The following is a 115,343-nucleotide window of genomic DNA, read 5'->3' as shown; positions in this document are numbered from 1 at the left end:
GATTTGCAGCCGTATTTCGATCCCGCCATGATGATGTATTACCGCCATTTCTCCGAGATGGTGCGCCCGCTGGAGGACCTCAATTACATCTTCCTCGAAAATGAGCGCGCCAAACAGGAGGTCGGACGGATCATCGTCGACGTTCACTCCGAGATGATGGACAAAACCAAGGGCTACGAAATCGCGATGAGCATGCATATCAAGCATCTGCTTCTCGCCCTGCTCCGCTATGACCGGCGCGAGCTGCTTCAGCCCTTTGAATTCGTTGATGCTGCCGTTATGCGGCCGATCCTCGATTATGTGGAAGCGCACTTAGTGGAGAAAATCGAAATGGAAGAGGTTAGCCGGATCGCCGGCATGAGCTACACGTATTTCTCCAAATATTTCAAGAAATGCGTCGGCCTCTCGTTCACCGATTATGTGAACCGGCAGCGCATTCGCAAAGCCGGGCAGCTGCTTGCTACGAAGACGGATATTATCACAGAAGTTGCAGCCGGTGTCGGATTCGAGAACATGGCGCATTTCTACGAACTGTTCAAGCGTTACAACGGCTGCACGCCCAAAGAGTACGCCCGCAAGCTGCTAAGAGAGGGCTGAGCATCAAAGAACGGCAGTCCGGGACTTCATCGAGTCCGAGACTGCCGTTCCTAATCCACGTTCAAGTTCAGGTACCCCTTACTTGAAATGGCCGCGCGGCTTTTTGCCGCTCCATCGTTCATCCACCTTCTCGAGAGCCGATTGATACCTGGCATCCACGCTCAAGCGGTACTGGTTAGTCGTATTCTCCAACGAGCAATGCATCAAGAACATGCCGAAGATGAGCACATCGCCCGCTTGAAATTCGGTTGTCGCCCACTGTCCCCCGAATTTCTCCGTAATGACAAGCGGATCGTCGGTATAATGGCCGATGCCGTCGCGGTCCGAATCTTTCGTACCATACGACTGTTTCAAAGCTTCGAAACGGTGGGAGCCCAGACATATCGCCAGTCCGCCCATCTCATAAGATATGTCTCCCAAGGGTGACCATACGGTATACACATTGTGCGTCCCCCTGCCCATATACACGATGTCGTAATGCGCGCCTGTGAAATCCCCTCGGCCTACGGCTCGCAGCCATTTGTAATGATAGGTCAGCGACGCTTCTCCGAGAAAACGATCGAAGAAACGCATGATCCGCTCCCCGTTGAGAACATCAAGCAGCGCAGGCAGGTCTTCGTTCGTCCCCCCCATGAAAATCGTTCGGCTGCCGTCGGCCATCATGCCATCCTCCAGTTGGGTATCCCTGTCGAGCTTCCCCATCAGCGCCATTTTCTCCAGAATACTTGTACGCGCGCGCAGCACGGCATCCCGGTCATGAAATCCGCGAATCAGCAAGTAGCCGTCTTCCTCCATCCGCCCCCGCAATGCCTCCGGATCGTCCAATACATCGTTGGAGCTCCTAAGTTCAGTCAGATGTTGACCGCCCATCTCCAGTTCCCTGCTGCCTACTTTGATCCTCATTCCCGCTACACTCCTCTGCCCGTTATCTGATTCAAGTGTAGCGGAAAAAGACCTCCCCCACCATGGATGTCAGTTTCATTTCCATGTATAATTGTACAAACAATTAGTTAATTATCACCGCTTCGTGGACATTTCAATGTATAATCGATCATTCACAAGGAGTGCGGAGAATGAGCTATATGAATATTCCCTACGGGTTGAACCAAGCCTCGGTTTCCCAGTCATCCTTCCTGTCGATCTGGAAGGTGCAGGCAGACAATGCCTACCAGGTTACGAAGGGAGCGGGCTTCGATTTCCCCGGACTTTTCATCACGTATGAAGGCAGCGGCGTGTTCTTGCAAGACAATAGGCAATTCGATTTGCAAGCCGGCACTTATTTCTTCACGCAAGAAGCGATTCCTTGCTCGTACCGGTGCTTGAACAATGACTGGAAATTTTACTTTCTGGATTTCAGCTCCCTTGACATCGCCCGTGAACTCCGGCTGCCTGCAGACAGGGTCGTCTCAACGGTCAAAATAACGGAAGCGACACAGCTGTGCGAGCGGCTGATCGACACCTTGATTGCCGAACCTGTGGGGTATGCTTATTCCGCTAACATCTTCCTGCAGGAGCTTCTGCTGCTTTTGGCCAGGGAGCAATCTGCAGCTCCGGATTCACGCTATTCCGAACTTAACCAGATCTTGATCTATATTCACCGGCACATCGACCAAGCTCTCCGTATCGAAGAGCTGATCGAACGGAGCGGAATGTCCAGGACGGCGTTCTTCACGCGTTTCCGTGCCGTGACCGGACAGCCGCCCGGCGACTACATCTTGAACCTGAAGATAGAGTCGGCCCGAGTATCTCTAGAAACGACGAATTTCTCGGTGAAAGAAATTGCGGCGCAGCTGCAATTTTACGACGAGTTTCATTTCTCCAAGTTGTTTAAGCGCAAGTACGGCCTCTCGCCAAGCGCCTACCGGGATACACGCCATTAAACTCAATCGTTTAATGCGAACAATCAACGATCCTGCGCCCGGTACGAACTCGGAGCGATGCCGAAGTACTTCGTAAATGCCCGGGTAAACGAATACAGTTCCGGATATCCAAGCGACAGGGCAATTTCCGTAACGCTCAGATTCGTTTCCCGCAGCAGGTTGGCCCCCTTCTCCAATCTGATTTTTTGCAAATATTGCTGGGGAGAGAGACCGAATTTGCTGCGGAAGCAGGCAAACAGATGCGAGCGGTGAATGCCGACTGAACGCGCGGCATCTTCGATGCGGATGTTTTCCCCTGCGTGCAGGTCCAAATAGTCTTTCACATCGTCAAGCCAACCCTCTCTTCTTACAGGCTCTTCACGCACGGAAGCGTTGTTCATTTTCCAAAACAGATCGTAGAGCAGGCTCGTTTCCCGCAAAACATCTTTGTCCGGCTGGCTGACGGTCTGAAGAATCGTGCGAAGACTTCGAATCACTTCCGAGTTGGCGACGCCCTTGAGCCAAAACGTATCAGGCGTCGGACCTAACTGTGCGACAAGCTGCGGAAGCTGTCCGCCTTCCATGGCCAGCCATATCATTTCCAGCGGTTTCTCCGCTGCTTCATGAATCGTTTCATAGACATAAGGCCGTCTGGGAAATATAACGAATAAGTCTCCTTTCCCCAGCTCCACCGTCCGCTTCCCCGCAGAAACCCGGACTTCCCCCTTCACGACCCAGTGAAAGCTGATTTGGTCGATCATTTTGGGACCTACCGAATAATTAGGCTTGGCTACGTTCTGCCCCGCTCTTACAATCCAGCAGCCTCCGGCCATCTGCACAGGGTGCGGCAGCGAATACCAAAAATCCGCATACTCGTAAGCATATTCCTGCAAGGTCCTCACCCTTTCGATATAAATCCAACATAATGACAAGTGCTAGACATATTGTTATTTTGATATTCCTTTATAATCCTTATACTTATAAGCATAGAGGCTTATCTACATAGTAGAAGGGAGCAGACACTTTGAAAAGACCTAATATTTTACTCATTACAAGCGATCAACAGCACTGGGATACGATTGGCGCCTTCAACACCGAGCTGTCCACTCCCAATCTCGATCGTCTGGTTCGGGAAGGGACCACCTTCACGCGAGCTTACTGTCCGAACCCGACCTGCACGCCGACCCGCTCATCCATCATCACCGGCATGTACCCCAGCCAGCATGGAGCATGGACACTGGGCACGAAGCTGCTGGAAGACCGCCACACGGTTGGGGAAGATCTGCAAGCCGCTTCTTACCGTACCGCTTTGGTCGGCAAAGCCCATTTCCAACCTCTGCGCAGCACGGAGCAGTATCCGTCCTTGGAATCTTATCCGATCCTGCAGGATTTGAACTTCTGGAAGTCGTTCGATGAAGATTTCTACGGCTTCGAACATGTCGAGCTGGCGCGAAATCATACGAACGAAGCCCATGTCGGCCAGCACTACGCTCTCTGGATGGAAGCTAAGGGCTGCACGAACTGGCGGGACTATTTCGTTGCGCCGACCGGCACGATGGACCCTTCGAAGCTGCACCACTGGGAAATTCCGGAGGAATACCATTACAATACCTGGATTGCCGAAAGATCCGAAGCGCTGCTGGAGCAGTACAAGGAGTCCGGGGAACCTTTCTTCCTCTGGTCCAGCTTCTTCGATCCGCATCCGGACTACCTCGTTCCGGCGCCATGGGATACGATGTACGATCCGGATAAGCTTACCATCCCGACGGTAACGCCGGGGGAGCACGACCAGAATCCGCCGCATTTCGGATTAACGCAGCAGGCCGACCCCGACTTCTCGCATCTGCGCGAGGGCCAGTACGGCATTCACGGGTATCATTCACACGCGACTCTGCCTGAGAGCGAGCGCAAGCAGCTGGTCGCCACCTATTACGGCATGATCAGCTGTATGGACAAATATATCGGCCGAATATTAGACCGGCTTGATGAGCTTGGCTTGGCCGACAACACGATCGTCGTATTCACCACGGATCACGGACATTTCTTCGGCCAGCACGGCCTGCAGTACAAAGGCGGCTTCCACTACGAGGATCTCATCAAGATTCCTTTCATCGTCCGTTATCCCGGCCATGTCCCTGCCGGCCAAACGTCTGCGGCCATCCAATCGCTTGTCGATCTGGCGCCGACATTCCTGTCTCTCGCAGGCATCCCCATTCCGCATCACATGACCGGCGTCGATCAAAGCCGCGTATGGACGGGGAAAGCCAGCCAAGCACGGGATCACGCCATCTGCGAATTCCGCCATGAACCGACGACGATTCACCAGAAAACCTACGTTGGTGAACGTTATAAAATTACCGTCTATTATAATCAAACGTACGGTGAAATTTTCGATCTGCAGGAGGATCCGGGGGAAGTCCGCAACCTCTGGAACGATCCGGCCAGCGCCGCCTTGAAATCCGAGCTGCTGCTCAAATATATTTGGGCGGAGCTGGGCAAAGAATCGATGCCGATGCCCCGCATCTGGCACGCCTAACAGCACAGGCTTGAAGAGCAAAAAAGGAGTTAAGCGCATAAAGCGGCTTAACTCCTTTTTCGATTTTTACAAAGACGAAGCCGGTTGCTTCTGTTTGCGGCGCAGCCAAATGAAGAGCCCGAATACGATGACACAGGCCATCGACAGCCATGAGCTGTATAGGAACACTTGTCTCATGCCATAAGCCGCACTCATGATGCCGCCCAGGAACGAGCCGATAATGCGCGCCGCTCCCAGGCTGAGCAGCCCGTTGAGCGTCTGGCCGCTGGCTTTCCATTCCGAAGGCACCTCCCGGTTGATGAACGTGGCGAGCGTCACGGACAACACGATGAAGATGACCCCGTGCAGCACCTGAACCGGAAGAATCCAATGCGGCTGATCGATGATCGAGAATAAATACCAGCGGGCTGCGGATCCAAGTGCTGCGATCACCAAGAGCATCGAAATCGAGACCCGCTTAAATATCCAGCCGGAGAACAGCAGAAACGGCAGCTCGCTCATCGAGGAAATCACCATGGACCAACCCAGCAGCACGTTGTCGGCACCCATTTCCTTGAAGTAAATCGGGAAGAACGCGTAATAATAGCCGAGCGTAATTTGTACGATGAAATTCATCCCCAAATACAGCATCAGCTTGCCGTTGCGGAACAGCTCCCGGAACTGCTTGCCCGTTGCGTTCGCCGTTCGGGAAACCGCCTGCGGGAAGCACCAGAGGAGGAGCAGACCTGCCGCCATCGTTCCCGCATACACAGGAAACATCGAGTTGATGTGCGATTTGGCCACAAATCCGAAAACGAGCGACATTGTAGCAAAGCCGATGGTCCCCCCCAGACGAATCCAGCCGAAATTCCAAGTGGGCCGCCGGTCCAGCTCTTCCAACGTAATGGCATCGCTAATGGCGAAGATCGACGTTTGGAAGAACATGAATATACAGATAAGTAAGAGCAGATAAACGAAATTGTGCGACAGCGGGAAGAACAGGATGGAGAGGCCGCTGCCGAGCAGGAGCGATGCAAGCACCCGGTTCTTCGTCTTCGCCTTATCGCCGAGCGCTCCCCATACCGGTTGACCGAACATCGCGATCAGCGGACCGAGGCTTAGCAGCGTTCCGATTTGTTCCTGCGAGAACTTGGTATTATGCAGATACACCGGTAAAAAAGTGCCATAAACCGCATTTCCCATGTAGATGACGGCATAAAATAGCAAAAAAGCGTAGAGTCTCGTTGTCAGCCCCTTCTTTCCAGTGAAATAATGAAAAGCCGGCCCAACATGAAGAAGGGCCAGCTCCGACATAAGGTTATTAAAAATGTACGACAGCTGCCCTCTCGGTTCAAGCATTTTTTTTGGAAGTGCCGAATACGTCGCGTATCGCTTCCAAGTAGGCCATGCCGCTCACCGTATCAGGCTCCAGATAGCTGCCTTCCGTCCATTCGTTCCAAGCATTAATCGTAAATATACACGGACTCGTCTGGCCTCTGTCCAGGAATGATTTGACCCCCTCCAAGGCAATCTTGAATGCTTCCGGCGTATTGCCTGCCAGCGTGGCCATATAGGGGTAGCCCAGCGGCTCGAAGCTTTCCGATTGCACGGTGCGCGGGCTGGAATCCCAGCCCATCGTCACATTCGGGTAATAGGGCAGCTTGTATGCCGCTGTGAATTTCTCGTAATCCAGCAGCGACCGGTCCCGGATCCAAGCATAATCCGTTTCCGGGAACTGATCCACAGGCTGGTGATGGATCCAGACATACGATGTGATGCTGTCCACCCCAAGCTCCTCCAGCACTTCATGTATATTGGTGATTGTCTGCTCAGTCGGGAGAATCTGCAGCCCCCACACGACCACATTCAGATGAAGCTCTCCGCAGCCGGCAGCCCGCACCCGCTCACGGAACTCCCGCAGCACGCGAGCCGTTGCCGCAATGCCGCCCAATCCGCGGATGAGGCTGTGAATCTCGTAGAACGAGACATATAGTCCGCCTTGAACCCGCCAATACGATGGATGGCTGAAGTAATGGCGTATCATATGCTCCGTTGCGGCAACGAACCCCTTCTCGCTGATTTGGCCTGCCGCCTGAATGTTATAAGGCCTGCTGCGCTGAGCCGGATGTATGTCAATCCAATCGTGGTTAGCCCACATGACAGCAAATTTCAAGCGGTCGTTATTAGGGGCTTGCAGGAAGCCCTCATCCAGAGCACGCTGCAGAAACGGTCCGTCCTCGTACCAGTACCAATCGAAGATGAAGGACGTTAAGCCGTGGTCGGCGGCGGCCGCAATCTTGCGTGCCATGACGGACGGGTCCGCCTCATCCTCATAGCCCCACAAAGGTATTTTGGGCTGCCGGTGCCCAGGGAATTTGGGCTCTGCACGCTTTACGAGCTCCCATTCGGTCCAGCCTTCTCCATGCCACTTCGCATTGCGGCTGTCACGATGATAATTCGGAAAATAGTACGCTGCTGCTTCGTAGGATGCCATCTCTAACATCTCCTCTTATGAACAGTGATTGAACTCTATCTTTCCTATCTTTATTGTATAATAGGAATAAATATGTAACCACTTACAAAATACGCAGCAGCCTCATCCTGCCGTGAGGATCAACCGCATTTTCGCTATAATCGCCCAAGACCGGCCGGCCGCAGCATGATACGCTTGAACCAAACGACCGAAAGGGTGAGTCTATTGTCATCTGTCATAAGCCCGGAACATATCGCATTCTATGAGCAAAATGGCTTCGTTCAAGTGGACGGCATCTTGCTTCCAGCGGAGATCGAGGAGCTGACGAGCGCCATGGAAGAAGCGATGAGCGAGCGCTCGGATCGCGCCGTTGCTACGGATGAAAGCAAAGGAGCTTATTACCGCGTACTCAATCAGAAAGTTAACGTTTGGCGGGACCACGGTACAATGGCCAAATATTCCCTGCATGCGCGAATCGCCGAAGCCGCCAAGGCGCTGAGCGGAGCAAGCGGGGTACGCCTGTTCCATGACCACGCCCTGTGGAAAATGCCGCAGGACTCCAAGCCGACGCCTTGGCATCAAGACCTGCCCTACTGGCCGATGAACGAGCCCGGCGCTCTCTCCGCCTGGATTCCGCTTGATGACGTCGATGAGCGGAACGGCTGCATGATGTTCATTCCAGGCTCGCACCAAGCCGGCAAGCTGGCGGGCATTGACCTCGTCAATCCGCAGAATATCTTTGATTTCGTACAAGGTACGGAGCATGAACAGGCGAAGCCCGTCATCGTGCCCTTGAAGAAAGGAAGCTGCACCTTTCATCATGGTCAGACCTTTCACTATGCGCATGCCAATCTGACCTCCAACCCTCGCAGAGTGCTGGCGATCATCTATATGCCGGACGGCACGACCTACAGCGGCAAAAAGCATCTCGTCACGGACGGACTCGGACTTCTTCCGGGCAATCCCATCAAGGGAGGAACGTTCCCTCTCCTTGCCTGATCGCCGGGCCGGCCCGTATCTCGTCGTGCGGAATTCTTGTTGAAATGAGTGTGTATGATGACACAGATGAGGAGCAATCAATTTTTCGACAATCCGGACTTCCCCTTCTATGCCGGCTACTACACGGTTTCCCCAGGGGAAATCATCACCGAGCATTCGCACGAGTTTACCGAGCTGGCTTATATTGCTGATGGCTCCGGGGAGCACAGCTACAATGCGGGAGAATTCTATCCCGTCAAGTCGGGGGATGTCTTCGTCATTGAGCCGGATATCGTTCATGCGTACAAGGTTTCCCCTGCCGAGAAGCTGACGGTGTGCAACCTCTTGTTCATGCCGTCGCTGCTCAAGGCGGAACTTGACACGTTGTCCCTCGTTACCCCTTTCGTTAACTTTTACTACGTCGAGCCCTTCTTGCGCAATAATGTCCGTTTCGTCTCGCGCCTAAGACTCCGAACCAATCAACAGCTCGAAATCGGTTCGCTTCTGGATAAACTGATTGCCGAGCAGAACAGCAAGCCGCTTGGATATGAAACGATGATCAAAACCGGACTGATCCAGCTGTTCATCTCCTTGAGCAGGTTCTACCAGCAGATGGAGCAGCCCGGAGCGAAGCTCGGCCAAGATGAGCAAACCCTGCAAACGATTCTGGCGTTTATCCGCAAGCACTACGCGCAGCCGCTGACCTTGGAGCAGATCAGCCACGTATGCGGCATGAGCGCCTCCGTATTTTCCGCCAAATTCAAGCAGTACACCGGCAAAACCTTCATCGAATACCGCAACGATATTCGTCTGGGCATGGCCAAGGAGGCGATCCGGGAAACTTCCGACAAAATAGCGGACATTGCCCTTCAAGTCGGCTTCGACGACCTTAGCTTTTTCAATAAGCTGTTCAAAAAAAAGACCGGGCTTACGCCCGGCCAGCTTCGCAAGAAGCCTGTGTAACGGACGGCGCGACATTTACAAGATCGTTTGGAACGCCGTTTTGTGCTCATTCTTATATTTAATGCCCGTCTGCAAAGTAGAAATCAACATCATATCCCGCCATACGAGCAAATCGGTGACCTCCGCGCGCACATTGAACGAATGCAGCATGATGCGTCCTTGCAGATCGAACAGCTTATAAATACCCGTATTCGCACATACGTACACGCCATCTAGATGCGAAACGAGCCGGTTCAAGCGCATTCCGTCGAACCTCACATGTTGGAAACCGCCCATTTTGTTGCCTATGACCAGTCCGCCGCGGGCCGTCGTTCCGACCAGCATCTGATTGAATACGGCTAACGAAGTGACCGCCTGATTCAGAGGCAGCTCGCACCAATCCCCCGTTAACAGATCGTAAAAGGCAACGCCTTCTTCATAGCCGACGAATAGAAAATGCGGGGTTACGAGCATATCGAACGTTTGCTTCCCGGCGAAGGCCAACGTTTGCCAATTCCCATCGCTGCCGCAAAGCAGCCCCTTCGAGGTCAGGACGAATCTGTCGCCCCAGCCGATCATACGGTAGCAAGCGTCCGTGACACTCGTCCGCTGCCAAATGTCGTCCTCCAGCACATAAAGCCCGCGGTTGGTCGATGCATACAGCTGCGTGTCGACCCAGTCCAAGCGGTGGATGTGCAGATGGTCCGGCAAGCCTTGGGACGCAATCTCCCATGAACGAAGCGGCGTGAATTGAAAGACGCCTTTCCCATGCGTGCCTGCGTACAAGACGCCGTCATTGGATGCCGTCAATGTGGTGAAACGAAGCGGCAGCAGGTCATTGCTGGAGTGCCAGAATCGGTTGGTATCCATGAAAGTTCCCCTGCCTTTACATGACTAGCCGGCTGGAGCAGCACGGGCAGCCTTTATTGGTTTCCATATAAACATCCTTCACAAGCCTCAGGTAGTCCATGGATTTGCCGACATCCATTTCCTCCATCCCGATCCGGTACTGCTTGCCGTTTAGCATGTTGAACAGCTCCAAGCGTTCCGGCAGCCTTCCGAATGCCTTGTGGCAGAAGACGACGGTCATATGGCCAAATAATTGAGCGGCTGCCTCGCTGTCCTCCATCACATATTTATGAACGACGAAGGAACCCTGCTCGCACGCCATGACTTGAACAATCATCGATAAGCAAAGCTCAAGCTCCTCCACCCACACATCGCTGCTTTCAAAGAGCATGATCGGCCTTTGAACGGCATTCTCATCCGTCAGCTGGTCGTACAGATGGGCCAACACCCTTGCCTTCACATCCATATAAAAAGCTTTGGACTCGAATTTGCGGCATTTGTTCGTCCATCTTCCTTCGAATTGTTTCGTTAAATACTCGCAGGTTCGTAATGCTGCCGGCATCGAATACCAGTCCTTAATCGCATGGTAAGCCGCATACTGCGTCAGCTGCTTCCAGCCGGGTTCATCGGAGCGGTCGCTGCAGCCTTCCGGCGAAGAGCTGCGAATCCAGCTCTCCAATTGATAATCGGTGAGAATTTGCATGGTACCCATGCCCACCCCAACTTCATTCACTTGCATCATATGTATGGGACACCCCGCAATTGTTATTGTGGCAACAACTTGGAAATCTCGGATGGATACATGTATCATTTGTCATTTATCATTTACCATTATCACTTTCCATTTATCATTTTCCATTGATAATGATTTTCAATTTCATCGATTAATTCAAATGATAATGTTTCTCAATGAAACTGTCAAGTTGTAAGCACAAATAACGGAGCTCCCCTCTCATACGTCATTCCATGATCTGACCTTCACCCATCGACCGCTCCGCCGCCTGCTTGATATACAAATTGCGTTGTAATAAGAAATTATGCATATAAGCTTGCAAAAACCAGCGATCGGCCCATTTGCCCAGCACGCCCAACGGGGATGTATAGTTGAAAATATCGATCATCAGCGTACCGTTCTGTACTTCAACAAACTCATGCGCGTGCGTGAACGACTTGAACGCGCCACGTACCTGCTCATCGACAAAACGGCGGGGCCGGTCCATCTCCGTTATCTTGGCGGTGAGCCGCTGTTTGATGCCGAAATGGACCGCTTCCCAGGTTACGGACTGTCCCAATTCAATGAGGCCGCTTGTGACGCCGGCCACCGGCCGCTCTCTCGTTTGTGCGGTAGACTGCGAATGGATCTCAATGCTTCTCGCCAAATCGAAGATTACCTCTGCAGGCGCTTCGATTAGCAGTTCTATTCGGATCGTCGGCATGACTTCAGCACTCTTTCTTCCTGTTATTCTTCACGCCAGATTTCCTCGGCGATTCGTTTCAGCACCAGCGCTTGCCGCCACCGGTCGGATATTTCTTTCCCCTCCCTGTCTACTATCGCATAGGAAGGCGGTCCCAGCTCGCATACGAATGGGAACACATCTCCTTCGCTGGCCTTCGCACGCCATTCACGCATCCCTTCCCGCCACCAGCGGGCAAAAGGCTTCACCAACGGATGCTCCCCGTCATCGCCGATATCGATCTGGACTTGGTTGCCGTTCGAGACGCGCGCATGAATGGATGCGGTACGGGTGAGCAGCTCCCCGAACAGTCGCTCGGTGGCGTCATCCGCCCCTTCTTCGCCGATAGCGGTCCCTACGATATAGTGGGACAAATCCATCGTCAGGCGCAGCTCCGGCAGCGCTCTTACGTACTCCGACGTCCGCAGCAAATCCTGCGTAATGCGCCCGCGATGCGTTTCCACATAGAAGGGGATGTCCACATCCGCCGCTTGCCGGATCAAGCTGTCCAAGCCGTTGACGGCGTCGCTGTGTACCATATACGGGCCCAATACTTGGGCGTTGATATAGCGGGCTCCGAACTGCTTCGCTCTCCGCAGGAAGCTGGATATGTCGTCGCCGGCCCACGGGAAAGGAGCCATCTGCACGCCGAAGCTGAAGCCATAGTCTCTCAGCAACCGATGCCAGCGCTCCGCCTCCCGCTCCTCCGGCAGCCGCCCCAAAATGCTGGAAAAGCCGGCTTCCGCCAGCTTCTCGAACTTCTGCTCCATCGACCATTCCGCGCTGCCGTCACCGAGCCCGGACATGGCCCACCACGACTGCCCGACTTCCAATTTCACCTTGTTACTCGCATTCACCCATATCTCCTCCTGCACGGAAATGTTGTTCGCCTGATTGCTATGCCCATTATAACTTCAACCGAAGGAGCGGGTGAAGTAGGCAAACCGCTCCATCTTCGCGCATAACGCCTGCTTACTCGAAAATCTCCTGCAGGAAACGGATAACCTTGCGCTGATGCTCTTCCCCGGTCTCGTGCCCGGAGAACGGATAATCATAGATCCGTTTGGCGCACGTCAAACGATTGTAGGCCGCATACACCGTTTCAGGCATGCACACCGTGTCCTTCCAACCGACGGACATCAATACCGGCGCTTCAATCCGGTGAGCCAGATTGATGATATCGAAGTGCGCCAGCGCATCGAGCGCCGCATCCAGGTCATCGGGATGACGCTTCACATATTGGGCGACCTCCGTCAGTGAGCCCGTGGAATGAAGCACGCCGTAATCGAGATGGCACAGATTCGGGATGTTCGCCACGACCGCCTTGACGTTCGGGCAGAGCGCGCCGGCCAGCAGCGCCATGCCGCCCCCCTGGCTCGTACCGACCGCAGCGATCCGGCCGGGGTCGATCTCCGGTTGAAGGGCAGCGGCTTCTACAGCCCTCACCACATCAAGAGCCAGGGCCATATAGTAGCTGCGTTCCTTGTTCAGCAGGTTGCGCGACACCCAGCCCTTGGCCGCTCCCGTCTCATCCTGCAGGTAGTTGCCCGTTTCCCCCGTTTGCCCCCGGGCATCGACGGCAAGTACCGCATAGCCCAGCAGGAGCCAGACCGCATAGCGCTCCGGCAAGCCTTTGTCTCCGGTATAGCCCGGAAACGTGATGATGCAAGGCGGCTTGCTGCCCTCCTGCCGGTTCTCCGGCACGAGGAACCAAGTGTGAATCGGGGTGCCGTCATGGCCTGAATAAGTCAGCTTATCCATCCGAACAGCCGGGAATAACGAATCCGTTCTTTCTCTATGTACAGCTAGCGGCTGCCGGGCCGACAATTCGAGCATACCGCTCCAAAAGGCATCGATGTAATCGCGCTCCAGCGTCGCCGCCGGCATATACTGCTCAAGCTCTTTTTTACGTTTGGTAATGACATTCACTTCTTCTCATCCTCTCCGGTTAAAAACCTCAACAATCACAAGGAACTTTCATGTGACTCGGTTTCCATTCTTTGTTAATGCCTGTCCCATCCTCTTTATGCTAAAGCAATCGGCAATTTCTGTATAGTAGAAAAGGCTGCCCCAGCAGTCCTAATCGACCACTGTGACAGCCATTGTTCATTCTTCGAACTGAAACCCTTGAATTCTCACATTCGCCTCACTCGGTTTCACTTCCGGCATTTCAGGCCGCTCGCCGTACAGCTGGGCGAAAATGCCTTCAATCTCATCGCCGGTCAAATCCCCCCGCTTCAACAGCTCTTCCGCGATCGTGTGCACGAAGCGGTCATATTCACGGACGAGCTTCTTCACTTGGAGCATCTGATCTTTCAACAGTTCGTTGATTTTCGGACGTAGCGCCTTCAGCCCTTCGGCCCGCGAGCCGATGGCCAGCCAGCTGAACAGCTCATCGCCCATCCCGACCATGCCCAGGTAGGCACCAGCAAGCTCTGTCGCCTGCTGCAGGTCGGAGGTCACTCCGTTCAACTTCTTGTTCAGGAACTCTTCCTCCACCGCACGGGCAGCCAAGCATACTTGAATCTCCGCCAGAATCTCGCTGTCGCTCCGGTTATACCGCTCATGCGTCGGCTTGGTAGCAGCCAGCCCTAGAGCGCCGCCACGGCGGATGATCGTGACCTTCCACACGCGCTCATGCGGCTTCAGCAGAAACTGGGCGACAGCGTGCCCCGCCTCATGATACGCGACATTGCGCTTCTCGTCGTCCCGCATGGAGCGCAGCGGTTGTTTGAGACCCCACTCATAGGTCTCCATCGCAGCACGGAAGTCTTCGTAGCTGGCCAGTTGAGCTCCCCGCTGGTGGGCGATGACGACCGCCTCGTTGACGATGTGCTTGATTTGGGCCGGGCTGTACCCGATCGTGTCCAAACCGGCAACCTCCGGCGTCAGCGATGCGTCGCGCTTCACTTTCTTCAAGTAGTACTGGAAAATGTCAACCCTGCCGTCATAGTCGGGCACATCGACCCACAGCTGACGGTCGAACCGGCCAGGCCGCAGCAAAGCCGCATCCAGCACATCGGGCAAATTCGTAGCCGCAACGGTCAACACGGCTGGCCGTTCAGCCTTCTTGCGCCGAAGCCCCAGCGAGCGCAGCAGCTTAGCGATCTTGGTGTTGTCGATGTTCGGCGGATCCATCTGCAGGAGCAGCTCGTTGAGCAGACCCGTGCCCCCGCCCATGCCCATCATCCCCATCATGCCTCCGCCGGCGCCCCCTTGGCGGCTCATGCCGATGGCATCGATCTCATCGATGAAGATGATGCAGGCGCCGTACACTCTGGCGAGCTTGCGCGCCTTCTTGAAGATACCCATCACCTTCAGGTTGCCGACGCCGAAGAACATGTTCTGGAAGCTGGGCGCCGAGGCGTAAGCGAACGGCACTTGCGCTTCATTGGCGATAACTTGCGCCAAATACGATTTCCCCGTCCCCGGGGGACCGCACAGCAGCAAGCCCCGGATCGCCTCACCGCCCATCTCCTTGAACTCTTTGACCCCTTTGAGAAGGGTCACAATGCGTTTGGCATTCTCCACAATTTCGGGGTTCCCCCGATAATCGTCCCAGGTCGCGCCGGTCTCGCCAGGTAATATCCAGTACGTTCGTCCTCTGGCCAAGAACCAGAACAGGGCTACGAACTGGATGATCATGAACATGACTGCGAATAACAACTGGAATAACAGGCTGAGAATCGTCAGTGCGACGTTCCAATAGGTCGGCCCTCCCACCCACAACACGGTGCCGGTTATGACGAGGGCTGCGAGCCAGAGGATGAATGTACGCCACTTAATCCACCGATATCTCCTCATGGCTTCACTTCCTTTCCTGGGACCAACTTTCAGAAGGCCCTTTAAACTGGTTTATTGGAAGATTTTGCGGAAATCCAATAAATATTTGAGAATGACAGCAATCCCGCAGATGAAATAGAAGATCACAAGAATCCAACCTGTAGGATCAATTGAAGATAAATTTACAAGCACATTTAATGGCAGAATGTAATAGAGGACATCTTTCAAATAATCTAACACGAAACTGAAATCGAAAGTTCCTTCCCAAAATGTTCGGAAAAAGGAGATTAAGAAATGCACGATCATCAGCCCGAAAATAGCCCATAAAGTGTAAATCATCCAGCCTGCAACTGTGTTTACCACTTTTCACCACCACCTTGGTACATCTTATGCTAGGAAAAGTGACAGGTGCGGATATTGTGAGATTCAGACTGAAAAACATAGATTACCACCAATATATTCTATTTCTTTCATATTAAGACCGGGGGCGGTTTAAAATCAAGCACAATGTGCAGAGAGCTGGAATTGCAAATAAGCAGATGAAAATAATGGAAATTCACCTCTATGAAATGCCATGCGTAGCCGAGCTGAAATATTCCTGCAGCTATGAGAACCCCCAACCGACCGAGGCTATCGGACACAGCGGCCGTTATGGCATAGATAGCCCTCGGCTGTTGGGATAACAGGAATCCTTAACGAGAATCTCGGCCTGTGGCAGATCAAAAAAGCCCGGTTCCCTCAACGAGAGTCTCAGCCTTACCGAGAGCAAGCTTGTAACGGGAGTTTCTCCTGCGGCAGCTCAAGAAAGCCCGACTCCCTCAACGAGAGTCACGCCCTTACCGAGAACCAAGCCCATAACGGGAGTTTCTCCTGTTAAATGCTGCCTGGTGGAGCCACGAATGCTGAATAACAGGAAAATCTCCCGTTAATCGGCCTGTACCCGCAGACTTTAAGCAAAAAAGGGGAAAATTAACGGGAGGAATTCCCTTTATTCGTAGAAATGGGTTAATAATCTCGGGATTAACGGGAGAAATTCCAGTTACGCCCTGCGATCAGATCAAGAAAGCCCGACTCCCTCTACTAGAGTCCCGCCCTTACCGAGGACCAAGCCAATTACGGGAGTTTCTCCTGTTAAATGCTGCCTGATGGAGCCTCGAATGTTGGGTTACTGAAAAACTCCCGTTAATCGGCCCACCCCCGCTGTAATCCGCCTCATCTAGCTCCTAACGGACTCCAATTTACCTATATTAGTCGGCTTTTCGCCGTAATGATGCTCCATTACGCGGATAACGGTACTGGTGGAGTTTACATTTGCAATGCTGGTTATATCCATTCAATTAGGACTGTCGTGTCCATGCAGCGATCGGTCCCAAACAAAAAAGCAGGCACCAGTTTGAACTGGTACCTGCTTTTGTTCTAAAAAATCCGCTGCTTCCAACCGAGCAGCTTGGCAATCGACTCCACATAATAGTAATCGCCGTAAATGAGCGACACGTTCACATTTTGTCCGGCCGGCTTATTGCCCGTACCTTCGCGCAGGATGGCCTGGTGCTCCGGCTGTTCCCATGTGCCGTAGTTCTGCGTCAACGACAGCAGTATTCGTTCGGCAGCCTGCCGGTATACCGCTCCTTCGATGCCTGGCAGGAATTCCGCCAGCTCGATCAGCCCCGATGCCGCGCAGGTGGCAGCGGATGTATCCCGCGGCTCGCCATCGAGCGACTCCGCCGCACGGAAATCCCAGTGTGCGACGTGATCCTCCGGCAAACATGCCAAGAAATAGTTAGCCACGCGCTGCGCTGCGCGCAAGTATCGGGCATCGCCCGTGTAACGGTAGACGTTGGCCAGGCCATGCAGCGCCCAAGCGGCTCCGCGGCTCCAAGCGGACTGAGGTCCGGCGCCTTGGCCGCCGAGCGACTCGATGAGCTCGCCCGTCTTCGGGTTGAAGCTCAAAATATGGTTCACCGAGCCGTCCTCGCGAACGAATTTATCCACAACCGTATTCGCATGCGCTATGGCGATCTGCTCGAAACGCGGATCCTCCGTTACTTGCGAGGCCCAGAACAGGATCGACAGATTCATGGTTGAATCTACGATCGACCAACCGATTTTGTCCTGATTCCAGGCACGCAAGAAATTACCGGCAAGATTGAAGCGGCCCGCCAGGAAATTGGCGGCTGTAACCCCGCGGCGCAAGCCCGTGGCATCGCCTGTCAGCTTATGCTTGATCACGGCAGTCGGCAAATACTGGAACCCGACATCGTGGTGGAAATTGTTGTCGCGCACGCTCGCCTGCTCCAGCTTTTCGTCCCACTGCCAAGCGGCTTCCTTGTAATGCTCTTTGCCCGTCATATCGTACAGGATCCACAGAATGCCCGGCCAGAAGCCGGAGGTCCACCAATCGATCCGCATATCGTCGTAGATGCCGTCTTCCTTCGCCACATGCGGAGATTTCTCTCCAAGCTGCGTAATCATGCGGTCGACCTTCTCCTGCAATGCTTCCCATACCTGGGGCAAAATTTCATCGAATTTCCCGGCATTTTTCCAAACCGCTGTCATCTCGTTCATCGTACAACCTCCCAATATTGTTATTTACCCTTTCATCGCAATAACTTGCGTAACCGTTGGCATCCCTTCGCATGATGCGGTGATCACGGACGTATAGATTCGCTCAATGCCTCCGCCGCCATCCGGTCTAGATGCCAACGAAGAAGCGGGGCCTCCAGCACTGACAAAATCTTTGACTGTTATGCCCGCAGGCAAGCCGCCGGACGGATCCACATAAATGCCTGCACGGCCTGTAGCAAGCTGCGTCAGCCGCGATCCGCGAATCGTGCCCAGATTATCCAACAGCTTCCCGTCGCCGGCTAATCCAAACCGTACGAAAGCCGCCGCATCCGGGCAAAATACTCCCTTCGCATCATAGGCGCATACTTCCGCATAGATGCGTCCGTCTGCCATAGACGCCGTTGTCAGCTTCAGCTGTACCGGCTCGCCCCACGCCTGAGACTGGTACGTGAAACGCAGTTCATCGCTCACCGTTTCGCCGCCCCGCACCGCTACCGCGCGCACTTCGTACTCGCCGGCCCGCAGCTCCGTCTCCCAGCGCAAGCCTGCGCACGGGAAATCCTGCGAGTCTCTGCGCTTGACGCCAAGGCTTACGCCGTTCAGGAACAGCTCGACTTCTTCCGCATTGGAGTAAACCTTGATAAGCTTCCGCTCGCCTTCCTCGCCGGAGCGGACCGGCATCGTATGGCCGTAGATGCGGACCATCGGTTCGTTCGACCAGTACGATTGAAAAACATAGTAAGCTTCCTTCGGCGTCAAATCCCGCTCTACGATCCCTTTCATATTTAAGTACGGAATCGGCGAATCCGGGCGTACCGGCGTTGAGAAATCTTTGAACGACCACTGCGCCGCCCCTGTCAGCCAGCTCATATGCTCTTGGCATTTCAGATACCAATCGATCATTTCACAGAAATACGTCTCCGACCAATCGCCATCACGGGAAACACGCGGCTCGCCGCCCGTGAGCAAATAATCGCCGTCACGTTCGTCGGTTGATCCATCCGTTTTCTTCATCAGCTTGAAGCCCGTGTATGTCTCCTCCACATGCCGTGTCGGCAAATTGTCCGCTCCCCACTCCATATGGAAGAACGAATCGACATTCTCGAAAGCCGTTCTGCAGCTTGATTCGTAGTCCGTGTACACGCCGCGGTACCAGCCGGCCCAGATGGACGGCGAATACACATCAATGATATCTTTGCAAAATTCGCAGCGGCGAATCGAGGTCAAACGGCTCGGATCCAGTTCATGCGACAGATCGTGCAGCTGCTTCATGAAAGCGCGGATCTCCTGCTGATCGAAATAATCGAAGTCGCATTCCCAATCGTTCTCGTTGCCAAGTCCCCATAAAATAATCGACGGATGATTATAGTGCTGCTCAATCATCGCCGTCAGCATATCGATGCACTGCTGACGATATTCCGGGCCGCCAAGACCGCCGCGGCACCACGGAATTTCTTCCCAAACGAGCAAGCCGAGCTCATCGCACAGATCCAGCACAATGCGCGACTGCTGATAATGGCCCAATCGGATGAAGTTAGCGCCCATCGCTTTGATCAGCTGCATTTCTTCCCGGATGAGCTCTTCGGTCATCGCCGCTCCGACAGCCGCATGATCCTCATGCCGATGCGTGCCGCGCAGCAGCAGGCGCTCCCCGTTCAATTTAAACGGACCCTGCTTCATAAATTCGAAGCTGCGGAAGCCGAACCGCTCTTGCACCGTTGTCTCGCCGTCCTCGCAGCGAAGCTCCACCGCACAGGCAAACAGCTGCGGATCGGCAACCGACCATAACTGCGGATTCGCCACCTCGAACGCTGCAATCTCCCGCTCGCCCTGCCACGGCGCCATCGAGACCTCCGTTTGTTCGACGACCGTTCCATCCGGCTGCGTTAACGCAATCTTTAGCTTCAACATGCCCGCGGCGTTATCCGGATTATACAGCTTGGCGCGCACCTTGACCTTACCGCTGGCGGCAGATCCGCCCTTGATCTCGCCGACATCCGTCTGCACATGTACGCCAGCAAGCGAGACCTGCGGTACATAGACGAGGTTCAAATACCGGTACACGCCGCCATACAGATTGAAATCGCTTGCATCCGACGGGATTGTTTCCAGCTCTCTGCCGTTATCGCAGGCAATGGCCACCGGAATGCTTCCGGCATATCGTTCGATGGTCCGTGCCCGCTCCGCAGCTTCCGTGATATCGACCGTAAATTCGTCATAGCCGCCCAGATGCGAATCGACTTTCTCTGTGTACACGTACACGTCCGTTCGCTGGCCTGCCCCTTCGAAATGCAGCAGCGTCCGGCCTTTCGGGAACGGGTTCCGCACGTTCAGCTTGCTCCGGTACCAGCCTTGACCTTGGTAATATTTGCTGTCCGGGTCCATCACATCATAGCCGTTGTAAGTGTGCGGCAGCACGACCGTCTCCCACGGCACGTTGTAATGATTTTGCAGCTTGTCCGCACGCCACACTTCCCATGGGCCGCCAAGCGTACCGCGATAATGCTGCCAATTTTCTATCAATCGTTGCTTTATCATGAACGAGTACTTCCTCCTCTAGCTGCTTTCACTTTACCTGCTACTATCGTATCAAAAAAAAGGAAGTTAAAGTTTAGCCCTCTTATGATAAAATGTTGTTAGATTACGATGAGGAGTATGCGTCATGAAGCTGATGAATTATATGAACTTGAACGTTCATCCGGTCCAGTTATCGTTTTTTAAAAATAGATCGCGCGACTTCGAGGAAATATTTCACGCCCACCAGGGCATGGAGCTGCTTGTCGTCCATGAAGGCAGGGGAATAGCCGTAATTGAGCAACAAATCGTGGAGCTTGCCCCCGGTTCCATCTTCTGCTTCCGCCCTTTTCAACTGCACCGCCTTCGCATTCATAACTTGCCGCAGGAAAGCTACATCCGCTCGTTGTTCGTTCTGGAGCCGGGTGTTCTGGAGACCGCATTGACCGCGTATCCGGCCCTGCAGCAATTCCTGCGCAGCTTATGGAAGGATCCTCTTGCACCACAAACGTTTCAGTGTTCCAACCTCCCGGAGCTGGAGACTCTGTTCCGTCTCTATGCCCCGAGAATTGAAGCAGCGCCGGAACGGGGAACGGAGCGGCTGTTGGAGGAGCAGCTGCTGTTCCTGACAGCGTTCATGCACCAGCTGCGCACGGACGCTGAGGCTGCGCTCTCCGCTAGCGCCGCCCCGGTTGCCCTGCAACCGCGCAGAAGCTCAACGACCGCCGAGCGCATGCTGGCGTGGATCGAAGACAATTACCGCAAGCCCTTCAAGCTGGAAGAGCTAGCCCATGCGGTTCACCTGACGCCTAATCACGTTTCGGCGACTTTCCGCGCGTCAATCGGCAGCACCATCACCGAGTACATCACCGCCAGACGTATCCGCCAAGCCTGCTGGCTGCTGCGAACGACGGACATGTCGGTACAGGACATCGGAGAGGCTGTCGGGCTCGGCAATTTCTCGTATTTTTGCCAGCTGTTCAAGAAGCATGTCGGCTACACGCCATATACATTCAAGGGGATGCATCCACGGCAAGAGCCGGTCTAATCGCGCGTTTCCGCGTATCGGGAGCCGAGGTACAGCCTGCGCCGCGCCTCCGTGCCTCAGCCCCGGACACCGCAGTTTCACAGCGCAATCGCGCTCGATTAGGCCAATAGCAAGCGGCCCTCATTCATTGAATAAGGGCCGCTCTGTCCATTAGCCGGCCGGTTGATCCGTCTCCTCGATCAACTCCAGCTCAAGCACGGTATCTCTTTCATCCGGCAGCGCATAGGTAAAGACCGTCGGCGAAGCAAAGTTGACGAATGCATCGTCCGGGAACATCGCCGCGTTCCAAGGCCTTGACAGCACCAGCTCCGAGCCGTCCGCCAACAGTCGGGCATGCTTAATTTTGCCCTCCAAATTTTGCAGCAAAATAGCCCCGATCTCCTGTTCGAACAAATGGGCGTACAGCTTATTCCCTTTCTGCGTGTAGCGCCCCCAGTCCGGCTTGCTGCGCTTAGCCTGCCCGCAGCCGTAGATGCTGTCGCCGTTCAGGCGCAGCCAATCTCCGACCTGCTCAAGCACATCCAGCGACCACTGCGGAATGCGACCTTTCGCATCGGGCCCGATATTCAGCAGCAGGTTGCCGTTCTTGCTGACGCACTCCACCAGCTTGCGAATCACCGTTTTCGCCGATTTGTGCGCACGGTCCGCAGGTGCATACCCCCAGTTGTTATTTAACGTGATGCACGCCTCCCATGGGATGGGTGCGCCTTGGTTATCCGTCACACCGCTTGGAGGGATAATTTGTTCGGGCGAAGCAAAATCACCCGAGAACTCCGCCGGATGCTCCGTATATATACTGCTCTGATGCTCGTTGTTCCGCTCCAGCCGGTTATCAATGACGATGTGAGGCTGCAGTTCGCGAATCATTCGCACCAGCTCCGTCGCCCGCCATTTCTCCCCGCTCATGTCTCCGTAGGAGAAATCGAACCACATGATATCCAGCTTACCGTAACCTGTCAACAGCTCGCGAACTTGTCCGTGCATATATTCCAAATACCGCTCGAACTGTTCGTCGGTCCGCTGAAAAGCTTCGTTATCCCGCATCGGATGGTACGCATCCCCATAAGCCGGATAATCCTCGTGATGCCAGTCGATTAAGGAGTAGTACAAGCCTACTCGCAAGCCTTCGGCGCGAAACGCTTCCACGAATTCCTTAACCAAGTCGCGGCCGGCCCTGGTATGCACCGAGGTGAAATTGGTCAATTGGCTGTCGAATAGACAGAAGCCATCGTGATGCTTCGCCGTGAGTACAGCGTATTTCATGCCGGCCTGTTTGGCCGCCTTGGCCCAGCTCACCGGATCGTAATCGGCAGGATCGAACTCATCGAAATACGCGGTATACTGCTCCGCCGACATGCGCTCGATTCCGCGAACCCATTCTCCGCGGGCGGGAATCGCATACAGCCCCCAATGAATGAACATGCCGAAGCGCGCGTCGCGAAACCAGCGCGTACGTTCCTCACGTGCTTGAACGATAGATGTTGACATAGTCTACGCCTCCTTATTATTGCGAATCGGAATAACCATGTTCCACGTATTTCGGCCGCTGAAGCCGCCTGTCCCGTCCGCCGTCGCAGCGAATAAATGCGTTGGCTGGCCTTCCCGGAACAGCAGGAAGGGCCTTTCGAAATTGCCCATATACTGCGTCGTTCCGTCATTCCAAGCCACGATTCTGGAATATGATTTCGGGTTATCGCTTACTTGCCACTTCAATCCGTCGACGGACCGCGCATGGATGCCGCCGTGCTTTTCCCCGGCTACGTTCCCGTTCATATCTTTGGCGATCATTTCGTAACCGCTTTCCGTTCGCCAAACGAACGGGTCTTCCAAATGAATATCGGACGGCGGGAAAATCGGTTCGTCGCTCACCGCATAATAAGGTCCCCTGTAATGATCCGCCCGTGCAGCACCTAAGGACATATCGCTGTATTCATGCCCTTCATAGGCTCTGGCTTTGTAAATGAGCAGAACCGATCCGTCTTCGTGTACGCAAGGAGCCGGATTCGATGTCAAGTAACTATCATATTTCCCAGGACGTACATCCAGAATCGGCGAATCCAGTCTCTCCCACGGTCCTTCGACATGCCGGGATATCGCGAGCCCGATTCGTTTGTTGGACCTGGCCACGATGCAGCGGGGATCGCTCAACCCGTAAGGCTCTCCGGGAGCGACATCAGGGAAAGGATGCGTTGTCCCCATGTAGTACAACAAATAATGGCCATCGTGCTTCACAATATGGGGATTATGCGTGCTCCGGCCGTCCCAGTATTCCGCTCCTCGGGCCGGGAGCACGACCTCTTGAAACCGGTAAGGCCCTTCGGGCGTATCGGATACGGCCCGGACGACCTCCGACCGGACCAACCATCCCGGATGCATCGGAAGTTCCTTGGGCCAGCGGGAAGCGAACATATGGAAGCGCCCGTCCTCGCCTTGGACGACAGAGCCGCACCACACCCAGTAGCCTTCCATGGCAAAGCCTCCGTTCCTGGGAGCAGGAAGCAGACGTTCATACAAACTTTTGGACAACGAATCTCACTCCATTCTGGCCTTTGGCGACCTGACTCTTCCTCCATTATAGGCGGTGTCTCCCCCCCGTACTATTCAGAAAATCAGTTAAACTAAGTACAAAATCAGTTTCTTCCAGCTTGCAAGGACGCTCATGCCGAGCCTATACTATAGTTACGATTACCTGTCTGAGAGGACGTGCGCGAATGCTGTGTTTAGAACTATTAATTCCACCGCTGCCCACGCTTGTGACCGTCAAAAAAGCGACCTTCCCCAAACCGTTCCGCCACCACGACCGTACCTTTCCGCTGTACGATATCATTATCGTCCGCTCCGGGCGCTTCTATATAACGGAAGAAGACACTCCATACGAGATTCAGGACAATCAAATGCTTATTCTGGAGCCGGGGAAGCGGCATTACGGGCATCTTGCCTGCCAACCAGGCACCGTTCTCTACTATTTGCATGTCCAGCATCCCTCTGCCCGGCGTCTTTTGCCCCCCGAAGAGATTCGCTGGCACTCGGTGCTGCCCGTCCCGACGTATCATGAGCTTGAACCGCAGGAGCAGTTTATGTATCTTCCCAAGTTCAAGGAACTGAAAACCAATCAGATCTGGTCGATTCTGGACGAAATGGCCGAGCTGCGAAGCTCCTCCGTGCTTGAACGGATGCTTCCTCTGCAGGCGATGTTCGTTCAGCTGTTAATGCTTTTGCAGAACCAGGCCAAAACGTCCCACAATCACCACAGCAGACAAGTATGCGATAACATGATTGCGTATTTGAACGATCACATCGATAAGCCGTTCCGGCTTGATGAGATGGCGAGGCAGTTGAATTTCTCCGTCGATTATTTGTCCAAATGTTTGAAGAAGCATACGACTCTGACACCGCTGCAGTATTTGAACGGAATTCGCATGCGCAAAGCGCGCGACTTGCTGGAATTTTCCGAGCTCTCCCTGCACGAAATCTCCGCCAAGGTCGGCATCTCCGACATCAACTACTTTTTCCGCCTGTTCCGCAAAACGATCGGGGTGCCCCCGGCGAAATACCGGGCGTCTTTCTATGCCGAGGAAGCCGCTGACCTGGCGCGAACCTAATAAAGAAAAGCCCGAGCAGCCGGCATCACTACCCGGCTGTCAGGCTTCCTTCATTGAATGTACGATAAGGACGATGGTCATCCGAGCAGCTTCTCGAAGCACGCGTAAGGCTCTTTCCTCAGTGGAAACCGGATGCTCCCCACTTGCCGGTAACCGGCTTTCACATACAGTTGAGCGGCACCGGGGTTCCCGGAGAAGACGTCAAGCCGGATGCTGGCGCCGCCTGACAGACGTGCTTGTTCCTCGGCAAAGCGCAGCAGGTTCCCGCCAACTCCTTGTCCTTGGCGATCCGGCGCGACCGCCAGACGATGAAGGCAGCGGATCTGATCTGCCGCTTCCTCCGTCCAAGACAAGCCTTCATAGCGGGCACTTTGGCGGCTGTCCACCACAACGGCTCCGATGATGCGGGAGCCCTCGCGAACCCCGAAGGCGTTACCCCTTTTCAAATCGCCAGATATAACGAACCGGTTGGGATATAGCCAATCCCACTGGCGAATCCCTTGGCGATTCAGCTCGGCTGTTACCTTTCTGTACAGCGCTAACAGGTCGCTGCCATCCTTCACACCCAATTGCACGATCTCCATACTGCCAATCCCCTCCTACACCCGGCTTTGTTTCAGCTGACTAAGCTTTGCCGCCGAATGACGGCGGTATACGACCGTCCAGAGCACAGCCGCTCCGATGAAGCCATACAGCACGAAGTTCGAAAGCGCCAAGTAGCTCGCAGTCGGAAGCCGGTACACCATGACCACCCGCACCGCCGCTTCCATCGTCAGGATAACGCCCCAAACAAAGGTCATCATTTTCATCACGAAGCGGAAGTATGCATACTCCCAGTTTTCCGCAAAATGCGGCGAAGCGATAAATCGCAATGCCAGATAATACATAATGGGGCGCCGGAACAACAACGATCCTAGAAAAACCAGCCCGACAGCGGCCGTGATGAGCGATTCCCGGACAAGCAATATTTTCTCGCTGCCTCCCAGCAGAACGAGTACGATCGTCAATAGAAACGTGAAGAGCATCAATGTCCCGAAGGCATCCAGCTTGCGGTGTTTCAACAGGTGAACCAAATTGTCAAGCAGCGGAACGAGCGTTGCAATCGTCAAAGCCGCAAGAGAACTCATATACTCGGATAACCAGACGTACAGAGCCCAAGGCACAACACCATTGACAAGCAACGTGAAAATAATATAGTTACGTTTGGACATTTTAAATCTCTCCTCTCATGTGCGCAGAATCCGTAAAATCATCAGCTGAATGAGCGGGTCATGAAGGTGACGAGCTCCTCTACCGTCATCCGGCTCATTTCTTGGTTAATCGTATTTTGGACCCTCATGCCATATAAAAAAGTGACTAAACGCTCGGCTACCTTCTTGCCATCCACTTCTGCGGGAATGACGCCGTGAGCCTGCCCGACTTCGATCCAGTTCACACACGTTTGCTGCGTGAAAGCGAACACTTCCTGCACGATTACGGCGACCTTCACATTGTCCATCTGACTAAGCAGGTAGATGAAAATCTGGTTCGTCACATTGTTATGATGCGTCGAGTTGAGCATCCCTTCCGCAATAAGCTGCAGCGGGTTGGCAAGCCCTTGGGATTGCGGGCTGTTCACCAACTCTGTGAAGCGCGCATTGATTTGCATGATGCGGGATTTCAGCAGGAGGCCGAGCAGTTCATCCTTGCCCGTCACGTAATGATAGATCGCCCCTTTGGATAAACCCGTGCGCGTAATAATATCCTGCAGTGTCGTTTGCCGGCACCCTTTCTCCTGAATCAATGCCTCTGTTGCGTCCATAATGACTTGAAAACTTGCTTTTGCCGAAGTTGACATGGTGTGCTCTCCTTTTGATGATCGAACGGATTTACAGCCAGCATGCCGTTTAGTACGGCCTGGTGAGCTTACCACTCAATCGACTGTTTCCGTCTGATGGCGTCTCCGCTTACTGGCTGTCTGTGTAAATATTGTATTTCCTCGCTATGTTAGAGTTCCGAACCGACCGCCGGTCTGTTATGGCATTATCTTACTATACCGACCGTCGGTCTGTAAAGAGTGCTGCGGTACATTTTTTTTAATGTTCCCGTTAGCAGCCTACTTGCCGAAATGCGATTTCCACGCTACACTAGTACTAATTTGGACGTGAAGAACACGCCGCTTCGATACCTTGGTATCGGGGCGGCTTTTTGTTTTTCAAATTTGTATGGAGGAGCGGATCGGTGTGAGTGTGTCTCGTTTTGAGCAAATGTATGAGGAATGGATGGAGTTGAATATGAAGCAAGAGAATAATCCCAGGCGGCGCGAGATTTTGAATAAGGGACTCGGCCACGGGACGAAAGAATTTCTGCGTGCGATCTGGTTTCCGACGGTGCATAATTTCGATCATTTGTACCCGGAATGGGAGGTGCGCGATTTCAACAACGGTTACCGGTACTTGGATCTTGCCTATATGCCGGAAGGCGCCAAAGGGGGGATAGAGATTCACGGCTTCGGTCCTCATGCGAGAGATCTGGATGTGAGTCGATTTAAAGATTTGTGCTGGCGGCATAGTTTGCTGACCCTGGATAGGTGGACATTTCTGTCCATCGCCTATCCTTCCATCATGGATGAGCCGGGGCGCTGTCAACAGCTCGTGCTGGCGTTCATTGGAACGTTCCTTTCGACAGATGTGTCCGGGGAGCTCAATGGTTACGAAGCGGAGACGATTCGATTGGCGCGGCGGCTCTTGCGCCCGTTCACGCCGACTGAGTTGGCGGACCACTTGCGTATCTCCGAGCGGCAAGTCAGGCGGATTTTGCACAAATTAGTGGAGCGTGGATACCTGATGGTCGTGAGTGGCGGGCAAAGGTTTCGCACGTACGGATTGCGGAGGGAATAACCGGGAGTGGTCCGGCCTGCTAACGGACACAGATGCGCTTATTCGGCGGTTTTTGCCGAATTCATGAGTTAATGGACACCGATGACGCTATTTGCCATTTTCGAGGGGGATTCGACCTCGAAATTGGCAAATAAGCGCTCTGGTGTCCGTTAGCCGAAACGCGCGCCGCTTCCCACGGCATTAACGGCCGTGGTGTCCGTTAGCTTGGCGCGCCCGCCGCCATCCCTCCCCTGCGGGGCTCGCTCCTGCGCAGGCCGCCTTCAACCGGCGGCAGTGAACCCGGCGGGCCCCACACGTCAGCCCGCGCACCCGCCGCAGGCGGCTTCCGCTCGCCCCCTACAACCGCGCCAGCGCCAACCCGCAGAACGCGTCCACCGGCGAGACGCCGCGGAACGGCTGCTTGCCCAGCAGGCAGCGCAGGATCGCCCGCTGCACGGCGGCCGAAGCATTGTACCCGTTGATCATCGCCGGCATCGTCGGCATCTCGTACAGTGTGTACGGGTTGCCCAAGGAGATGAACACCGTCGGTACCGTTGTCGGGTACCACGTGAAGATACCGCCCGCTTCCTCCGGCGACAAGCGCAAAGAATTTTGCATAAAGCCAGGCGCTTTCTGCGCCACGAAGATCACAAGGTCAATGTCGTTGCCGGCCGGCTTAAGCCGGTAATCCCGGATGACCTCGAAGCCTTCCTCCGCCAGCATCTGCGCGAACAGGGTGCCGCCGGAGCCATTCTCCGCGAAGAGAGAGCCTTCGCTGCCCGATGAAATCAGCAGCACGCGTCGATGCTTCTCCACCGACAGCGGAAGGAGCCCCTGCGTGTCCTTCACGAGCGTCACCGAATCCCGCGCCAGCTCCTCGGCCAAAGCTAATTGCTCGGGGGAGCCGACCTGCGTCAAATCCTGCTCCGCCTGCTGGGGCAGATGAAGTCCCAAGGAAGCCTTGAGCGCCAGCACTCTCGTCACGGCTTCGTCCAGCCGCTGCTTCGTAATGACGCCATCGCGCACTCCCTGCAGCATCGCTTCATAGTCGAACCTTAGATCTGTCGTAAATAGAAACATATCTACGCCGGCTGCAATGCATTGCGGGACGATCTCGTGGCGCGGTCCCCAGCTGGTCATGCCGATCATCGCCGTTGCGTCCGAAATGATCAAGCCGTTGAAGCCCAGCTCTTCGCGAAGCAGCTTCACATTCAGCTCGGAGGAAAGCGAACCCGGCGTATGCTGCCGCCGCACGTCGTCAATGCCAAGCTCCTTGTAATACGCGGGCAGCGCGATGTGTGCGCTCATGACGCTTTTGGCGCCGGCTTCGAACGCCGAACGGTATAGGCGTCCATAGGTTTCACGCCAATGCTTCATCTCCATGGAATTGACCGTCAGCACTTTGTGCTGGTCGCGGTCATCCATCCCGTCTCCTGGCCAGTGCTTGACACAAGCCGCCATACGTCCGCTCTTCTGCACGCCCTCGAGCGCCGGAATCGCGTACGACTCCACCACCTCCGGCGTATCCCCGAAAGCGCGTGTATTGACAATCGGATTCTGATGGTTGTAATTGATGTCCAGCACAGGGCCGAATATCCAGTTAAAGCCCATCGCCGCTCCTTCCGTCGCGATGCCTTCGCCGAACGCCCGCGCCAGTTCGGGCTTACCCGTAGCCGCCACCTGCATGTTCATTGCCAGGTTCGTCCCGTCAATGGCTCCGCCAAACCCGCCGGACTCCAAATCCCCGGTAACGAGCAGAGGCAGCTTGCTGCGCCTCTGCATATCGGCTATTTGGGCCTGCTGATTCGCTTTCGTAGCTTCAGGACTGAAGGCGAAGAGATGCACGCCTCCAGGTTCAATGCTCAGCAGATCCTCCTGCTCCGGCATGAACGGTGTCTGCACGACGACGAACAGCTGGCCGACTTTCGCATCCAAGCTCAGCGCCTCCCGGGTCTTCGTCACCCACGAGACGGCGTCCTCCGACAAGTAAAACGGATTGCCTTTAAGCTGATCTTCTGTCATCTCACTCGCCCCGCCTTTCCCCGGAAAGCACATATTTTCGAATAAAATACGTCGGCGTACAGCTCCATGCATGGCAATAACTGTTGATTAGATTGCTGCCGTAAGGCGAGAGCTTTTTGTCATGAGGATTGTAAATTTCCCAGAAGCAGTCGGCTCCGTCCTTCACCATCCCGCCCCAGTAGGCTCTCATTTGTTCCAATGCTTTCTCCGTTCTGCCGCTTTCCATAAGCGCTTCGATCAGATGATGATGCATATAAGGCGTCGTCATGCCGATAGCCGGAGGCCGCTCGAATAGGCGGTCCATCAATCGCCCGGTTTCTTCTGCATCAAGCACACCTGCCAGCGCCATCCAAACTTGGGAGGCCCACGAGACCTGCCGGCCGGCGCCGCTGACGAAGAACTGCTGCTCCGCATCCCATAATTGCTTAACCGCCGCGTTCATTACCCGGTCGATCTGTTCGTCGATATACGCAGCTTCCTGCTCCAACCCCAGCTCATCGGCCAAGATCCTGCCCCTCTTCAAGCAATAAAGCAGGACGGCTTGCGCGGACGCTTGTTTATTCAGCTCCGGGTGCCAGTCGGTGAAGCACCACCACGACTCATCGTCACGTACAAGCCCGGATGCATCCAATCGTGCAAGACCGATATGGAGCTGCTCCATCGCGACAGGCCACAGCTCGGCAAGCGTCTCCCGGTCTTGGGAAGCCTCGTAATAATCGTGCAAAGTTGCCACGAAGAAGAGCGCATAATCATACAGTCTCGTATCATCGACCAATGGATGAGGTTTCTCAAAGACACAGGCGCCAACAGCCCCGTCCTCCAGCGTCATCCCGCCAAATAAATACAGACAGCGCTTCACCAATTCGAAATTGCCGAACGTATAGTAATTCGCCAATGCTTGAAGCCGCAAATCGCCAATCCACAGCCGGCGGTCCCGTTTCGGTCCGTCCTCGAAAACCGTCTGCATGCAGTCCTGCAGCGTCTTGACCGAGATTCTGTCCATCGCAGCCAGATCCTCCGCCAGGTCAGCCGGCAGCGGCTTCACTTTCGAAACATCCGCAGAAGTAACAGCCGTACACCAAATATCTTGGAATGACACGGTATACTTACGGGAAGTATCTATGATCTCTATTTTCATGTAGCGGAAGCAATAGCGCCGCGGCAGCCGTACGACGGCAGGGAGCACATCGAGGTAAAGCGTTTCCTCCTGCAGCCAGGATTTGCTGAGCCAGCCGTCATAGCTGTCGAACGGCTCGGCCACTTCGCACGGCATTTCGCCGAACGTCAGCTTCAAGCCGCACGGGGCATCCTGGGGACTGCCCGCGGCATGTACGGCCAATGACACATATCCGACTTGGTGATCGCCATAATCGAGAATAAAGCTGTCCCCTTTGCCGAAGGTGCCGGCCAGCAGATCGGAGACACTCCCTACCGGCTGCACGCTCCATCCTTGGAACGCTTCTTCATCTGCGACAACCTCAACTACCGCTTGCGGCCGTATAACCGACTCATGCAAATCCGGCACCAGCCGCTCGGCCAGTTCAACAAACTTAGAATTGATCCCCATTGCAAGTTTACACTCCTGTCTCGATTCTTGTTAGATAAGCTTGAGGTCCGCAACCAAGGCATCGATTTGCTCGCGCTTAACGCCTGTCATCGTATTCTCGCCTAATTGCTTGATCGTCGATTTTCGTACGAAACTCAGGAACGGTCCTTCGACAAGCGCCTGCATATGACGTTTCAATGCAGCCGCTGCCGCTTCATTCTCGAGTACATCCTGGATGCGGGAATGCTCGTCGAACCTGATCCGGAATAGATCGCCGTTGGTATAGCTGAATGAATAATCGCCAGAGCCGATCGCAACGCATACGCCTTGTTCGGTATCCCGAAGTTCCATAATGCCTGGTATCGAGGTATCCAGCGCACGATCACCCTCGCGGACAGATCCGCTTACAGCGCCGGTAAGGATAACTTCTGCCGTCGTATTCGCCGGAATATGCAGCTTCACCTGGATGTGTTCGCCGTTCACCTGCCAGCCGGACTCGATGCGGCCATACAAGGAGGCATGCGCCGCCCGCGCATAAGTAAGGCTGTTTACTGCGAATTTGGGCTCGATATGAATACGCTTGAAGGCAGGTACGGCTGAGTCCATATCCAGCCCGGCAATCTGGCGGTACATCCAGTCGCCGATAGCGCCATATGCGTAATGGTTGAACGAGTTCATATCGTCACTCCAGAACGAGCCGTCAGGTTTAATGCTGTCCCAATGCTCCCAGATCGTTGTCGCCCCTTTGGACACGGAGTACAGCCAGCCCGGATAGCTTTCCTGCATAAGCAGCTTGACCGCCGTTTCGTGGTAGCCGTTATTCGAGAGCGCGAAACAGAGGTAAGGCGTACCGACGAAGCCTGTTGACAAATGATAATCGTTATCTCGAATCAAGTCATTCAGATCTCGGGCTACCCTGGCCCGCACGCTGTCGTCGACGAGGTCGAACACAAGCGCCAGCACATGCGCCGTCTGCGTCGGGGAAGCGATTCGCCCGCTGTTCGTCACAAATTCATCGCGGAAGGCTTGCACGACACCTTGATGAAGCCGGTCGAATTCCCGTGCATCCTCCTCGTGCCCAAGCACTCTTGCGGCATCGCGGACCATACGGGTGGAGTAGGCATAATACGCGGTTGCGATCAGCGCGACAGGCGTCGCTCCGACGTAGCTGTTTTCTTTGGCATCCAGCGCCAGCCAATCGCCGAAGTGGAAGCCCGTATTCCACAGAAACTCCTGCTCGCCCTGCGAGCGAATGTAGGAAACCCAGCCTTTCATGCTGTCGTACTGCTCGGCAAGCAAACGTCTATCGCCGTAGTATTGATAGACGGTCCACGGGCAGATGACCGCAGCGTCGCCCCATGCGGCCGAATTTTCCCCGCCTACGACGTCAGGAACAACGAACGGGATACCACCGTTCTCCCTCTGCTCCGCCTTCACGTCATGCAGCCACTTGGTGAAGAAAGGACCTCCCTGATAGTTAAATAATGCTGTGGAGATGAACACTTGCGCATCTCCTGTCCAGCCTAACCGTTCGTCGCGCTGCGGGCAATCGGTCGGCACATCGAGGAAATTCCCGCGCTGCCCCCAGCGAATATTGCTTTGCAGCTGATTCACCCGGCTATCCGAGCATTCGAATTCGCCTGCCGGCTCCATGTCGGTATGCATCACTTCTCCGAGGAAAGCGTCCAGCGGCAGTCCGTTCTCCCCGCACGGGAAGCCTTCCACCTTCACATAACGGAAGCCCATGAAGGAGAAATAGGGCGCATAGCTTTCAAGACCGGTTCCTTTCGCAATGTAAGTGACGACTTGCCGTGCCGACCGTAAATTGCCGAAATAGATGTTTCCGTCTTTATCCAAAACCTCGGCATGCTTCAGTACGATGCTCGTCCCGGCCGGAGCCTCTAAGGCAATTCGCAGGCGGCCAACCATGTTCTGGCCCATATCCAGCACGTGATCGCCGGCAGGCGTTACGAAAGCTGCAACCGGCCGAATCGTCTCCGTAACGCGGGTCGGCGTATTCTCCTGCGGAATGAGCACATCCTTGCTGAGGCCTGGGATCACCTGAACCCGCTGCCATTCGCGATCGTCGAAGTTCGCCGTACTCCAGCCGTCCTGCTCGAGTCCAGCATCATACGTCTCTCCATGATAAATAGCGGAATATTGGATCGGCCCCAAAGAGGCTGTCCAATCACTGCCCGTTCCAATTACGGTTTCCGTTCCATCCGCATAGGTAATATGCAGTTGGGCAAGCGCGGCTCTTTGCTCGCCGTACTTGAAATTTTTCCCTTCGAAGCCCATCCCGCTGCGGTACCAACCATCCCCGAGCATTATGCCGAGACCGTTCCCGCCTGGCTCCAGCAGCTCCGTTACATCGTAGGTTTGGACCTGCAGCCGGGTCGGATAACTCGTCCAACCTGGCGCCAGGCATTCGTCCGAAACGCGAGATCCGTTCACGTACAGCTCATATACGCCGGCTGCCGTCGCATAGATGCGCGCCTTCTTCACATCGCCAGTCACATGGAACGGCTTGCGAAGCTGGAAAGCTGGCTGGGCGTTCGGATCGATGTCATCCGGATGCGGGGCGATCCATTCCGCCTGCCATTCGGTGCGCGCCAGCAGTCCCATCTCCCACCAAGCCGTCTCGCTCCATGCGGATTCTCGGCCGAAATGATCCCAGACTTTCACTTTATACAGATAGCGGGTCCTTGACTTCAACGATTGTCCGGCGTAGGCAATCTGAATCGATTGGTCGGATTCCGTGTACCCTGTGTCCCAGACAGGCTGGTCGAAATCGCCGTCTTCGCCGGCTACCGCAATCCGATATCCCCGCTGCAGCGTACCGCGGCGCTCGGATTCGATCTGCCAGCTGAGCTGCGGACGCTCGGCACCGATGCCGAGCGGATTGGTCCTGTATTCACACTTCAAGGATGTAACTTTCAAATTGTCCATCGTAATCCTCCTCTGATTGTTGCGGCCCTTAGCCTTTGACGGAGCCAGCCGTCATCCCGGCCACAATTTTTTTATTGAAGAAAATAAACAAAACGAGAGGCGGTAACGTAATCAGCAAAATATTCATGAACAGCAAATTCCATTGCGTAACGAATTGGCTTTGAAAATTGTATAGAGTAAGCTGCACCGTTGCGTTCTTCGCACCCGGGAAAAAATACAGCGGATTCGTAAAGTCATTGAAAATGCCGACGGACGATGTCACAATAATCGTTGCCGTCACCGGCTGCAGAAGCGGCAGGATAATCTTATAGAACAGCTTCAATCCGCCGCAGCCATCCACAACCGCAGCCTCATCGACTTCGCGCGGAATGGTAGACATGAAGCCTTTATATAGCAGCACGCCAAATGGAAAGCCAAGCGCCACTTCGACGAGAATAAGTCCCGGCAATGTCTTGAACAAGCCGATTCCATCGAGCACCCAGATGGTCGGGACGATCGCAGGCGGTATGATGAGTCCCGAGAGCACGAAGAAGTTCAGCCAAGGCGTCAAGCGGTCCGTTCGGCGCTGCATGACATAACCGGCCATGGCGCACACGAGCACCAATACGACGATCGATAGCACGGTCAGCAGCGTACTGTTGTAGAACGCCCGCAGCAGCATATAGTTACGTGCCATGACAACTTCCTTGAGATTGTCCCATAAATGGATCGACGAAGGCCATGCCAAGCTCAGCAGCGCCGATTCTTTCTTATCTTTCAGCGCATTCACAATAACGAAATAGAACGGTATCCAGAAGATCACGACCGTCATCGCAATGGCAGCGATTTCAAGGGTTAAGCCTCTTATTTTTCTGCTCATAGCTCAGCCTCTTTTCTGTTCAAATACGTATATAGCGGAAGGGCTAAAGCCGTAACAACGATGAATAGGATGACATTGCCGGCAGTAGCAAGGCCGTAATATCCGCCCTGATACTGCTTATAAATGATGGATGCGATGAGGTCGGTCGTGAAACCCGGTCCGCCTTTGGTCATTGCCCAGACCAGATCGAAGGAGCGCAATCCGCCGATAAAAGACAGAATGATGACAGAGTTCGTAGCAGGACGGCTTAACGGTAAAATAATGTTCCAAAACTTGTGGAAAGCACCTCCTCCATCCATCTCCAGCGCTTCATAATATTCCTGCGGGATGGAGAGTATGCCGGCGATGTAAATAACGGTCGCAAAGCCTACTCCTTTCCAAACATCGACAAGAGCCACCGATAACAGCGCAATGCGCGTATCGCCCAACCAATCCGGACCGGCGATGCCGATCGCGGCAAGCGCCGTATTAATCAGTCCTTGAGACGGATGCATCATCATGCTGAACGTGATACCGACGGCGATGGTGCTAAGGAGGGTAGGGAAAAATATGACAGACCGCAGATAGCCTTTGGCTCTTATTTTTGATGTCAGGAAGACGCCCAGGAGCAGGCCGAGAACAACCTTCAGTACGCAGGTGACGATCGCATAGATCAACGTATTTTTGAAACCGATCAGTAGCGACGCCTCTTGAAAAAACATTTTAAAATTGTCGAAGCCGATGAACGTCCAGCTCGTTAAATCCCATCTCGTTAAGGAGAAGAAAAATGACAGCATGGTCGGAAAAATAAAGATCAACAAATAAATTATGGCTGCAGGAAGCAGAAAAGCATATGAGTACGTTCGTTTGAATACCTTGGCCATCTTGATCACCCCTAAGTAAGTGCAAAGAGCCGGTCCTGCATGAACACCCGCATCGCCGACTCTCTATCTCCATTCTTCGATTGCTTACCAGCCTTTGAGCCCCAACTGCTTGGCTTGTTTCTCTACGTCTTTGTCATAAACTTCTGCGCCTTGTTTACCTGTCTTGATTGCAGCGCCGACTTCCGTCGTAATTTGCGGCAAGCTGGAGCCCTTGATCGGGGATACGAATTCCAGTGCGGGGGCCGTTTTGTTCGAATCAAAATATGGCGTCATCTCTTTCACGGCTTGTGCAACGGTTTCCGGCAGCCTGGAGCCTTTAATAGCGTAAGGGCCGGACGGAACGGAAGCTGCGGATTGCGCGGCTACACCATCTAAGGAAGCGATGAACTCAACGAGTTTCTTCGCTTGTTCCGGATGCTTCGTCGATTTGTAAATGTAGGCTCCGCTTGGCATCCAAACCGTCAATCCATTGGTTGCCGCGCTATCTCCCGGCTGTGCGAAGAAGCCGATATCTTTCATTTTGTCCGGGAAGTTTTGCTGCAGGGCCGGCGTTGCGAAGGAGAGCATCGGGTATTGGGCGCCTTTGCCTTCGGCCAACATTTTCAAGCCGGCGTCATAAGTAGTGGCCAAGAAATCCTTATTCATGTAGCCTTTCTTGGCAATCTCCTCCAGCTTCTCGAAGCCTCTGAGAGCTGCGGCATCCGTGGCATACTTCGCTTTGTTCGCTGTGTAATCATCGGCAAATTTCGGATTAGCCGCTTGCACATTGTAGTAATCCGCCAGCACAACGAGCTGGGTCGTCCAGTCATCCTTATAAGAACCAATCACAGGCGTAATACCCGCCGCTTTAATCTTCTCACTGTTGGCCATCAGCTCGGCCCATGTTTGGGGAACTGCAAGACCTAGATCCGCGTAGATCTTTTTGTTATAGAACCACCCGCCTGCCATCGTGGAGCCTATCGGTCCGGCATATATTTTGCCATTGACCGTAACCGTGGGCTTAAAAGAGTCGATGACATTCGCTTGAAACGGTTCGTTCGTCAGATCGAGCAAATTCGTTTCCGGGTTAAGCGCTTGCATAAGCGATCCGCTGTTATAGAAGAAGACGTCGGTCATATCGCCCGTCGCCAGGCGCGTCTTCACCAAGTTATCGCCTTCGCTGCCGCCGGGACGCGTCTCGGTTTCCACATGGATGCTCGGATTTTTCTTCTCGAACGCCTCCACGATGCCTTTGGCGACATTGACCGAGTCCTGCGTATTATCGATTAATAGTGAGATCGTTACTTTCTCGCCGGATTTTGAAGCACCGCTGTCCGCAGCTTGCCCTGGCGATTCACCGGATGAGGTGGAAGCCGTTCCGCAGCCTGTTACCACACCGGCCAATACAACCGTCGTCGACATGGCTGCAAGCCATTTGGTTCTCTGTGTATTCATGTGCAAATCCCCCTTAGTCATTCTTGTTAAGGGTGCTCGACTCGTAACCTTGCGGCGAGTTCGTTCCCTCTTGTCTTATCTTAATCGCTTTCCCGGCACGCCGGCAGTGCGTCATTCTTCGGATGGATGTCCGAATTTTTCAGGTTCTCCGGTCTGAGCAAGCTGTTCTTTATATTGACCTGGCGTAACGCCCGTATATTTTTTGAACACCTCGGAGAAGTGCCGGTAGGTATGATAGCCGACTTTCTCACTGACATCGTTCACCTTCAGGCCGCGGCTTAAGAGGGTTGTAGCCAGCTCCATCCGGATCCGGGTCAAATATTTGATATAAGACTCGCCGGCTTCTTCCTTGAAGAGCACGCTGAAATACGTCGGATTCATCCCGACATGCTCAGCAACCTCCTGCAAGGTCACATCACGCGTATAATGCTGCTCCATATAAGCGCGCGCCTGAGCAACCGGCGCAGGCTTCGACTGCCCCCCGGCATCATAACGGATAAGCCCCTTCTCGTCTAGCACTTGTGCGGATCGCAGCGCTTCCTGCGCTTCCTTGCCGCTCAGAGAGGCTTCACGCAAACTTGCATACGTTCTGCCGCAGCCTATTGTAAGGCCTGCTCGATCTGTTTCGCTCCGCAGCTCCTCCCAGAACCGTGCAGCCGGAAGCCGGAAATGGAAGAGCACGGCATACCGCGCTTCACCGTGCCTGAATGCGATTGCTTCATATTCCTCCTGTTCCCGAACAGGCGGCGCAACCTCCGATTGTGCCACAAGCACGGTCACCCCGACGATGTGCTCCGCCTTGGCGCCGTAGATGTCCCGCCATTTCGCTTCCGCTTCCCCGCCAATGAACAACAGATCGAGCGTCGCTTTCTCCAGCAGCTCGAGCCGGCTGCCCTGCACTTTCGTTTTCAGCGCCTCCACCTCTTGCTGCTTGCCGATGAGATCCATCGCTTTGCGGATCGATTTCTCAATCGTCCCGATCGTAATCGGCTTCTCCAAATAGTCGGCAACGCCGAGCTGAATCGCCTTTTTGACATATTCGAATTCATTGAACCCGCTGAACACGATGCATATCGTCTCCGGCGCTTCCCGCAAAATAATTTCAATCAGCTCCAGACCGTCCATGCCGGGCATCCGAATGTCCGTGAAAATCAGCTGCGGCCTCTGTTCCCGGAACACCTCGAGCGCGGCAAGACCGTTATCCGCCGTGCCGGTGAGTTCGATGCCATAGCTGGCCCAATCGATCATTTCCCGTAAGCCTTGAAGCACGATATACTCGTCATCAAAAACAGCAGCTTTAAGCATCTGCATCCCCCTTTTCCACAAATGGCTGAAACCGAATCCGGATATGCGTGCCTCGATCCACTTCGCTCGTAATCGTTAGTGAACTGGTCGCGCCGTAGTACAGCGCCAACCGCTCGCGCACATTCCTTAAACCATATCCCAACTCCGTCGCAGCCAAATCGGCCATGCCCACCCCGTCATCTTCTACTGTGAAAACAAGAAAGCCCTCTTCCCGCTTCCCGGTCAGCCTGATCGTTCCTTCGCCTACCTTGGGCTCCAACCCATGATAGATCGCGTTCTCAACCAGCGGCTGAAGGAGCAGCTTCATGATTTCCATGCTCATAATGGCGGGCTCCACCTCTTCCACATACGTGAAGCGATTATTGTACCGGATATTCTGAATCGTCATATAATGCTCGATGTGCTTCAGCTCCTTGTACACCGATATCGTATCTTTGCCTTTATTCAGGCTTAATTTGAAGCTTTCCGACAAAGAAATCGCCATTTGCGCGACATCGTGGTTTTTCTGCAAGGTCGCCATCCAATAAATCGAATCGAGCGTGTTATATAAAAAATGAGGCTTAATTTGCGCCTGCAGCGCCCGCAGCTCAGCCTCCCGTTCTTTCAACTCCGATAGAATGAGCCGTTCGTTCAGCGCCTTGTTTTCCGAAACGACCCGTTTGAACGTTTCCCCGATGGTGCCGACCTCATCCTGCTCGAATGTTTCGTTGAACTCGCGGGCGCCCTTCGTCCATTCCACCATCATTTTCTTGATCGTGAGCAAAGGTCGCGTGATGCTGGCGGAGATCAAAATGGAATATAACAGCGCCACAATCCCCATGGAAACCGCGATCAGCGTTGTAGCCGTGCGTATTTTATTGGACTGCTGGAGCAGCTCATTCACCTTGATCACGTGGAGAAATGTCCAGTTCGTAGTTTGATTCTGAAATTGGCTGACGAGATAGCCCTGCTTCTCCAGCTGCCGGACCAGCGACTCCTTGTCTCCTTGGATCGGCTCGTCCCTTTCCGGCAATCCGTTATTGAATACGATTGTACTGGCGGAGGACGCATTGTCCAGCGCCATGAATCCGCCGCTCTGGCTTTTCTCATTAAATATTTCATTGAAAATGGAGGTCGAAATGTTCACGACCAAGAGGCCGATGGCCTCCCCGCTGGGAGAGGAGGCATCGCGGAATAATTTGACCGTGGAGAACGAGTTCGGCGACTCTTTGAAAATATCGTAGCCCAGGAACACAACCCTGCCCTTGTCCTCCAAGGCGCTCTGGTACCAGGAAGTTTGCTGGATCAGCCTCGCTTTATCCGGCTGTTCATAGATCCCGGCGTCGTCCGATCTGCCTGCACAGTAAGTCTTAAAGTCCAAATTCAGCACACAGATCGAATTAACGAACCTCGTATCGAATTGATTATTGTTGATCGCCTTCTGCAGCTTGTTCGACGTCCATTCACTCGTAGAGTTGGGCTCGCTGCTCGAAGGCACGTTGCTCGTGAATAGAACCTCGCGCACCTCTTCGTTCACTACGATGGACCGGTTCATATTAATAATGCTGCGGAACAACAGATCCGCCACTTCGCTTGAGGTTTCCAAATGATTCTCATACGTCTGCGCGTTCGTCTCCATGAGCGTGTTCTTGGCAATATTGAATGAGATGTAGCCCAAAATAAACAGCGGCGGCAGCGAGATGACGATCATCGCGACCAGAAACCGGCTTCTCAACCGCTGGAAGCGAATGCTCGATAAAATAAACGATTTGAACCGGTTAATCATGCTGTGCCTCCGTCTTATGCGTAATAGGAAATGTCATAATGGTATTATAGCGAGTTCCGGTCCCCTCACATAATGTGCTTATTTTTTGGATCGGTATCCGATTTTTTTGGGTAGTCAGCACAAAGGCCGCCGATCTTCACGACCGGCAGCCTTAATGTTCCTCTTCATAATGGATAACGCACATATAATGACTAGCCTAACGGCAAAACAACCTCGAACCGGGTGCCGTATCCTTTGCGGGAAACAGCGGACATCGTGCCATTGTGGTTCTCGATAATCCGGTAGCAAATCGACAGGCCGAGACCCAGCCCATTTTCTTTGGTCGTGAAAAATGGATTCATAATCTGATCCAACTCTTCCTTCGTCATGCCCACACCGTTGTCTTCGATACTCATCTTGAACGACCCGTTAGGGAGATCCGCTTCTGTACGGAGCTGTATGTATCCGTTCTTGTCTATAGATTCAATTGCATTCTGAAGCAAATTCACCAAAACCTGTCTGATCTGCGAAGGATCGATCATGGCAATCGTTAAGTTTTGGTCCAAAACCGCTTCGATAGACGTATTTTTCATGATGGCCTGGCTGTCCATGAACCGAACGGTGTCTCGCAGAAACTCCTGCAGCTCAACGGCTTTCCGCTCGGGCGTACTGGGCTTGGCCATTACGACAAAATCGGAAACAAGCTGCTTCATGCTCTCCAGCTCGCCGCTGATCAAATCTACATAATTCCATAATTTGTGCGGGTCGTTGGAGCGCTTGCCAAGTTGAATAAAACCGATGATCGAGGTGAGCGGATTGCGGATCTCATGCGCCAACCCCGCCGCCAGCTTGCCGATTGCCGAAAACTTCTCCGAATTGATCCACTGCCGCTCCAGGATGACGCGCTCGGTAATATCGCGAAACTGGGCAAATGCCCCCAGCAGCTCGCCGCGCTCGTTCAGAATCGGCATGACATCGAAGAGACAGACATTCTCCTGATCCAGCGATGAGCGGAAGGAGAGCTCAATATTCTCGCATGCCTTCCGGTACTTCAGAGCTTGGTAGAAATAGCTGCCGAAATGCTCGAACGGGAATACAGGCGTTCCTGTCACACTGTTCCGGTTTCTTCCCGTAATCTTCTCGGCGAATGCATTGAATTCCGTAATCATCCCTCTTTCATCTGTCATAATAATGCCATTGCGCATATTGTTCACAACCAGCTGCTGGATGAAATGCTGATTATGATTCGCCAGCCGCAGCGATAATTCGCGTTCAATCGAATCCACCATATTTGCGAGCAGCGCCAAGTAAGTATGATGATGGTGCTGAACGGACGTCATGATCGAGATCGCGCCCGATAGATGATGATAATCCGAGAAATGAAATGGCACGCAATAGCAGGCTGAATTCTCCAGCATCTTATGGTAGTGCTCTGCGCCGACAATTTGAATCGGTCTTTGCTCGCGGAGCGCCAGGGCGACGACATTCGTCCCCATGTACGCCTCGTCACATTGAATGCCCTCCTTTAATCCCAATTGATGAATCATCGACTTCATCGTCTCGTCCCCATAATGATCCAGAACATACCCTTTATCGTTATTAACAACAATCAGATGCGGGCTGCCGGATAGGAACGCCAAAATCTTCTCTGAAAAATAATTCGTCACGACGAGAATATCCCTGTACTTAAGTCTCTCTTCCTGCAGCTGATCCGATGTCAACGTTGAACCTGGCAAAGGTATTTTCGTGGGATCCAGTCCCAAGGCCCTGCACCTGCGGCGGGAGTCTTCAATCCATTTATCCATGTGATTCTCCTTGATTAGATGGCTTTCGTTCCTCTTTTATGCAAATTATACCATAACCTGCGCCTTGGAAGACATAAAAAAACCAAGACACATAATTTTAAATGTGACTTGGTTATGGGCGTGGGTGTTATGGGTTAGGAGTTCGAGTTGCGAGATGCGAGTTATGAGTTATGAGTTATGAGTTGCGAGTTCAAGCTACCAGCTACGAGCTAAGAGTTACGAATTACGAGATGCGAGTTTGAGTTACGGGTTCGGGTTGCGAGTTACGAGTTATATGACTTGCGAAGCTGTACGATCCGCTCTGCGGTACGGTCCAACCTTTCTTTGATCAAAATTTGGTCCGAATATCGACGGGGAATTCCATCGAATCCGTAATAGACGCCGGCAAGTCCCCCGGCTATGGCCCCAATCGTGTCGGAATCCCCGCCCAAATTCGCTGCTTGCTGCACGACTTCGGCGAACGACTGCGTATGGGCAAGAATATGAATCGCCCAATTCATCGTACGGACGACGAAACCGCTCGGTTCACAATTCGGATCCCCCGTGAGAACATACGCGTAAGGCGTATTCGTAATTTCAGCTTCCAATGCATGTTGGAGCGATTCCTGCTGCAAAAGCCGATATACAATTCGATTATAAATAACACAGGCTTCATTGCAGCGCTCATCATAATGCGTCATTTTGGACTGCAGGCGGGATACTCGCTCGATGTCCGATAGCCGGGGGTAGCTAAGCCCTACCGGGAGGCATCTCATTAACGAGCCGTTGCCTGCGCTCTGGCCCATATCCTGATCCGCCAGAAAAGCGGCTTCAAACCAATTCCCCTGATAAGTGCCGAGCACCCTTCGGATGATGTTGCCGATATCTTTGGGATCCGATCGGTACCATGCCAGAAATTGGTCCCCGATAGCGGTCATCGGATCTTCCGGTCGGGTCAAAATCCCTTCGGCCACACATAGCGTCATCATCGTGTCGTCCGTCACTTCCCCGGGCTCCAGCTCCCAAACGCCGCCGCCGATCATCTCCGTCAAGTACCCGTGCTTCCGCTCGATTTCTTTCCTCGTCAAAAACTCCGTCGTTCCTCCTAGAGCATCGCCTACGGCAACGCCGTATAGGCCGCCTTTGATTTTATCGCTAAGGTTCATGGGATCGCTCCTTCGCTTTATTTGATGAAGGGGATGTTAGTTGGTTTTTGATAATAACAAATTGTTATTATCTGTTTAGTATTATATACCGAACTCTTTATTTGTTCAATATGTATCTCTGGCAGCCTGCGCTGGCAAGCAATAGCATATCTTGGGGAAAGGAGTGGAAGATGAACTCTTCACTCGGTGAGAGTTCGCGGAGCTTCTAGTCGAGGTCCTTTGGACCTTGAGGGATGATTTTATGTGGTTCGGGCGTGTGCGGGGCGTGGAGTGAGTGCGGGGCGAGCGTGGAGCGAATGCCGGGCGAGCACCGGGCGCTCAGTATGAAGCGTAACTGGAATTTCTCAAGTTATTCCAACCAATTTCGCCTCCAACCGAGGCGATAACTGGAAAATCTCCTGCTAATTTCACGAAAAGTTCCATACTGCCTCGTCAGTCGCTAATTTTAACGGGAGAAACTCCATTTATTCCTTCCCGCGGGCTGCCTGGGTACTCGATTAACTGGAGTTTTTCCAGTTATTGCAGCTCGAACCAGCGCAGCACTGTTCAGGTAGCTCGGCGTAGTTCAGTGCAGCTCAGCTAAGAGCGTTGCGAGCGCGGGGCGAGCGGGGTGTGCTCGACGCGGGCAAGCGAAGCGAGGCAAGTGTGGGCACGCACGGGGCGCGGGTGAGCGCATGGTGGGCGCGCGCGGGCGTAACTGGAATTTCTCCAGTTATTCCAACCAATTTCGCCTCCAACCGAGGTGATAACTGGAAAATCTCCCGCTAATTTCCACGAAAAGTTCCATACTGCTCGTGAATCGATAATTTTAACGGGAGAAATTCCATTTATACCGTCCCACAGGCTGCGTGGACATTCGATTAACTGGAGTTTTTCCAGTTATTGCAGCTCCGAGCAACTCAGCGCGACGAGCACGGGGCTGGACGCAGCGATCGCGGAGCTGAATGCTGGCAGGCGCGGATGGGCCCGGCGATCGCGGGGCTGAACGCTGGCAGGCGCGGATGGGCCCGGCGACCGCGGGGCTGGACGCTGGCACTCGCGGATGGGCGCAGCGCCCGAACCCGCCCGAACCCGCAAAAAAAGCCGGCGGCACACGCTCCCACAAAGGGAGCGCGCGCCAACCGGCCGGCCGGGACTCATTATTCTTCGAATATTTTCGTCAGCAGCTCGCCGAGCGCTTGCAGCGCCTGCTCTTCCTGCTCGCCGTCAACCTCCAGCGTCACTTCCTCGTTCAGCTGAATGCCCAATGTGAGCATGCTGAGGGAGCTTTTGCCGTTCACTTTCTTGCTGCCCTTAATGACGTTGACTTTGCAAGGATAAGCGCTGGCCGCTTGCACGAACACCTTGGTCGGACGGGCGTGAAAGCCGGACGGATTCAAAATCGTAAAAGTTTGCGATAACATGATTATTCACTCCTTGTCTTTTCATTAACGAATGCATGGATGCTTTCTTGGCTGCTCATCGACAGGATGTGTTCGGTATACCCGGCCCACTCTGCACGGGATAATTGTTTGATGAGCGCGCGCGCGGGCAGAATCGAGCTGGCGCTCATACTGAATTCGTGCAAGCCAAGGCCAAGCAAAATGGGAATGGCGGTCTCATCGCCGGCCATTTCGCCGCACATGCCCACCCATTTGCCTTCCCGCTCCGCCGCCTGGATGACCATGCGGATCAAGCGCAGCACCGAAGGATGGCAGGGCTGATACAAGTACGAGACGTTCTCGTTCATGCGGTCGGCCGCCATCGTATATTGAATGAGGTCGTTCGTTCCGATACTGAAGAAATCGACCTCTTTGGCTAAGAAATCCGCCGCCAGCGCCGCGGCCGGCACTTCGATCATAATGCCGACTTCGATCGTGTCGGATACCTGAGCGCCTTCCTCCCGGAGCTTCGCTTTCTCCTCCTGCAGCAGGCGCTTAGCCTCCCGCAGCTCCTCGGCTACGGCGATCATCGGGAACATGATTTTCAGCTGCCCATAGCTGCTTGCCCGCAGCAAGGCTCTCAGCTGTGTCCGGAACAGATCCTGCCGGTCCAGACACAAGCGCACGGCGCGCAGGCCGAGGAAGGGATTGCTTTCGGCCGGCAGCTTCATGTACGGCAGCTCTTTATCGCCGCCGATGTCCAGCGTGCGAATGACGACAGGCTTGTTGTTCATCCGCTCCAGCACGTGCTTATACACCTGGAACTGTTCTTCTTCCGTCGGAAGCGCGCTGCGTCCCATGTACAGAAATTCGGTGCGGAACAGCCCGATGCCTTCCGCGCCGTTCGCCAGCACCTTCTGCAAATCCTCCACGCTGCCGATGTTGGCGGCCAGCTCGACGCGGTGGCCGTCCCCGGACACCGTCGGCTCGTCAAGCAGCATGCGCAGCTCGCTGCGGCGCTTGTCGTACGCGATTTTGTGCGCTCGGTACTCCGCCAGCTCGGTCTCGGACGGGTCAACGATGGCAATGCCTTGAACGGCATCCATGACGACCATCGTTCCCGTCTCGATATCCGCCGCCGCGGAACCCGCCCCGACGATCGCGGGAACTTCCAGCGAACGGGCCATGATCGCAGAGTGGGAAGTACGGCTTCCGACCTCGGTGATGAATCCGAGCACATAATCGGTATTGAGCTGCGCCGTATCCGAAGGCGTCAAGTCTTCGGCAATCAGAACGCACGGCTCGTGGATGGCGGACACCGCCGCGTAGGATACGCCGCGCAGCAAGCTCATCAAGCGGCCGGATACATCCCGCACATCGGCTGCCCGTTCTCTCAGCAGCTCGTTATCCATCGATAAGAGCATGTCGATGAACCCTCCGGCCACTCCGTGCAGCGCGAATTCCGCGTTCAGGCTCTCGCTTTCGATCTGCTCGATAATCGCATCGATGAGATCGGGATCTTCCAATAGCAGCAAATGCGCTTCGAAAATTTCGGCTTTGGCCGCCCCCATTTTTTCCTCGGTCATTGCCCGAATGTGTGCCAGCTGCTCCTTGGCTGTCTCCACCGCTTGCCGGAAACGTGCCGTTTCTATCTCAGTGTCCGCTACCTTATCCGGTGAGGGCACATAAGTTTCATGCTTAAGCCGGTACGCCTTCGCGATGGCGATGCCGGGGGAAGCGGCAATTCCGGTTAGTCGTTTCGTCAACATGTCAGCCATAAGAATACTCCCCTTCCTTAAGATTGCCTTGCTTGCTTCAACTGCTCGTAGTGATGAACGACCTCGGCATGGATCGGGTGATCCGCTTCGATGGACGTATATTTCGTGATCGCGGCGGTAAGTCCCAACGCATGAATATCGGCCCGGATTTGCACAGCCTCCGGATCGTCCGCAGGGTCGAACAGGAGCGCTGCAGCCATTCCCATCGCCAAATGCTGAGCCCCCATCCCCAATTCATAGGCTTGCAAAGCGGGGCGGACAAGACGGTCGTTCGGGGACAGCTTGCGAATCGGCGATCGTCCTACGCGTGTCACTTCATCGGTCAAATGCGGATTGACGAATCGGCTTATAATTTTATGAATATAGTTCGTATGCGTAGCCGCATCAAATCCGTATCTCCGCTGAAGCACAGCGCCTGTTTCTTCCATAGCCGCCTGCACGAGCGCCGCGATGCGCCGGTCCGCCATCGCCTCCTGAATGGTCGGGTATCCATGCATGTAGCCCAAATAGGCTGCAATGCAATGCCCCGTATTAACGGTGAAAAGCTTGCGCTCGATGTACGGCTCGAGTTTGTTCACATAATGGATGCCTTCGATCCGCTGAAAGCCGGGAAACATCTGAGATTCGTCAACGACCCATTCGTAGAACGGCTCAACCCGGACCTCCAGCGGGTCCGCATTGTGCTGAATCGGCACGATGCGGTCTACCGCAGCATCCGGGAAAGCGGCGAGCCCTTCCGCCTTCTCCTGCAGCTCCGGGCTCAAATGGCTGTACACATGCTCTTTGAGCTGCGTACTGCCGCCGATGGCGTTCTCGCAGGCAATGATGGCCAGCGGCGCTCCTCCGCGCGCGATGCGCAGCTCGAGCCCTTTGGCGATCCCGCCTGCAATATGCTTCAAGATGTTCACGCCGACCGCTGTCGTCACGAGATCCGCGCTTGCGACCGCTTCGGCAACATCGTCCGGGTTCCCTCCGTTTATGGCCGTAACGTTATTGACCTGGAATGTTTCCTGCGCATCGCTTGCGATACGCACCGTATAGGACTTCCTCTTTTGCAGCTCCTCCACCAGACGATCATTCACATCGGAGAAGACGACTTCATACCCCGCTTGCGACAGCACGAGTCCGATAAAGCCTCTGCCGATATTTCCAGCGCCGAAATGAACTGCTTTCATGACTCCATCCCGCTTTCGAAAATGGCAACCAGCTCTTCCGCCGTCGCAGCTTTCATAATGCCTTCCATATTCTCATCTTCCGAACAGATCATCGCTACATTCGTCAAAATATCCAAATGATCGTTGCCCGCCGCAGCGATGCCGATCACGAGAACAGCCTTCTCGCCGTCGCCGAAATCCACACCTTGCGGAATTTGGACGATGGACAGTCCCGTCGAGCGAATGAGCGCTTTGGAATCCTGCGTGCCGTGAGGAATGGCAAGTCCGTTCCCCATGTAGGTCGATAAAGTTGCCTCCCGCTCCAGCATTTTCTCAATATAAGCCTCCGAGGCGTGACCGGCGTCCACCAGCAGCTGCCCCGCCATACGAATCGCTTCGAATTTGTCTTGCGGCTGTGCGTTCAATTTCACTTTCTCTACAGATAAAATCGTCATCGTAGGTTCTCCTCTATCCTTTTAGGATTTATTTTCTAAAAAGCCTTCAAGCTCTTGCGATAAAAATTGCTTGATCTCCGATTGGCTGCCTTCCTTAAGCAGCTCGATCATCTGCGGGATGAGCAGATATGAGCTGATCTCGCTAAGCACCTCCAGGCTTTCCTTCGACAGCTGCTGCGGACCCAGCATTAACAGCACCTGTCTCACCCCGGATGGTGCGAGCTGATCGAGCACCAAATCCTGCTGCAAACGAAACAACGTCAAGAACGGCGCCTTCACCAGCTCGCTTCGAATATGAAAGAGGGCCAGCCCCGTGTCGGGAATAACCTGACTGCTTTGTCTTTCTCTTGCCAGCAGCAGCTCAACAATCGGCTCTACGTCTTCAATCACATGAGTTAACTTGGCGTAGCCGCAGATTTCACGCAGTGTCGCCTGCAAGCTGTCGAAGGATTGCTCCACATGATGAACGGTGAATTGGTCGATGATCCTCACGATTTCATTGACGTACTGTTTGATTCGGTACAGTCTGTCGGTTGTCGCATCCACCTCGGGGATTGGACCGAGCTCCTGCCGGATATCGTCCTTTTTCAACGTTACGTTCTGAATGAACAATCTCAGACGCTCCGCCTCTTCCTTCGTAAGAAGCGGACTCAGCTTGATATATTGATCGTTATCCAATGGCAAATCCACTGTAGAGACGATCAGGTCGTACTCCTTCTCCGGAATGCGCGCCGCTTCGAACCAAGAAGCGTGCCCGATGATATCGATTTGGGGCAGTTCCTTCGTTAAGCGCACGGCGAGCATCTTGGACGTTCCCAAGCCGCTCGTGCAGACGAGAATCGCTCTCACATTGCGGCGGAATTGCTTCTGTCTCTCCAGAGATGCACCGAAATGCATGACGAGATAACCGATTTCTTCATCCGGTAACGCTATCCCCGTTATCGTCTCATCCACTGCTCTCCGGATTCCCTCGAAGAGAGCTTCGTAATCCTTCTTGATTTGGGCGAGCAGCGGGTTGCGAATGCCCACACCTGCCTGCAGCCGCTTCAGCGCGGATTCGAGATGGCTCAGCAGTCCGTCCCGAAGAGAGCGGTCGCTGCTGTAGGGGACCCCGCTATGCGCCTCCATCTGGCGAACCAGCTTCCAGACGATTTCCATGTAGCTGAGCTCTTCCTGCGGCAAAAGCTGATTCGGATGCGGTGCTTCCCCTCGCTCGAGCAGCCCGGCGATATAAGCGGTCTCAGCGGTTGAGAACTCAACCTCCGCCTTGCTCGACAAATGGCCGATGAGCTGGGCGAGCAGCTCGCTCTGCCGAACGGACTGTTTCTCCGCTTGCAGCTCAATCCCCCTGCCCTGCTTGATCCGCGAAACGGCGATCGAGATGTGGATAAGCAGCTGCGTATAGGCCTCTTCCGACAACGCGTTAAGCCCTTCATCCTCAACTTGCCATAAAGCCTCTTCCACTTTGGCAAAATGTTCCTTGCCGATCAACGCCAGCAGCTTCATCATGACGGGCGTGAGCGGCTGGTCCGGTTTGCCGAACAAATCGGATTCGTCCAAATAGTGCCGGGCCATCCGCGAAATCATCCTGCGCATATTCGCTTCAGAACCGCTCAGACCGACACCGTACCCTCTTCTGCGCACAAGGATGAGATCGGATTTCTGCACCCAGCCCTCGAGCTCATCCAGGTCATTCGTGATGGTCGGAATCGTTACGCTAAGCTCATGCGAAAGAGTGAATAACTTAACAGGCTCAGCTTCTTGAAGCAGCGTGCACAGAATATACAGCTTGCGGTCTTGGGCGGAGTACTCGCTGGCCGAAACAGCCAACAACGACCGTTTGAAAGCATCCAAATGAGCAGAGTCTCCCTGTAAAAGCATGCCTTTGCCCGATTTCTTCTGAAGCGTCAATCCGGCATTCTGAACGATCGTTTCCAGATCCGCCAGCTCTCTATGCACCGTTCTTGTACTGACATTGATTTCTGCGGCGATTTCACCCGCTGTAACTTCACCTTCGCGGCGTAATAGCAGCTCTAGGATTTGACGGTGCCTGTGTGTCAATCTCATATTCATGCACCTCTTACGGAAATGGAGATAACGCCGGCTTGACAGCCAGCGTTACACGGATATATTAACTTAAACGTTTGACAAGCTCATCATATTCGGGACTTTTCATGAAATTGTCGATGGAGATATGCTCCGCCTGCGGAGCTTGGTTCCGCGCACGATCGGTCAGCGATTTGTGCGTGACGACGATATCGGCATCTCCCGGTATTTCACTGATCGCCGTATTAATGACCGTAACGGCAACGCCCGCTTCTTTCATTTTCTTTCTCAGAATGGAAGCTCCCATCGCGCTGGATCCCATACCTGCATCGCAAGAAAACACAATTTTATTGACCTTGGAGGCCGGTTTAACGGAAGCCGTTGCAGCGGCCGTCTCGGCTGCTGCGGCCGCGGCAGGAGCTGCCGCCGTGCTGCCCGCTTGCTTCATCTGCTTCATCTTCTCAGCTGCTTGCTCCAGATTTTCGTCCTCCTCGGACTGCTTGCCCGTTTTGAGCAGCAGTGCCGCTACAGCGAAGGAAACTACCGTTGCCGTGATGACACCTGTGAAGATGGCAAGCATTCCACCCTTAGGCGCCATCGCGATATAAGCGAAAATACTTCCCGGCGACGGCGGAGCGACAAGTCCTGCGTTGAACAGGGAGAACGTGAACGTACCGGTTACACCGCCTGCGATAACGGCTAGAATCAATCGCGGATTCATCAGAATATACGGGAAATAAATCTCGTGAATACCGCCAAAGAAGTGAATGATAGCGGAGCCTGGCGCCGACAGTTTGGCGGAACCGCGGCCTACGAGCCAGTAAGCCAACAGGATGCCAAGTCCAGGTCCCGGGTTGGATTCGAGCATGAACAGAATCGATTTGCCGGTATTCGAAGCTTGCTCCAGCGCAATCGGGCTGAGCACGCCGTGGTTGATGGCATTGTTCAAGAACAAAACTTTCCCGGGTTCGATCAAGACGTTCGCAAGCGGCAACAACCCGGCATCGACCAAGAATTGAACCCCGGCGGCGAGCGCCTTGCTCACGACTTGAACGGCCGGGCCTACGACCGCGTAAGCGAGTACGGCCAGAACACCGCCGATAATACCGGATGAGAAGTTGTTGACGAGCATCTCAAAGCCGGATTTGATTTTGCCTTCGATTGATTTATCGAATTGCTTCAGCACCCAGGCTGCGAAAGGTCCGACGATCATCGCACCCATGAACATCGGAATATCCGTCCCGATGACGACCCCCATCGTGGTTACAGCACCGATGACGCCGCCTCGCGTGCCGTGAATCATCGTCCCTCCCGTATACCCGATCAAGAGCGGCAGCAGGTACGTAATCATCGGTCCGACAAGTTTGGCCAAATATTCATTTGGAATCCAACCCGTCGGAATGAATAATGCGGTGATGAGCCCCCAGGCGATAAAGGCGCCGATATTCGGCATCACCATACCGCTTAGGAAACGTCCGAAACGCTGGACCTTCACGCGAGCTCCACCCGCTGACGGTTGGCTTTTTGAAGATAATGTATCCATTAGGATAACCTCCCATGAGCTTAATCATGATATTGTTTATGTACTTATCGTAATGCAAAAGCGCTTTCACGTTCAATCAAATCAAAATTCCTTTTCGTCATCATTATTGTTGACACTATTTTTCGCATACATTTTACTGCCATACATTTGGAATCCTATTGGAAAGGTCAGCAAGCCCGGGAAGGGATGGAAGCGGGTTTATCCAACCTCCGTACTCCGTACGCTTTTCGCCAAAGTAAAAGGCTACCGCCTGCAGTATCAAAAGATACCCGGGATAGCCTCGCGTTAAAAACAAACCTGTTTTGTATAACTTTTTGTTACTGCAGGATCAGCCTAGCGATACCTACTACATCGACAATGTCAATTACGCCATCATGATTGAAGTCGGCCGCTTTCGCCTCATTCCAATCGCTGCTACTCGATTTTTTGCCTAAATGCATCGCTGCTTTGCCCAGATCCCCGATATTCATAAATGTATCGTGATTGACATCTCCCGGTGCGAAGTCAGTGATGAACTGTTGGTTAAACGTTTGGATCGCTTGGTTTAACACATTCGCCGCATCATCCGACTGCTGTTGGGTAACCGCCGGGTTCGTGCCCACGCCAGCAGCCGTTTGGATAGCAGCCAGCAGAACGGCTTTGGAACCCGCTGCATATTGCCCGGCTTGCGTTCCTTCTACAGCACGATCATAGATGGTCTGTGCCAAGCTCAAGACTGTCTGCAGCGTTGTCTTATTAACAGCCGAATTCGTAACAGTCACCGCCAAATCGCTAAGCGGAGCATCCATTTTGTGCCCTCGTGCATTAGAAAGGGCTGCCTTGGTCAGTGCCAGGTTGGTCGCTGCGGAAGAGGCCAGCGGCTTCGCTTTCCAATTAAGCTTGAATAGCTCTCCGCTTGCGGTGATCGCCCCCGCTTCTCCTTCGCTGATCGCGATAATGCGAAGTTGACCCGGTACATCCTTCTTCATTTCAACCACGCTAAAGCCGGATTTCAATGCATCCACGGATACGAATTCAACCGCTTTCGCATCAAAGCTCAGCATTAGGTCTGCCGCATATATGGCGGAAGATGCCCCCTCCTTGACGTTCGTTAAACCGAAGTTAGTCGAAAATGCAGCTCCTGCTTGAACCGCTGCCGCTCCCGTCAGCGTCGTGTGAGGCACGTCGGTCGGAGGCGATGTCTGACCGCTGATCACGACATAAGTGGAACCTTGCATGCCGCTTCCGTCCACAGCTGTCGCCACCACTTTCACGATGCCGTCTGTATTCGCTGTCAGCCGTCCGCCTGCCGTAATCGCCGCTTTATCGGTCGCCGCAACACCATCGGCTTCCCAAACGCTCCATGCGACTTGACTGTTCGCTTCCGCCGGCAAGACAATCGCTTGCATTTGCAGCGTGGCGCCTTGAGTCATAATGGTATTCACGCCGCCAATGCCGCTTACGGAGATGGAAGTGATGGACGGCTGACCGTACACGGCATCCGTTACCGTTACATGGGCAACCGCCGGTATAGACGTGCCGCTAACTACACCATTCACGCTAAAGCTGCCGGCTGCCGCATACTTGGACGGGTCGATGTTTGCCCACTGCACCGCACGGTCAGCCGTTGTGTTATCGCTGAACGCGGCGGTGACAAGCGCCGGCAGGACAGGCGGAACGCCAACGACCGTCTTGACATTCACCGGTGTCAATGCCGTTATCACCGGCGCATCCTCGTTAGCAACAAGCGCTTGCGCTTCCCCAACGCGCAGGATTTGTTGATCGGTGTCCGCCTCGGCTACGAAAATCCGCTGTCCATTGTCCGCTTCGATGATGCCGTCCGCCGGGAAGGCGGTCCATCCGTTCAAGACCGAATCGCCCGCATGAATGGCAGACAGAACGTCGCTCCCGCCAACCTTCTTATACCAAAAGCGGTTCCCGTCAGCGGTCAAAGCCGGCAGCATAGCTTTCGTTTTGCCGTTATTCGCAAGCCCTGCCACGTCCGCGAACGTGACCGGCTGCTGCAAGGCAGGCGCCGGGTTGATGCAAAACTCTATTTTCCACTGCTGGTTCGTATTGCCATTCCAAGACCATTGCAGCACAGAGGAACCAGCCGAAACATGCCCACCGCTATCGAGCACCATCCCGTTCGTACGGTTGACAATCTTGAAATACCCTCCGCTAAGATATACGATTTGCCATTGCTGGTTATTACTGCCCGTCCATGTCGTTTCCTTCACGGAAGCCCCTTGAGAAACGTTACCACCGCTGTCAATCGCCAATCCGTTATTACGGTTTTTAATCGCGAAGTACCCGTTATTCAGATCAATGAAATTCCATTGCAGATTGGGACTTGAATCCCATGTCCATTGCTTTACATCCGAACCGGGCGAAACCGATCCCCCGCCGTCAAGCGCCAACCCGTCTGTATGATTCGTAAGCTTAAAGTTAGCAGCCGGATTATAGGACACCCTAATCGAAGATACCGTACCGTTATTAGACCTAAGATCGGCGTTATCACCCGTGAGCTTCCACGAGTTTCCGCTGAAATTGTCGCCTGTATACAGGGTAACGTTGTAACCGGCCGGAAGGCGAACCGATGAAATGCTGTCATTTGGAATTCCGGCACCCTGCATTTGAGCAAGCGTATAGCTGCCAACTCCAAGGAAACCGCTATTGCCTCCGTAATTGACACCGGTATAAAATCTCGGCACATTCGTGGAATTGAGTGCCGGAATCGGGCCGCTGAAGCTCAGCTTCACGACATAGGCCGGAGCTGAATACGGCTGCGAAGACGGCATGGTAATCTGGAGACCGTTGGTATCCTGCGTATAACCCGTTAGATTGATATAGGTTCCGGCAGTAGAACCAAGCAATTGTACGGAAGACAAGTTGCTCAAGTTTGCGTTATTGGCATTTAAGTTACTCAAATTCAGCGTTGCGCCATTCCCAGGCCAACCCATGACAATGCCGTAAAGGGCATTGCCCTCTTTATTCCGGGTGTACCGGATGTCTTGATTCGTACCGGCCGTCGGTGTCATATAGATGCCGCCACCCATCTTAGTCGGGCCTTCTCCATAGACATCCCAAGCACGCGTCGCATAAATCGATTCTCCGAAACGATTCAGCCAATCCCCCATGCCAAGCAAAATGTCTTTTTGCTCTTGCGGGATCGTACCGTCAGCCGTTGGAGCAATGTTCAACAGCATGCTGCCATTTTTGCTGACGCGATCGATCAGCGCATCCAGCACGGCTTTTGTGGAATAATACCCCATGTTATTTGTATAGCTCCAGCTTGTACTACTGACGCTATCGTCTGTCAGCCAATAATTGGTTTGCATATCCCCAGGGCCGCCACGTTCATAATCATAGACCTCGCCATTGTTGTCATATCCGTCTTTATAGGTAGCGACGACCTCTTTGTTCCACTCCATTGCTTTATTGTAATAATGGGAAAGGAATTTCAAGCGCTGCGTTTCGTCAACAGCCGAAAGATCGAAATCTTGCCACAGGATGTCCGGCTGATAGTTATCAACCACTTCCTCCAGCTTATCGTACCAGAGCTGATTCTCCTGGGCACGCGGCAGTTGACCGTATAATTTCTGCAAGCTGGGATCGGTTTGCTGAGGCGCGTCCTCATAAAACCCTGTATAGTTGTAAGCGTGATGCATCGCGAGTAAGAGCTTCAAGTTTTTGCTGCGGATAGCCGATGAGAATTGGCTGACTAAATCTAATTTCGGTCCCAGCTTCACGGAGTTCCATTCGTTCACCTTGCTGTCCCACATCGAATAACCGTCGTGGTGCTCCGCAACTGGACCGGCGAATTTGGCTCCGGCATCAACAAACAATTGGGCCCAAGCTTCCGGATCGAAATTGCCGCCTTGAGAAGTCAGTTTCGGCGCAAATTCCTTCCAATTCCCGGCCAGATCTCTGGCACCGGTTAAGAAGTTACTATACGGCCAAGCGGACGTATCACCATATGTGGCATAGTGGTGCTGATTCTCGGGGCTGCCCGATTTATACATATTACGGGGATACCACTCGCTTCCGTATGCTGGAACACTGAAGGCCCCCCAATGAAAGTAGATGCCGAACTTGGCATCCCTGAACCAATCCGGTGCCGCATTATACAGGTCGACTGACGGCCAGTTAGGCTCGTAAGCGGCAGCGGCTGCTTGAGCGGCAGAACCCGCAATCGGAGCAAACGGCGCTGCCATACAGGCAGCTGCGATCACGCAAGTTACAATTTTTGTTCCCAAGTATTTGATCATCATGTCCTCCAAATCGCACACAATAATGAATGCGCTTTCCAAAAGTTAAGCAGTTTCCATATTTCGGTAAGTTAACAAAGGGTTTATAGCCGATAGCGGTCCCTTTTTAAATCGAATCTCCTTGCAGATAAAAATCCGCAAAGGAGATTCCGTAGCTATTCCAAGATTAATCTAGCGATTATCACGACATCTTGCATGTTAATCTTGTTGTCATGATTGAGATCCGCTTTTTGTGCTTCATTCCAATCGCTGCTCTCTGGAGATTTCCCGTAATGTAAGGCGGCTAGGCCCAAGTCGCCAATATCGATGACGTTATCTCCGTTGATATCTTCCCGTGCGAAGACGGTGATCATCTGCTGATGAAACGATTGTATCGCTTGGTTTAAACGGTTAGCCGCTTCATCTAGCTGCTGTTGCGCAGCCGCCGGGTTCGCGCCTGCGGCAGAAGCGGCTTGGATAGCGGATAATAGCATCGCTTTGGAGCCAGCCGCATATTGTCCGGCTTGGGTTCCTTCCACCGCTCGGTCATAAATGGACTGCGCCGCATGGAGGACCGTTTGCAATGTTGTCTTATCTACCGTTACAGCCGCCGTAACAGAAACCGTCAGATTAGCCGGTGCAGCATCGAGCTTCTGCCCCAGCCCGTTTGAAACCGATACGTTCGTCAGCACCAGATTCGTGGTCGTGGACAGGCTATTCGGCTTCGCAATCCAATTGAATGTGAATATATCTCCACTTGTTGTTACCACTCCCGTATCGCCTTGGCTTACAGCTATTATCCGAACTTGGCCAGGTACGTCGGTATGGGTCTGAATCTCCGTAAATCCGGAAATCAATGGATCTACGGATACCAAGTCGATAGCGCCGGCGTCAAAAGCTAATGTAATATCCGCCGCATAAACCGCGGAATATACGCTGGCCGTTACGTTGTTTAAGCCGAAACGCGTCGAGAAGGCAGCACCCGCTTGAACCGCAGCCGGCCCCGTAAGCGTTGATTGCGGCGCATCCGTCGGCAGTTCTATCTGACCGCTGATGATCATGTATTTGAATCCTTGAATGCCGCTGCCATCTGTAGCTGTCGCTACCACTTTTACAATCCCGTTCTTCTTCGCCGTGAGATAACCATTCGGATGGATGATTGCTTTATCTGTTAGAGTTACGCCATCTGTTTCATAGACCGTCCATGTCACAGACTTGTTCGTCGCATTGGCGGGGAGCACCGAAGCTTGGAATGCAAGGCTTCCGTCCTTCTCGGTAATCGTCGACTCCGAACTTACGACAGCGATCGATTGTACGTTCACCTGCTGGTTTGCTGTAACCGTAACGTTTGCTACAGCCGGTATGACTGTCCCATTTACAGCCCCATTCACGATAAAACTGCCGGCTATTGCATACTGAGACGAATCTACCGGATCCCATTGAACCGGCTTATCCGCCGTTGTCCCATTGTTATACACAACTGTGACACTTGCAGGCAGAACCGGCGGAACACCCGTTGCCGTAACTGCGTTTACTGGCATAACGCCCGAAATCACCGGTGCCGCTGTTGCAACCGTCAGCTTCGCATCAGCCCAATCGCCGTGATCCTCGCTGTTTCCATTGCCGGAATCCGTAACTTCCAATATCAGCTCTCTATAACCTTTCACGTTCACCTTCACAAATTTGGCATGATCCGACTCTCTCAACACACTTCCGGCGTAAAGCGTTTCGATCGTGTCATCGTTCTTCACGCCTGACACTTTAAATTGTATCGAGCCGTTGTTAGCTCCGCCGATCATTTCCTTATCTATGCCGATAAAGGCGGAAAAGGCTTCATAATTAGCTCCAGTAAGATCATACTTGATCGTTGAATTGGCATGAGTCCCAAGGCCTTTGGCAAACGGGAGATCCTCGTTCCCATTCTTCAATACAATCGCATTCCCGTCGATGCTCTTGTCTTTCTTAACCGTAGACCAACCCGAGGATGCGCTTAACCAGTTCAGATCGCTCAAATAATCAACTTCAGGCAATTCTTCCTTCTGTTCGGATTGGCCTTCCGCAACTCGAAACGTCGCATCGGCCCAGCTTGCATGATCCTCGCTGTTATCGTTATCGCTATTCGTAACAACAAGTTCCACGAGGCTTGCGCCAGCTACACGGACATCGACCGGTTTAGCCACGTCGGTAACCTTCATTACACCGCTCGCGAATTGCTCTACGCCGTCTACAAGCACCTTGAATTCCACATCGGCGTAAGACGGCGATTTGGCCATTTCTTGATCCACTCCGACAAGAGCAGTGAAGGATTCATAATTTTTATCGGAAATATCAAATATCACTCTTGAATCCGCATGCACGCCAAAACCTTTCCCATACGTTACGGCGCCGCTGCTTCCCATTAGTTTTATCGCATTTCCGTCGAGGCTTTTGTCCTTCTTAACGGTTGACCAGCCCGAGGATGCGCTTAACCAGTTCAGATCGCTCGCATAACGATCCACCAGTTCAAAGTTTAACGTGTACACTTCTTGTGTCGCCCCGCCGTTGGTCGTTGCTGTGATCGTCGTCGCGCCTGGCAAGCTGTCGGCGGGGTCGATGACCAACTGCACGTCTTCAGAGGCTTTGTCCGCTGTAACTATTGGAACTGCCAGATTTTTTTCTCTCAAAACAGTCAGCGTCGCCGTCCGATTCCCGGAATGAAGGCCATTGACCGGCACTCCGTTCACTCTCACATTTGTAATTAGAGAAGGCAGTCTTTCCACTTTCCATAGTTGGCTGTCGCTTCCGGTATACGTGTTTTGAACAACCGGATTTCCGTCAACTGCAGAATCGTTGCTGTTATCCAATGCCAACCGGCTGTTTACGCTTGTAATTTTGAAGTAGCCGTTACCAACAGGAGAGATGGCCCACTGCTGGTTTATAGTTGCAGGATCTGCGGCAGTTTCAGAATCTGTCCATTGAATGATTGGGGCTCCAGGCGATTTACTGGCGTTTATAACATCCATAACTCGTCCGCTTTGTTGATTGACAATCTTATATTTGCCCAAACCTAAATCATCGATTACCCATTGCTGATCGGCAGCACTCGATTGGGTTCGCCCGGCAACAGCCGCTCCATTCGCTGGCGAATTCCCAACTCCCAATGCTTTGCCGGTCGCTTTATTGACGATGCGATACAACGTGTTGACATCAAAGGAGTCAACACCCGTCCGGGTTGGAACTTCATTGGTGTAAGAGCCGACTGCCAGCTCGGCTGCAGCTGCGAATTCGCCAACGGCCGAATTCACTTCCATTTTGAAAAAGCGTGCTGTTTGCGAGGGGAAGGTCACACGTTTCATGGTCTTGTCCCCATCCCAGGTGCCGCTTATAACCGAAGTGAAATTCGTACCGTCTTGGCTTGCGTATAGGGTATAGGAAGTAATCATACCTTGTGTTAAATTTTGCGAAGGCAAGTAATTCAGCATATTAATGTTGTTGTATGTGTAACCCAAATCCAGCGTAATGGATTGCGGCAGAGATGTGTCGGTTTGCCAAACCGTCTCCACGTAAGTGTTTACATAATCCAAAAGGCCATCAATCGCATTACCCGCGTTCCCGCTAGTAGCCGTTGCTGAATGAGCTGTAATCGGGTGGTCCATCACGATTGGCTGCTGCGGGAGTGGAGGGCGAGATTCATTAGGCGACCATGCTTGTCCGATCTCCGCCAACCGATTTACTACGTTAGCATCCAACTCCCCGTCCGGGTTCGGTGAAACGTTGACCAAAAAGTTCGTATAACGCGGTTCCAAATAACCTAGATGATTCTCCACAATATGCTCAACGCTTGCCGGCTCTGTATTCTTCATCCAATCGTGCCAGAACCATTGACTGGAAACGAGCGGCATGCCCTGGTTAGCGGCATACGTATTGTTGGAAGGTGCCCAAACGCCTTTAGGTTCTTCAAAATAAATGATGTCCTCTTCCCACGGCTGCGTTTGTCCATTGTGATCCACAATAAGAATATTAGGCTGCAGATGCTTTATCCATTCGCGAATTTCTTGGTATGGAACTTCATTATGACCCATCTCCCAGGCCCAGCCGTCGATGATCAGTACCGGAATTTCGCCGTAATTCGTCAGCAGCTCTGTTAGCTGCCCTTTGATAAATTCGATATCCGCCCTGCTGACGGAACCTTTCTGGATACCTTGCTGGCGATCCCAAATGGAGAAGTATAGCCCCGGCAAAATTCCTTGAGCACGCATGGAATCGACATATTGCCTTACGATATCATGCTTGTAGGAGCTCTTCATCACGTTGTAATCGCCATATTGGGTTGGCCACAGGGCAAATCCGTCATGGTGCTTGGTCGTTAGAACGGAATATTTAATGCCTGCGGATTTGGCGGCTTGCGCCCATTGGTCCGTATTCACATGCTCAGGATTAAAAGAAAACGGATCTTGTCCTGGCGTTACCCATTCCTGATCGTGATAGGTTCCCATGTTATAGTGGATAAACATGCCAAACCTGAGATCCACATAGTTTTTCTGATTCGTATAAATATCATTCACAACGGGGTTTGCTGTGATTTGACTATTTGTACTCGCAACAACAGGGGCCACGGAGACAAAAATAAGCATAAATATAAGTCCTAGGCATGTTGAAATCTTCTTACACAAATAACTCCCCTCCTTTACTCTCCTTGCACTTGCTCCTGCTTCGTCCGCCGCCGGCTGCCGGTACCATAGAGACAGCCTATGTTCAGGTGCGGAAGCTGTCTCTGTGGCTATTGGTCTAATTGATCAATTTCACATATTGCAGCATGCGCTTGATCATGACAGCCGCCTCAGCGCGGGTTGCTGCATCTTGCGGAGCAAACTCAGTTTCCGTTTTGCCTTGAATCAATCCTTTGGCAGCTGCTTCGGCAATCGCGTTGCGCGCATAGTCGGAAATCCGGCCTTGATCAGCGAAAGGAGCCTGCATGGCTGCTTCGGATTTCTTCTCTCCTTGCACGAGTGCGATCGCTTTCATCATCATCACGACCATCTGCTCTCTTGTAATCTGTGCATCGGGGTTGAATTTGCCTTCACCCACACCTTGAACCAAGCCGTACTTCGCTGCTGTATGGACTTCCGAAGCATACCACTCGGATGCGGGAACATCGGTAAATACGTGCTGAACGGATTCCGCCGACAACCCGAGTCCTCTTACCAGTAAGGCGGCAAACTGAGCGCGGGTGACTTGCATTTCAGGCGTATACGTGCGGTCCGATGTTCCGGCGATAATCAATTTCGAAGCTAGCAGCTCCACATCTTTCTGCGCCCAGTGACCGGCCATATCGTTAAACGTTTGCTTGTTATGAACGACGGCGTACATACTGTTCGTATTTCGGGTCACCTTCACTTCCGTTTGGCCGTTTGTCACGGTAAACGTGGAAGGTACGAATTTCATTTCTCCCGTAACCGGGTCGTACACAACCGCCGTCGCAGCCGAAGAATCTTGAATCACATCATCAACACGGATAACGCGTGACACAAAGCTGCTGCCGAAGCTATGAATTTCCACTTCCTTATCGCGGGTCTTCAGAATCACTTTATAATCGATGATATCGCTCACTCTCGCCATGCCTTTCTCGGAGAGGGATTGGTCGAATTGCGTTTCATGCTGCGATTTGGCTTTATCCAAACGAATGATCAGCGTCGCGCCTTCCGTACCAGCCGCACTCGCAAATGCCGCTTGGTTCAGAATGGACATCGGAAGTTCATAAGTGCCTAAGTGGCTTCGTACAGTTAGAACCGTATCTTTATGATCTTTGAAGCTGTCGTATAACGTTGGCAGCGGCAGTTGCAGCGCATTCAAGGCGTGCTCACCTGGAATCTCAAAGTTTAAAACGGTGCTGCCGCTCGCTGCCTGCAGATCCGTTAATTTTTGCGCCAGACGTTTGCTGTCGATAACCGCCGTTACGGATGTTTGGCCGTCTTGTGCCGTTTCAATCCGGAGCTCCGATTCTTGCGGAACATAGAGATTCGGATCTTCTTTCGTTGGTGAAGCCGGTGAGCCTCCTCCCCGGTCTGTTCCAGCTCCAGTCCCGTCAATCTGAATGGCATTTTGCGCATTTACATTCCAACTAGAAGCTAGTGATTGCGATGTGACGGTTGTCATCTGTTTCAAGGTGACGTTAGCTTGTCCGCTTGTCTTAGCCTTGAAAATCAGTGTACAGATAGCTAGATCTCCGGTTTCCCCCGGTTTATTCCCTATTTTCGTAAAAGCAAATGTGGCTTGATTCCCCGAATTTTGTGCAATCTTATACCCTTCGAAAGAACCGTTCGATTGCTCTTTATCGAATTCCAGCCGATCGGCATCATACGTCAGGACCACCTCGTAACCGTATAAATCCGTCACATGATTGCCGTGAATCGTAACGGCGACATCGTCACCGACCTTCACTTGGGAAGCACTGACAGTAAACGACGGAACTCCAGCCCCTAAAGCCATGCCGATTGGGATAACAGTGAATAAGAGCATTATGGCAATGAAAAACAACCCTGTTTTGCGTATCATGGGGCACACTCCTTTTTGAACAACATGATTAGATGGGAAGAGAAAGGATTGCCCCTTTCACTTCCCTTTCCATTTATTGCATGATGAGCTTAGCGATATCTACTACATCGATAATGTCAATGATGCCATTGTGATTGAAGTCAGCCTTCTTCGCCTCATTCCAATCGCTGCTTTCCGTCGTTTTTCCGTAATGCTGCGCTGCGCTGCCCAAGTCCCCAATATTGATCACATGATCTTCATTGACATCGCCCGGTGCGAAGACAGTGATGATCTGTCGGTTAAAGGTTTGAATCGCATGGTTTAACACATTCGCCGCATCATCCGACTGCTGCTGGGTAACCGCCGGGTTCGCGTTTACGGCAGCTGCCGTTTGGATCGCAGCCAACAGCACTGTCTTGGAACCTGCTGCATATTCCCCGGCTTGCGTTCCTTCCACAGCGCGATCATAGATAGACTGCGCCAAACCCAAGACCGTCTGTAACGTTGTCTTGTTAACGGTCGTAACCGTAACAGTTACCGCCAGATTAGTAAGCTGAGCATCCATCTGTTGCCCCTGTCCATTAGAAAGAGCTGCATTGGTCAGTGCCAGGTTGATCGCAGCGGAAGAAGCCAGCGGCTTCGCTTTCCAATTGATCCTGAATACATCTCCGCTTGCGGCGATCGCCCCCGCTTCACCTTCGCTAATCGCGATAATGCGAACTTGACCCGGTACATCCTTCTTCGTTTCAACCACGCTAAAGCCGGATATCAATGCATCTACGGATACGAATTCAACCGTATTCGCATCATAGCTGAACGTAATATCAGCCGCATATACGGCGGAAGTTGCGCTGTTCGTGACGTTCGTTAAACCGAAAATGGTCGAGAATGCAGCTCCTGCTTGAACCGCCGCAGCTCCCGTCAGCGCCGTGCGAGGCACCTCGGTCGGAGCCGTTGTCTGACCGCTGATCATGACATAATTGGAACCTTGCATGCTGCTTCCGTCTACAGCTGTCGCCACCACTTTCACGATGCCGTCTTTAGCCGCCGTCAGCAATCCGCCGTCTGTGATCACCGCTTTATCGGTTGCCGTAACCCCATCGGCTTCCCAAACGCTCCATGTGACTTGATCGTTGGCGTCCGCCGGCAAGACAGTCGCCTGCATTTGCAGTGTGCCGCCCTGACTTGCGATTGCAATCGCACCGCCTGCGCCGCTTACGGAGATGGAAGTAACCGAATGACCGTAAACGGCGTCTGTTACCGTTACATGGGCAACAGCCGATATAGCCGTTCCGCTTACAGCACCGTTCACGCTAAAGTTTCCGGCTGCCGCATACTTGGACGGATGAACCGCATCCCAAGTAACGGGCGCCTGAGCTGTCGTCGCATCCTTGTAAGTCACGGTTACGGTGCCAGGCAGTATTGGCGCAGAATAGGTAACGGTAGACACAGTTACCGGCAATACGCCAGTAATCACAGGTGCTGCTTGCTCCCACTTCGCGTACAGCGTCATATCGTTGGCTGGGATCGTATTCACACCGAAATCCCAGGCGAGCGTCAGCGCTTCGTCTTGATACCAACCCGCGAACGTAAACCCGTTCTTCGTTGGAGCTTCAGGCGCTGCGATCTTCGAACCCTGTACAGCTCCGTACACGGAACGAACCACACTGCCTCCGCTGCTGTTGAAGCTCACCGTCGTGCCTGTTTTGAAAACGGAGAAATTCCACTCCTTGTTCCATCTTGCGGCAATCGTGCGATTCGCCGTATTCACTTCGAACGGAAGCCAGACATACCTGGAGTCCTTCAGATCGTTAGGGTACCAGCGATCGGCCATGAAGATGAATTTGTTCGGCACGACATCGCCATTGCCATCCCGATAAGGCAGGACATACGTACTTTGGCTATCATGGGTTGTGTGCTTCCAGTCATCCACAAACGGATCGCCTTTATGTTCCCATGGGCCGAATACGCCATTTGTCGATACATGATATTCCGCTTGGTTCGGGTCCCAACCCGTCAATCCAGATGTAATCATGTAATAGACACCATCCTGCTTGAACATCGTCGGCGCTTCTCGGTTCCACGAGAAGGCTCTCACATAATGAACGCCTTCGACGGAGTTCCCGTTCGCATCCGTGGCCGGACCCGTGTAGTCGTCATTCAACATCATGATAACGGTCGTGTGGTTCCCTTCGGATGCATAAATCAGATAGGCCTTGTCATGCGTGGCATCATTGCCGTCATCGTCTACATAAAGCGTCATGTCGCGCAGCATGCCTTCGCCTTCACCGCCGCCCCATCCATTATTCGGCAATCGGAACGTGCCGAGATACTTGAATGGACCCGCCGGCGAATCGCTGATCGCAACGCCGCCTTCCGCCGTCCAATACTTGCCGGCGATCGGTCCGTCTTGATGCCACCACATCACATATTTGTTCGTTTGCTTGTTGTAGACGACCTTCGGACGTTCGACAACTTTATCCCAGTTGAATTCTTTATACATCGCTTGCTTCTCTGCATTCGTAATGTCCGCGTACAATGCGTTAAGCTCGGCAATGCGTTCGGGTGAATTATGTTTGCTTAACGAATTAACCGGCGATTTCATCGAACCTGTATAATCGCCATTTCGATCCGTTATATGGACTACACGATTCGGATCGAATGGAACTCCGCTATTCGTGTAAGTCTCCGAATTCTCATCCAAGTACATGGGCAGGTTGCCGGCAGGTAACACATTTTCGCCAAGTTGCGGGTTATTGAAGACCGGCAGCACAATCCCTTCATTTTTCCAATTGTACAGATCTGTAGAAGAGTACGCATGAACGCCTGTTACCGGGACATAGCCTGAGCCAACATTATCCTCCGATTTGTCTTCGCCATACCAGTAGTACGTTTTGTCCTTCTCGTTGTAAAGAATTCCTCCGCCATGAGCCTGAATTGGAACGCCGTCTCCATCCAGCCACACTTCACCGCTTTTAATGGAAGCTGTTTTACCTACACTCTGATATAAAATGAATAAATCCTGCACAATTTTTGTGTAATATGGAATGCTTTCCTCCGTTAATTCGCTCAGCGTCCCGATCTTGGCAATTTGACTTTCAATCGCCCCTGCTACCTTCGGGCTAATACTAGACGCTGTCCGCAATTGCGCAATGGCATTTGCCAAACCGCTTGTATCGAAAGCAGTTGCTTGTTTCTGACTGACCGAAATTTCTGCCGCAGTCAGCGTATTGCCTTCACCGCCCGTTGTAACCGCCTGAACCGCAATGTATCTGGCTGCATGAGATTTGAACGTTGCCGATTGTACGCTCGAACTGGTTGAGTCCCAAGCGCCGTTTGCGGCAAACGTGAAATGCTGGTCCAGATACGCTTGCGTCCCGTCGGCAGGCGTCCCCGTCAAGTCTGCCGCATTGCTGTAATAAATTTTGAATTGCTTTAGTCTGCCGTTCGCCTTGTCTTGCCTTGGCGTAATCGTAACATTCCCAATGTCAGGCTTGCTCCGGCCCAAATCGATGATAAAATAATCGCCGGATCTGTATGTTCTTCCGTCGGAGTCCCAGTTGGATTCATAGAAGGTTGAACGATTGTTGTCCAGCATGAGATTGGATGGATTCGTTCCGTACGCTTCCGGCGCATAAAAAATTTGAATAGCTTCAACTTGCTGCACAGCAGTTTGAACTCCTGCGATTTCAGCCGTAATTTGACCTGTCATTTTCACAATCTCTTCTCGCGTGGCTGCCGCATTAACCAGCAGCGCCGAAGCTTGGGTAAGCAGCGTTTCCAGTTGCTCCAAGTAGGAAGGATCCTTCGTAAAGCCGGTCTTAAAGGCATTCGCTGCTGACACCGCCTCTGTAAGGCTGGACTTATCAACGGTATAGCCCGCCTTGTTCAAAATCTGGATCTCTGCAGCCGATCCATACTGCTTGCCTGCATCGCTTCTGGAAGCAAGTGCAGTAAATTTAACATAGGAAGCGCCCCGGGCATTGAAGGTAGCCGTTTTCTCGTTGTGATTCGCTTCCCAAGTTCCCTCCGCAGCTTTGGTGAATGTCGTGCCGTCCGTACTGACGGAAATTTCATATTGGGTGACGATGCCGTTCCAATCCCCATCCTGACGCGGCACATACCGCAGCTTATACACACCGTCATAGGTCTTGCCAAGGTTGTAGGTGATCGAATGCGGAAGTGCCGAGTAAGATCCGTCGTAGGCTGTGTGCCATTTCGTTCCGGTATCCCCGTCGATCGTTTGGTCCGGTCCTTCGCCCGGTGCGGAGCTGTCTGACTCCGCCGTCATCTCGCTTTGCGGGATAAGACCCGTTTGAACGAAGCCGGCATGAAGGTTATACTCCGCGATAATTCGGTCCGTCGTTTTGGCGATATCTTCCTGAGTGACGTAATCCTTATCTCTAACCGTTATGCCTTCCTGAATTAACGCTTGCAGGGCAGATAAGCCTGGCTGTTCAGTCAGTAAAGCTTCAGCATTCGTAATTGCTTCGCTCAGATTCGCTTTATCAACGGTATAGCCCGGCTTTCTCAAAATGTGTATCTCGGCAGCCGAGCCGTATTGTGTGCCGGAACCATCATTCGATTGCGTCACTGTAAACTTCACATGTGTAGCGCTTACTGCGGAGAATGTTGCCGTTTTTTCCGTTTTGTCGTTGCTCCATGTCCCTTCGGCAACCTTCGAGAAATTCGCTCCATCTGTGCTTACTGCAACTTCATACTTGGTTGCAACACCATTGAAGCTGCCATCTTGCCTTGGCAAGTACTTCAATTGGTAAACATCGTTATAGGAACCGCCTAAGTTATAGGTGATGGAATGCGGTGCCGGTGCCGGTGTGCCAGACCAAGCCGAGTGCCAATTCGTTGCGGTATTGCCATCCAACGTTCTTTCCGGTCCTTCCCCCGAGGCTGAGTTGCTTGCCGTCGCCGTCATCCCGCTTTGCGGAATGACCGTGCTGTCGGTATAGGACGCTCCGTCGATAACGAACGTTGTAATCGATTTCGCATCGACAGTTGTGTTCAACGTTTTATTCGTTATGGAAACGCTTTCACGTTGACTCACATTCTCCAACGCTGAGGAGACATATGCCGCAGCTTGCCCTGTGATCTCATCAAATTGTGACATGTCCAAGGAAATAGGCTGGCTGGTCGTATTCGGATTTCTATACACCACATAGATTTTATTATGGGCAGGATCAAAGGCCGCCAGCGTATTGTCATCGTTATCTCCAATAAATCTGGAGCCTTGCGGGATAAATCGGCTGAATTGCGCCATTGCGTAATATTTTTTCCCATACCACCAGTCTTGCGTATCGAAATCGGCATGGAGGAGACCCCAGTTCATGTCTTCCTTCTGCATGTTTTTCTCGCTCTCGATCGCCTGCCATATGACCCAGGCTTTCGGCTCAAGCCACGTAATATCCGTCATAATTCTTTCAGCCAATGCGAGTGCAGGTTCAAAATCATCGTGATCGTGCGCAATGCCGGACGGTCCCAAATCAACCTCAGACATCCATAACGGCTTGCCTGCCGTCTTGGCTGCATCTCTAACCAAATGACGATTAGAGCCGCTATACGTATGTGTATTCATTTGCCCGACATTCGCCTTCGTAACCGCATCATACGAATTCCAATTGCTTACGAACGTATCCACGTTGGTCTCATCCATAGCGGAAATTTTAACGTTTTGCAGTCCTTTCTCATCCAGCTTGGCGCGAGCCGCATTGATCATCTTGGCCTGCGAGTCAGTGTCCCAGTGAGAGCCTTCTTGACCCCCGCCAAATCCCCAATAGTCCGTATTCGGTTCATTCATCGGCGAAAGACTGTTGAAAGTGATGCCCCAGTTATCTTTAAAATGCTCTACCACTTCTGCCAGATAATTAGCAAAGTTATTATATTCATCCGACTTCAAGTTGTCTTTCCATTTATCCGTATTTCCAGTCGTACTTCCGCTGACCGTCATATAATAGGGAGGTGAATTGGAAAAGGCTTCAAATAAATTAGCGCCACGTTCTTTGGCAGCCTGAAGCCACCAACGCTGATTCGCATCTTGCGTCCAGTCGAACACTCCGGCCGAGGGCGAGAACCCTGGAACTTCCCCTCCTTGGCGCATCGTCTCGTAAGCCGGATTTTCACCGCCGCCAATGTTATACCTGACAATATTGAAATTCAATCCTTGCGGCGAGTAAAGCGCATCAGCCATTGCATTTCTTTTGGCATCGTTAAAGCCGCCCGTTACATGACCGAACCACGCTAATGACGTCCCCCAGCCGTCCCACGCTTGCTGCATATGGCCAGGGTCTAACTGAATTGTTGTCGCGGCGCTCGCTTGTCCCGGTGTTAAACCGTAAACCGCAGGCGAAACGATCGTTAATGCAAGGAAAGAAGCACATACCTTTTTCCCAATCTTTGCAGTCATATCTACAACTCCTATCTGGGATACTTCGTTGCCAAAAACCAGTTATTGGAAACGCTTACCGTTGAGTCTAAAAAAACAGAAACTGATTCTCATCAATTTCCTAAGTGTTGGAGAGTGGATGATCGCTCATCCCCCCTCCAATTATCTTGCACCTTACTTGCTAGCTCTCGCTTTGGTCCATTTATCGTTCAGATCCTTCGCGATGCTATCCACCGCCTTGCCGCCCATCATATCTTGGCCAAGCTTCTTCCAATCCAATTGAATCGAATTCACGTACTTATTGAAATTCTCTCCGCCTGGACGGTAGTTGAACTCTTCAACTTTGTTCGCTTTGTAGAAGTCGTTCAAGAATGGAACATCCGCTTTGACGCCTTCCATCACGGAGTTCGCTTGCTTCTTATTCACGTAGAAGGAATAGGCATCCGAGGAGAACATCCACTCTTGGAATTTCTTGGCTGCTTCGACGTTCTTCGATTTGTTGTTAATACCGAAGAAGTTATCCGTGAACGTCATGACTTTCAGTAGCTCAGTCTCCGAATGACGCGTAGGCAGCGGGAATGCCGCCAAGTCATCCGTGTTACCTACTTTGGATTTGTATTGCGGCAAATACCAAAGACCTGCGGCAATGACAGCAGCTTTTTTCGCTTCAAACAATCCTGTTGCCTGATCATTGCTCAATCCAAGCGGATCCGCTCCCATGACTTTGGCGTCATACAAAGTTTGAATATCCGTGTAAGCTTTGTAGAACGGCGTGCCTTTCTCAAAGGGTTTGTCCATGCCGGCAATTTGGTCATAATAGTTCTCGTCGCCAGACGCCAGCAGCGGCATGAATTCATTGAACGGATAGTTCGGCCACGAGTCCTTACCGCCCATTGCATACGGCTGATATTTCCCGCTCTTCTTAATCTCCGTTAATACGCTGACGAACTGCTCCCATGTCGTCGGAACGCTTAAACCTAACTCTTTGAAGACACTCGGATGATAGTAGACAAGTTCAGGGAAAGAAATAACCGGAAGCGCTAGAACTTTGCCGTCTACGGCGAACTGCTTGGCTTTCGTATTCTTCGCGGTGACGCTCAAATCATCGAGAGGCAGCAGCTCCGCTTTGAAATCATTGATAAAATTCGGCTTCAGCTCGATAATGTCCGGCAGCTCGTTCGCCGCTAATCTGACTTTCATCGCTTGCAGATAGTCGCCGTCGCTCTTGAAAGTTTCCACTTCCATCTTGACGTTCGGCATGACATTGGAGAACTCTTTGACTTTCTTCGTCCAGCTGTCGAGGAACTCGCTGTCGCTGTCCCACATCGCCAGCTTCAATGTAACTTCATTCCCTTTGCTTCCGCTTGCCGGTGCCGGCGCAGCGGATGATAAGCTGCCGGGCGTTGCCGAATTCCCGCTGCATCCTGCCAAACCGAACGTCAATGCTATCGATAGAACGGATGTTACAAGTCTTCTTTTCATCTTCGATCTTAACCCCCCAAGATTACGTAAGTGATTTACACTTTTATGATACAAAACGCAGAATACGCTTTCATTGATATATTTGGTTATTACCTTGATATATTTTGGGTTCAGTCTTTTTTCCGCAGCGCATGCTCCCGGTATTTCTGAGGGCTCATTCCTCTATATTTTTTAAACACTCGGCTGAAATGCTCGGGGTTCTCATAGCCGATCTTGACGGCGATCTCGTACATTTTCATCTCGGTTTCCATGAGTCTCGTGGCTTCATTGATGCGCAGCTTGGTCACATATTCGATGAAATGCTCCCCCGTTTCTTTCACAAACTGTTTACTCAGATGGCTCTCCGTCACTTGCGCCCATTCACTGACTTGTCCAAGCGTAATTGCCGAGCAATAGTTTTTCTCGACGTACCGCTTGACCCTTTCCACCAGCCGCTGCGGGTTCTCCTCCCGCAGGTTATCCGGATGGAGTAAATCGGCCAGACGAAACACAAGCTTCTCAATCCACTCGTGTAAATCCACGCGGAAATTGAATTGTTCCACAATCTCATAGGGTCTTCGCCGGGTTTCGATGACATGCGTCCAATTCATCGCTTTGGCATGAAGCAGCGCGCCGATATTCCAAATCAGCTCTTCGTAGACCGGAAGCGAACTCTCCAATGTAACGTTCGACTGTTCGCCTAACTGCTTCAAACCGGCGTACAGCTGTTCCTGCCATTGAACTTCACCCTTCTCCATCTGCTGCAGCATATTCGTATAATCCCACGGAACGAGCGGTTCTGGCCTCAGAGCCTTCTGCGTCTCCGGATAATAAATGCGTCCCGGCCCTTCCGAGAAACGAAGGCTGGCCAAGCTTCTAGCTTGACCATATCTCAGATGCCAGCTTCTCCAATCGCTGCAAGCATCCGCGACCCCAACGGACAGCGTTACGTTCAAATAGTTTTTCACCGTATTCCGCAAGGAATCCAGAAGCTCCATCACCGTCCCGCGCACGTGCAAATAACTGGTCGCCGACTCAAAACATAACAGCAGGACGACCTCCTCCTCATGAACTTGAATCAGTTCATAAGGATGTTTCACGACATCCATCCCTTGCTTAATCACGCGAACCAAATGTCCCTTGCTCTCCTCCCCGGCAAAGGCAAGTTCACTTCCTGCCGGAGATGGCTTGTCCGGCAGCAACGATACGAGAACTTGTTGATAGTTCGCGTAGTGCGACACCCATTTCTGGAAGGAAGCATCCTGCACGGAGTTAAAGCTGTACAGATAATCTTTGTCGAGTAACAGCCCTCGGAGCCATGTATCCCGCTGCCTCCTGTCGGCTTCGTCCTGTTCGTTGCCATTGCCCGGATCCATCGTTCTGACTTTCAATTGATCGACAACCTGCCGAACGACCGGCATAATATGCTCCGGATCCAGATCCGCTTTCATGATGTAGTCCACAGCTCCCAGCACGAACGCTTTCCTCACGAAATCAAAATCGGAGTACGCGCTTAACACGATGCTTAAAGGCGGATTCGCCAGATTCGCCTCCTGCAGCTTGGATAACAAGGTGTTCCCATCCATCCGCGGCATACTCATATCCACGATCATGATATCAATGTCTTGTTTCTCCGCTATGCGCTCCCATGCCTCAAGTCCGTCCGCGGCTTCCCCGACAACCTCGCATTCCAGGTCCTCCCACGGAATAATCGCCCCCAGCGCCAGTCTGACCAAAGGCTCGTCATCGACGATCATCACTCTATACATGAACTCATCTCCGCTCTTTCGATTGTTGATCAGGATTGCTTGCCAGAAGCGGTAACGTCACAATAACCACCGTTCCGACCTCCAGCTCGCTGTGAATGGTCAAGCCGTACGGCTCCCCGTAATTTAAACGGATCCGGTCGTTGACATTCGCTATGCCGATACCGCATAACGACTCCACCCTTTTCTCTTGAAGCAGCGTTCCCCTTGTCCGCTGTTCCATCCCTTTGCCGTTGTCCGTAATCGTAATCACGAGCTGATCCAGCTGTTTTTCACATTTTATTTTGACAATCCCCATCGCCTCCTTGCCATAGAACCCATGAATAATCGCATTCTCCACAATCGGCTGAAGAAGCAGCTTCAGAATGTAGGCTTCCGTCACACGCTCATCGATGTCATATTCCACTTTAAAACGGTCCCCGTAGCGGACTTTCATAATATGAATGTACTTCTCCAGACTTTGCATCTCATCAAATACTTGGATATACGATCCGCCCCGGTGAAAGGTAGATGAAAGCAATTTGATGAGCGAATCTGTCATTTCCACCAAGTTCGTCGCTTTCGCCAGCATAGCCATGATTTTGATCGCATTCAGCGTATTCACTAAGAAATGAGGATTGATTTGCGATTGAAGCGCATCGAGTTCCGCGCGGTTTTTTAATTGTTCTTGCTCCCGCTTCTCGACAATCAGTTCCTTCATGCGCATCGTCATATTCTGAAACGTTTTGCCCAGCGAGTAAATCTCAAGCGGACCGGAAAGCTCCAGATCGATATTGAACGACCCGCTCTTCATCTTATTCATTTGCAGGATCAAAGACTTGATTGGACCAACGATACTCCTGACAAGGAAAAATGACACAAGGAGAAAGATGACCAGGCCTGCCGCAGACACGCCCATAATAAACTTGTAGATTTGCTTGACCTCTGCCGTCATCTGGTCATACGGCGTCACATAGATGATCTTCCATTCCGTGCGTTCCATGGTGAGGAACGTGACAAACATCTCTTCTCCATTCACGACCGTCCTAAAGTTGCCGTTCTTCTTATCTTGAGCTTGCCCGACCGTTTGCTTCTCGATGCTTTGCATCTTATCGGCGCTTGTATCCAGCATGATGTTCCCGTCTCCATCCAGGACGATGAAGCTCCCGTTCTGGTTGGACGACGACTCCGCCAGATTCTCGAACGATTTGGCCTGTATGACAAAATAGATCATTTCCACATCGTTAAATGAACTGGCATACTTCGGAGCTATGGCAGCAGATAAAATATATTTATCATTGGACTCAATGAGCTTATTCTCTTCGGAACCGAACAATAGGACCCTGCCTTGATTCTGCAGCGCTTTCTTGTAAAGGGGTGTTGCCTTCAACAGCTCTTCGTTAACCCGTGTGTTGATATTATGAAAGTGGGTGCCTTCAAAGAAATAGGCGTCTCCGTCGCGATAGACGAACATCGCGGAAACGACGTCAGGCATATCATGCAAATAATTTTTCAATTGATTCTCCAGTTGGATGGAATAGTTGAATAAAGTGTTGGAATCTGCACTGCGGTGAAAGGAAGTGGCAAGGGATATGACATTGCTGTCCGTGGCAATAGCAGCCACCGTGCGGATGTATCTGCTCTTCTCCTGATCGATGGAGTAAGAGACTTGTTCGAGGGTTTGCATCGTGCGCGAGGTAATATTCGTCAGCAAAATATCGGTATAGGCTCGCAACGATAACGAGGCTACCAATACGATCGGCATCACAATTACACAAAAGAACATCACATAGAGGATCGAGGTGATCGGCCATCTCTTCCTGAATATACGCATCACTGTGCCCCCATTTCAAGATACGATGCAACACACACACACACAATGCTGAATGTTGAAATATTCCCTTAACTAATGGGAGTACGGGGAGAGCCGACGGCTTCATTCATCAAGATTCGACATGAACTACCGCCATTTTAAGGTGAACCGCCAATCTTCGTCAACACCGAGTTTGCTTCCATGCGCTCCCTGTCTGAGGAAGGGTACAACTAATTGTAGAGACTTTGGTCGCGCTTTCACATGATCTTTTTTGTGGTTGGAGTTGATATATTTTGTTGCGGGGCCGCGCGTTCGGCTCGGGGACCAAGCAAAGCCTTTTGCGCGGCATGCCCTCCGGCCGGCTAACGGACACAGCGGTCCTTATTCGCGGATTCCGGGCCGCTTCCAGCTTCTAACGGACACCAGCGCCGCTATTTGCGCTTTCCAGCCCGATTTCGCCCCGAAATCCGGCAAATAAGCGCTGTGGTGTCCGTTAGCTCCGTATTGCGGCGGTTTCCGCGCAATTAGCGGCTTCTGTGTCCGTTAGCTCCGCCCGCGGGGCCGCGCGCCTGGCTCGCTGGTCGGCTCGCCGGCTGGGCACAAAGCCCTTTGCGCGGCACGGCTCCGGCCGGCTAACGGACACAGCGGACCTTATTCGCGGATCCCGGGCCGCTTCCACCTTCTAACGGACACCAGCGCCGCTATTTGCGCTTATTTGCCCGATTTCGCCCCGAAATCCGGCAAATAAGCGCTCTGGTGTCCGTTAGCTCCGTATTGCGGTGGTTTCCACGCAATTAGCGGCTTCTGTGTCCGTTAGCTCCGCCCGCGGGGCCGCGCGCCTGGCTCGCTGGTCGGCGGCTCGCTGGCTGGGCGCAAACCCCTTTGCGCGGCACGGCTCCGGCCGGCTAACGGACACAGCGGACCCTATTCGCGGATCCCGGGCCGCTTCCACCTTCTAACGGACACCAGCGCCACTATTTGCGCTTATTTGCCCGATTTCGCCCCGAAATCCGGCAAATAAGCGCTCTGGTGTCCGTTATCTCCGTATTGCGGTGGTTTCCGCGCAATTAGCGGCTTCTGTGTCCGTTAGCTCCGCCCGCGGGACCCCGCGCCCGGCTCCGCCATGCAAGCACACAAAAAAAAGATGTCACCTTAGCCACAGGCCTCGGGACATCTTCTTTGCTTCATTCGCCTAGCGAATTCGCCGTTTCCAAGATCGCGACCCCGTACGGCTCAAGCTGCAGCGAGCTCTCAACGATCCGCTCAGTCAGCAGATCCTTATAAGGCCCTGCCTGCGCATGCAGCGCAACAGTGGTCTCATAAGGATTATGATTCAACACGAAGGTGAACGTACGCCCGTCTTTATGCCTGGCAGCCAGCTCAACGCCATAAGGCGCTTGGTGCACGGGCAGCAAATGCAGCCGCTCGCATATCGCTTGGCTGAACTGATCCAGAAACGATTGTTCAGGGTCGGCAGCCACGTAGTAGGCCTCCCCTTCCCCATATCGGTTAACGGTAACCGCCGGCATGCCCGCATAGAAGTCGCGACCATATACGCCTAACGCTTCCGCTCCTTCCAAATGGAGCAAGTCGCATAATAACCCGCATTCGTATACGCCTTGAAGCTCCCCGAAAGCGGCAGGCACCACGATTCGGTTGCTCATCTCCGGCTGGAGCGCATCGATTTCTTCTACCCACAGTCCGAGCAAATCCCGCAATTCACCGGGATAGCCCCCAAGCGTGACGAGATCGTTCTCATTGACAATGCCGCTGAAGAACGTAGTGACGAACGTGCCGCCTTGCTTCACAAACGTTTTCAACCGCTCGCTAACGCCAGGTTTCACCATATACATGACAGGCGCAAGAATCAGCTTGTATTTGGAGTAGTCGCTGAGCGGACTGATCACGTCGATGCTGACGTTCAGATCGTACAAAGCTTTGTAATACTTTTGGGCTTGTTTCAAATAATCGAGATCGACGCTCGGTCCGCTGGTCATTTCGACGGCATTCCATGTGTCAATATCAAACAGCAGCGCAACTTTGGAATCCGTGACCGAATCGAGAATCGTGTCCCCCAACGCGTGGAGCTCCCTCCCTAATTGCGCACACTCTCTGAAAACCCTCGTATGCTTATGACCTGCATGTTCGATTAACGCCCCGTGATACTTCTCGCATGCCCCGACGGAACGGCGCAGTTGGAAGAACATCACCGTATCCGCCCCGTGCGCGATTGCCTGATAGCTCCAAAGTCTCATTACACCCGGCCGCTTCAGGCTGTTGTACGGCTGCCAATTTTGCTGGCTCGGCGTCTGCTCCATCAGCATGAACGGCTTACCGTCCTTCAATCCCCGCATGTAGTCATGGCGCATCGCTACGTTGCTCATTGGCTCATTCATTTGCGGATAACTGTCCCATGAAACAACGTCCATATGCTCGGCCCACTTCTTCAAATCCAACCCGTTGAACAGCCCCCAAATATTCGTCGTGATGGGAACATCCGGCGTTATCCGTTTAATGACGTCATACTCCCCTTGGTAGCAGGCCATAATCGAATCCGACATGAAGCGCTTATAATCCAAAGCGATGCCTTGGAAGCATTTGTCATTGCCGTTCAAATGCGTAGGCGGTACGATTTCCTCCCAATCATAAACCGTATGCGACCAGAAGCTCATATTCCATACACGGTTAACAACTTCCAAAGACCCGTATTTATTGCGCAGCCAAACCCGGAACGCCGTTGCGCACGCATCGCAATAACAATGAGGTCCGTACTCGTTCCCGATATGCCATACGACCAGCGCCGGATGGTTGCCGTATCGCTCCGCCAATTTGCCGGCCAATCGCTGTGAAAACTGGCGGTAAACGGGGCTGTTCGGGCAGAAATTGACCCGGGATCCGTGCGTGCGCTTTCTGCCGTCGATATCGACGGGGAGAACTTCCGGATACCGGTGCGACATCCAGGCCGGCTGGGCCGCCGTGGAAGTAGCCAGACAAAGGAATATACCTTCTTGGGCAACCGTGTCGATAATGCAGTCCAACCAGCCGAACTCGTAAGTATCCTCCGCCGGCTGCAGCTTCGCCCAGCTGAAAACTGGCAGCGTCACAATGTTCAAGCCAGCCAATTTAAACAATCTCATATCTTCCTGCCACACTTCTTCGGGCCACTGGTCCGGGTTGTAGTCGCCGCCATAGTAAATAAACGGCAATTTCTCGTTAATCATCGATAATCCTCCATACGCATAAGTTGAAGATGCTACTCTTTCATCGCTCCGTCCATTAAACCGGCAAAAATAAACTTGCGCAGAATCAGATAAATCAGTACGGTTGGCAGCATAACGAGAATAATGGCGGCCGACAATTCGTTCCAGTACGTAGCCCGTTCGCCGACGAATGTCATCAAAGCAGTCGATAAGGTACTCAGCTTCTTGGATGGCATATACAAGTATGGGATGTACATGTCGTTCATAATATCTACGGCTTTAATAATCGCCAGTGTAGCCGTTGCCGGGAGCAGCAGGGGGAACAGAATGGAGCGGAATATCCGGAAATAAGAAGCTCCGTCCAAGAGGGCGCTCTCGTCAAGCTGCTTGGAGATTTTCTCGATAAACTGCAAGTAGATGAAAATTTGCATGAGATCCGTTCCTGCATAAATAATAAGCGGTGCGAACAAGGTGTTATACAGGCCAAGCGACTTGATGGTCTGGAAACGGGCCACTTCCGTCGTATACGATGGCACGACCGACGCGATTATAAATAAGAGGAAGATCGTCTTTTTGAAGCGGAAATTAAACCTGTTCAGTACGAAAGCCGTCATCGCGCCCAGGATCGCATTGATCACCACGCTTGAAACCGTAATGCTGAGCGAATTGATGAAGCCGACAAGCATATTCGCTTTCTCGAAGGCCACGGCGAAATTGTGGAAGGACCACGCCTTCGGGAGCGAGAATGGCGAGCTGGCGGCGAGCTCCGGCGATGTTTTGAATGCAGCGAATACAACGACAAGCAGCGGGACGAAAATAATTAAAGTGATGACGGTTAGCACGGCATAATACAGCGTTTTGCCGAGGAGGGACCGCATCGCAGCTTTGCCCATTTTGACAGGCCTGGAAGCAATCTCCGTATGGGACATGCTCATGACGATTTATCTCCCTTCTCGCGGATCAATAAGTTTTGAATGAAGCTGAATACGATGATCATGATCATCAAGATGACGGCCATTGCGGATGCCAGACCATAACTGTTGAACTTAAATGCCGTGTTGATTGTGAAAATCGTGAACGTACTGCTGGCATTACCCGGACCGCCTTGAGTAACGAGAAAAGGAATATCGAACACCTGAAGAGCGCCACGAATGTTCAAGAACAAAATAATTTCGATGACACGGCGTATGCCGGGGAGAATGATATAGCGGATTTGCTGCATTTTGTTAGCTCCGTCAATCGTTGCAGCCTCGTACAAATCATGTGGAATGGACTGCACGCCTGCCAGGAACAGAACGATATGAAACCCGGCGAACCGCCACAATGAGATGGCTACCAGCGAATAATTAACTATTTTCGCATCGCTGAGCCAATTGTGAATCCAGCTCTCCAAGCCGAGGACAGTCAGCAGCTCATTAATCGGCCCGTTCACCGGGTTGTACAAATAACTGAAAATGTAAGCCACCGCTACACCATTGATAATGTACGGCAGCAGAATGATCGAGCGAAAAAATTCGCTGGCTCTCATCTTGGCGTTCAGCATAACGGCCACCAAGATCTCAATGGGAATCAGCAGGGCATGGATAATAAAATAAAGCCAGTTGTTCTTAAGCGACTGCCAAACCTGTGACATTATGAACGCTTTCAAATAGTTTTCCATGCCTACGAAGTGCAGATCCCTGCTGATCCCGTTCCAGTCGGTCATACTGTATTGGATCAGCTTCGCCGTCGGATAAATCAGAAATAACAGCAGCAGTCCGATCGGCAGTGCCAAAAAAGAAAATATCAGCACTCTCTTTTGCATCATGTTGCTCATGTGCTTCCCTCATTCCTAGATCCAGTTGTAAGGATGCAGTGCCTACCCCTGTGATCTTGCTTCTTTGTAAGCCTAATTGTAGAGAGGTTGGACGCGCTTTCACATGATATATTTTGTGCTTTCGATTGATAAATTTTGTGTGTATGTAATCGTATGCAAGGAAAAACTTCAAATACAAAAAACCACCCCAGAAGGGTGGCTGTCTCTAATTGAATCAGATGAATCGCCGTCTCACGGTTCATGCATCTCGTAGGCCGCACAAAACGATGGGGGATTCACACATCTTATTTCATTTGACAGTTATTTTTATTTCTGCATTTGCATTTTTTTGATTCACTATGCCTTCACCCTTCAAAAAACTTGCATTTACTTTGATGGAATAATCTCCTGGCGGTAAGTAAGATGGATCGGAATCCGGATTTGCTAGAAACAAATTGTAATCTGGCTTCCCGCTTTTTCGATAATTGTATTCTAAAATTGTACGCAATGGAAAATCGCTTGTAACCTGATTACCGGTATCGAACTCAGTTTTAATTGCTGACGCAGTCGTATACCCCCCTTCTTTAACTCCATCTTGATCTGTAATTGAGAAACTAAGTGCCGGAGAGCCATGGATGAAATCTATTTTTTCAGCTCCTCGATAGGTTAAAGAAGCCCAGATATTCATATTTTCGTTCTCTTCATAGCTACTTTTGGATGAATGCAATTCGAGTGTGAAGTCGTCAAAATTATGAATCGAACTCGTTGAAGAATATTTCTCGGAGGCTTTCGGTAAATGGATCGAAATATTGGATGATTTTGAATCATAATAAACAGCCCCACCTAATTGTTCCACAATATCCCGAAGAGGCACATAAGTACTACCGTTAATATTGTATAAGTCAAATTCATTAGACAGACTGTGCTCTTTGTCATTTAACCATAGCGTCACTGGAGATTTAATAATCTTATCTAGGTTATCCGCATTTGTGGTCGAGATTACTGTAACAAACAAAGCGCATGTTAGTAGTGCGATCTTATTTAGACTTTTCTTATGCATAACATCCTCCTTCTACCGGATCCATTGGCGGTTCACACATCCATATTACCAAATTTTCCTTTTTATTTCATGAAATTCAAATAAGGGCGCCCCAAGCCATATAGCCATATTCATGACTATGGGGACACCCTTAATACATTTGAATCCAATTATAGATTAAGCCAGCAATTTCTCTTCTTGCTCATCCCACATTCCGAACAAGCCTCGCAATTCAGCTCCTGTATAAGCGCCCACCACTCTGACATTGCGGTGCACCAGCTGCACGCCGATGATCACCGAGACGAACTCTTCTTCCGTCCGCAGCTTCGCGACGGTTTCCTTGTCCCCTGTGATCAGAACGAAACCGCATAGATCACTGCCATGCGGCTCGAGAACGACGACCTCAAAACGGTCGATCTTACCCTCCTGCTGCAATCGGGTGCAGTATTGCATCGCATCGTTGAGCGTTGCCTGCGCCGCCTTCTCACGACCCGGAATGATTTCTCCCCAACCTACGATAAGTGAACCTTTTGCCATATTCATTCTCTCCCCTCGAAACTTCAATAGGTTAAATTTAACATATAATAAAATTAACACATGATTATTTATAGGTCAATATAAATATAGGTTAAATTTAACCCATGTAATTCTTGCTTAAAATAACCTGCGGATATATAGTTAAGTGAACCTGATTATGCTTAAAGGAGAAATCATATGAGTTCTATTCGTTATGCTATGCTTACTTTATTGGCACGGGAGCCGCTTAGCGGATACGATATCAAGCAGCAGATGAACAGCAGGATGGGCCCGTTCTGGAAAGCGGGAAGCAATCAAGTCTATCCGGAATTGGCGAAAATGGAGGAAGAAGGACTGGCGCTTCTCCATAGCGTAGAGCAGAATGATCATCGTCCCGCCCGAAAGGTGTATGCCATTACAGAGCGCGGGCGGCAAGAGCTGATTCGCTGGACAATCGAGCCTACCGAACCGGAGACGATGAAGGATGAATTTCTTTTGAAGGCATACAACTCCTGGCTTGTTGAATCGGCTGACATGCTTCCCCGGTTCGAGGAGAAACAGAAGGAACATGAGAAGAAATTAGCTGTTTATTCGGAGAAATTAAACGAGCTTAACCAAATTCTCGATCCCTTGAATCCGCGCGATCCTCTCCTGTCCAGCATATCCGTCGTTGAATTCGGCGTTGAATATGAGAAGCTCTATATCAAGTGGTGTCAGCAAGTTATTGAAAAACTGAGAAAGCAAGAGGCGAACTAAATGCTCAAACACGATTTGGTTCTAGTCCCGGCATCGCCGGCGAATCTGGAAGATATCTACCGTATCGTGAACTCGAATTCGGCTTATAACATCCTTGAGAACGGCAATCCGGCCCGCACCTACGAAGAACTCGAAGAGGAGCTGAATGCCGCCGGACAAGGCAGCCTGCTCATCCAGCTGGATGGACGCAGCGTCGGGATTTTGCAATATATCGTGCACAATCCGAAGGACGGCTATCCATGGCTTGGCCTGCTGATGATCCACCAGGAGATGAAAGCCAAAGGGTTGGGCAAAGCCGCATTTGCAGAGTTCGCCGGCCTCCTGATCACGCAAGGGAAGCATGCGGTGCGCATTGGCGTCATTCCTGAGAATGAAGCCGCCAAAAGCTTTTGGCTTTCGCTAGGTTTTCAATATTATGAGTCCAAAATGTCCACTATCGGCAAAGTCGTTGACTGCTATGAAAAAAGCCTGTAGATCCATTCCGCCCGCAATTCCGAGCACAAAACCGAGCACAAAAAAAATCCCCCGATAGGGGGATTTTAAACAACATTCATTCTCACGCTCCAAGTCGAATATCAGGATCGCCTGAAGCCGGGCCCGGTGCCAGCAGCTTGCTGTAAATCCGGTAAAGCAATGCCGCCGCTTCCGCTCGGGTCGCATTCCCCGCCGGATTCAGCAGACTTCCGCTGCCTTCGACGATGCCGCTTTTCATGAGCGATGCCACGTGGTTGATTGCGTACGCAGCCACATCCGACTTATCGCTGAACGCTTCCAAATCCTCTGCCGTACCCTTGGCAGCGGTGATCCCCGCTTGGCTGAGCGCCCTGGAAAGCAGTACCATCAGGTCCTGTCTCGTTATTTCATCGCGGGGATTGAACAAGCCCTCCTGCACGCCCTCAGCCAATCCAAGCTGTTTCGCGATTCCCACCGCTTCGTAATAGTAATCTGACGGCAGAATATCGCTGAAATTAGCCGTAACCTCGGCGTTAAAACCGAACGTTTTCGTTAACAGCATCATGAAATCACCGCGCGTAACATGCGCAGCCGGCTGAAAAGACGTATCCGACACGCCGGCAATGATCCCTTTGGACGCCATCACTTCGATCAGCTTCTTCGCCCAAGGAGCTGCGTCAAGGTCGGCAAAGCTCTTCTTGGCGTAGACAACGGCATAAGAGCTGAAATGCGAAGCAGTAAACCTAACCATCCCAGTCTCTGCGTCATATCGGCCGCTCGGAACGGCTTGCGCATGACCCGCAGGATCGATATACCATACCGTGATGTGCTCAAGGTCCTGCCGTTCCTCTGCCGTTGGTTCATACGGAATCGCCCCTTGAACAACCGCATTGCGATTATCGAGAGTGACGTCTTTGCCGTCGACTGTCACATTGAATGCGATAACCGGCCGACTGCCGATCTGCCGTTGGATATCGCCCGGCAATTGGCTAGTATCCGCAAGCGCAACGGCAAAACCGATCTCTTCCGCCGAATCGAGAGGGATATTGCTCAGCATGCGGCCTGGTACTGTGACCGATCCGAACTCGGTGACGATCGTGAGCTTATGCCCGGAGCCCGCTCCGAACATCCTCGCCGGTACATGCAGCACATACTGCTTGGCACCCTCGGCACGCTGAAATTCAACGACCAAATCGCCATCGCCTGCAGTAATAGCTTGCTCCACCTGAGCTTCTCTCAGTGAAGCCGTGACGATGCCGGTGACAGGATCTATCGTCATATCAGGTGTAGCAGCAGGTGTTCCCCCGCCTGAACTGGCCGTTGAAGCCGGGGGAATCCCGTGCCCTGGATCAGGATCCGTCGGATCCGTCTTCACTTCAAAGACTGTGCCTACGGTTTGATCCGCATGCTGCGCGCTAACATTGACATAATAAATGCCGGCGATTCGACGCTTCAAAACATAGCTGAATTGATACGAGCCGTCTGCGCGCGTTGTCGTCTGGTCCAAAACATCCAGCTGGTTCAGCGGATTGATGACATGCACGGCAACGAGGGCTCCTTGCTCCGCGCCCCATACGCCGGATATCGTCACTTGACCGCTGCGTTCGTCATAGGCGGCATGGATCTCAGCCGGAGCGGCTCCTGCGGACGCTGACGATATCAACGTTCCTGCATACATCCAGACGGCCAGTAATACGATCGTCCATCTTCGCAAGCTTATCAAGCATATACCTCCTTAAGGAATGATGACTTCGTTGGAAATTTTCATGCGGCTTGACTTGCTGTCCCAAACAAAGGCTTTGATTTTGTAACCAATGACAAGATCCGGTATTCTTAGGATGGATTGCATTTGTTTTTCTTCACCGGCGTCGAACGAGCTTGACACCCAGGCATATCGGACCATCCGGTCTTGCTTATCGAACAATCCGATCAGGAGATCACCGTGCTGGGTGACGGCCGAATTGTTCTGAACCGTTACGCTTGCGACGACATCGGCGGATGCGATCAAGTTAGGAAGCGCATTGCCGGCACGATCGCTAAGTGTTACGTCCTTCACCAGAAACAAACGCTCTCCCCAATTTTTCACATAATTCACCTGATACGTTTGCACACCGGCATTCCCATAATCGTCCAGACTGGATACTTCAATGACGTTCATCCCTTCCCGCAGTTCAGCTCGTACTGTGAACGTTACATTTTGGGCGGTTTTCACATGATCGTGAACGACGTTGCCATTAATTTTCACCGTTACAGCGGCATCCCTGTTCAAGCTGCCCATAAACGAGTAGTCAGGCGAATGCGTAACCTGCGGCACATCGACGGAAGGCGTGAAGATGACAGCCTCTTTCCGGTAAGTGACCACAATCGTCTTCGAGCTGGAAACCCGGCCGAACAGCTCCTCGTTCGAAGCGGTTACGACGATGGTGTTCAGCCCTTCGTTTAAGGTGACTTTCTTCGAGAAGCTTTGTCCCGCTTCCGCATAGACGGCTTCCGTAACCGAAACACCGTTATTCACGACCGATAGTTTCACACGATCCTTTACACTACCTGTAATTGTATAATCCGGAATTTCCGATGTGTCACTGGCTTGATTGTCAACGGTAAACTGCGGCGATGCGGAAAATTGCAAATCGGTAAACGTGCCGGCCATTAAATAATCAATGTTCGTTGTCGATTTGGCCCCGTCTACCGCCATGCCGGCATACACCGTTTCCCCGTACGCGACCTCATTGGAAGCCACGAGTGACCAATCGATTCCATCCTTCGAAATGTATCCCGAAACTTTATTTTCTTTGCGCTCGAGCTTGATCCAATACGGAGCCTTCAGGCTCGCGCTGCGGAGAAGCTGCTCCTGATAAGAGCCCGCGGATTGGCTGCGGTTAATGACTGAGATCTTCCTGCCGCTCGTATCCACACTGAAATCATCGGTCGGATCCGTTGACAGGAAAACCCCGGTTGCCTTCGATGACGGCTCCAAGCTCTCGCGCAGCATAAACCCGACTTTGACATCTTCGTCATACTCCGAATCAAAGGCCACATTGGCGTACATTTCAAAATTCCCTTTGACCGGCGTATAAACATAATGGAAGGAGTCTGACGATCCCCTGAGATTGATTTCACCGGATCCCTTCACCTTGATCACCTGGCCGGACAGGCTGGCGGTGCCGGGAATTTTCACAGAGCCGATATCTTGAGATGTCCAGGATGCCAAGTTTTCAGGGCCGTTCACATATACGATGACAGGCTCTGACAACGTCATAACGCCATGGCTATCCACTGCTTTCGCATATAGGTAATGCTGGCCTTCCGGAGCGTTCTCCCACGTAAACTCGAAAGGTCCGCTCGTATCCTCGAACAATGGCTGATCTCTATCATAAAAAATCACCTTGGCAATCGATCCCCCTGCCGCAGCCGCTGCCGCACTCGCTCGAATAGAGATCGGATCGCGCAGGGAATAAGCTTGATGCATAGATGGTGTCTCGATCGTAACGACAGGATTAAGCGGAACAGCGGCTTCGGCCAAGGAGTTGATATAATCCTCAATGTTCGTATACCCGTTCCCGTTCGCATCCCCGAAGCTGCCGTTCTGGTTGCCGGCGATCGGTTTGCCCGCCGCATCCAAGCCGTTATCGCCGGCGTTCAAGCCGTTGGCCGCTTCCCATGCATCCGGCATGCCGTCACCGTCGCTGTCCGCCGGCGCTGGAGCCGACAACAATTCTGGCAAGCCGCCGTCGTTGGCTATGCTGTTCACCGTTCTTCCGGTCCCGTTCTTCACTTCGCCTGCGATCCGGGCATCCAGCGAATCCCGCTTCGGGAGCGAAGCCCCGCCATGAAGCAGCACTTTCTCGTAAGCAACTTCAGCAGGATATGTGGTTGTCGGTCCGCCAACCGGATTGTTCGCATCCGGAAGGATGAACGGCGTCGTTTTGAGTGTGAACGTGGAGTCGGGGTTTATCGCTTTGTAGGAACCGTTCGCATTCTTCACCAAGTTATTCGCCGATACTTCAGGATCGCCTACGATATAGTTTCCGTTCACGTAGAAGGCTCCCCCGCCGGCATCCCCGGCCGATGGCGCGATAATTCGGCTGAATGCGCTGTACGTGTTAGGCCCTGGCTTATAATAGTTGTTGACCATATTAATCCCTGATGCCATTTCCCCGCCGTAAGCCGTATTGCCCCCCCAGTTATAAATGACGTTATTCCTGTAGTCAATCTTCTGAGGGTAGTTCACAATATCCGTCGCTCTGGCGAACCGAACGTTCCGGTTAATATGATTGGCAATGAGATTGTGAGCAAAAGTAATGTTCGATCCGCCCCAAATGCCGCCGTAGCCGTGCGGTCCTTTCGTATGAATCGAGTGATTCAAACTGTTCGTTATGAAGCTCCATTGGAGGGTGAAATTTTTGTTGTTTTCTGAAGAGAACAGTTCGTCCGTACTCCAGCTGCCGGAAACGTGGTCGAGAATAACATTGTCACCCGTGATGTTGAACGTATCGTCCAACAATGACTCGCCGCCACGGAATCGAATATATCTGACAATGATATTGCCGCCTTCCGTACTTGTGCCGCTGCCGACTTTCACCGCATAGCCGCTAAGTGCGATGCCGTCGCCCGGTGCCGTCTGTCCGGCTATCGTTAAGTTCGGCTGGCCGATCGTCATCGGCCTAGCCAAGTGGATGGTGCCGGAGACATTGAAAATAATCGTCCGGTTCGGCTGGGAGATCGCATCGCGGAACGATCCCGGAATCGGCGCAGCTCCGTCCGCATAATCGTCGAGATTGTTGACGACGTAGACGGATCCGCCACGGCCTCCGGTTACATACATGCCTCCGCCTTCGGCGCCTGGAAACGCAGGTGTTCGCGGTTTTTCCGCCGGGTCGATCTTGACGGTTACTTGTTTGCTGGTACCTGGAGTTCCCAGTGCATCCACATACCGGTAGTCAATGACGTGTGTCCCCGGATAGCTTATAGCGAATTCTGTCGTGTAGAACACCCATTGTCCGTCATCCACACGGTACTGTACCCGGTTCGCCGCAGGAGCTTGACCGCTGACTTCCATGTACATGAGAATGGGCTTCGTATACGAACCCAGCGTTCCGTCTGGGAGTGCCGGATCCTGGATAGGTACTACGGTGTCGAACAGTTTAGGCACTATCACCCGCCGGCTCGGATCCCATCCCCCAAATATACGAGAGATCGTAAATTGTCCGGCTTGCTCAGCCGTCATCGCAAAATGGCTTGAATCCGTATCGCTCCCCAGCCTGCGCGTAGATGGACTTGCTCCTGGCCCCGTACTGTTGTACTCGGAGTAATAATAGGTCAGATGATCCGTCATCTCGCTCCAACCGTCTTGGTGAATATGATCATCCATCCACGTGTTGATATAACGTACGGTAGGCTGATCTTGCCATGGGCGGCCCAAATAATGCTTGCCCTGCGTCGTACCGTCTTTCAATACGCGGGAATTCAGAAACACCATACCGGGAACATCGCCGGTTGGATTCTGCGTTGCTGCTGCGGTAATATAGCCTCCGGATCGTGAAGGGCCGTTGATGCTCACAATATCGGAACGGTCGAATACAACCGCCGTTGCCGGACCGTAAATAAAATCGACAGATCCCCTTATTTCACAATTCCGGTAATACTGCCTGCTCGTTTTATCGTAGTAGGTGACACCGGTATAGAGCGTGTCCTGATACCCTACGAAACGCACGTTCTCAAATACAACCTGGTCCGCAATGACACGCGCCGCTAAGGCCCGGCCTTTCGACACATCCGACGAATTCTCAATCGTCAAGTTAGCTGCATAAAAATTATTGGCTATCGTTCTTGTGCCGTCCGCCCGATCCTTCGTTCCGCCGACCGTAACCGTGGCCGTATCCAATACAGACAAAGTTGCCGTCCCTCCTGCAGAGGCTGGCGTGAACTCATTATCATTGTAGAAAATCCGCGTCTTGTCCTTGCCTGCACCGATTAAGGATACGTAAGGCGCTGTAACCGTAATTTTCTCGTTATACGAACCTTCTTTAATATAAATAATTTTCCGGGATGCGTTATTGCTTGGAATCGATTCAAGAGCGGATCTAATGCTGGAGAAATCGCCGGTACCATTCTGGGCAACGGTAAGTACCATCGCAGGGTTCGCGAAGATTTCCTCGCTGGAGGCGCTCTCTCCGCTAGCATTCAAAGCCGTTACCACATAGTAGTACATGGTGCCGTTCGTAATGCTTGTATCCGTGTATGAGGTATTCGACGTGCCGGTCAATGTTGTATATGTACCGCCGCTGACCGTGCTTCTCTTGATCGAATAGGAATCTGCACCCGGTACTCGCGACCAAGACAGCTCTACGCTGCCATCATAAGCGATGGCTGCGACATCAGCAGGTGCCGCCAATGACGCCGATCGACTCGGTTCGGCAGCCGTTGCAACCGGCACTGCTGCGAGCAGGCATACATGCAGCAATAGCAGCAAAATCATCCCCACATTCAGGGCTTTCTTCATTGCACAACCTCCTCCCTTATTCCTGCACGACGAGTTCTTCCGCTAACGGACTTTGGCCAATGACGTTGTTCAAACTGTCCCATATGAAAACTTTCACTTTATATGCGCTGACCTGCGCAGGCAGTGTAAAACCTGCTCCCAGCGATTTGGTTTCCCCCGGTTTCAGCTCGGCAACGGCCGATGTGAAGTCCAGCATCGTATTGTTCCCGTCATACAGAACGAACCAAAATGTCAGCTTCTTCATGGCAGCCGTCGAATTAACGATTGTCTTCTCCGCATAAACGTCCTGCGAGCCCGTTAACTTATGTATAGCATTTCCACTCGTATCATACACAGCGCCTTGGCCTGCCCAGAATAGATAGGTCATCTTGTAACTGATTCGGTTCGTATTGCCCGCCATATCTATGGTGGACACTTCAATGGCGTTACTCCCCTCCTGCAGCGTCAATGGATAGGAGAACCCCTGGTCCGCCCCTAGGTAGACGGCTTCCACGACGCTCTCTCCATTTAATTTGATCGATAATTGGGCTGCTTTGCTTAAAGAGCCTTCTAATGTGTATACCGCATCTCTGACTGTCGCCGGCGGCGCTGCAATGCGAATTTCCGGCACTACAAGGTCCTGATTGACGGTGGCCCCGACCTGATCGGAGAATGCGGATTGTGCACGGTTGGCATAGACCTCAAACAGGTTCGCGCCTGGTGTCAGGTCGATATCGAACTTGAATGTACCGGCTCCGATCCATCCTCCCGTTGGCAGAGCGACAGGCTTTTTATTTTGATACACCGATAAGTAAACGCTCTCGCTAACGGACCCGGATAACGTATAGGCCGGTGTGTTCACCCATTCATCATCGGGGTTCCAATTCAGCCGCAATCCGGTTGACATTCGCTCTGCCATGACAAAATAGCCGGCGTTTTTGCCAAGATCATAATTCGTGTAGTCATTGTAGCCGAGCAGTACAGATGAGCCAATGTCGAAGTTTTTCTTATAAATTGGGAAGGTATATCCGCCCGAAACGCCAGCCAGCTTGATCGCATCGCCGGTGTTCGTCCAATCGGACAGCCATGCCGGTAGAGCGGCATTTTTATCAATGGCCACATAAACGGTCGTCTTGTCTTTCACTTGAAACCCGATGACTTGATTTTGGATTGCACCGTCTGCACCGTTCGGATATCTCATGACGTCCTTATAGGTGGTAACAATTCGTTCCATATTGGCATATTTGTCCGGTACTTGTTCGAACTTAATGATGCTGTTATCCGCGAAGGGATAATCCCCGATTTGTAACCCTCTCATCGCTTTCCATAGATAGCCGTAATAATTCGCATAGGAAGTCAACTGTTCAATCACACTCGTATCGGAAGTCGGAACCGGGGTCGATGCATAGGGCGTACCTTCGAATTCCGTTATTGGGCTTTCAAAATCCCGCGGAACCCCGTTATTGTAAACGCCTGATTCATCGCGAGTAACGACTGACAAACCCAACGTATACGTTTGACCGTTGACGAGCGGTGTTGATGCCGATTTGGCGGTATCGTAATAAGCGTTAATATCGGACCCGGGGATCAGATTCGTTCCTGTATAATCTTTATAGAAAGTAGTCGCATTCCCAATCGGTCTCCAATTCGCTTCGCCTTTCAGCTTGATGCGGACACGATACTTCGAAGCGTAGGAATAATGTTCCGATGTCCACATCACCCGCGAGTTGCGTGATCCGGAGGAAACGAGTTTCGGCGCTGGCGGCTCCGGCATGAACGGTTGGTGCGTCACTTTGATGCCGCGAATCCAGAGATCGCCTGAGGTGCCCGGAGCCGCAATGACCAACCTCTTCAAATTGAAGCTGGGAAGATTTCTGTTCGTATTATTTCGAGCCTGTACGATATTACCGTCGTAGTACAAGCTGTATTTCTGGGCTGCCGTATTTATATCCAGCCTGATCGTATGCCATTCGCCCAATTCATATTGGCCTAAAGAGCCTGAAGGTGCTGTCGACAAGAGGTATCCCAAGCCACTTTTGGCCGTTATGCCTGCGCCTACAATGAATGTGCTCCCGAGGGATGGGAATAATTGAAGGATGCGATCGTCTTTTCTCGTGCCAGTCTGCATGAAGGTAATTTCCGTGGAGATCGTTCCCGTATAGGGCTCCCCGAAGGTTTTGCTAATTTGAAATTCATTCCGCAAGGTTCCATCCGTGACAATCCCGTTGGATTTCAAATGAAGGGCGCGCGTCCCTGTGTACGGGTCTGCTTCAATGAGGGCCGAAGCTGTGCCTGAGGTGTAGGAAGAGTAGTCAAAGCCGAGATCCGATCCCGTTAAACCGAGAGGCGTCGCAGAGAAGTCTTTGTCGAAGATCGCAACGGGTGTGTAAGTGTTGTCCGTGACTGATGCACTTGTCGCGTCTTCCGCCGATACGGATGGCACCTGTTCCATAGGAACCATGAGCAGATTGAGAAGCAGCGTAAAGCATAATGCTAAACCGAACTGACTACGCTTTTTACGCAAGGTAATAGACACCTCCATTGAATTCAATCATTCTAACAATCAAAGATATTTGTGGACGGCTATCACCCCTTTCACGGCTGTAACGAGCGGGAGCTGTATTTGCTTTTAGTGCGTGGGCGTGGTGTGGCATGTGTATGGTCGTGATGTTGGCGTGATGTTGGCGTGGTGTGGCATGTGTATGGACGTGGTGTCGGTATGGTGTCGGCGTGATGTTGGCGTGATGTTGGCGTGGTATGGCATGTGTATGGACGTGAGCATGATGTGGGCGTGGTGTAGCATGTGTATGGTCGTGGCGTATGGGCATGGTGTATTAGCATAATGTTGGCGTGGTGTAGCATGTGTTTGGACGTGGTGTATGGGCATGATGTCAGCATAATGTTGGCGTGGTGTAGCATGTGTATGGGCGTGGTGTATGGGCGTGATGTCAGCATAATGTTGGCGTGGTGTAGCATGTGTTTGGACGTGGTGTATGGGCATGATGTCAGCATAATGTTGGCGTGGTGTAGCATGTGTTTGGCCGTGGTGTATGGGCATGATGTCAGCATAATGTTGGCGTGGTGTAGCATGTGTTTGGCCGTGGTGTATGGGCATGATGTAGGGCATCAAGTTGAGCGTTTCGTGCGACCTTATGACAGAACATTACAAGCTGGTTATGAGTGTTAACGTATATGTGAGGCGTTGAGTCGTGTGAGTGAGGCTGTGAATGTGAGCGTTAATCATTGAGCATCAAGTCTAGCGTTGAACGCAAGCCTTAACTTAGAAACATTGCATGTATAAGAAGGCTATGAGCCAGAAGGTATTTATGTATGTGAGGCGTTGAGCTATCGTAAAGCAATCGGCGGGTTTTCAGCACTTCATGGACCGGAAGCAAGTTAGATTCGCACGACTTAGAAGCGATATATGTGGATGGGCAGTTCAAGCGGCGTTGAATTGGCAGCGTTTACAATTATGGATAGCCTCGTGAGTTATAGAGAATGTGGCTGCTAATACAAGATACAATATTTTTTCAAATTCATCATAGGGGATTCATTTCATAATCATAGACGATTCCATCAATTTGCCCGCTCACCTCCACCTTCCACACTTCATTCACGGCTTGAGAGGAAATAGGATACCTTATTTCCAACAATCAGGTGGATTTGAGGAATCGGACGGAAATACAGGCCTTTATTTCATCATTTTTCCTCTCTTCTACAAGGAAATCTACGAAATAGCGGATCGTATTTCCCCATCGGCCCCCGAATAGGCGGTTTGGGGCAAAATAACGCACTGTATTTCCGCTTTCGCTCCTTTAACCGCTCTCTCTCGCATCTATCGCTCGAAGCAGCACTAAGCGACTTACCGCAACCGCCTTCGGCAAGCTTGCAGTTACTCAGTCCGGTCGCAACTTGGCAATATTATTCTTTGCCGCAAGCACGCAAATTATCAAAAAATCCCCTTCGGCCGGCAAGTACCGGCGAAGAGGATTTTCTAAAGGATTAGATCGCCATCCCGCCCGAGACCTCGATGCGCTGCGCGTTAACCCAGCGGTTGTCGTCGGAAAGCAGCGAAGCAATCATCGGCCCGATGTCGTCGGGAACGCCGGCACGGCCGAGTGCGGTCATCTCGGCGATCCGCTTGTTCAACTCCGGATTGTCGCGCACCATGCCCCCGCTGAAATCGGTCGCGATCGCTCCCGGCGCAACCGTGTTGACGGCGATTCCCCGCGCGCCCAACTCCTTCGCCATATAGCGGGTCAAGATCTCGATCGCTCCCTTCATGGATGCATAAGCGCCGCTACCTGGCATGATGATCCGCGTCAAGCCTGTTGAAATATTCACGATCTTCCCGCCATCCCGCATAATGGGGAGCAGCTTCTGCGTAAGGAAGAACACGCCTTTGAAATGAACCTTGTACAAACTATCTAGCTCTTCTTCCGTCGTCATGATGAACGAGTTGTGGTGCGAAATACCTGCGTTGTTGACGAGATAATCGAAGCGCTCGGCCCCCAAGTCTGCCAAAGCTTGACCGACATCCTTTACGAACGTTTCAAAAGATCCCGCATTCCCCGTGTCAATCTGAATAGCTATGGTGTTACGCCCCATCTCCTTCACGAGATCAACGACCTTCAAGGCTTCTTCTTTATTGGATTTATAAGTCAGGATCGAATCAATACCCCGCTTAGCGAGGTTCAAAACCGTATTGCGGCCCAAACCGCGGCCTCCACCCGTAACGATGGCAATTTTGGCGGAGGCGGGAGCGGGAGCGGAGGCATGAGCAGGAGCGGGGGCATGAGCAGGAGCGGGGGCGTGAGCGTGAGCGGAAGCAGTAGTTGCACCGGATGTATTTGCAGAAGTGTTCTGTGTCATAATGACATGCCTTCTTTCTTTGTATAGTTCCAGTCCTCATAACTAACTAACTGGTTAGTAATAATATAGGGCTAACTAACCGGTTTGTCAACCCAAGTTGTTCATGATATAGTATTCCCAAATTGCAGCAGAAAAAGGGGGAACCGCCGTGCGCAACGCAGAGGCGACACGCGAACGCATTTTGGAGGCCGCCAAGACGGAGTTCGCAGCATACGGCATTGCAGGGGCACGCGTCGATCGCATCGCCAAAACAGCCGGATGCAACAAGAATATGATCTACATCTATTTCGAGAGCAAGGAGAAGCTTTTCACGACCGTCCTTCAAATGCATCTCACGCGCGTCTATGAAGAACTCGTGTTCACGCCTGAAGATCTGCCAGGCTACGCGGCGCGCGTCTTCGACTTCACGATGGCGAATCCCGATCTCATGCGGCTGATGGCTTGGTTCAGTCTCGAACAGAAAGCCGACAGCCCGGACGTCCGCAGCACGACACACGATGCCAAAATCGTACAGCTAGCAAAAGCGCAAAGCAGCGGCCTCATTGGAGATGCTTTCTCCCCGAATTTTATCATGACGGTAGTCATGGCTCTCGCTACCGCTTGGACGGCAACGAACCCCTTCGGCCCCTCTCTGGACCCGGAATCCGCCAAGCAGCCGGACGAGCTCAGGGACGGAATCGCCATGTCCGTCAAGCTGATTGCTGAGGCGAATAAGCAGCCGGAATGAAAAAAACAGCAACTGCCAAGGCAGCTGCTGCTTGCTTATTGCTTATGAACTTTAATGCATGGATCCCATAGTCTCATGTTTGACAACGACGCGGCGGATGAAGAAGGCCATAGCCAAACCGATCAACGTCACGATCATCGCGAACATGAACACGTTCTGCGAACCGAAGGTCATGGCGTTGGCGACCTCTTTCAGCTCCGTAGGCGCGGACGATTTATGCAAATAACTCTCCATGCCGCTTGTCAGAATGCTGATCGCGAAAGCCGTGCCGATCGCGCCGGCAACCTGCTGCAGCGTGTTCATGACCGCCGTGCCGTGCGGGTACAGCTCAGGCGGAAGCTGGTTCAAGCCGTTCGTCTGCGAAGGCATCCACACCATGGAAATACCGACCATGAGACCGATATGCAGCGCGACGATGAAGGCGATAGACGATGCCTGCGTAATGCCGGAGAAAAACCATAACATCGCGGCTACGATGGCAAGACCCGGAATAACAAGCCATTTCGGCCCGTATTTATCGAACAATTTGCCCATTCTCGGCGACAGAATCCCATTCAAGGCACTGCCGGGCAAGAGCATGAGGCCCGCGGAGAACGCCGATAATTTCATCCCGTTCTGAAGATACATAGGCAGAATGATCATGCTGGATAAGATGATCATCATACAGGACAATACCATTAGCAAACCTACGATGAACATCGGGTATTTGAACACCCGCAGGTTCATCATCGGCTCGCGCATGGTAATTTGGCGTACCACGAACAATGCGAGAGCGATGAGACCGATGACGATCGAAGCGATCACTATCGGGCTGCCCCAGCCTCCTTCGCCTTCGCCCGCTTTACTGAACCCGTATACGACACCGCCGAAGCCGATTGTCGATAAGACAACGGACAGCACGTCGATGCGCGGCTTCGTGACCTCCGTAACGTTCTCCAAATTTTTCAACCCTACGAACAATCCGATAATTAAGAACGGCAAGGACAACCAGAAAATATAATGCCAAGTTAAATATTCGATCAGAATACCTGCCACCGTCGGACCGGTTGCAGGCGCGAACATAATGACGAGACCGACGAAGCCCATTGCCGCCCCGCGTTTCTCCGGGGGATACACAACGAGGATCGTATTGAACATAAGGGGAATCAGTAACCCCATGCCGATAGCTTGCAGAACGCGTGCGACCATCAGCATTTCGAAATTAACGGCTACCGCCGCAATCAACGTACCTACAATCGAACTTCCAAGCGAGAAGACGAATAACTGTCTTGTCGTAAACCATTGCAGCAGCAGACCTGTCATCGGCATGAGAATGCCGAGCGTCAGCAAGAACCCCGTCGTCAACCATTGTGCGGTTGCGGCTGAGATGTGGAACACGTCCATTAGGTTGCTTATCGCAATATTCAGCGCCGTCTCACTAAACATGCCGATGAAGCCGCAAATGAGCAGCGATGCCATAATGGCTCGCGTATTATATTGTTTCATAATCCACTCCACTTTCCTCTCCTGATATATATCTATATCTATGCGAACAGATAAGCCCGCTATCTGTTAAAAATAGTGCTCAAAGCCCCATATGTCAATATCCAAACCATTAATTTTTTATAAACACAAGTTCGCATTTCTCCTGTAGTCCGGGAATTTCTTACATGTTATACTTCTATAAGCTACTGTGATACTGTGCATTTCGTTGCAGCCAAAGGGGAGATCGGCATGTTGGTAGCTGAACGCTATCTGGCTTTATACGACCGTTTCGGCGGTGAGAACGCAAATGGCGAACCTGTAGAAGCATCGCTGGAGGAGCTGGCCGATGCTCTGTACTGCACGCCGAGGAACGCCAAGCTTGTGCTGAAGAAATTGGAAGAAGACGATCTGATCGACTGGCTGCCGGGCCGCGGCCGCGGCAATCGCTCGCACATCGCTTTCAAGATCGGCAAGGAAAGCTTCCTGCTGAGCCTGGCAACGTCCAGAGCCGCGGATGGCGACTACCGCACCTCATTCGAAGTGCTCGGCACCTACGGTGAAGGAACCGAAGCCAAGATCAAGTTCATCGAATGGTTGAAGGGCACGTTCGGCTATCAGAAGGAATCCGTGGAAGGCCATATTGAATGCGACACGCTTCGCTTTCCCGTCTACCGGAGCGTCCAGACACTGGATCCCGGTAAAGTGAATTATGCCTTCGACTCCCACATCATCCGGCAAATCTTCGACCGTCTCGTCACTTACGACGAAACCGTCCATCGGATCGTTCCCGGCGCTGCGCATGCCTGGAACGCCGATGCACAAGCCATGGAATGGACATTCTATTTGCGCAAAGGCGTTTTGTTCCATTCCGGCCGTGAGCTGACCTCCCAGGACGTCGTCTTTACTTTCGAACGGCTGCGCTCGCTGACCATGCCGAATCGCTGGATGATGAGAAATCTTCAGCTTGTGGAAGCGACGGGGCCGCGTACCGTCCGTTTCGTGCTCGCGCAGCCGAATCGGATTTTCGACCGTTTCCTGTGCGCGGCCGCCGCTTCCATCCTGCCGCTGGATTTGGGAGGTCTCCGCGAAGACGATTATTGGCGGCTGCCTTCGGGAACGGGACCGTTCCAGCTTGAATCTTTTTCGCCGCATCGCATTAAGCTAGGAGCCCATACTTCCTATTATGCCGGGAGACCCTACCTCGATGGCGTCGATATTATCATTATGCCGGAGGACTGCCGGGAAATGTCTACCATCGGCTTGCCCGCCGTCATGCAGACGCAGGATGGCGACACAACGGAGCAAGAACAGAACCCGGAAGAGGATTGGCAGTCACTCGTCCGCTTGTGCAACGGCTGCACGATGCTGACCTGGAACGGGAATAAGCCGGGATGGACCCAGAACGACGCTTTCCGCAAAGCCGTGCGGCTCTTGCTCGATCCTGTCGCGATGCAAGCGGAACTGGGCGGAGAACGCGTGCTGCCAGCCTACTCGTTGCGTCCGGAAGACAGCAATCAATATGAGCGGAAGACGGCTTCAGCCGAAGAAATCGCCCGGGAATTAGCCGGTTCGGGCTACGACGGCACCGAGCTGCGGCTAGTCGTGCACGAGAAGTATGAACGGGACGGGCGATGGATTGCGGAACGGATGAACCATTTCGGTATCGGCGTCGACCTGTTTCTGGCGAATTGGTCCCAGGTGGCCGACCCGGCCGTCATTTCCAGTGCCGATTTCACGATTTCCGGTATCATTCTGGCTGAGGACGACGTATGCGAGATCGACATGTATGAGCATGATGAGTGCGTGTCCAGCACCTATTTGGCAGCCTCGCTCAAAGGCTGGATTCTGGAGCAGATTGATCGGGCTCTCAGTGCCGAGAACGCACAAGACCGCAGAAGCCATATGCGCGATATCGAGACGCGCCTTCGCGAAGAAGGCCATATCATTTTCCTGCATCACCGGCGGTTGAACACCTACCTGCACCCTTCGGTCAGAGGCGCTTCCTTCAACTCGAACGGCTGGATTGATTTCAAACATATATGGCTGGAGAAATAAAGTCCGGTATAACGCCGCAATGCCGCTTCATCATGAACCGACGATGAGGCGGCATTGTGCTGTCTATCCCTCTTCACGGTATTGTCCCGGCGTCATGCCGACCGTCTTGCGGAAGGAACGAATAAAGTTGGCGGAGTTGTTATACTGCAGGCGCTCGGCGATCTCTACGATTTTCAGATCGGTCTCCTTCAGCCATTTCTTCGACATCTCGATCCGGTACTGTGTTAAGTAATCGCCGAAATTAATACCCGTCTCCTGACGGAAAACACGGCTGACATAATGAGGATGATAATTGATGCGGGAAGCGCAATTCTCGAGCGTCAGCTCGGAATCGAACTCCCGCCGGATCATATCGATGACCGCTTCCGAAATATGCTTGAATTGCGACTCGCGGCGGCTCCCCAACTCCCGGATGTAGGGCTGTACGAACATCGAACAGAACCACTGCTCCATCTCTTCCACATCCCGCAGCTTGGATAAGGATTGAATCAAGGAGGCTTCATCCTCGGCAATCCGCTCCAGCGGAATGGACAATTCTTGTCCGAATTTGAGAAGGTCGACCAACAGCCGCATCAAGGACAGCTGATAGTCCCGGTGCTGCGTATGCGGCTGGAACAGCTCTCCGATGAAATGCTTCAGAGCCAGCTCCGCCTGCGTAAGGTCCCCTGAGCGAATCGCGTCCAACAAGGCTTGTTCCGCTTCCTGCGGGAACATGTACATGTTGCTCTTCTGTGGCTGCACATCTTCAATAAACAGGATCGACTCCTGACCCAATCCGACTCTGTATTGTAAGGAGGTCATCGCTTCATGTACCGCCTGCCGGGTACTCGCCAGCGAGCTAAAGGAACTGCTGATGCCAACGCTCACCTTGATCTCCAAATATTGAAAAACAGCTTTCTGAATCTCATCGGATAAGTTGAAAATCAGCTCCTTGAAGTCCGCTCCCTCTTGGGTGGAGCCGATCAAGGTCACTTGGCAGTCCGACAGGACAATCGGCACCAGCCTCTGATCTTCCAGCACCAGCTCGCCGACGATATTGCTAATCGCGAACATGAGCAAATCCCGATTCGCTTCTTCGTACCTCGTATCTTTCAACGTGTCGATCTGAATGGCAACTACGCACATGACCGGCCACAGCTTCTCTACACCATACAGGCTCAGCTTTTCTTCGAAATCCGCCGGACGGATCGTCCCGCTGAACAATTTATGCATGAAAAATTCCTTGAGCTGCACCTGCTGGCCTTTGAGTTCATTCATAATGAGAGATTGATTCTTGATCAAATAGTCGACCCGCTCCCCGATCACCTGAAGCTCCCCGGTCGGCTTCTTCTCATCAACCGTGGAAGGTATGCCGGCAAGCGCCGTATATAAAGTCTGAATCGGACTGTACATTCTCTTGGACCCGAACCATGCAAGGAAGAGCGTCACGAGCAGAATAACGATACAGACAAGCAGTGTGATCCAGCCGATCCATTTATTTTGCGCGTTCACCTGCTCGGTTGAGGCTACGGAGACGTAGCTCCACCCATTATAAGGTGAATTCCGGTAGGTAACCGTTACGGCTTCTCCGTCCAGCTCCGCCGCATATTGGCCGACAGCTTGCTGTGCCTCGAGAAGCGGCTTCAGATAGGGTTGATCCGCCATGCTCGTCCCCAATTGTCCCCGGTCGCGATGATCGATGATGTGGAAAACTCTATCCATGATGAACGTGCTGCCGAGCTTATCGTTCTGGAAAGCCTCCGGCTCCATCATTACATCGGATGACAGCCTCACACAGATAATCCCGGTCGGCTGAGTGGAATTAAAGGGATACTTTTTCACGAAATAAATGGATTCATAAGAGCTTGGCTCATCGCCCGACCTGCTCGCCCAGAAGGATCCTCCCGGCATGCGGGAAAAGGCTTCCAATTGCGGACCGAAGTCCGGGGAGGCGTATTCATTAACCCCTTTGCTGGTCACAATCCATTTCTTGTTCAGACTGTACAAATAAACTTCCTTGATGCCGAGCTCATAGGTTTGAATCAGGGAAATACCTTCATACAGCTCATGCACCATTTCGAAATCGCGATTGGAAATCTCTTTCTCGAAAGCGCCGGTGACGACAGGTGACTGCAGCAGCTGCGTTGCCGAATTATCGATCGTCTTCAGCGTCTGCTCGACGCGCATTTGCATCTGCTGCAACAGCTGCTTATTGCTTTCGTTCACTTTCTCCTGCACGGTGCGGGAGGAATTATAATAAGCAAAGGTGCCCAGCACAATCACAGGGATGGTGCCGATCACGATGGATAATAACATAAGCTTCAATAAATAAGACGAAGACCGAAATCGCATAATGCCTCCAAGATGTAGTTCCTTCACAGTACTTAGAGTTTACATGAAAACTCTGGATTTAGCCATGCGGCCGAAGACTGTGTTTCCTATCATACAGGGACAGTACGATTACCGTCGATAGTCCCTGCATGTTCAGATGCATTCAGTACCTGCTCACCCTCAGCAAATCCCTTACTTCCCGCGCTCTGCCGCGTACAGTCATTAGTTGCACTCGCTGTCACTGGTTGCTGTTAAGGCGTTATTAGGCGTATTGAATAGCAAAAAAAAAGAATAGCAAAAGCCCTCCGCAAGGGCGGCAGATATGCATTCTTCATCTGCGTTCCTTATGGAGAGCTCGTCAGCCCCATCTACCAGCGATTAGCAGCCGTTGCCGAACGAATTTCTCTGCGAATTCAGCAGCGAGGCAAGGAAGGCCAGCGTCAGTCCCTGTCCCCAGCCCTGAATGCGTTTATCCGGCACTTGCCTGTAGCCTTCCGCGTCCACCATGACCGCCGTCCCGGCCGACACGCCGGTTACTGTGCCGTCTGCAGCAATGCGCGCCACAATGCCGTCGATCGATTTCTGCGTGTACTTATGGTACAGACGGCCGCGCGATAATAAGGCGGCGGCGATGCCCGCCGATCCCGACGTTTCCAGCGGAGAGCCCGGATCGTCGACGATCGTATGCCACAGCCCCGATTCATCCTGCAGGCGGACGAGCGCGCTCAGTTGGTCACGAAGCGAACCGTCGATGATCATGAAGGACGGATGCGTAACGGGGACCAGATCGAGCGCCCTGGTCATCGTGAGCGCCGCCCAGGAATTGCCGCGCGCCCAATGGATCGCGGACAGATTGTTTTTCACGATGTTATCCCATCCGTGATAATACAAATTCGACACCGGGTCCTGCAGGAACTTCTCATGTCCGTGATACTGCCTGAGCCCGTCTTCGACGTAATCCGGACGGTTAAGCAAGGTTCCGATGCGGAGCAAGAAGTAGCCGGCCATAAACATCGTGTCCACCCAAGCCTGCTCGGGGAAATTGTAGGTTTCCGAATTGACGGTATGCTGGAAAATGCCTTCGTCGAAACGGACGGCCTCATGTGTCAAAAATTCCGCCATTTCCTTCGCCGTATCCAAATATTTGGGATCCTGCGTCACTTCGTACAGGGTGAGCAGCGAATGGCCGATGGATACCGCATTGACGGATAGCTTCGGCAGCTTGTCTTCGAGATTCTCGTCCACCCAAGCTTGCAGCCCGCTCAGGTACTGCTCCTTGCCTGTAGCCCCATAAGCTTCACAAACGCCATAGAAGGCAACTCCGCCAGGCCAATCCCAGCTAAAATCCATCTTATACGTCCGTTCTACGACCCGGTCGATCACCGACAGGATCCTCTCTTCGTCAAATACTAATTGAGGCATCTTCTTTAAATCCTTTCTCGTGTTATGAAGAACGAGAGAAGGACGCCCAGCGTGCCTTCCCTCATCGTGCTGCCGCCTTACTTCGCTACTTTGGCGTATTCCGCATTCATTTCCTCAATCACCTTGCTGCCGCCGCTTTGCAGCCATTTATCAACGGTCTGCTTCCACTCGTTCTCCCCGATCGCGCCCATGATGAACTTTACCGTCGCATCCGCGATGATTTTCGAAAGCTCCTTGCCCTTCTCAATCTCCGTATTGGAGATGAACGGCGCGGCGGGGTTCGCCAGCGCGATTGTTGCATTGTCCTGGAACAGCTTCGTGCTAAGCTTCTCCAACTCGTTGCCATAGTTGACCACTTGATCCTGCATAATCATGAACTGATTGCCGTCCAGAATTTCCGATTTGAGCTTCGCATCCTGCGTTTGTTTGTAGCTGCCGTTCTCAACCGTGTACTGCTTTCCTTCAATGCCGTACTTCATCAGATTTTGAATATCCTTATCGGATACTTTATCGAAATACGCGAGAATTTGCTTGAGCTCCGCTTCCGTCTTCACACTCGTTTTCGGAATGACGTACATGCCCAGGTAACCGGCGCCCGCGCGAGTTTTCTCGCCATTCGGACCGGAGATACGGTTGATGAGATTAATTTTGGCATTCGGGTCGACCTTCTTCACGTTATCTTCAATCGCTTTGCCATCCAGCATATTATCGATCCATAGGCCCGCTTGCCCTTTATTCATCACAGCCCGGCCGTCCTGAACGAGTGCGAAGTCCTGGTTAATAAGTTTCTCATCATATAATTTCTTGTAGAACTTCATTGTCTCTAAATAAGCTGCCGTCATATGTGCCGGTACAAGCTTGCCGTTCTGTACCTCCCACTCGTTCGGACCGCCCATATAGACGAGAATATCTTTGAATCCGGCGATATTGTTCCCCTGCATCCCTACGGCAAGTCCAATCGTATCCTGTTTGCCGTTCTTATCCGGATCTCCTGTTGCAAAAGCCTTCAGAACGTTGTACAGCTCATCTACGTTTTTCGGAGCCTGCAAGCCCAAGGTCGTCAACCAATCCTGACGAATCATCAAGCCGAATCGGGCCAGATCCCGCTCACGGTACACGCCATAAACTTTGCCGTCGATCGATACGTTCTTCAGGACGATGTCCGACATCTTGCTCAGGTTCGGATAGCTTTTGAGATACGGTCCAACCTCCCAGAACATGCCGCTGCGGGCTGCGTTAACGATATTGGAAGCCTTCGCCTCCAGCGCTACGAACGTTTTCGGCAGCTCGCCGGAGGCGACGGTCGCGCTTAATTTATCGGAATATGAGGAGGAAGGCACCCACGACACCGTAAGCTTCGTGTTCGTCTTCTCCTCGATCGCTTTAAGCACCGAGCTGTCCGCAGGCATCTGCTCCGGATTATATGTCGGCAGCATCATGGTTAGCTGCAGCGGCCCTTGATTGGCGCCGGCGGCGCCTTGGGAAGCGGCTTGATCCTTCCCGCCGCAAGCGGTCATCATGAGCGCCACGGTCGTTAGCAAAGCTCCGGCTTTCACCATTGTCTTCTGATGTCTTCTGTTCATTTCGTATATCCTCCCTTGTTCTCTATACAATTATATCTCAACCCTTCACGGAGCCAAGCAGAACCCCTTTGGCAAAATGCTTTTGCAAAAACGGGTATACAAGCAGGATCGGCAGAGTAGAAACCACAATGACAGCCATCTTCACGGACTGCTCCGGCGGAGCGACATAATCCGCATCCATCGCGGTGGAATCCCCGATTCCGCCCGATGCCAGAATCACAATCTGGCGCAAAAGCACTTGAATCGGCCATTTGGTATTGTCATTGATATACAGCACCGCGTTGAAGAACGTATTCCAATGCCCTACCGCATAAAAGAGCGAAAACGTAGCGATCGCGGGCATGGATAGCGGCAGCACGATGCGGAAAAAGATGCCTAAGTCGTTGCAGCCGTCGATCTTGGCGGATTCCTCCAAGCCGTCCGGCAGCTGTTGGAAAAAGTTGCGCATAATAATCAAGTTAAAGGCGCTGATCGCCCCCGGTATAAGCAAGGACCAATAGGAGTTGATCATACCTAACTGCTTCACCACAAGGAATGTAGGAATCATTCCGCCGCCGAACAGCATCGTGAAGACGACCATCATCAGGATCGGCTTGCGGAAATCCATATCTTTCCGAGCTAACGGATAGGCCATCAAGCAGGTAAAGAAGATGTTAATCAGCGTTCCGACGACCGTGATATAAATCGTCACGAATAGGCTTCGGGCCAGCGTCTGGGTGGAGAAAATATACTTGTACGCATCCAGCGTGAACTCCGTCGGGAATAAGATGAACCCGCGCGTCAGCAGCTCTTTCTGTGTAGCGAACGAGCCGGCAACGATATAAATGAATGGGATTACGGTCAGCAAACCGAACGCGATCAACAGCACGATGTTCACGCCATCGAAGATTCGGCTGCCCCAGCTTGGCTTGAGCGGCATAGCGGTTCAACGCTCCTTTTCTAATCTAGTAAATACCATCTTCGCCGAATTTCTTGGCCAAATAATTGGAGACAACGACGAGAATCAAACCGACGATCGACTTGAACAACCCGATGGCCGTACTGAAACTGTACTGTCCCTGGCTGATTCCTACGGAATAAACATACGTGTCGAACACTTCCCCGACCTCGCGGTTCATGGCATTCAGCATCAGGAAGATCTGCTCGAACCCGGTATCGAGGAAATGGCCCAGCCGCAGAATAAGCAAAATCACAATCGTGCTGCGAATAGCCGGTAAAGTAATATGCCACAGCTGGCGGAATCGATTCGCTCCATCCATGCGCGCCGCTTCATACAGCTGCGTGTCGACGCCAGCGAGCGCGGCTAGGAATATAATCGTGCCCCAGCCGGTTTCTTTCCAGATCACCTCGGCCGTAATGACCGTCCGGAACCATTCGTTGCTTACCAGAAAATTAATTTTATCTCCGCCGTACCGCACCAGCATTTCGTTCACGATACCGCCTTCCGTCGTCAGGAAGATGTAAGCGACCCCTACCACAACAACCCAGGACATGAAGTGAGGTATGTACACCAAGGTTTGAACGGTCCGCTTCACGAATTCATGCCTTAACTCGTTGAGCATGAGTGCAATCACGATCGGCAGCGGGAAGAAAAATAAAATATTGTACGTGGCCAAGATCAGCGTATTGCGAAACAGCAGGAGAAAGTTCGAATCGCTAAACAGACGCTCGAAATGTTTCAATCCTACGAACGGGCTATCCCAGAAGCCGAGAAACGGCTGATAGTCTTTGAAGGCAATGAAGATTCCGTACATCGGCCAGTACTTGAAAATGAGAAAGTACAAGAGGCCGGGGAGGACCATGAAATAAAGCCATCGGTTGCGCACGAGTCTGCCCATCATTGTCGACGACCTCGCAGCCGTTGACGCAGCGACTTGTGCTTTTATACTTGTTTGCATGCTGCTTCCTTCCTTTCAGCGTAGGGCTGTGAAACTGTAGCTCCACTATACGGGAGGGCTTTGTTTGCCGTCGATAGTCCCTACTTGTTCAGATCGTCCGGAGCAAGCGTTTGCGGTGCCGGTTAGGGCGCGCAGTCATGAGTTGCGCTCGTTGTCATTGCTTGCTGCATAGCACAAATAACGGGGAGATGCAGCAGGTTCTGCATCTCCCCGTTATTCAAAGACCTCTTCTCATGTGTTCCCATCCTGCCATTCATGTGCCATATATCTGCAAATCATGAATGGACCAATAATTTCCCGCTTTCTTCGACTGAACGATCTTGATGTATCTCGCAGCCTGCGGACTGAAACGGATGTCCAAATAGCTGGAGCCGGTTCCGGACGCTACGGATGGAGACCAATGGTCTCCATCCATAGACAGATATACATCATAAAACCTCGGATAATCGTTAGGCGAACCTTCGGTCCTGAGCAAGATCCGGTTGATTGTCGAAGCGCTTTTCATATCCACTTGATAATACTGTCCGGGAGCTTGCGCTGTTCCTGTATCCCAGCGAGTATAAATATTGCCGTCTATCGCCCCCTGCGGCTTACCGGAAGAGCTGGCAACCTCCCACGCCGTCCGGTCTAATGCAACGCTATCCATAGCCGTTGCAGCTGCCGGTTGTGACATTTGCTCCGTCCCTGAGATTCGAACCTGATATACGTAGTTATTTCCTGCCGACGTATCCTTATCTACATACTCGGTACCCGGCACCTGTTCGGCTATCACCTTATAACCTTCCTCACCCGAGCCCGGTTTACGCAGAATATCGTGTTGATATCCCTCTTCGGACTCTTCCCAGCTCAACGCTATCGCATGATTCCTTACGGGCTTAGCATCAATCCATGCCGGCGCGGCGGGCTTCACCTGATCGGCTCGGGTCAGAATATATTGGACGGCTTCCCCCGGTCCTAACGTCTCTTTCAACTCCAGCTCAGGCGCTGCTTGTAAGCCGCTGACATAACTTCGAGCCGCATCATAGGTTTCCCCAGAACCGAACCTCTCGCCTATGTACGCTGCGGCATCCGGCATCGTTACTTTGACCTGGATGGTCTGAGCCGTCGATTCGAAATTGACGAAATTGAGCAAGATCTTATCCGACTTCCCTCCCGATCCCGGAAGCGCAGGCAAGGTCGACGTGTCTACGCTGCGGATATATACCAGCTTATCCATTAACTCCGTCTTATTGGTGATTTCGTAAACGAGCGGTTTCCCATGCGTTGCATAGGCCAGATTCAAGCGCCGCATCACCCCGACACGCGAATCGTCCTCTTGAGAATTCCTGTAAATTCTCATCTGTGCGGGATTTTGCGTATTCAAATCGACGCCTGGATCAAACAACGCATACTGCGGGTAGAACGCCGCATGCTGCATGAACATATCGGCATATCCGATATGAGCTCTCATAATGCGGTCAAAGACGGCTGAATGCGGCTCAGCCGCGCCATACGCCTCGGGATCTTCATGGCTGTCCGAGGTGCCGTACTCCGTATTCAACATCGGCTTCGGCAAACCGTCCTCGGAGCCGCCGAAAGTCCGCAGATTCTCTACAAAGCTGCCATCTTTATTGTTAACATAAGAGGTCCCATAAGCATGCCCGTTCGTCAAATCCGTTATCTCTTCCAGCTCCAGCCGCTGGTTCGGATCCCCTTCCCATCCGTCAGGATCTCCGCAGCTCGGACTGCTTATCGAGGTTTGATTCCTGCATGCCCTCATGCTGTATACAGGCGCGTACGCCCAACCCGGGGCGACGGTTTTCACATGCGGCGCCAATTCAGGCAGGTTGGCTTTGAGCCACTCGGCAATAGCCAGGTTCACGCTTTTCGAGCGGTTGAATAAGCCTGGTTCGTTATCGATCTCATAATATTGGAACATGGAGCCGTACTGCGTCACATAGTCCTGCAATTTGTTCTGTGCATCCGCCGGCAAGGTTCCGTCCGCTTGCAGCTTCACATTTCCGGTATGCAAATGAAGGGCAACCGCTTGTGTGTTATATTCTCGCAGCGTTTCGTAATAAGACTTTATGGAGGAACATCCCGCTTTGACATCCGTTGCACAATCCACTCTCATGACATTGCCGCTATACGCAATGCCCAGCCATTTCAATACATAGGGAAGATGCTTGACGGCTCCTTGGTCGTAATAAAAGGACAAATTGCTCACTTTCGTGCCGGATTCCACGTATCGCCCATGAATGGGCTCTTCGGCCGGCGCCGCGAGCGCATCCAGCGAAAGATAATCCCATTTCCACCATAGAAATTTATTCTCGTCGGAACTGCAGTAGAGGCAGCCTGTCGCCGACAGCTTTAATTCATTCATCCCCAGCTGAAGCTGCTCTTTGGGAATATAGAGTTCATATAACTTCTTATAGGAATAGGAGCTAGTCGTCCCTCCGACTCCTGCAATCTGGATAATCCCGGAAAGCATGCGATTGGAAAATACCGCCATCTGCGGAACGGACTTATGCGCATCCATGATCTTCACACGGAAATGCACCCCGTATTTTGGGATTTCCGATAAGGTATATTGAATCGTCAATTCAGGATTCAACGACTTATTAAGTCCTTGCGGTACCGAGCCCCACACCTCCGGCTGACTGGTGCCGGTAACTTCCGTGTAGCGTCTCTGTGCTCCGCTTTCTTGGCCAAACTCGGAATAGGAATCGTTCGGTTCGCCTAACATCCAGATCTCATCGCCAAGCTGATTGGATTGTGCCATCACCTTTACCACCTCTGATCTTGCCGACGCGCCATTGTTATTCGAAGCCGAGATCAAGAGCAGCAAGATCAGCAAAGCCGATGGCATAATCACATATCTCATCATGTTAGACACCTCTCAACCCTCATGGTAGTAATAAGTCATTCGCTGGAATTATTTCTTTGGCTTGGGAAGGGCTCTTCCACATCAGTTTGACAGCAGCACCGTTCAGATTATCGTAATACTCGACTTTCAAGTCAACAGGTACACCTGCGGTAAGTTCAATCGTTCCGGTTCGTTCCACCCAGCTCTGATTAAACCAACTGTCGATAACCAACTTGCCGTTCACCCAGACACGAATCCCATCGTCGCTAACGGAAGAGATTTGATAGGTTTCGGTATAAGCGGGTACGAGCTTCCCCGTCCATCTCACGGAGAACGTATCTGCTTGCAAAGATGGCAAAGCGGCTGACTTAGACCAATTGAAATTTATTTGGGTATCCGTCTTCGTCTCCTTCAGCCCGGTCAAATCCTTGTTATCAAAATATTCGCCCCGCAATCCGTTTCTTCTAACCGGCGTTACTGGCGCCGGCGATATCGGCAATACCGGTTGTATCTGCGGCTGTTTGATAGGCCCGGTCCGGAAAAATTCCCTGCTAAGAATATTCGAATTCGAGTAGAACGACTTGATTTCCTCTTTATGATTATTTTCACTCAGCATCTTGCCCCAGGTCATGAAATAGGCCCATCGGGGCTGATTCTTCAATACGTCCGCACTTGGCAGCTCACCGTTCTCGCCGATCGCCACGGGTTTGCCGCCTGCCAATCGCACGATTTGCTGATAATAATCCGGATGGTAATCATTATTATAAATATCGACCGCCAGTACATCCACTTTATTGGCCCCCGGATATGTGGCCTCATAAGGGTCGGCATGCGCATTGGGCGCAATGGGACTCCACACCCAGAGCAGATTATCCAGCTTATGCACACGCACGAATCGGTCGTACATGATATTCCAGAGCGCCGAGAAGTTGTCCTTCTGGCCCCACCAGAACCAATTCCCATTCATCTCATGATAGGGCCGCCATAGCACGGGAACTCCCGCATCCTTCAGTTTCGCCAAATAAGCCGCCGTTTCATCCAAATCGGCAAGCAGTTTCGTATATTGGGGAGTGCCCGGGGTTACGTACTTGTCGAAATCCGCTTGGCTCATCTCCTTCTGCACATTCGACCAACATAGGCATGTACCGGGAATATTTTGATGATACGATAGCGTGACCAGCCCGCCGGCCTGATGCCAGGCGATGGCGCTGTTCACAACCTTTTGTCTTAACGCCGCCAGTTGACCGGCGGATTGATTCATAATCCCGCCGAATTCATAGCCATGAAGTCCGGGATATTTCCCTGTCCAATCCTTCACACGGTTCGTCATTTCATCCGGACTTTCCAGGTAATCGTGCTGCCCGCTAATCGTGCTTATGCCCGAGATGGCATATAATTGATGCAGCACTTCCCTAGCTTCAACCGACGCTTGCGGGTTGACCGGAGCAGCCGACGCCGTAGCTTGCGGTTGAAATAGTAAAGAGAGCACGAACAATAAGGAAACCACCTTCTTCATTACACCCGCCTCTGCCACAATAGAATTCACCATCTTCTTGAATAAATAAAATATAAAATATATATCGGCACAAACCTTACATACAGCTATGCCTTCAAACAAGGAATCGCCTTCCATTCCCCAATTCGAACAGAAGGCGGTTCTTTGTTTCAAAACAAAACTTAAATAAATTGGTGAAGGGAGATGTCCTTCCAGTCCATACATATGCGAACGATATCCTCTTCGACCAGATCGGAACCGCTTTGAACCTCGATAAATTCAACATCCGTGATGGCCCGTATACTATGTCTGGTTCCTTCCGGAATCCGCACAACATCGCCAGGCTTCACCTGATATAGCTTATCGTTAATGATAATATCCGCAACGCCGCTCACGATAGTCCATACTTCACTACGTTTATAATGCAGCTGATAACTGATATTTTTACCGGCGTGAACAAGAATTCGTTTCGTCAGCACCTCATTGTCCTCAGCGTATTTGACGTAGTCGATGACGCGATATCGTCCCCATCTGCGCTCCTCGTACATCGGCCGGTGTTCGATGGTTTTCATCACTTCCTTGATGCGGGGGCTCTCCGACTTGTTCGTCACTAGAATGCCATCCGGACTCACGGCAACGACGGCGTCATGGATGCCGATCACGGTGACAGGGATGTCGAGCTCATTGATCAGATGAGTATTCTCGCAATCTGTCGTTACGATGCCTGTTCCGATTTGGGAACGTCCCATTTCCTCCGTGAGGGTATTCCAAGTTCCCAAATCCTTCCAAAAACCGTCGTAGGGTACCACGACGATGCTGGCTTCCTTCTCGACGACTTCGTAGTCAAAGCTAATTTTCGTTAATTTATGATAGTTTCGAATCATTTCCTCATATTGAATAGGGATTCCTTTATCCATCATGACTTCAATGAGATAGCCGAGACGGAATGCGAAGACGCCGCAATTCCACAGCGCTTTCTGATCGATGAGGACAGCCGCCTGTTCACGGTTCGGCTTCTCGAAGAAATATTGGACGGCGTGCGCCTCGGTCCCTTCCAGACGTTCCTCCGATGGAACGATGTAGCCGTATTTCTCAGACGGAACCGTCGGCACGACCCCCATTAACGCTAAATTGGCTTCCGTTTCGTGCAGCACCTCTTCCAATTGTTTAATTTTCTGAAAGAAAGCTTCATCGACGTACGGATCTACGGGCAGTACCGTGATCACGGTACTGAGCGGCAGACTCTCCACATCATACATATAGGCGGCTGCGAGGGCGATGGCCGGAAACGTATCTCTCCGCTCTGGCTCGATAATCAGCGGAGCTTCTCCGCCGAGTTGGCTTACAATCATTTCAACCTGGGAGCGGTTCGTCGCCAAGTACGCATCCTCGCCAAGACCTGTATGCTTCAGTTGTCTCCATACACGTTGAACCATGGACTCGTCTCTGCCTTGCTCATCCTCAAGCACCTTCAAGAATTGCTTGGATCTGGCATCGTTGGACAAAGGCCACAGCCGTTTCCCCGACCCGCCGGAAAGAAGAATCAATTTCATGTATACCACGCTCCATTCGGTTTATTGGTAATGATGCAAGCCGGTTATCTGACGAGAGCTTTGGGCTTGGATACGCCAACCAAGTCCGGCCGTCCGACGGAATAATATTTGAGCCCGGTTCCTTGAATCTGCTCTTGGCTGTACACATTGCGGCCATCGATAAGAATCGGCTGTTCCATGATGAAAATGAGCTGTGACAACGGGGCAGCTTTGAATTCCTCCCAATCCGTCAGCAAGCAAAGCGCATCGGCGCCGCCAGCGGCTTCCATGGCAGTCTCGCACCATTGAATCGCCGGATGATCGATGCGCTCTCTGAACTTATCCATGGCGATGGGATCGTACAGCTTCAGCCTTGCTCCTGCCCGGATCAGCGTCTCAACGATCTCAATCGAAGGCGCATAACGAATATCGTCCGTGTTCGGCTTGAAGGATAATCCCCAAATGCCTACCGTTTTGCCGCTAAGCGGTCCCAGAGACGCTTCCAGCTTGGCAATCACTTTGTACCGCTGCGATTTATTCACTTCCACGACGGACTTGAGCAATTGAAACTCATAATCGACGTTGCCGGCAATTTGAATCAAGGCGTCGGTGTCTTTGGGGAAGCAAGACCCTCCATAGCCGATACCGGCATTCAGGAAGGAAGAGCCGATTCGCTTGTCTTGCCCCATCCCTTTGGCAACCTCCGTCACATCGGCGCCCACTTTCTCGCAAATATTAGAGATTTCATTAATGAACGAAATTTTAGTAGCCAAGAAAGCGTTCGATGCGTACTTGATCATCTCTGCGCTCCGGATGCTTGTGACAAAAATTTGCTCGGTGAACGCTCGGTGCAGCTCCGTGAGAGGTTCGGCCAGACTCGGATTATCAAGCCCGATGACGATTCGGTCCGGATGCAGCGTATCTTCAATGGCTGAACCTTCCCGCAGAAACTCCGGAATGGATACGACGTCATAAGCATGCTGCGTATTCATGGCAATTATCGATTGAATATGCTCGTTCGTACCTACGGGAACCGTGCTTTTCGTGGCAATGATTTTATAACCGTTCATCGCTCGGCCAATCTCCGCAGCCGCCTGCTCGATATAAGACAAATCCGCCTCGCCATTAGGCAATGAAGGGGTACCTACGGCAATAATCACGAGCTGCGACTTGCCGATCGCGTCAGCCAAATCCGTCGTAAAGGCCAGCCGGCCGGCATGCAGATTTTTCTCCATGAGCGGCTCGATGCCGGGTTCATAGATCGGGGAAATCAAATTTTGCAGTTTTTCGATTTTCCGCATATCCTGGTCCACACAGATCACGTTATTGCCCGTTTCCGCGAAGCACACCCCGGAGACCAATCCCACATAACCCGTTCCGATCACTGCAATATCCATACAATCATTGCCCCTCTCTGAATTGTTGATACGCTTTTGTCATGTAATTTTTCAATTTATCCATAAATGTTTTCTCATCGAATTTCTGCGCGTGCTGAACGATTTGCTTCACGTTCCAAGCATGATCCTCCACTTCCTCAATGGCGAGCAGCAGATCCTCCACCTCCTGGCGCTTGAAGAACACGCCGTTCACATGAGGCACGATCGTATCCAGCGCGCCACCCGCCTGATACGCAACGACAGGTCTTCCCGCCGCATTCGCCTCCAGGGGCGTAATGCCGAAGTCCTCTTCGCCCGGGAAAATTAACGCCCGGCACTGCGCCATCATCTCGGTCACTGTACCGTCATCCAATCTTCCGAGGAATCGAACATTCCCTTTGGCCATCGCCTTCAGTCTGACCAGATCGGGACCCTCGCCCACGATGTACAAGGGCAGCCCGTTTCGATTAAACGCTTCTACGGCCAGATCGATTCGTTTGTAGGAGACCAGTCTGGAGACGATCAAATAATAGTCGTCAATGACCGGTGAGCTGTGAAAGCGGCTCGTATTGATCGGCGGAAAAATAACATCGGCATCGCGATGATAATAATTGCGAATCCGTTTCTTCACGACGGAGGAATTGGCAATAAACTGATTCACATTCGCAGACGTCTTTTGATCCCATTGCTTGAGCTGATTGATATATATCTTCAAAAGGCCCTTCATCACGTTGGATTTGGATTGCCGTTCCATATAAGTGTCATAATCCCAAGCAAAGCGCATCGGCGTATGGCAGTAACAGAGATGAAACGTATGCTTCGGCACCTGTATACTTTTCATGAAGGCGCTGCTTGAGCTAAGCACAATGTCAAACTCCCGGAAGTCGAAATCCTTGATCGCAAGCGGGTATAACGGAAGCATGCCTTTGAAATGGCTCTTTCCTCCGGGCATTTTCTGCAGCCAGGAAGCCCGTATATCCGCATCCCGCAGCTCATCGAGCAGACGATTGTTGCTTACCATGGTCGTATAAATGGGTGCACTCGGATACATTTGGTGAAAGACCTCGACAACTCTTTCGGCTCCGCCCATTTGAACCAAATAATCATGCGCAATTGCTATTTTCATTTGATCCATCCTTTACTCACTATGGGATCATCACGAGTTCGCAATGAAGCCTGCATAGTAATGAGTGATTTGGGTAACCGTTCGTTCGATGACAAAATGCTGCTCCACGCGCTTGAGGCCATTCTCGCTCATTTTGCGCCGCTCTTCAGGATGCTCCAGCAGATAGCGAATGGCATCCGTCAGGACGACCGGGTCACCCGGCTGAATGAGAAGCCCTGTTTCACCATGTACGACGGTCTCGGTCGGACCGCCTTCATTGGAAGCAATGACCGGCAAGCCGGCTGCCATGCCCTCCACAATCACTTGGCCGAAAGGCTCCGGCGTGATCGAGGTATGCACCAGCAAGTCCGCTTTCTGCATCAAGCCTTGCACATCGTCCACATGGCCCAGTAAGGTGACATTAGTCAACTGATTGTCTGCAATTTGCTGCAGCAGGCGTTTCTTATAAGCATCCTCGCCAAATAAGGCGTCCCCGGCCAACCAGAAGTGAACCTGCTCGTCAGGAAGAAACGATTTGGCCGCTTCGAGCAGAATATGTTGGCCTTTCCACTCCGCAAGCCTGCCCACAAGTAAAACGACATAGGGCTTACGCCATGCCTTCTCCACTTTCGGTACCGCCTTGATCTTTGAATTCGCGAAAGCCGAGTAGACGACTAGGGTTTTCTTGGATTTCGGCAAGTTCAAAGCATTCAAAGTAGAGTTGGAATTGGCGATGACCCCATTCGGCAGCAAGCGGGACATCCAGCGAATCGCCTGCGCAACGATCGGCTTCAGATAGGGAACTCCAATATGATCCCGAATATGCCAGATGAGCGGAATACCTGCCCATTTGGCGGCTACCGCTCCATAGAAAGCGGATTTCAAAGAATTCGTATGTACACAGGCAACCTTCTCGGCTTTGAGTAATTTGGCTACCTTTCTCCCGTAGCTCAGGAGCTCCATAGCACCCGATATCGCTTGGACATTCACCGCATTCCGATTGCGGTTGCGCACCTTATCGCTAAGAGGGATAACGCGAACATCGATTCCTTTGGCTCTTAACCGATCGACCAGCGCTCCCTCTTCGGCTACAATCACGATCGGATCCACGGCTTCGCCAAAATTCGTTATGAGATTATATAGCGCGACTTCCCCCCCGCTCCATCTAGCGGTATGATCCAGATAAGCTACCCTCATCTTGTTCCCGTCCTCCTTTCCTCATCGCTTCAACCGATTGTTTCCCGCCACTCGCATGCGGATGAAGGTCGATAACCGAATGAAACACTTCGTTCACCTGCTGAGATACGCGCTCCCACGTATAATGCTCCAGCACATGGCTTCTGCACTGCTCGCTCCCCGGCCACCGTTCAGGATGCTTTAAGATCCGAAGCAATCCGGAGGCGATGTCTCCGCTGTCTTTGCCTGCGAACAGCATATCGGGCCGGAATTTCTCAAGAATCTCACGATTCCCGCCGATCGGAGTAGCCATGACCGGAACGCCGGCCGCCATCGCCTCAACGGTAATTAAACCGAAGCCTTCCAAGGCTTGAGAAGGGACGACGAACAGATCCGCAGCTTGATAATACTCGGCAAGCTCATTGTCGGGGACGTAGCCCAGCAAACGGACGCTTGACTGCAGCCCATACTCAGCTATCCGGCTCTCCAGCTCCTCCCGCAGCGGACCTTTGCCGCCGATGAACAGCACGGCATCGGGCATTGCGCTGGCAACCTCACGCCAAGCTTCCAGCAATTGAATGAGCCCCATCCGGTTGACCAGCCTCCGCAAGGTGAGCACCATCGTCTTCCCTTCAGGCAGCTGCAATTTCTCTCTGATTGACGAACGATCCGCAGCCGGTTTGAACCGTGAGACATTCGCTCCTCCGGGGATAATATGGATCTTGGACAGCGGGACGCCGTACTGGCGATGAAGAATATCACGGAACGTTTCGCTTAATACGATGAAGGCGTCCGCCAACCGGTAGGCTTTCATCTCCCAACTTTTGGCAACCATTGTTTTGAAGCGATGCTTAAGCCCCTTCCCTTCAAGCCTTATTTCCTCGCTCCAGGGACCATGGAAGGTCATGACAACCGGAATATTGCGCGCCTTCGCCTCCTTCGCCACACCTATGCTGTAAGGAGCAAAGTGTGCATATACGACGTCAACGCGCTGCTGATCCATCCATTCTGCCGCATGCATGCGGAACGCATCGCGCCT

Annotated in this window: 75 protein-coding genes (2 of these 75 only partly in view); 12 read left to right on the top strand and 63 right to left on the bottom strand. The window is 52.3% G+C overall.

Translation table 11 applies throughout. From position 1 onward, the window contains the following. A protein-coding gene (locus PUT07_RS09725; RefSeq protein ID WP_274467760.1) for a helix-turn-helix domain-containing protein crosses the window boundary here: on the top strand, positions 1 to 597 show its 3' portion. It extends 279 nt beyond the left edge of the window; 597 of the gene's 876 nt are visible here — the last part of the coding sequence; its start codon lies off the left edge, out of view; the stop codon is at positions 595 to 597. Positions 598 to 675: 78 nt separating this feature from the next. On the opposite strand, the gene PUT07_RS09720 is transcribed toward PUT07_RS09725, so the two are convergent. After that, positions 676 to 1,500 carry a phytanoyl-CoA dioxygenase family protein gene (locus tag PUT07_RS09720; protein WP_274467759.1) on the bottom strand — a complete coding sequence of 275 codons (825 nt, stop codon included), beginning with the start codon at positions 1,498 to 1,500 and terminating at the stop codon, positions 676 to 678. Between the two features lie 170 nt (positions 1,501 to 1,670). On the opposite strand from PUT07_RS09720, the gene PUT07_RS09715 reads away from it, so the two are divergent. After that, on the top strand, positions 1,671 to 2,477 hold the full coding sequence (locus PUT07_RS09715) for an AraC family transcriptional regulator (protein WP_274467758.1): 807 nt from the start codon (positions 1,671 to 1,673) through the stop codon (positions 2,475 to 2,477). A 23-nt stretch (positions 2,478 to 2,500) separates the two neighbouring features. Here PUT07_RS09715 and PUT07_RS09710 read toward each other — a convergent pair whose 3' ends face one another. After that, positions 2,501 to 3,349, bottom strand: coding sequence for an AraC family transcriptional regulator (locus PUT07_RS09710; RefSeq protein ID WP_274467757.1), 849 nt, complete (start codon positions 3,347 to 3,349; stop codon positions 2,501 to 2,503). Between the two features lie 131 nt (positions 3,350 to 3,480). Between PUT07_RS09710 and PUT07_RS09705 the strand changes: the two genes are divergently transcribed. Next, positions 3,481 to 4,992, top strand: coding sequence for a sulfatase family protein (locus PUT07_RS09705; RefSeq protein WP_274467756.1), 1,512 nt, complete (start codon positions 3,481 to 3,483; stop codon positions 4,990 to 4,992). 66 nt (positions 4,993 to 5,058) lie between these two features. On the opposite strand, the gene PUT07_RS09700 is transcribed toward PUT07_RS09705, so the two are convergent. Together PUT07_RS09700 and PUT07_RS09695 are read right to left on the bottom strand one after the other, a co-directional pair. Beyond that, positions 5,059 to 6,285, bottom strand: coding sequence for an MFS transporter (locus PUT07_RS09700; protein WP_379239766.1), 1,227 nt, complete (start codon positions 6,283 to 6,285; stop codon positions 5,059 to 5,061). Positions 6,286 to 6,322: 37 nt separating this feature from the next. Next, positions 6,323 to 7,465, bottom strand: a complete 1,143-nt coding sequence (locus PUT07_RS09695) for a glycosyltransferase WbsX family protein (protein WP_274467755.1) — start codon at positions 7,463 to 7,465, stop codon at positions 6,323 to 6,325. A gap of 204 nt (positions 7,466 to 7,669) precedes the next feature. Between PUT07_RS09695 and PUT07_RS09690 the strand changes: the two genes are divergently transcribed. Next, positions 7,670 to 8,443, top strand: coding sequence for a phytanoyl-CoA dioxygenase family protein (locus PUT07_RS09690; protein ID WP_274467754.1), 774 nt, complete (start codon positions 7,670 to 7,672; stop codon positions 8,441 to 8,443). A gap of 54 nt (positions 8,444 to 8,497) precedes the next feature. Further along, the gene (locus tag PUT07_RS09685; protein WP_274467753.1) at positions 8,498 to 9,385 is read left to right on the top strand and encodes an AraC family transcriptional regulator; all 888 of its coding nucleotides are present in this window, start codon (positions 8,498 to 8,500) and stop codon (positions 9,383 to 9,385) included. 15 nt (positions 9,386 to 9,400) lie between these two features. Here the strand turns inward: PUT07_RS09685 and PUT07_RS09680 are convergent, their stop codons facing one another. The 9 genes from PUT07_RS09680 to PUT07_RS09640 all read right to left on the bottom strand — a co-directional run bounded on the left by PUT07_RS09680 (position 9,401) and on the right by PUT07_RS09640 (position 20,553). Then, positions 9,401 to 10,234 carry a hypothetical protein gene (locus PUT07_RS09680; RefSeq protein WP_274467752.1) on the bottom strand — a complete coding sequence of 278 codons (834 nt, stop codon included), beginning with the start codon at positions 10,232 to 10,234 and terminating at the stop codon, positions 9,401 to 9,403. Between the two features lie 16 nt (positions 10,235 to 10,250). Beyond that, positions 10,251 to 10,955, bottom strand: coding sequence for a hypothetical protein (locus PUT07_RS09675; protein ID WP_274467751.1), 705 nt, complete (start codon positions 10,953 to 10,955; stop codon positions 10,251 to 10,253). Positions 10,956 to 11,172: 217 nt separating this feature from the next. Further along, a complete protein-coding gene (locus tag PUT07_RS09670) occupies positions 11,173 to 11,649 on the bottom strand; it encodes an SRPBCC family protein (protein ID WP_274467750.1) in 477 nt (158 codons plus the stop codon). Between the two features lie 23 nt (positions 11,650 to 11,672). Further along, positions 11,673 to 12,524 (bottom strand): sugar phosphate isomerase/epimerase family protein, encoded by an 852-nt coding sequence (locus PUT07_RS09665; protein ID WP_274467749.1) that lies wholly within the window; start codon positions 12,522 to 12,524, stop codon positions 11,673 to 11,675. Positions 12,525 to 12,639: 115 nt separating this feature from the next. Further along, positions 12,640 to 13,596 (bottom strand): acetylxylan esterase, encoded by a 957-nt coding sequence (locus PUT07_RS09660; RefSeq protein ID WP_274467748.1) that lies wholly within the window; start codon positions 13,594 to 13,596, stop codon positions 12,640 to 12,642. 177 nt (positions 13,597 to 13,773) lie between these two features. Further along, positions 13,774 to 15,471, bottom strand: coding sequence for an AAA family ATPase (locus tag PUT07_RS09655; RefSeq protein WP_274467747.1), 1,698 nt, complete (start codon positions 15,469 to 15,471; stop codon positions 13,774 to 13,776). Between the two features lie 51 nt (positions 15,472 to 15,522). After that, positions 15,523 to 15,813 carry a hypothetical protein gene (locus PUT07_RS09650; protein ID WP_274467746.1) on the bottom strand — a complete coding sequence of 97 codons (291 nt, stop codon included), beginning with the start codon at positions 15,811 to 15,813 and terminating at the stop codon, positions 15,523 to 15,525. Positions 15,814 to 16,866: 1,053 nt separating this feature from the next. Beyond that, positions 16,867 to 18,006 carry a glycoside hydrolase family 88 protein gene (locus PUT07_RS09645; protein WP_379239764.1) on the bottom strand — a complete coding sequence of 380 codons (1,140 nt, stop codon included), beginning with the start codon at positions 18,004 to 18,006 and terminating at the stop codon, positions 16,867 to 16,869. A 33-nt stretch (positions 18,007 to 18,039) separates the two neighbouring features. Further along, the gene (locus PUT07_RS09640; RefSeq protein ID WP_274467744.1) at positions 18,040 to 20,553 is read right to left on the bottom strand and encodes a glycoside hydrolase family 2 TIM barrel-domain containing protein; all 2,514 of its coding nucleotides are present in this window, start codon (positions 20,551 to 20,553) and stop codon (positions 18,040 to 18,042) included. A gap of 124 nt (positions 20,554 to 20,677) precedes the next feature. Between PUT07_RS09640 and PUT07_RS09635 the strand changes: the two genes are divergently transcribed. Next, on the top strand, positions 20,678 to 21,577 hold the full coding sequence (locus PUT07_RS09635) for an AraC family transcriptional regulator (RefSeq protein WP_274467743.1): 900 nt from the start codon (positions 20,678 to 20,680) through the stop codon (positions 21,575 to 21,577). A gap of 150 nt (positions 21,578 to 21,727) precedes the next feature. Here PUT07_RS09635 and PUT07_RS09630 read toward each other — a convergent pair whose 3' ends face one another. Both PUT07_RS09630 and PUT07_RS09625 read right to left on the bottom strand, forming a co-directional pair. Then, positions 21,728 to 23,065, bottom strand: a complete 1,338-nt coding sequence (locus PUT07_RS09630) for an alpha-L-fucosidase (protein ID WP_274467742.1) — start codon at positions 23,063 to 23,065, stop codon at positions 21,728 to 21,730. 3 nt (positions 23,066 to 23,068) lie between these two features. Next, positions 23,069 to 24,103, bottom strand: coding sequence for a glycoside hydrolase family protein (locus tag PUT07_RS09625; protein ID WP_274467741.1), 1,035 nt, complete (start codon positions 24,101 to 24,103; stop codon positions 23,069 to 23,071). A gap of 185 nt (positions 24,104 to 24,288) precedes the next feature. Here PUT07_RS09625 and PUT07_RS09620 point away from each other — a divergent pair, with 185 nt between their 5' ends. Beyond that, positions 24,289 to 25,179, top strand: coding sequence for a helix-turn-helix transcriptional regulator (locus tag PUT07_RS09620; RefSeq protein ID WP_274467740.1), 891 nt, complete (start codon positions 24,289 to 24,291; stop codon positions 25,177 to 25,179). A 77-nt stretch (positions 25,180 to 25,256) separates the two neighbouring features. On the opposite strand, the gene PUT07_RS09615 is transcribed toward PUT07_RS09620, so the two are convergent. Genes PUT07_RS09615 through PUT07_RS09605 form a run of 3 tightly spaced genes read right to left on the bottom strand, consistent with a single transcriptional unit; the run spans position 25,257 to position 27,016 of the window. Beyond that, the gene (locus tag PUT07_RS09615) at positions 25,257 to 25,763 is read right to left on the bottom strand and encodes a GNAT family N-acetyltransferase (RefSeq protein ID WP_274467739.1); all 507 of its coding nucleotides are present in this window, start codon (positions 25,761 to 25,763) and stop codon (positions 25,257 to 25,259) included. Positions 25,764 to 25,778: 15 nt separating this feature from the next. After that, a complete protein-coding gene (locus PUT07_RS09610) occupies positions 25,779 to 26,390 on the bottom strand; it encodes a VC0807 family protein (RefSeq protein ID WP_274467738.1) in 612 nt (203 codons plus the stop codon). A gap of 41 nt (positions 26,391 to 26,431) precedes the next feature. Beyond that, complete coding sequence (locus PUT07_RS09605; protein WP_274467737.1) at positions 26,432 to 27,016, bottom strand: TetR/AcrR family transcriptional regulator; 585 nt, start codon at positions 27,014 to 27,016, stop codon at positions 26,432 to 26,434. A gap of 391 nt (positions 27,017 to 27,407) precedes the next feature. Here PUT07_RS09605 and PUT07_RS09600 point away from each other — a divergent pair, with 391 nt between their 5' ends. Then, the gene (locus tag PUT07_RS09600; RefSeq protein WP_274469263.1) at positions 27,408 to 28,058 is read left to right on the top strand and encodes a transcriptional regulator; all 651 of its coding nucleotides are present in this window, start codon (positions 27,408 to 27,410) and stop codon (positions 28,056 to 28,058) included. Between the two features lie 336 nt (positions 28,059 to 28,394). Here PUT07_RS09600 and PUT07_RS09595 read toward each other — a convergent pair whose 3' ends face one another. From PUT07_RS09595 to PUT07_RS09460, 28 genes are all read right to left on the bottom strand, one after another. Then, on the bottom strand, positions 28,395 to 30,059 hold the full coding sequence (locus tag PUT07_RS09595; protein ID WP_274467736.1) for a glycoside hydrolase family 3 protein: 1,665 nt from the start codon (positions 30,057 to 30,059) through the stop codon (positions 28,395 to 28,397). Position 30,060: 1 nt separating this feature from the next. Beyond that, positions 30,061 to 31,626, bottom strand: a complete 1,566-nt coding sequence (locus PUT07_RS09590; RefSeq protein WP_274467735.1) for an alpha-L-rhamnosidase-related protein — start codon at positions 31,624 to 31,626, stop codon at positions 30,061 to 30,063. A gap of 30 nt (positions 31,627 to 31,656) precedes the next feature. Then, positions 31,657 to 34,554 (bottom strand): alpha-L-rhamnosidase, encoded by a 2,898-nt coding sequence (locus tag PUT07_RS09585; protein WP_274467734.1) that lies wholly within the window; start codon positions 34,552 to 34,554, stop codon positions 31,657 to 31,659. Between the two features lie 28 nt (positions 34,555 to 34,582). Next, positions 34,583 to 35,413 (bottom strand): carbohydrate ABC transporter permease, encoded by an 831-nt coding sequence (locus tag PUT07_RS09580; protein ID WP_274467733.1) that lies wholly within the window; start codon positions 35,411 to 35,413, stop codon positions 34,583 to 34,585. Next, entirely contained in the window at positions 35,410 to 36,276 is an 867-nt protein-coding gene (locus PUT07_RS09575; protein ID WP_274467732.1) for a carbohydrate ABC transporter permease, read from the bottom strand. The genes PUT07_RS09580 and PUT07_RS09575 overlap by 4 nt, the downstream gene beginning before the upstream one ends. 84 nt (positions 36,277 to 36,360) lie before the next feature. Then, positions 36,361 to 37,710 (bottom strand): ABC transporter substrate-binding protein, encoded by a 1,350-nt coding sequence (locus PUT07_RS09570; RefSeq protein ID WP_274467731.1) that lies wholly within the window; start codon positions 37,708 to 37,710, stop codon positions 36,361 to 36,363. Positions 37,711 to 37,821: 111 nt separating this feature from the next. Beyond that, the gene (locus PUT07_RS09565) at positions 37,822 to 39,015 is read right to left on the bottom strand and encodes a response regulator (protein WP_274467730.1); all 1,194 of its coding nucleotides are present in this window, start codon (positions 39,013 to 39,015) and stop codon (positions 37,822 to 37,824) included. Further along, a complete protein-coding gene (locus tag PUT07_RS09560) occupies positions 39,008 to 40,780 on the bottom strand; it encodes a cache domain-containing sensor histidine kinase (protein ID WP_274467729.1) in 1,773 nt (590 codons plus the stop codon). The genes PUT07_RS09565 and PUT07_RS09560 overlap by 8 nt, the downstream gene beginning before the upstream one ends. Before the next feature lie 191 nt (positions 40,781 to 40,971). Beyond that, positions 40,972 to 42,564 carry an ATP-binding protein gene (locus PUT07_RS09555; RefSeq protein ID WP_274467728.1) on the bottom strand — a complete coding sequence of 531 codons (1,593 nt, stop codon included), beginning with the start codon at positions 42,562 to 42,564 and terminating at the stop codon, positions 40,972 to 40,974. Between the two features lie 263 nt (positions 42,565 to 42,827). After that, complete coding sequence (locus PUT07_RS09550; RefSeq protein WP_274467727.1) at positions 42,828 to 43,709, bottom strand: ADP-ribosylglycohydrolase family protein; 882 nt, start codon at positions 43,707 to 43,709, stop codon at positions 42,828 to 42,830. A gap of 1,139 nt (positions 43,710 to 44,848) precedes the next feature. Further along, positions 44,849 to 45,112 carry an HPr family phosphocarrier protein gene (locus PUT07_RS09545; RefSeq protein ID WP_274467726.1) on the bottom strand — a complete coding sequence of 88 codons (264 nt, stop codon included), beginning with the start codon at positions 45,110 to 45,112 and terminating at the stop codon, positions 44,849 to 44,851. 2 nt (positions 45,113 to 45,114) lie between these two features. After that, positions 45,115 to 46,836: a phosphoenolpyruvate--protein phosphotransferase gene (gene ptsP, locus PUT07_RS09540; RefSeq protein WP_274469262.1), complete on the bottom strand. Its 1,722-nt coding sequence runs from the start codon at positions 46,834 to 46,836 to the stop codon at positions 45,115 to 45,117. A 29-nt stretch (positions 46,837 to 46,865) separates the two neighbouring features. Continuing rightward, positions 46,866 to 48,023, bottom strand: coding sequence for a mannitol-1-phosphate 5-dehydrogenase (locus PUT07_RS09535; protein ID WP_274467725.1), 1,158 nt, complete (start codon positions 48,021 to 48,023; stop codon positions 46,866 to 46,868). Then, the gene (locus PUT07_RS09530) at positions 48,020 to 48,457 is read right to left on the bottom strand and encodes a PTS sugar transporter subunit IIA (protein WP_274467724.1); all 438 of its coding nucleotides are present in this window, start codon (positions 48,455 to 48,457) and stop codon (positions 48,020 to 48,022) included. Before PUT07_RS09530 ends, PUT07_RS09535 begins: the two co-directional genes overlap by 4 nt. 21 nt (positions 48,458 to 48,478) lie before the next feature. Continuing rightward, positions 48,479 to 50,524 carry a BglG family transcription antiterminator gene (locus PUT07_RS09525; protein WP_274467723.1) on the bottom strand — a complete coding sequence of 682 codons (2,046 nt, stop codon included), beginning with the start codon at positions 50,522 to 50,524 and terminating at the stop codon, positions 48,479 to 48,481. A gap of 64 nt (positions 50,525 to 50,588) precedes the next feature. Continuing rightward, complete coding sequence (locus PUT07_RS09520; protein WP_274467722.1) at positions 50,589 to 52,046, bottom strand: PTS mannitol transporter subunit IICB; 1,458 nt, start codon at positions 52,044 to 52,046, stop codon at positions 50,589 to 50,591. Positions 52,047 to 52,363: 317 nt separating this feature from the next. Beyond that, on the bottom strand, positions 52,364 to 56,299 hold the full coding sequence (locus tag PUT07_RS09515; protein WP_274467721.1) for an alpha-L-fucosidase: 3,936 nt from the start codon (positions 56,297 to 56,299) through the stop codon (positions 52,364 to 52,366). A gap of 152 nt (positions 56,300 to 56,451) precedes the next feature. After that, a complete protein-coding gene (locus tag PUT07_RS09510) occupies positions 56,452 to 60,888 on the bottom strand; it encodes an NPCBM/NEW2 domain-containing protein (RefSeq protein ID WP_274467720.1) in 4,437 nt (1,478 codons plus the stop codon). A 154-nt stretch (positions 60,889 to 61,042) separates the two neighbouring features. Continuing rightward, positions 61,043 to 62,809: an S-layer homology domain-containing protein gene (locus PUT07_RS09505; RefSeq protein ID WP_274467719.1), complete on the bottom strand. Its 1,767-nt coding sequence runs from the start codon at positions 62,807 to 62,809 to the stop codon at positions 61,043 to 61,045. Between the two features lie 73 nt (positions 62,810 to 62,882). Next, complete coding sequence (locus PUT07_RS09500) at positions 62,883 to 69,206, bottom strand: discoidin domain-containing protein (protein ID WP_274467718.1); 6,324 nt, start codon at positions 69,204 to 69,206, stop codon at positions 62,883 to 62,885. 153 nt (positions 69,207 to 69,359) lie between these two features. After that, a complete protein-coding gene (locus PUT07_RS09495; RefSeq protein ID WP_274467717.1) occupies positions 69,360 to 70,667 on the bottom strand; it encodes an ABC transporter substrate-binding protein in 1,308 nt (435 codons plus the stop codon). A 110-nt stretch (positions 70,668 to 70,777) separates the two neighbouring features. After that, positions 70,778 to 72,415: a response regulator gene (locus tag PUT07_RS09490; RefSeq protein WP_274467716.1), complete on the bottom strand. Its 1,638-nt coding sequence runs from the start codon at positions 72,413 to 72,415 to the stop codon at positions 70,778 to 70,780. Between the two features lie 4 nt (positions 72,416 to 72,419). Further along, positions 72,420 to 74,225 carry a sensor histidine kinase gene (locus PUT07_RS09485; protein WP_274467715.1) on the bottom strand — a complete coding sequence of 602 codons (1,806 nt, stop codon included), beginning with the start codon at positions 74,223 to 74,225 and terminating at the stop codon, positions 72,420 to 72,422. A gap of 1,163 nt (positions 74,226 to 75,388) precedes the next feature. Next, positions 75,389 to 77,425, bottom strand: a complete 2,037-nt coding sequence (locus PUT07_RS09480; RefSeq protein ID WP_274467714.1) for a beta-galactosidase — start codon at positions 77,423 to 77,425, stop codon at positions 75,389 to 75,391. Between the two features lie 32 nt (positions 77,426 to 77,457). Then, a complete protein-coding gene (locus tag PUT07_RS09475; protein ID WP_274467713.1) occupies positions 77,458 to 78,339 on the bottom strand; it encodes a carbohydrate ABC transporter permease in 882 nt (293 codons plus the stop codon). After that, a complete protein-coding gene (locus PUT07_RS09470; protein WP_274467712.1) occupies positions 78,336 to 79,220 on the bottom strand; it encodes a carbohydrate ABC transporter permease in 885 nt (294 codons plus the stop codon). Before PUT07_RS09470 ends, PUT07_RS09475 begins: the two co-directional genes overlap by 4 nt. 289 nt (positions 79,221 to 79,509) lie before the next feature. Beyond that, positions 79,510 to 80,259, bottom strand: coding sequence for a stalk domain-containing protein (locus PUT07_RS09465; RefSeq protein ID WP_274467711.1), 750 nt, complete (start codon positions 80,257 to 80,259; stop codon positions 79,510 to 79,512). A gap of 156 nt (positions 80,260 to 80,415) precedes the next feature. Beyond that, positions 80,416 to 80,775: a hypothetical protein gene (locus PUT07_RS09460; protein ID WP_274467710.1), complete on the bottom strand. Its 360-nt coding sequence runs from the start codon at positions 80,773 to 80,775 to the stop codon at positions 80,416 to 80,418. A gap of 177 nt (positions 80,776 to 80,952) precedes the next feature. Between PUT07_RS09460 and PUT07_RS09455 the strand changes: the two genes are divergently transcribed. Both PUT07_RS09455 and PUT07_RS09450 read left to right on the top strand, forming a co-directional pair. Then, complete coding sequence (locus tag PUT07_RS09455; RefSeq protein ID WP_274467709.1) at positions 80,953 to 81,510, top strand: PadR family transcriptional regulator; 558 nt, start codon at positions 80,953 to 80,955, stop codon at positions 81,508 to 81,510. After that, entirely contained in the window at positions 81,511 to 81,984 is a 474-nt protein-coding gene (locus PUT07_RS09450; protein ID WP_274467708.1) for a GNAT family N-acetyltransferase, read from the top strand. 82 nt (positions 81,985 to 82,066) lie between these two features. Here the strand turns inward: PUT07_RS09450 and PUT07_RS09445 are convergent, their stop codons facing one another. The 4 genes from PUT07_RS09445 to PUT07_RS09430 all read right to left on the bottom strand — a co-directional run bounded on the left by PUT07_RS09445 (position 82,067) and on the right by PUT07_RS09430 (position 93,316). Then, complete coding sequence (locus tag PUT07_RS09445; RefSeq protein WP_274467707.1) at positions 82,067 to 83,686, bottom strand: S-layer homology domain-containing protein; 1,620 nt, start codon at positions 83,684 to 83,686, stop codon at positions 82,067 to 82,069. A gap of 12 nt (positions 83,687 to 83,698) precedes the next feature. Continuing rightward, on the bottom strand, positions 83,699 to 88,465 hold the full coding sequence (locus tag PUT07_RS09440) for a pectinesterase family protein (protein ID WP_274467706.1): 4,767 nt from the start codon (positions 88,463 to 88,465) through the stop codon (positions 83,699 to 83,701). Positions 88,466 to 88,481: 16 nt separating this feature from the next. Further along, a complete protein-coding gene (locus tag PUT07_RS09435) occupies positions 88,482 to 90,968 on the bottom strand; it encodes a hypothetical protein (protein WP_274467705.1) in 2,487 nt (828 codons plus the stop codon). Between the two features lie 1,478 nt (positions 90,969 to 92,446). Next, the gene (locus tag PUT07_RS09430; RefSeq protein ID WP_274467704.1) at positions 92,447 to 93,316 is read right to left on the bottom strand and encodes an SDR family NAD(P)-dependent oxidoreductase; all 870 of its coding nucleotides are present in this window, start codon (positions 93,314 to 93,316) and stop codon (positions 92,447 to 92,449) included. 148 nt (positions 93,317 to 93,464) lie between these two features. Here PUT07_RS09430 and PUT07_RS09425 point away from each other — a divergent pair, with 148 nt between their 5' ends. After that, positions 93,465 to 94,043, top strand: coding sequence for a TetR family transcriptional regulator (locus PUT07_RS09425; protein ID WP_274467703.1), 579 nt, complete (start codon positions 93,465 to 93,467; stop codon positions 94,041 to 94,043). 51 nt (positions 94,044 to 94,094) lie between these two features. Here PUT07_RS09425 and PUT07_RS09420 read toward each other — a convergent pair whose 3' ends face one another. Next, complete coding sequence (locus tag PUT07_RS09420) at positions 94,095 to 95,528, bottom strand: DHA2 family efflux MFS transporter permease subunit (RefSeq protein WP_274467702.1); 1,434 nt, start codon at positions 95,526 to 95,528, stop codon at positions 94,095 to 94,097. A gap of 228 nt (positions 95,529 to 95,756) precedes the next feature. On the opposite strand from PUT07_RS09420, the gene PUT07_RS09415 reads away from it, so the two are divergent. Continuing rightward, positions 95,757 to 97,562 carry an SgrR family transcriptional regulator gene (locus tag PUT07_RS09415; RefSeq protein WP_274467701.1) on the top strand — a complete coding sequence of 602 codons (1,806 nt, stop codon included), beginning with the start codon at positions 95,757 to 95,759 and terminating at the stop codon, positions 97,560 to 97,562. 63 nt (positions 97,563 to 97,625) lie between these two features. Here the strand turns inward: PUT07_RS09415 and PUT07_RS09410 are convergent, their stop codons facing one another. From PUT07_RS09410 to PUT07_RS09355, 12 genes are all read right to left on the bottom strand, one after another. Beyond that, a complete protein-coding gene (locus tag PUT07_RS09410; RefSeq protein ID WP_274467700.1) occupies positions 97,626 to 99,893 on the bottom strand; it encodes a helix-turn-helix domain-containing protein in 2,268 nt (755 codons plus the stop codon). A gap of 357 nt (positions 99,894 to 100,250) precedes the next feature. Continuing rightward, positions 100,251 to 101,294 carry a glycoside hydrolase family 88/105 protein gene (locus PUT07_RS09405; RefSeq protein WP_274467699.1) on the bottom strand — a complete coding sequence of 348 codons (1,044 nt, stop codon included), beginning with the start codon at positions 101,292 to 101,294 and terminating at the stop codon, positions 100,251 to 100,253. Positions 101,295 to 101,371: 77 nt separating this feature from the next. Next, the gene (locus PUT07_RS09400) at positions 101,372 to 102,877 is read right to left on the bottom strand and encodes an extracellular solute-binding protein (protein WP_274467698.1); all 1,506 of its coding nucleotides are present in this window, start codon (positions 102,875 to 102,877) and stop codon (positions 101,372 to 101,374) included. Between the two features lie 37 nt (positions 102,878 to 102,914). Beyond that, positions 102,915 to 103,796 (bottom strand): carbohydrate ABC transporter permease, encoded by an 882-nt coding sequence (locus PUT07_RS09395; RefSeq protein WP_274467697.1) that lies wholly within the window; start codon positions 103,794 to 103,796, stop codon positions 102,915 to 102,917. 25 nt (positions 103,797 to 103,821) lie between these two features. Then, positions 103,822 to 104,775 carry an ABC transporter permease gene (locus PUT07_RS09390; protein ID WP_274467696.1) on the bottom strand — a complete coding sequence of 318 codons (954 nt, stop codon included), beginning with the start codon at positions 104,773 to 104,775 and terminating at the stop codon, positions 103,822 to 103,824. Positions 104,776 to 105,028: 253 nt separating this feature from the next. Beyond that, the gene (locus tag PUT07_RS09385; protein WP_274467695.1) at positions 105,029 to 107,641 is read right to left on the bottom strand and encodes a discoidin domain-containing protein; all 2,613 of its coding nucleotides are present in this window, start codon (positions 107,639 to 107,641) and stop codon (positions 105,029 to 105,031) included. Positions 107,642 to 107,660: 19 nt separating this feature from the next. After that, positions 107,661 to 109,136, bottom strand: a complete 1,476-nt coding sequence (locus PUT07_RS09380) for a glycosyl hydrolase (protein WP_274467694.1) — start codon at positions 109,134 to 109,136, stop codon at positions 107,661 to 107,663. A gap of 161 nt (positions 109,137 to 109,297) precedes the next feature. Beyond that, complete coding sequence (locus PUT07_RS09375) at positions 109,298 to 110,668, bottom strand: sugar phosphate nucleotidyltransferase (protein ID WP_274467693.1); 1,371 nt, start codon at positions 110,666 to 110,668, stop codon at positions 109,298 to 109,300. A gap of 44 nt (positions 110,669 to 110,712) precedes the next feature. After that, positions 110,713 to 112,044 carry a UDP-glucose dehydrogenase family protein gene (locus PUT07_RS09370; protein WP_274467692.1) on the bottom strand — a complete coding sequence of 444 codons (1,332 nt, stop codon included), beginning with the start codon at positions 112,042 to 112,044 and terminating at the stop codon, positions 110,713 to 110,715. Positions 112,045 to 112,048: 4 nt separating this feature from the next. Continuing rightward, positions 112,049 to 113,149 (bottom strand): glycosyltransferase, encoded by a 1,101-nt coding sequence (locus PUT07_RS09365; RefSeq protein WP_274467691.1) that lies wholly within the window; start codon positions 113,147 to 113,149, stop codon positions 112,049 to 112,051. A gap of 30 nt (positions 113,150 to 113,179) precedes the next feature. Next, on the bottom strand, positions 113,180 to 114,325 hold the full coding sequence (locus tag PUT07_RS09360; RefSeq protein ID WP_274467690.1) for a glycosyltransferase: 1,146 nt from the start codon (positions 114,323 to 114,325) through the stop codon (positions 113,180 to 113,182). Further along, positions 114,294 to 115,343 carry the 3' portion of a glycosyltransferase family 4 protein gene (locus PUT07_RS09355; RefSeq protein ID WP_274467689.1) on the bottom strand. 213 nt of this gene lie beyond the right edge of the window, so only the last 1,050 of its 1,263 coding nucleotides appear in the window; the start codon falls outside the window, past its right edge; its stop codon occupies positions 114,294 to 114,296. Before PUT07_RS09355 ends, PUT07_RS09360 begins: the two co-directional genes overlap by 32 nt.

Source organism: Paenibacillus sp. MAHUQ-63 (assembly GCF_028765165.1).
Taxonomy (GTDB): Bacteria; Bacillota; Bacilli; order Paenibacillales; family NBRC-103111; genus Paenibacillus_E.
Note: the sequence above shows the minus strand (reverse complement) of the source record. Positions and strands in the feature narration are given on the sequence as shown.

Bases quoted from the DNA above. Each gene is read 5' to 3' on its own strand.
- PUT07_RS09720 (WP_274467759.1), bottom strand. From the start codon at position 1,500: ATGAGGATCAAAGTAGGCAGCAGGGAACTGGAGATGGGCGGTCAACAT.
- PUT07_RS09715 (WP_274467758.1), top strand. From the start codon at position 1,671: ATGAGCTATATGAATATTCCCTACGGGTTGAACCAAGCCTCGGTTTCC.
- PUT07_RS09700 (WP_379239766.1), bottom strand. From the start codon at position 6,285: ATGTCGGAGCTGGCCCTTCTTCATGTTGGGCCGGCTTTTCATTATTTC.
- PUT07_RS09695 (WP_274467755.1), bottom strand. From the start codon at position 7,465: ATGGCATCCTACGAAGCAGCAGCGTACTATTTTCCGAATTATCATCGT.
- PUT07_RS09685 (WP_274467753.1), top strand. From the start codon at position 8,498: ATGATGACACAGATGAGGAGCAATCAATTTTTCGACAATCCGGACTTC.
- PUT07_RS09680 (WP_274467752.1), bottom strand. From the start codon at position 10,234: ATGGATACCAACCGATTCTGGCACTCCAGCAATGACCTGCTGCCGCTT.
- PUT07_RS09675 (WP_274467751.1), bottom strand. From the start codon at position 10,955: ATGATGCAAGTGAATGAAGTTGGGGTGGGCATGGGTACCATGCAAATT.
- PUT07_RS09670 (WP_274467750.1), bottom strand. From the start codon at position 11,649: ATGCCGACGATCCGAATAGAACTGCTAATCGAAGCGCCTGCAGAGGTA.
- PUT07_RS09655 (WP_274467747.1), bottom strand. From the start codon at position 15,471: ATGAGGAGATATCGGTGGATTAAGTGGCGTACATTCATCCTCTGGCTC.
- PUT07_RS09645 (WP_379239764.1), bottom strand. From the start codon at position 18,006: ATGACAGCGGTTTGGAAAAATGCCGGGAAATTCGATGAAATTTTGCCC.
- PUT07_RS09640 (WP_274467744.1), bottom strand. From the start codon at position 20,553: ATGATAAAGCAACGATTGATAGAAAATTGGCAGCATTATCGCGGTACG.
- PUT07_RS09635 (WP_274467743.1), top strand. From the start codon at position 20,678: ATGAAGCTGATGAATTATATGAACTTGAACGTTCATCCGGTCCAGTTA.
- PUT07_RS09630 (WP_274467742.1), bottom strand. From the start codon at position 23,065: ATGTCAACATCTATCGTTCAAGCACGTGAGGAACGTACGCGCTGGTTT.
- PUT07_RS09620 (WP_274467740.1), top strand. From the start codon at position 24,289: ATGCTGTGTTTAGAACTATTAATTCCACCGCTGCCCACGCTTGTGACC.
- PUT07_RS09615 (WP_274467739.1), bottom strand. From the start codon at position 25,763: ATGGAGATCGTGCAATTGGGTGTGAAGGATGGCAGCGACCTGTTAGCG.
- PUT07_RS09610 (WP_274467738.1), bottom strand. From the start codon at position 26,390: ATGTCCAAACGTAACTATATTATTTTCACGTTGCTTGTCAATGGTGTT.
- PUT07_RS09605 (WP_274467737.1), bottom strand. From the start codon at position 27,016: ATGTCAACTTCGGCAAAAGCAAGTTTTCAAGTCATTATGGACGCAACA.
- PUT07_RS09595 (WP_274467736.1), bottom strand. From the start codon at position 30,059: ATGACAGAAGATCAGCTTAAAGGCAATCCGTTTTACTTGTCGGAGGAC.
- PUT07_RS09590 (WP_274467735.1), bottom strand. From the start codon at position 31,626: ATGGGGATCAATTCTAAGTTTGTTGAACTGGCCGAGCGGCTGGTGCCG.
- PUT07_RS09585 (WP_274467734.1), bottom strand. From the start codon at position 34,554: ATGGACAATTTGAAAGTTACATCCTTGAAGTGTGAATACAGGACCAAT.
- PUT07_RS09580 (WP_274467733.1), bottom strand. From the start codon at position 35,413: ATGAGCAGAAAAATAAGAGGCTTAACCCTTGAAATCGCTGCCATTGCG.
- PUT07_RS09575 (WP_274467732.1), bottom strand. From the start codon at position 36,276: ATGGCCAAGGTATTCAAACGAACGTACTCATATGCTTTTCTGCTTCCT.
- PUT07_RS09570 (WP_274467731.1), bottom strand. From the start codon at position 37,710: ATGAATACACAGAGAACCAAATGGCTTGCAGCCATGTCGACGACGGTT.
- PUT07_RS09565 (WP_274467730.1), bottom strand. From the start codon at position 39,015: ATGCTTAAAGCTGCTGTTTTTGATGACGAGTATATCGTGCTTCAAGGC.
- PUT07_RS09560 (WP_274467729.1), bottom strand. From the start codon at position 40,780: ATGATTAACCGGTTCAAATCGTTTATTTTATCGAGCATTCGCTTCCAG.
- PUT07_RS09555 (WP_274467728.1), bottom strand. From the start codon at position 42,564: ATGGATAAATGGATTGAAGACTCCCGCCGCAGGTGCAGGGCCTTGGGA.
- PUT07_RS09550 (WP_274467727.1), bottom strand. From the start codon at position 43,709: ATGAACCTTAGCGATAAAATCAAAGGCGGCCTATACGGCGTTGCCGTA.
- PUT07_RS09545 (WP_274467726.1), bottom strand. From the start codon at position 45,112: ATGTTATCGCAAACTTTTACGATTTTGAATCCGTCCGGCTTTCACGCC.
- PUT07_RS09535 (WP_274467725.1), bottom strand. From the start codon at position 48,023: ATGAAAGCAGTTCATTTCGGCGCTGGAAATATCGGCAGAGGCTTTATC.
- PUT07_RS09530 (WP_274467724.1), bottom strand. From the start codon at position 48,457: ATGACGATTTTATCTGTAGAGAAAGTGAAATTGAACGCACAGCCGCAA.
- PUT07_RS09525 (WP_274467723.1), bottom strand. From the start codon at position 50,524: ATGAGATTGACACACAGGCACCGTCAAATCCTAGAGCTGCTATTACGC.
- PUT07_RS09520 (WP_274467722.1), bottom strand. From the start codon at position 52,046: ATGGATACATTATCTTCAAAAAGCCAACCGTCAGCGGGTGGAGCTCGC.
- PUT07_RS09515 (WP_274467721.1), bottom strand. From the start codon at position 56,299: ATGATGATCAAATACTTGGGAACAAAAATTGTAACTTGCGTGATCGCA.
- PUT07_RS09510 (WP_274467720.1), bottom strand. From the start codon at position 60,888: ATGCTTATTTTTGTCTCCGTGGCCCCTGTTGTTGCGAGTACAAATAGT.
- PUT07_RS09505 (WP_274467719.1), bottom strand. From the start codon at position 62,809: ATGATACGCAAAACAGGGTTGTTTTTCATTGCCATAATGCTCTTATTC.
- PUT07_RS09500 (WP_274467718.1), bottom strand. From the start codon at position 69,206: ATGACTGCAAAGATTGGGAAAAAGGTATGTGCTTCTTTCCTTGCATTA.
- PUT07_RS09495 (WP_274467717.1), bottom strand. From the start codon at position 70,667: ATGAAAAGAAGACTTGTAACATCCGTTCTATCGATAGCATTGACGTTC.
- PUT07_RS09490 (WP_274467716.1), bottom strand. From the start codon at position 72,415: ATGTATAGAGTGATGATCGTCGATGACGAGCCTTTGGTCAGACTGGCG.
- PUT07_RS09485 (WP_274467715.1), bottom strand. From the start codon at position 74,225: ATGCGTATATTCAGGAAGAGATGGCCGATCACCTCGATCCTCTATGTG.
- PUT07_RS09480 (WP_274467714.1), bottom strand. From the start codon at position 77,425: ATGATTAACGAGAAATTGCCGTTTATTTACTATGGCGGCGACTACAAC.
- PUT07_RS09475 (WP_274467713.1), bottom strand. From the start codon at position 78,339: ATGAGCATGTCCCATACGGAGATTGCTTCCAGGCCTGTCAAAATGGGC.
- PUT07_RS09470 (WP_274467712.1), bottom strand. From the start codon at position 79,220: ATGAGCAACATGATGCAAAAGAGAGTGCTGATATTTTCTTTTTTGGCA.
- PUT07_RS09465 (WP_274467711.1), bottom strand. From the start codon at position 80,259: ATGCATAAGAAAAGTCTAAATAAGATCGCACTACTAACATGCGCTTTG.
- PUT07_RS09460 (WP_274467710.1), bottom strand. From the start codon at position 80,775: ATGGCAAAAGGTTCACTTATCGTAGGTTGGGGAGAAATCATTCCGGGT.
- PUT07_RS09455 (WP_274467709.1), top strand. From the start codon at position 80,953: ATGAGTTCTATTCGTTATGCTATGCTTACTTTATTGGCACGGGAGCCG.
- PUT07_RS09450 (WP_274467708.1), top strand. From the start codon at position 81,511: ATGCTCAAACACGATTTGGTTCTAGTCCCGGCATCGCCGGCGAATCTG.
- PUT07_RS09440 (WP_274467706.1), bottom strand. From the start codon at position 88,465: ATGAAGAAAGCCCTGAATGTGGGGATGATTTTGCTGCTATTGCTGCAT.
- PUT07_RS09430 (WP_274467704.1), bottom strand. From the start codon at position 93,316: ATGACACAGAACACTTCTGCAAATACATCCGGTGCAACTACTGCTTCC.
- PUT07_RS09420 (WP_274467702.1), bottom strand. From the start codon at position 95,528: ATGAAACAATATAATACGCGAGCCATTATGGCATCGCTGCTCATTTGC.
- PUT07_RS09415 (WP_274467701.1), top strand. From the start codon at position 95,757: ATGTTGGTAGCTGAACGCTATCTGGCTTTATACGACCGTTTCGGCGGT.
- PUT07_RS09410 (WP_274467700.1), bottom strand. From the start codon at position 99,893: ATGCGATTTCGGTCTTCGTCTTATTTATTGAAGCTTATGTTATTATCC.
- PUT07_RS09405 (WP_274467699.1), bottom strand. From the start codon at position 101,294: ATGCCTCAATTAGTATTTGACGAAGAGAGGATCCTGTCGGTGATCGAC.
- PUT07_RS09400 (WP_274467698.1), bottom strand. From the start codon at position 102,877: ATGAACAGAAGACATCAGAAGACAATGGTGAAAGCCGGAGCTTTGCTA.
- PUT07_RS09395 (WP_274467697.1), bottom strand. From the start codon at position 103,796: ATGCCGCTCAAGCCAAGCTGGGGCAGCCGAATCTTCGATGGCGTGAAC.
- PUT07_RS09390 (WP_274467696.1), bottom strand. From the start codon at position 104,775: ATGCAAACAAGTATAAAAGCACAAGTCGCTGCGTCAACGGCTGCGAGG.
- PUT07_RS09385 (WP_274467695.1), bottom strand. From the start codon at position 107,641: ATGATGAGATATGTGATTATGCCATCGGCTTTGCTGATCTTGCTGCTC.
- PUT07_RS09380 (WP_274467694.1), bottom strand. From the start codon at position 109,136: ATGAAGAAGGTGGTTTCCTTATTGTTCGTGCTCTCTTTACTATTTCAA.
- PUT07_RS09375 (WP_274467693.1), bottom strand. From the start codon at position 110,668: ATGAAATTGATTCTTCTTTCCGGCGGGTCGGGGAAACGGCTGTGGCCT.
- PUT07_RS09370 (WP_274467692.1), bottom strand. From the start codon at position 112,044: ATGGATATTGCAGTGATCGGAACGGGTTATGTGGGATTGGTCTCCGGG.
- PUT07_RS09365 (WP_274467691.1), bottom strand. From the start codon at position 113,149: ATGAAAATAGCAATTGCGCATGATTATTTGGTTCAAATGGGCGGAGCC.
- PUT07_RS09360 (WP_274467690.1), bottom strand. From the start codon at position 114,325: ATGAGGGTAGCTTATCTGGATCATACCGCTAGATGGAGCGGGGGGGAA.